Origin of the sequence: Paraliomyxa miuraensis, assembly GCF_026337845.1 — a bacterium.
In the GTDB taxonomy this organism is placed as follows: Bacteria; Myxococcota_A; Polyangia; order Nannocystales; family Nannocystaceae; genus Paraliomyxa; species Paraliomyxa miuraensis.
This window is the reverse complement of the sequence record NZ_JAOVZF010000160.1, coordinates 326,940-442,282: the sequence shown is the minus strand read 5'-3', so window position 1 is coordinate 442,282 and position 115,343 is coordinate 326,940. Positions and strand designations below refer to the sequence as shown.

Below are 115,343 nucleotides of genomic sequence, written 5' to 3'. Positions count from 1 at the left end.
TCCCTCCGCCGCCCGATCCCGGACCCGAGCTGCTGGGCTGCCTCCCGGGGCCAGTGGGCCTCTATACCCACGAAGGCGCGCTCTTGGCGGTGGACCTGAGAGCGCTGCGAAGCCACCTGGTGCTCCGGCGGCTCCGCGAGGATCTGGGCGGGGGCGAGGTTGCAGCCCAAGGTCTGCTCGAGCCCGTGGTGGTGGCTCTGCCCGCTCCCGACGTGGCCCGATGCGCGGCGGGAGCCGCAATGCTCGGCCGGCTGGGCCTTCACGTCGAGGCCTTCGGCGACGACGCGATCCTGGTGCGAGCCGTCCCCGCCTCGCTGCGCCACTGCGTCGAGGAGCCCGATGTGGCCGATCTGGTGATGCGCGTGCTGCCGTGGCTGCGGATGCACACCGATCGAGCGTCCGGCCCCGACGAATCCAGCCACCCGCCGGAGCCATGGACCCAAGCCATGGAAGCGATGGCCCAGACCGTCGGGCCCGATCCCGCGCCCCGTCTCGCGCGTCGCTGGCTGCGAGAGCTGCTCGCCGCGGGCGAGCCCCTCGAGCGCATCCCCGGCCTGCGTCGCTGGGAGCCCCACGCATTGACCGGCACGACGCCCGGACCGGGTCGTGACGACGAGCCCTCCCCCTCATGACGAGTGCACCACCTCCATCACCGCGCGCCGTGGCGATCATGGGTCCCACGGCGGCGGGCAAGGCACGGCTCGGGCGAGAGGCGGCGCTGCGGCTGTCGCTGCCCGTGTTGGTGTGCGACTCGGTCAAGGTCTATCGCGGTCTCGACATCGGCAGCGCCAAGCCCACCGCGGCCGAGCGCGCCGAGGTTCGCCACGAGCTCCTCGACCTGGTCGATCCGGACGCCCCGTTCTCGGCCGGCGACTACGCCCGCCTGGCGTGGACCCACCTTGGAGGAGGGCGTGGCCTGTTCGTGGGGGGGACCGGCTTCTATCTGCGTGCGGTCGCCTTCACGTCGTCGGCTGGCGTGGAAGGGCAAGAGGATGCTCTCGACGCTCCCGAGCGCCGTGCCTTCGAGGCGCAGTGGGACGCGCGAGAGCACGACGATCCGGGGGCGGCGCATCGCGCTCTGCACGCCGTGGATCCCGAGACGGCACGGGCGATCCATCCCCACAACGTCGTGCGCTCGCTGCGGGCGCTGTGGCTGTGTGAGCGTACGGGGGGGCCCATCAGCGCGGCGCGGGCCTCCGATCCCCCCCGCTTGCGCCTGTCGCTGATGCTGGTGGTGCTCGACCCCGACCCCGACGCATGGCACGAGCGGATGGTGCGAAGAGTCGATCGCATGCTGGCCCATGGCTTCCTGGACGAGGTCGAAAAGCTCCGGAGGGCGGGCTATCATGCGCGCCACAAGGCGATGCGAAGCCTCGGGTACCGTCAGCTGTGGGAGGTCGTGGAGGGGCGCAGCACCCTTCCGCAGGCGCGCGAGGCGATCATCGCGGCCACCCGTCAGTATGCCCGCCGTCAGCGCACCTACCTGCGCACCCAGCTTGCCGCCGCCCTTCCCGCCGCCGCGGTCGTTGCGGTAAGAAGCCCGGCCGCCTGCCCCTGGGGGCAGATCCAAGCCTTCGTGGACGCGACGCCATGAGCACCAAGGTCCTGGAATTCGAGCGCCCCATCGTCGAGCTCGAGGGCAAGATCAAGGAGCTCAAGCACCTCTCGGGCGGGAGCCAGGAGATGGCCGCCGAGATCGAGCGGCTCGAGCAGAAGGCGCGGCAGCTCCAGCGCGAGCGCTTTGCCAAGCTCTCGCCGTGGGAGCAGGTGCAGCTGGCCAAGCACCCCGATCGGCCCTACACGCTCGACTACCTCGGCGAGATCACGACCGACTTCGTGGAGCTGCGGGGCGATCGCGCCTTTGCCGACGACCCGGCCATCGTGGGGGGCCTGTGCCGCCTGGGCGAGCGCGTGGTGATGGTGATCGGCCACCAAAAGGGCCGCAACACCAAGGAGAACCTCTACCGCAACTTCGGGATGGCGCGGCCCGAGGGCTACCGCAAGGCGCAGCGGCTGATGCGACTGGCCGAGCAGTTCGGCCACCCCGTGATCTGCTTCATCGACACCGCGGGGGCCTACCCGGGCATCGGGGCCGAGGAGCGCGGGCAGAGCGAGGCGATCGCCAGCTCGCTCGAGCTGATGTCGGTGCTGCGCGTGCCCACGCTGTCGCTGGTGATCGGCGAGGGCGGCTCGGGCGGGGCGCTGGCCATCGGGGTCACCGATCGGATCCTCATGCTCGAGCACGCGGTGTACTCGGTGATCTCGCCGCGGGGGTGCGCGTCGATCCTGTGGAAGGATCCGGAGGCCGAGCAGGCGGCAGCCAAGCAGCTGCGCATGACCGCCCTCGATCTCAAGACCCTCGGGATCTGCGACGAGATCATCCCCGAGGCGGTGGGCGGAGCGCACCGCGGGTTCACCCAGACCGCCGCCGCGGTGGCCGAGACGCTCACGCGTCACCTCGACGAACTCTTCAGCCTGTCGGTCGACGCGCTCCTGGCCGCGCGTTACGACAAGTTCCGCCGCATCGGCCACCTCGAGCGCGCGTAGCCCCGGCGCGTCCTCGGAAAGGGAAGGAAGCCGGCAGTGCTGGGCGAGCTGGTGCTGCTGGTGGCCATCTTGGTCGGGGTGGTGTTCGCCGGCCAGCTCCGCCGTGGCGATCCAGGGCAGCGGGGCTACGTGCTGGTGCTGGCCACCGTGCTGGTGCTGGCCGTGCTCGCGGCGCTGCGCGCCGATCGGTTCCTCTCGATCGTGGCGGTGAGCCTGGGCGCATTGGTGGTGGTGGTGCCGTGGCTGCTCGACGTGGCGGTGCGCGCGGCGTTCGGACGCGAGCGGCTGGCGCTGGCCGTGCGCCTGGCGGGCCTTCGCGCGACGCTCATGCTCGGGGCGGGGCTGGGTCGCCAGCAGGCGATCCTTCGCGGGCTGGCGGTGCTCGAGCGACAGGGGGTCGACGGGGCGCTGTCGTACTTCCGCACGCTGGCCCACGAGACCGAGGACGACACCGAGCTGCGGATCATCCACGAGCAGATCGTGTCGATGCTGCTGTTCGGTCAGCGGTGGAACGAGGGCATCGCCCACTACGAGGCTCGATTCCCTCCCGACTACGCGGCGGGGCGACCTCCGCTGGCCTTGGGCCTGCTGCGCGCCTATGGCGAGGCGGGGCGGCTGTCGCATGCCGCGAGCCTCTTGCGGGCCGTCGAGGAGCTGCTGGGGCGAGACCCGCGAGCGGCAGGCGTCGTCTCGCAGGCACGGCTGACGTTCCTGGCCTACGCCGGTCAGGCCGAGCCGGTCGCGGCCGCGCTCACCGACGAGCGCCGGCGGCGGCTCGGGCTCTCGGCGGCCAGCGGGGCGCTGTTTCGGGGCATCGCGCTGGCGCGGGCGGGTCGAGCCGACGCCGCCGAAGCCGAGCTTCGCCGGGTGGCCGATCTCGCGGGCTCGCGGGACGGACGAGTGGTGCATGCCAGCCGCAAGGCCATGGCCGACGCGCCCGAGCCGGCGCTCCCGCTGCCTCCGGAGCTGCACGGCTACGCCGAGCGGGTGGCCGATCGCCTCGAGGGATTCCTGGCCGTGGCCCCCGCCGTGCGTCGGGTGGGATCGCTCTGGATCACGCCGGGTCTCTTGCTGCTGCTGGGCACCGGCTATGTGGTGGGGCAGCTGCTCGACGGGGGCGGTGCGGGCCTTGTGCGGCTCGGCGCCGCGATGCCCGAGCTGTTGCAGGCGGGTTCGTGGGGGCGGCTGCTCACCGGGATGCTGGTGCAGACCGAGCCCATCGGCCTGCTCCTGACCGTCTACGCGGTGTGGCTCGCGGGTCCGTTGGTCGAGCGCGTGGCGGGGCGAGGCCCGACGCTGGTGGGCTCGCTGGGGGCAGGCGCCTTGGGGCTGTGGGTGGCCTCGCGGCTGGCCGAGGATCCGGCCGTCGTGCTCGGCGGTGGGGCCCTCTTGGCGACGGGACTCTTGTGCGGCGCGCTCGCGGTGCTGCTGGCCCCGCGAACCAGCCTCCCGCGGCGCACCCGACGGGTGCTCGCGTTGCCCCTGCTGCTGCTGCTGCTCGCGCTGGCGGTGACCATTCCCCGCGAGGGCGCCGGCCTCCACGTCTCGGGCGTGGGCATGGGCGCCGCCGCCATGGCAGGGGCCCTGAGCACCAGCCTGGCCACCTGGCGCTGGTGCGCGGCCGTGCTTCGCGTGATCGGGTTCGGGCTCGTTCTGTGCCTCCCGGTGGCGCTCTTGCAGGTCGGCCTCGAGGATCCGCAGGCCTTCGAACTCGAGCATCGTCGTTCCCTCACCGCGCAGGGCGTGGTGTTGTCGGTCCCTGCGCGCTTCGAGGTGCTCACCGAGCCCCGCGAGCGCCCGGCAGGAGCGCCGTGGAGGCTCGAGCCCGGGCTCCACGACACGCTCGCGCAGCGCGTGGGCGATCGGGTGCAGGTGCTGGTCACCCCCACGGGCCCCGAGAGCCAGTCCGACAGCCGGTCCCACAGCGCTCTTCTGCGGGTGAATCCGGATCTGCGTCGCGCGCTGGTCGATGTGGAGGCCCCGGCGCCGCCGGGCTTTCAGGAGGCCTACGAGCGCGCGTCGGCGCGAGCCGGCATCGACCCGGCGACGCTGCGCAGCACCATCGTGCGGGGCGATGGCATCGACGTGGGGATCGTGCTCGAGCGGCCGCTGCCCGGGGGCATCTCCGTGGTGTTGATCGCGGCGCCTCCCTCGGCCCTCGATCACGACGCGGCGCTCTACGCCGCGATGATCGCCGACGCCGTGCCTCCGCCGGCGGGGCCGTAGGCCTGCCGCGCGGACGTACCGCGCGGACGCACTGGCGACGAGGCGAGGTGCGGTCGTCCCTCGAGCTGGGGTAGCGTGGTGGCCATGGCTGCTCGCTACACCCAACCGTCCGAGGAGGAGCTGGCGCAGGCCCTGGTCGAGCTACCGGGCTGGAGCCTGGCCGACGGCAAGCTGCACCGACGCTATCGCTTGCCCTCCTTCGGCAGCGCCATCGCGTTCATGGTGCGCGTCGCCTTCGAGGCCGAGCGGATCGACCACCATCCCAATTGGAGCAACGTCTACGATCGGGTGCAGGTCGAGCTGTGGACGCACGACGTGGGGGGCATCACCGATCGCGATCTGACCCTGGCCCGCGCGATGGAGCAGCACGCCCGCGCGCTCGGAGCCCAGGACGGCTCGGCCGCCTAGATCGAGCTGGCCTGGGTGCCGGCCTGCTGGGCGCGCCAGTCCTGGACCAGGGCGTGGCTGTCGATGTCCAGCGGGTGGAAGGACCTTCGGAAGTAGGCCGCGTAGTGCGGCCACATCCCTCGCAATGCGCCGCGATCGCCCCACAGCGAGGTCAGCATGTCGCGCCACTCTCGACGCGACCACAGCACGCCGTCGGCGGCCATCAGGCGCAGCTGCTGCTCCACGATCATCGACCAGAAGATCGCGCTGGCCACCACCATCGCCAGGCGTCGCTCGAACACCGTGCCCCCCACGGCCACGAACACGTCGAAGGCCACCGCCTTGTGCTCGTTCTCCTCGGCCGCATGCCACCGCCACAGCGCAGCCAGCTCCGGGTCGGCGCCGTCGAGCAGCCACGGCTTGCTCAGCAGCGAGTGCCCCATCATCGCGGTGAAGTGCTCGAGCGCGCAGGTGGCCGCGAGCTGCAGACGGGCGGGGAGGCGACGCACCACGGCAAGCAGCCGCGTGACCTCCCGCTCCATGCGCTGGGTGCCGATGCCCTGGGCGTGGAGGAAGCGGTTGTAGCGATCGTGCTCGCGGCCGTGGTGCCCCTCTTGCTCGTTGAACGCCTTGACCTCTCGTCGCAGCTTCGGGTCGTGCACGCGGGGCAGCGCGAGCTTGAGCGTGTGGATGAAGAACCGCTCGCCCACCGGGAAGAACAGCGAGAGGTTGTCGAAGAACCGCGTCGCGGCCCGGCGCCCACCGAGCCAGTGGCGGGGCGTCGAGCTCGACGGTCCTCCGATCCGAAAGCGCAGATCACGAGGCTCGATGGTCGGGGCCCGCAGCATGCTCGTTACGATGAGCGCATCGCGGCTTCGTCGCACGGTCCCGGTGCGCCAGCTTTCTGTCATTTTGGGCCAAGACTCCGCTCGGGGGCCGTGAACGTGCCAAGATCGGCTCTCCAATGAAGGGGACGCGCGCAGCGAGCATCCCAGCGGTCCATGCGCTGCACCTGGTTCGCCTGCTCGAGGAGGATTTCGCCGTGTCGGCGGCGGCGGTGCTCGAGCCGCTGCGGCTCGATGCGGAGGCGCTGGCCGAGCCGGGGCGCCGGCTCTCGGTGGGCGAGCTCGAGCGGCTGGTGGTGCGCGCCCACGCGCTGTGCGGCGACCCGGCGCTGGCGGTGCGCTTTGGGATGCGCATGCAGATCTCGGCCCATGGCTACCTGGGGTTTGCGGCCATGACGGCGGCCACCATCGGCGATGCCCTTCGCCTGGCCGTACGCTTTGCGCCCACGCTGACCGATGCGCTGCAGCTGAGCCTGGTGGAGGGCGAGCACCAGGCCGCGCTGTGCGTGACCGAGCAAGCCGAGCTCGGGGAGGCCCGCGAGGGGATCGTCATTGCGCTGCTGGTGGGGATCTGGCGCATTGGCCTCATGCTCACCGACGGGCCGCTGCCGGGGGCGGCCGAACTGGCGATGCCTCGTCCGGGCTGGTGGGTCGAGTCGATCCTGGGTGATGGTGAGATCCGCTTCGATGCTCCGGCGCATCGCCTGGTGTTCGATCGGGCCCTGCTGCACCGGCCGATCCGGCTCGCCGATCCCATGGCCGCTCGCCTCGCGCGCCAGCAGTGCGAGCAACAACTGGCCATGCTGGGCACGGCCCACGACGTGGTGGGGCAAGCGCGCAATCTGCTGCTCGATCCGCGGGGCGGCATTGCCAGCCTCCCGTCGATCGCACGCGCGCTGCACCTGTCCACGCGCACCCTCAAGCGACGGCTGGCCGAAGCGGGCTGCAGCTATCGGTCGCTCGTGGACGACGTCCGCCGAGAGCGAGCCCTCGTGCTGCTCGCCGAGCCCGGGCTGGACCTCACCACCATCGCCATGCGGTTGGGCTATAGCGACGCGACCAACTTCTCGCGTGCGTTTCGGCGATGGACCGGGGCACCGCCGAGCCGGTATCGCCGGGGGTAGCGTGCGACCAGGAGGTGACGAGAGAGGGCGATCGCGCCCCGGCCTCGCGACTGGCACGCTCGGCTCCTTCACCCGTGTCGCGCCACCAGCAGCGTGACGTCGTCGGCGCGCGAGCACGTCCATGCTTCGATCGCCTGCCACAGCGCGGTGCAGATCACATCGACCGGCTCGCTCGCGTGCTCGCGCAGCAGCTCGCACAGCCGCTCGATCCCCAGCATCTGGCCGGCGTCGTCGCGGGCCTCGGTCGCCCCGTCGGTCAGCATCAGGATGATGTCGCCGGGCGCGAGGTGAACGGTCACGTCTTCCTTGGCCGGGGGCGCATCGCTCAGCCCGAGCCACGTGCCCCTGGGGGCATGGAGCTCGACACGACCGGTCGCCCTCCGCAGCACCACCAGGTCCTCGTGGGCCCCCGCGACGACGAGCGTGCCATCGCTACGGTAGCGGGCCAGGCAGAACGTGGTGTAGTCGTCGCGGCCGAGCCGGTGGCGCACGTTGTCGAGCAGCAGGCGGTTGACGTGGGTGATGATCTCCGAGGGGCGGGCGTCGGGCAGGCAGCGCACGGCGGCCCCCACCGCGCTCTGGAGCATCAGCATGCTGAGCCCGGCGATGAGCCCGTGGCCGGCCACGTCGCCGATCCCCAGCCATGCGCCTCCCTCCGCGGGCACCACGTCGTAGTAGTCACCGCCGACCTCGGTGAAGGGCTCCATGCGGGCCGCAATCTCGAGGCCAGGGACGTCGAGCATGGCCGGCAGGATGGCGGTCTGGATCCGCTGGGCAATCTCGAGCTCGGCCGTGAGGCGCTCGCGTTCCTCCTCCTGCTTCTGGCGCAGCAGCACGCGCGCGCTGACGTCGCGCAGCGTCATCACGCAGCCCGCGAAGCCGGTGACCGGGAGGTGGATCGCCCGGATCTTGGCCTCGATGTGCTTGTCGTCGTGGAGCAGGTCGAAGCTCTCGTCGAGACGCTTGCGGGTGCGGGCCTGGATCGCGGCCCGCTGCAGGGGCCCGAACGCATCGGGGTCGAACAGCTCGAACACGTTCTTGCCGGTGACCGCGGCCTCGGAGAGCGCCACTCCATGGGTGGTGCGAAAGCTGGCGAGTTCGAAGAATCGGGCGTTGAAGCGCACCAGGTGGTGCTGCGCGTCGATGATTGCGATGCCCTCGTCGACCGCAGCCACGGCGGCCGAGAGCTGGTTGTGCATCTGCTCGAGCTGGTGGACGAGATCGGCATCCGTGGCCAGCACGGGCTCGGCGAAGATCGTCCACCAGCCGGACTCCTCGCGCCCCGCGCGAAGCCGCACGAGACGATCGGCGCGGACCGGTCGCAGCACCACCAACAGGTCGACCAGCCCGCCCGTGTAGCCGCTGATCTTCTCGTCGAAGGCGTGCAGCCCCCGTCGGTCGCGCGGGCTGAACAGCTCCTCGAACGCGGTGCCGATCAGGCCCTCGCGCGTGCACTGGAACAGCTCGCAGAACGTATCGTCGACCCGCGCGATGCGCCAGCGCTCGTTGGCGACCATGACCCCGATCGGCAGGCTCACCATGGGGTCCACCGTCGGGCGACGACTATGCTCGCTCGAAGAAGCCGATGCGCCGGTGGAGCGCCTCCACGTCGGCGTCGGTGCAGCCGCGGCGTCGAATCACCGTGATCGGGTTGCCGCCCCCGACGGCTCGAAACAGGAAGCGCTCGGACTGGATCTCGATGACCCCGAAGCCGGGCGTGTGGTGGAGGGGTCCGTAGCACGCCTGCAGCACGCCCCAGATCCGGCGCACCTCGTCGACGTGGAAGAAGTACTTGTAGGTCTCGGGGTGGATGCACGCGTACGACCGCTCCCGATGGACCATGATGGAGGGCTCGACGAGGACCGGCTCAGGCGGGCTCGACCTCGAAGTGACAGCAGGGGGCATCGGTGCAGATGCACTGGTTCTCTTCGGACAGGAAGGTGCCGAAGCGGTCTTCGAGCAGCCCCTCGCCGTAGACCAATTCCATCATGCCGGCCGAGACCCCGCACAGCATGAAGCACTGCGGATCGTCGCAGCTGCCGCGGTACTCGCGGTGGCCGATGGCCTCGTAGCCGTTGAGCGACTCGATGGTCAGCGTCTCGGCCGGGCGGTGCTCGGTCACCCGCCAGTTGCCCCAGCCAAAGCCATTGGACAGCGCCATGAGGCCGTAGAGCGCGTCCTCCTTGTGTTGGATCATGGGGGCGATGAGCGCGTCCCACTCGGCCGAGGCCATGATGCCGCGGAAGGTGTTCATGGCACACGTCTCCCCGGCGAACGTGAGCAGGCGCTGCGCGGTGCGGAACAGCCCCTTGGCCCGCATCTGCTCCACGAACTGGATGCACATCAGGTTGTAGAAGTCGGCCGGGGTGAGCGCGAGGTAGACCCCGAACGCGGGGATCAAGCCCTCGTCGCTGCCCATGAACGGCATCTGGACCAGCGCGTCGATGATGGCTTGCTCGTCGATGTTGCCGTGCTCGCCGTGGCCGTCGGCCGCCTTGGGGTGGAAGTCGGACGGGCGCTTGTCGTTGCGGAGCACGGGCTCGTGGCGCGCGTCCACCGTGAACTCGCAGCGGTCGTCGCCGGCGTTCATGCACTTGTGCTCGCGCACCGAGAACGGACGGCCGAGGGCAGCGGCGAGGGCCCCCTGGAGATAGCCCTCGGTGAAGGTGCAGGCCTTGCGCTGGGTCTCGGAGAAGCCCGCTTGCCAGCCCTCGACGTAGTGCGACTGATCGGAGGTCACCACTCCCTCGGCGGCCCTCGAGAGCTCGAGGCGACCGAAGCCGAGGTGTGCATAGAGTGCCCCCACGGCCGCGAGGCGGGTGGCCTCGTCGTCACCCTCCTCGAGCACGTTGGCCACGTGCTCGGCGAACACCGCCTCGGCCGAGTCGCGGATGATCTTGGCTCCGTCGACGTCGGTCACGTGCTCGATGGTGTGCTGCAGGCGTGCGTTGTAGTGGTGGCAATGGATGATGGTCTCCTTGCCGCCGATCATGCGACGGTGCTCGTCGGCCTTGTACTGAAGGGCGAAGCGTTCTCGCATGGGGCCTTCAGTCTAACACGCTGCCACCGGGCACCATTTTCCGGAGTGAGGAGGGGAATGAAAACGTCGTCAGGTGCCCTGCGGGCCGCCGCCGCGACTCGACCTCCCATCGCGAGCGGCATGGCGCGAGGCGTGGCTAGGACGGCAGGTTCGGCAATCGGTCGGGTCGTAGCGCGAGCACCTCGTGACCATCGACCTCCACCACCTCCATGGGATCGTCGGAAGTGGTGGGACAGATGCGTGTTGCCGTGGTGAGCCTTGGCAACGTTTCGACGCCCCAGGTGTCGTGGAGCGGACCCCAGCGCAGCGACACGGCGTACCGCCGTGGCGTGGGGCTGGGATCGGCGATGCCGAACGCGGCCAGTGGGTCGAGCACCTGCGATGGGACCTCGGGCAGCACGGTCGTGGTCCAGTGCCCGGGAATCGCCAGCGACAGGCCCGGACGCCCCTCGAACACCAGCACCTCCACCCGGCTGCGAGGCGCGGGGATGCGCATGACCACACGGGTTCCCCCGCCGGAGCGGTCTTCGATGCTCACATCGCCGCCGGCCTTGCGCAGCGCCGAGCGAACGGCGTCGAGACCGACCCCCCGACCGGAGACCGGGCTGGTCTGGCGGGCGGTGGAGAACCCCGCGCGGAACAACACCTCCCGGGTCTCGGCCAAGGAGGCGCGCGTGGGATCGGCGATGAACCCGAGCGCGTGGGCTCGGTGGGCGATCGCATCGTGATCCAGGCCGCGGCCATCGTCCTCGACCACCAGCGCCACCCCGTCGGGGGTGGCCTCGGCCATGACGCGCAGGGTGCCGTGCTCGGGCTTGCCCGCCGCCGTGCGCTGCTCCGGAGGCTCGATTCCGTGGTCGATCGCGTTGCGGATCGAGTGCAGCAGGCCCACGTCGACCGCGTCGGCGACGCGACTGATCACGCACAGACCGCGGGTGTCCGAGGCCGTGTGCACGAGCTTGCCGAGCTGCTCGCCCAGCTCGCATGCGGCACCAAGGTGGCGCTCGACCAGGGGCCCGAGCGCCACGGCCGACAGCAGGGCGACCTCGTGCCGCAGGAGCGCCCACAGCTCGCGCAAGCGCTGCTGCGAGGCTCCGCGGGCGCCGAGGTGCTCGAGGAACGCCATGGCGGCGGCGCGGGCGAGCCGCTGACGCTGGTCGAGGGACGCGTCGGCGGGCGAGGTGGGCGAGAGGCTGGTGCCGTTGCGCTCGGCCGCGCGCGTCAGGGGCTGGGCCGCCGCCACGGCGGCGGTGACCTCTTGCACGAAGCCGTCGAGGTCGATGCCGGCCACCGACGTCCCCGAGCGCTTGCGCGCCAGCAGCCCGATGAAGTGGAACGACATCGTCACGAGCAGATCGATGTCTTCGGGGACCGCGTAGTGAAGCCGTGCCGCCACGGCCATGAGGTTCTCGAGCTCGTGGCAGACCAGCTCCACGTCACCAAAGCCGATCATCTGGGCATCACCCTTGAGGGTGTGGATCAGGCGCAGCAGCTCGGGGGCGTCGTCATCGTGACCGGTGCCCTGGCTCAGGCCAAACCAGATCGATTCCGCTCGGCCGAGGCGCTCGGCCGCCAGCTGCCGAAAGCGCTGGAGGATCTCGTCGGGAATGGCCTCGTCCGACATCGGCCTTCCGCCTAGGTCTCGATCGAGACCAGATCGGTGGCAAAGCAGCTGAGCGCGCGGAGGCTGCGGTGCTGCCAGTGCTTGGTCGCATCGGAGAGGAAGCGGATCTGGTAGCGTCGTTCCTCCGGTTGCTCGAGGAGATCCGAGAGCCAGGTGATGAGGCACTTGAAGCAGGACGAGTTCATGAACTCGAGCTCCCGCATGTCCACCGCGACCTCCTGCACCCCGAGGACGGCTGCTTGCTCCCTCATGGTGGTGACGGCCCGCTGAACGTGCTCGCGGGTGCTCTCGTCGGCGTTGCCGATCAGCGCCAGCGTGGCCCGCCGGCCCGTGGACGAGTCGCCCTCGGACGATGCACGGGCCGAGAAGCCCTGGCAAGCGATCGGGGGGAAGTCGATGGGCATCGGATCGAAGCTCTCTGCCTCGATCCTAACAGGGGCCGAGGGCTGGCAGCGCGGGAAACGTCGGGCATCGCATGCGCGGTCAGTAGGGCGGAGGCTCGTGCGGGCGCGCGATCAAGTTGCGGACCGCATCGACCAGGGGAGCCGCTCCCGAGGACTTCGTGATGATCCCGGGCGCAGAGTCGGCCGACATCATCACGCGCGGGCAGGGCAGCGGGATCGTGGCGCCATCACCATCGGGCAGCTGGGTGTCGACCAGCGCCGCATCGAACGTCTGGGTCGACGCCTTGTCGCAGGCGTCGGAGACGGTGGTGGCCACCACGACGTCGTAGCCGGCCTTCTCCAGCGCGCGCCGGAACACCATCGCACAGATGTCGCTGTCTTCGACGAGCAAGACCCTGGCCACCGAACCCCTCACATGGCCAGCCTATCACACTCGCCTCGCGCCCCGTCCGGTCGAATCGGTGAGCCGCGTTCCGACGAATCCCCGACGGGGCGTCCCCCGATATCGTCCTGGTACCCAGGTGCGAATGCAACCTCGCACCATTTCGGGACACGCATGGACCTCGGCTACTTCTTGTTCTTGGGCGCCGGCGCCGGCAGGCTGTCGAGGATGGCCTTGAACTGCGGATGGTTGGGCATCATCTGCAGCGCGGCCGTGCACACCTGACGCGCTTCCTCGAACATGTTGCCGTCGCGCATGCACGAGGCCAGGGCGACCACGGGCTCGACCGCCCTGGGGTTCAGGGCCACCACGACGCGCAGGTGCTCCACCGCCTCGCGGGGGCGGCCCTGCTTGCGGAGGATGGCCGCGATGAGGTTGCGGATCTCGGCGTCGTTGGGGCGGAGCTTGACCGCGTTGTTCAGGTGGGCGAGGGCCGCGCCGTCGCCCTCGCTCTGGCGCACGGCCAGGGCCAGCATCATGTGCGGCTGCCAGAAGCGGTCGTCCTTGGCGATGATCTCGCGCATCAGCTTGGCCGCCTTGGTCTGGGCGGCCGCGTCGCCCGAGCGCACCTGCTCGATCGCCTCGTCGTAGCGATCCTCGAAGTCCTCCAGATCGAGCTGCAGCCGGCCTCGGCGAGCAAACGCATCGTCGTCGAGGGTGCGGCGGGGCAGGGCGAGGATCTTCTCGAGGGACTCCCGCGCCTTCTCCGGGTCGTCGCCATCGAGGTACATGGTGGCCACGTAGCGCAGCACCGTGGCGCTCTGTGGGTGCTGCTCGGCGGCCCGCAGCAGCAGCAGGGTGGCGTCCTCGTTCTTGTCCTCCTCGTGGAGGTCGAGCAGCATGTCCAGCGTGCTCTTGGCGATGCGGGAGGACTCGACCGCCGTTCGGAGCAGCGACATCGCCTCCTCGCGGTCCTCCTGGCCCTGGTCGTCGTCGTCGGCCCGGTCCCACAGGACGTTGGCCAGATCGCCGTAGGCGGTGGCCACCTGGCCCTCGTCGACCGCCCGGCGCAGGAACGGCTCGGCCTCGTCGAACTTGTCGTCCTCGATGAGCAGCGAGCCGAGCTGGGCCATCAGCGCCGGGTCCTCGTTGCCACGCTCGGCGGCGAACTGGGCCACCTTCATCGCGTTGTCCTTGTCACCCGCGCCCCGCAGGGTCTGGATGAACTGGGTGGTGACCGCGGCGTTGGTGGGGTCGAGGTTGAACGCCTGGTTGAACGCCTGCACCGCCGAGCCGAGGTCGCCGAGCTGGCGGAACAGGGTGGCGAGGTGGTGGAACAGGCTCTGGTCGTCCTTGCGCTGCTGCGCGGCGATGTTCAGCGCCTGCAGCGACAGCGGGATCGCGGTCTGGTCCACCGGGTTGCGCACGAGGATGTCGACCATCAGGTGCAGGCCCTGCACCGCCTGGTCCATCTTGGGATCGCGCCGGATCGCGTCCATGAACGGCGATAGCAGCTGCTCGGGGCCGGCGGGCACGCAGCGACCCTGCAGCGCGCTGAGGTTGCCCAGGCCCACGAGGAAGGAGATGAGCGCCTGGGTGTCGCTCGTGCCGAACGCTTCCTTCCAGTCCTGGGCGTCGATCTGGATGTCGTCGCTGGCCGCGAGCTTGCCGAGCATGGTGAACATCTGCTCGGGCAGGCCCTCGGTGTCGCCGTTCCACTCGACCGCGTCGAGCTCGACGAGGGCATCACCCTCGCCGACCGTGACCAGCCGGGCCTTGATCGACAGCGAGTCGTTGTCGATCTGCATGTTGGCCACCAGCCCGCGCTTGGCGTTGGGGAAGCGCTTGATCCCCTCGGACGCCCGCTCGTCGGTCCAGCCCTCGCGGAACACCATGAGCGCGGGGACCTTGCGGCCGTCCTGCTCGGCGAGGGCGGTGAACACGGGGGCCGCGGCCTTGGCCCCGCGGGCCGCGAGCTCCTGGGCCCACCAGCGCTGGATGCCCATGGCCAGGGGGGCGCCCTTGCCCTCGTTGGTGCAGGCGATGGGGAGGATCACCAGCTCGATCGACTGCGCGGCCTGTGCGCTCTCGCCATCGTCCTCGTCGTCCTCCTCGAGCTCGTCCTCGTCGCGATCCTCGAGCTCGTCGGGCACGTCGTCGGTCTGTGGCTCGGGGGTCTGTTCGTCTTCGCCTGCCATGGAAGGGCGAAGCCTGCCCCATGCCCTCGAGGCGTGCAAGGCGAGGCCCGGGCGGCGTTCTCACCCATCGGCGCCACTGCGCGGCGTTCGAGGCTGATACGGTTGGGCCACACATGGCCCGTTCCCGGAGCTCGGACCCAGGTGCGAGATGTGCGCGAGCCTCCGTCGTCGCGTGGGGGCTGAGTGCGATTGCGGGCTGCGGCGAGGCGTCGGTCGACGTGGTGGCGGTGTGGGTCGACGGGGTCAGCGATGCCGACGGCAATCGCCCGCTGAGGATCTACCATGGCGATGGGCATGGCGATGGGCTTGGCGACGGGCCAGGGAACGGGTCGGGAAACGAGCGCTCGTCGCTGCTGATCATTCCGGACATCCCAGGATCGGGCATCGACGTGATGCAGGTCGGCGTGGATCCGCTGGGGCGAGGGATCGCGGTGTCGGGCACCAACGCGACCGTGTGGATGGATCGCGGCTCGGGACGGCGGGTGACCGTGTCGCCCGAAGCGGCCGGACTCGACGCGGTGGTCGAGCCCGGCTTTTCGTTCACGCGGGCCGGCGATGCGCTGCTGCGCGCGCTGGAGGTCGAGCCGGGGCAGCCGCCGGCGTGGCTGCTGGCGCCGCTCGGCGGCCCGTCGCAGCGGGTGCACGTGCTCGAGGCGCCGCGGGCGGCGGCGAGCAATCACCACTGGTCGTTGCGCCATGCCGCCGATGCCCCGGTGGTGATGCTGGCCGAGATCGGCGGGGCGCCGCCCGGGATCGATGGCGAGCTGTGGGCGCTGGCGTATCCGAGCGACGAGGGTGAGGGGCCCGTGGTGGAGCACCTGCGCCCGCTGGCACGCGGTGCCATGCAGGCGGTGGGGCAGGCCGAGGACCCGACCTTCCTCCGGGGCTGCGAGCAGCAGCTGTGCCTGTCGCCCAGCGGGCGCGTGGCCTTTGCGTCGGCGTGGCCCACGGGGTGCGAGCTTTGGCGGTGGTCGTGGGTGGACGCCGAGTCGACGGGGGTCGATACCCCGCCCGAGCCGATCGATGTCCCCTGTCCGACCGATGCCCAGGTGCGCCTGACCGCGGTGCTCGACGACGACTTGGTGGTGATGGACGACTGGGCGCGGATCCATCTGGTCGATCTCGGCGCGGGCACGGCGACCTCGCTGCCCAAGCCCTCGGGCGTGCTGTCCGTGCACCCGGTCGCACGGGGTCATGGGCTGGTGATCTCGTCGCTCGATGGCTCGGTGGCGCGCGTGGATGCCCACGGCCTGCGCATGGTCAACGGCGTGCAGACGCCATGCGGGCTGCGGGACGGCCTTGCGGTGAGCCCGAGCGGGGCGTGGGTGGTGCAGACCTGCAACGGGCAGAACGGGGCCCCCAGCGGGGTCGACGGGCAGGTACAGCGGATCTCGGTGCTGGGGACGGAGGTCTACGGCGGAGTGCCGATGCGGCCGATCGCGATCGACGACGAGGGCAATGCGCTCCTCTACAGCATCTCCTCGGACGACGACGACGGGGTGCCACGCGGGCTGTTCGTGCTGACCGGCGATGGACAGCTGATGCGCGTGGACGAGCTCGAGCCGTTTCCCGCGCGGGTGCTGGTGGAGGGTGCGGAGGGGGTGGCGATCCCCGCCCGCTTTGCCGTGAGCGGCCCGCGCTGAGCCGTGATCAATCGCGGAACGGATCGGAGAAGCGCACGTCCTCGGCCAGCGCGTCGTCGGTCAGCGTGCGCAGGAACTCGACCAGCGCGGTCCTTTGTGCGCCGCTGAGGTTCAGGCGCTGCGGTTGTCCATCGGGAGTCCGCAGGCGCGGGTCGAGGTTGGGGTGCGGCTGCACGCCGTCGGCGTAGTGCTCGACCACCTGCTCGAGGGTCTCGAAGCGGCCGTCGTGCATGTAGGGGCCCGTGTGCTCCACGTTGCGCAGCGACGGTGACTTGAACCGGCCATCGTCCATGGGGTTGCCGGTGACGTCGCCGATGCCGTTGTCGGCGGTGACCGGCCCCGCGTCGAGGCCGTTGTTGGCGGGCGCGGTCATCATGAACACGGCCGCGTTGGGCAAGGGCGCTCCGGGAGGCGGAGGTGGGCCGGGCTGGCCCACGTGGCATGGAGCGCAGCGGCCCGCGGGGCCAAAGAAGATCGCCTTGCCCTCGTTCTGCTGCGCGGTGAAGTTGGGGAAGGGATCGGCCGGGTTGCCCACGGCGGCGAGGCCCTCGTCGTAGGAGGAGCGATGGGAGACGATCGCTCGCACGTACTGGGCGAGCGCCCGCGAGATCCGATCGGCATCCACCCCGGGATCGCCAAACGCTTGCTCGAACAGGAACGGATAGTAGGGCTGCGATTGCACGCGAGCCACCAGCTCGGGCAGGGTCAGCCCCATCTCCACCTCGTTCTGGATCGGCATCAGGACCTGGTCCTCGAGCGTGTCGGCGCGCTCGTCCCAGAAGAAGCGGCCCGGCGCGTAGAACCGCGCATTGGAGAGCCCCATGGAGTTGCGCCCGGTCAGGCCGCCCTCGAAGCCCTCGCTGAACTGGTCGGGATCGGTAAAGCCCGTGTCCTGGGCGTGGCAGCTGGCGCAGGCGATGGTCTCGTTGGCCGAGAGGGCGACGTCGTAGAACAGCACGCGACCGAGGGTGGCGCCGGCATCGGTGATGGGGTTGTCGCCCGGGGTGTTGTCGAGGTCCTGGACGCCAGGGGTCTGGAAGTGAGCGGGAAGCTCGTCGTCGTAGCCGTAGGGCGGCCAGGGGAGATCGAGGTGGTCGAGCACGTCGGCCGGGTAGCCATCACCGGGCTCGCCCGTGCTGGTGCCCCCATCGGAGCCATCCGAGCCATCCGCCGTCGGGTCCTCGCCCGTGGTGCCGGGAGCGCTCGAGGTCTCGGTGTCCTCGGCTTCCGGACCGGGCGTCGAGGGATCGTCGCAGGCGACGGGGCCGAGGGCGAGGAAGGTGCAGCTCACGGAGAGGAACCAGGATCGTGCGTGCATCGACCATGGATCAGAGCAATGACCATGCCAGCCACACGCGCGGCCCGATGACGGCATTGCGGCGTTCGACCGGGCGAAGGAGAGCGCTCCCTCCCCCGAGTCGGCGGATTCCGCAGTCCTGACCCGGCAACAACCGCAGCCCACGACTACGACGAGCTGGTCCCCACGGTGGTGATTGCATGGGTGGCTGAGCCGTTGGTTCCCCCCTTGGATCGGCTTCACACGGTCCTCGAAGTCGAGGAGCGCCATGGCCGCACAGCATTGTGGGATGAGCTGTCGATTCACCTGCTGCAGCTCGGGGCGCCGCCGAGGCCGGCGCTGTTGGAGGGCCAAGGGAGTGACTATGATGGGGTCGTCGAGCGCTGGGCTCGATTCTTCACGTGCTTCGACGACGAAGTCGAGCTCCAGCGCCTCGCTGCGGAGGATCCAATGATGGCCCTGGCCAAGCAAACCCTCGAGGAAATCTCGCAGGATCCCGAGACTCGCCGCCGAGCACGGGAACGGGAGGATGAGATCAAGCTCGACGAGCTCGAGCGGAGGGCCAGCCGCAAGGCGGCCATGGCGGAAGGAAAGGTGGAACTCATCCTCAAGCTGCTGACCAAGCGCTTCGGCTCGGTACCCCTCGCGGCGCGTGCGCGGGTGGAGGCCGCGGCATCCGAGCAACTCGACGCATGGGCCGAGCGGGTGCTCACCGCGTCGACCTTGGACGACGTGCTCGCGTCGTAGCGGGCTCAGAGCTCGACCAGCAGCGGGATCGAGGCGGTGGACTCGCCCGCGGGCGCGACCTCGACGTCGTGATTGGGCACCGAGACGAGATCGCCCGAGTCGGGCGCGAGCGTGCCCGCGAGGTTGCCGTTGTGGTCGAGGAATGCGTTGGCCTGGTAGCTGCCCGCGTGGATCTGATCCATGACCAGATCCACGGAGGTGGCGCCCACCGGCGCCGTGCCACGGATGAAGCGGCTGGGCTGGCAGCTACCGGGGACCAGCGAGCAATCCGTGGTCGACAGCACCACCCAGGCATCGACCGGCTCGGTGGTGGGCGTGGTCCACGAGACGGTCACGCGCAGGGTGGGCATGGCAGGAAATGGATCGTCGTCGGCCCCCGGCGTCGGGTCGTAGGGGAAGTCTCCGTCGAGCGTGCGCGCCTCGACGAGCATGCCCTCCCAGTGCATGTGGGGGCGTCCGAGCACGGTGGCGGTGAGCACCAGGCGCTCGGGCGTCTCGAGGGTGAACGAGGCATCGACGTAGTCGCAGCCGCCGGTGACCGCACAAAAGCGCCAGGTGCCGGCTTGGGGGTCGTGCTCCTGCAGCGTGGTTCGGGTGTCGCGCAAGAACCCCAGGAAGTAGCCGCCGTTGCGGAACACGAGCGTGGGCTCCCCGTCGTGGTCCTCGAGCGCGAACGCAAAGCGCAGGTTGTTGTCGGCATCGAGATCGACCCGCGAAAACAGCGTGCGATCGTCGGCGGGCCGGATGTCCATGGCCATGATGGGGAAGTCGCCGACCGAGGTCATCGAGGTGACGGGGGCGACCCACAGGCCGGGGAGGGCCTGCAGGAAGGCGTGGGCGGCATCGTCGCCCGGTGGAGTACCGGTCGAGTCGGCGCCGTCGCTGCTGCCGTCGGGCTCGAGGCCGGTGTCCTCGGTGCTGGAGCCGGGGCCGTCGCCCTGGGAGGTCGAGGCGGGCTCGCCATCGTCGACCGAGGGCTCGAGGCCGGGGCAGGCGAGCAACGGCAAGGTCAGCAACGAGGCTGGCAGCACGGGAAGGAGGCGAAGGAAGCGACGCTGAACGAGATGCATGGCTAGGGCTCCAGGGCAAGCAGTAGGCCGGCTTCAACACCGAAGGGCCGGACGCGTGTCACCACGGCCTGCGGTCATCGACCGGCGGTGCTGCGGCCGGCGAGCGCGATCACGCGGTCCATGAAGCGATGGACCTCGTCCTCGGTGTTGTAGAAGTGGGGGCCGATGCGCAGGCCGCAATTCGGTCGCCAGTCGTGCTTGAAGCGCTCTTCGATCAAGGCGCGGCTGACCTCCTGGCTGCCGGGGAAGTCGACCGCGACGAAGCCGGTGCGGCGCTCGCCGTCGAGCGGAGAGTGGATGGTCAGGCCGGCCGCCTGCGCGCGCTCGACGATGATCCGCGACAGGGCCAGGTTGTGCGTGCGGATGTTGGCGATGCCCGCCTCGTGCAGGTTGCGCTGGGCCGCGGCCGCGACGTAGTAGGCCGGGATCGAGGGGGTGCCGCCCACGAAGCGCCACGCGCCGTCGGCGTAGCGGATGGGGGCGGGCTCGAATGCGAAGGGATCGGCGTGCCCCATCCAGCCGGTGGTCATGGGGGCGAGCGCGGGCAGCCGATCGGGACGGGTGTAGAGGAATGCCGTCCCGGGGCCTCCGCACAGCCACTTGTGGCTGCCGCCGACCACGAAGTCGGCGTTCCACTGCTGCACGTCGAACGGGACGCAGCCCAGGGTCTGGTAGACGTCGACCATGACCAGGGCGCCGACCTCGTGGGCGCGGCGGCAGATCGCCTCGACGTCGAGCAGGGCGCCCGAGACGTAGATGGCGTGCGAGAGCGGGACGATGGCGGTGTGCTCGTCGATGGCGTCGAGGATCCGCTCGGTGGGCACGTCGATGCCGTCGTCGGAGGGCACCAGGTGGAGCTCGGCACCGAGCTTGGCAAAGCGCTCCCACACGTAGATCACGTTGGGGAACATCAGCGCCTCGATCACCACCTTGTTCCTTCCCTCCCGCTTGGCCTGGTTCCAGTCGATGGTGCTGGCGACCGCGGCCTGGAAGAACGCCACGTTCTGGTTCAGGGTGGTGCAGCCGGGGTGGCCGTTGAACATGCGGGCGATCCCGTCGGCGGTCTGGTCCATCACCGACGGCCACTGGCTCCACGCCTCCACGCCCTCGCGCTCCCAGGCATCGAGGTACTCGGTCAGGGCGGTGCGGGCCGCTCGCGGCATCGCGCCCATGCTGTTGCTGTTCATGTACACGCTGGTGGCGAGGATCGGGTAGTCCTCGCGGTAGCGTGCGAGCGTGGGGAGGGCGGTGGGCTCGGTCATGGCGGCAGCTCGGGCACGGGCGGTTCGGCTCGGCCGAGCGCGGCTCGGGTCGAGCGTGGGTCCACGGTAGCAAGCAACGCCGATCCGTCCACGCGACTGGGCTCACGCGTGGCTGCCCGCCACCTCCTACCCTTGCGCGACCAGCTCGGCGTAGGCCTCGGCGTCGAGCAACCCGTCGAGCTGGCTGGGATCGCTGGGCTTGATCTTCACCAGCCACCCCTCGCCATAGGGGTCCTCGTTGACGGTCTCGGGCGCGTCCTCGAGCTCGTCGTTGCGCTCGGCGATCTCGCCGGACACGGGAGCGAACAGCTCCGAGACGGCCTTGACCGAGTCGATGTCGCCGAAGCTCTCGCCCTGGGTCACGGCGGTGCCCGGCTCGGGCACCGTGATCAGGGTGATGTCGCCCAGCTGCTCCACCGCGTGCGCGGTGATGCCGACCACGATGAGGTCGCCGTCACGGCGCGCCCACTCGTGCTCCTTGGTGTACCGAAGGTCCGCGGGGATCTCGTCGCTCATGCTGCTGTCTTCCGTATGCTCGGGTGCGTGGGGGAGGAGAGGAGGAGGGGAAGGGGAGGAGGGACTTGGTCGAGGGGACGCGCAAGGACCCTAGCGCGGCCGCTTGTAGAACGGGCCCTTGACCTGGCGGGCCGTGAGCTCCTTGCCGCGCTGCCGCAGCCGTAGCGGCGCATCGGCGGGCAGCTCCACGGGCACGTAGGCCAGGCCCACCGCGCCGCCCGCGGTGGGGGCGGGGCCGCCGGAGGTCACGTGGCCGATGACCTGGTCGCCCTCGCCGAGCACCTCGGCCCCCGGGCGCACGATGCCGCGGCCCTCGACCACGAAGCCGGCCAGGCGTCGCGTGGGGCCCTCGGCCTTGATCCGAGACAGCGCGGCATGGCCCACGAACGGCGGCGCGCTCCCTCGGTCGAGCTTGACCACCCAGCCCAGGCCCGCCTCGTAGGGGTTGGTGGTCTCGTCGATGTCCTGGCCGTAGAGCGACAGTCGGGCCTCGAGGCGCAGGGTGTCGCGGGCGCCGAGGCCGATGGGCTCGACCCCCGCGCCATGGAGCGCACGCCACACCGCGGGGGCATCGGCGGCCAGGACGAACAGCTCGAAGCCATCCTCGCCGGTGTAGCCCGTGCGGGCGGCGGTGACCGACGCACCGGCAATGGTGGTGTCACGCAGGCCGAAGCCGGGTACGTCGGCCAGCGCGGGGTCGCCTGCGAGCTCGGTGACGATCGCCACGGCCCGCGGCCCCTGGACTGCGATGAGGGCGAACTCGTCGCTGCGGTCGATCACCTCGCAGTGCGAGCCGGCGTGCTCGCGAAAGTGGGCGAGGTCCTTGTCGACGTTGGCGGCGTTGATCACGATGCGGAAGTGCTGCTCACCGAAGCGATAGACGATGAGGTCGTCGACGATCCCGCCGTGCTCGCGGCACGACACGGTGTAGAGCGCCTTGCCATCGGGTAGCTTGCCGGCATCGCCGGCCACGAGCACGTGGATCGCCGACAGCGCACCGGGGCCCCGAAAGTCGACCTCGCCCATGTGCGACACGTCGAACATTCCGGCGTCGCGACGCACGATGTGGTGCTCCTCGAGGATGCCCTTGCCGTACTGCAGCGGCATGTGCCAGCCTGCGAACGGGACCATCTTGGCGCCGTGCTCGAGGTGGAGGGCGTGGAGCGGGGTGTGCCGAAGGTCGCCGGTCATGCGCGCCTTGGCACTATCGGCGACCCCGGCGGCCGACGCAACCGATCCTCACCCGACCACCCGCCAGGTTGGGACGCCAGGTTGGGACGGCCAGCAGGGTGGGACGGCCGGCAGGGCGGGCGGGCGGCGGGCCGTCCCACCGCACTCGGCAACCTCGTGCGCGGTCCCTGGCCTCGAGGGAGGGAAAGGGGCGGGGGAGCGTTGTAAGCTGCGCGGCACGTCCTGGGTTGTTCCTCGCCATGACCCGTGCCTTCGACATCCGCTGCGGTTCCCGCGGTGCTCGCCTCGCCCGGCCGACCCCGGTGCGGACCATGGCCACCCGCGTCCTCCCGCTGCTCGCCCTGCTGGTGGCCGCGTGGGGCGGGGTGGCCTGCGCTCCGGGCCGGTCCGCCCGAGCGCCCGAGGGCAAGGTCACCGACACCGATGCCAACCGCTACATTCGTCGTGCGATCCGCCAGTCGAGCGAGGGCGTGATCCTGCTGCCATCGCAGCGGGCCGAGCAGATCTACGAGCTGCCGCGGCTCAACGAGATCGCCCAGACGCTGCGGGGCCCGGCGGCGCGCTGCTTCCTGACGCGGGCCATCGAGACGATGGAAGCCGCCAGCGGTGAGACCAGCGGCGAGGACGAGCGCGGCTACCTCCACGTGCCCGAGGGGCAGATGAAGGTGCGCGTGCGGATCGCTCCCTCGGGCGAGGTGCTGCGCACCGAGGTGCTCGAGTCCGGGTTCGTCGACGAGCAGATGGAGCCGTGCGTGCGCAAGGTGCTCGAGGACCAGCGCTGGCCCCCCAACAAGTCGGGCAACTCCCACTTCGTCGACGTGGTGTACTGGGTGAGCCTGGGCATGCAGCGAGATCTGCACACCGAGGCGATGGTCACCCACCTGCGGCGCGAACAGATCGGTGCGGGGCGCCGGGGCAAGGCCTGCCTGCAGGGGCGAGTCGATGCGGGGCGCTACGAGGTGCGCGGGCTCAACCTCGTCGATCGCGAAGGCGGGACCCTGGTCAATCGCATCGACACCAAGGAGCTTCCGGAGTCGATCCGCGCGTGTCTTGCGGCCGCGTTCCACGACATCCGACTGCCGCGGGATCCCGATGCGTTCGTGCGCCCGGTGGCCCCGAGCATCGCGTTCGAGATCGGCAACGATGGCACGGTGATGGTCGAAGGCGAGGAGTGGCTCGAGCTGGTGGAGCTCGAGGAGCGCGCGCGACGAGCCGCCGAGCGCGAGGCGCTGCGGGTCGAGGATCCTTCGATCGACGAGATGCCGCCGCATCGTCCGGCCGAGACGAACACCGGGCTGAGCCTGGGGGCGGCCGGGGGCGGCGGCGGGACGACGAAGAGCGGAGCCGGGCAGGGCACGGCGCCCGCCGACTCGTCGGGGACCGACGCACCACCATCGACCGAGCCTCCGGCGGACCAGCCGACGACCGACGAGCCCAGGGAGCCGGGCAAGGATCCGGGCAAGGGTGGGCTACGGCTCGATCTCTCGCCAGGGCAACGTCGGGGCGACGGGGCGTAGCGGCATCCGGAGACTCCGGCCAGGTCGTCCCTCGCGAGGCGGCCCGAATGCACGCGCGCCCTGCTACGCTGCGGTCGTCATGCACGTCCATCCGCCCGGCGCGTCGAGGAGGATCGGTCGGTGAACCCTCGCGGCGCATCGTCGTCGGCGTGGCCGGTGCCCGTCGAGCCCGCCGCGGCGCTGGTCGGACCGGGCGACGACGCGCGACTGCGCCAGCGCGATCTGCCGGTGATGGTCGAAGGCGAGCTCGAGCGCATGGTGGGGATGATCCCGGTGGTGCGCCTGCTCGGCGGCATGCTGGGCTCGCTGGGGGCGCTGGCCGCCGCGGCCAGCGTGACGCTGGGGATGCCCATGCTGACGCTGGCGTCCACCGTGTTGTCGTCGCTCATCCTCTACGCGCTGTGGGAGGACACGCGGCTGGCCAAGGCGCTCGAGCTGGTCCGTCGCCAGCGGCTGCCCGCGGCCGAGGCCGCGCTGGCCAAGCTCGCGGCCTCGACCCGCCGCTCGCCCTGGCAACGGCAGCGCGCACGGCTCTACCTGGCGTCGCTTTCGTGGCGTCGCGGCGACGTGGAGCAGGCCTTGCAGTGGATCCAGGCGCGCCTGTCGGTACCGCGGCGCGGTCGCGAGGACCCCGGGGAGCGCTGGCTGTGCCAGGCCACGGAGGTGCAGCTGTTGGCCCTGGCCGGGCACGTGCCGCAGGCCCGTGAGGCGCTGCGCGTCCTGCCGCCTCCGGCGCCCGACGAGCACGCCGAGCTGGTCGCGGCGCAGTGCGCCTTGCTGGTCGCGTTCGCGGCCGACGATCCCGATGAAGTGCGCGACGATCTCGATGGCTGGGAAGCGATGATCCGCACACGCGATGGGGTCGGGGTGAGCCTTGGCTTGCTGGCGTGGGCCAACGCCGGGCGTGGTGCTCGCGACCGGGCGCTGGCGCTCTGTCGCGAGGTGGAGCAGCGTGCCGATCGAGGTCACCTGGCCCGGCACTATCCGCGGCTGTGGCAGTGGATCGAGCGCTACGGCGAAGGCTTCCACTATGGACGTCGCTGAGGGCGACCGCGCGCGTGCCCGGCGAGGTCTCGCCCCGGTTCCACGACCAGTCGCACCCCGCTCGATCGCGCGCCCATGGCACGAGTCGCTCGATGACGTCGTTTTGGGGCCACGCAGGCGGCATGGTCCCCAGAACCGGTAGGATGCACCGGCGTCCGTCGAGCCCGGCCGTGGAGCCTGGTCCTCCCGTCGAGCCTGGTCCTCCGTCGATCCAGGCCATCCGTGCGTTCGACCCGCGTCACCCAAGGACCGAGACGAGCCCCGATGTCGTTGCCCAAGAAGATCATCGCTGCCCTTGCCCTGGTTGCCGTCGCGAGCGGCGGCGTGTGGATCGCCGTCACGCAGCCATGGAAGCGGCCGCCGCCGGTTGCGGCCTCCGAGATCTCGGCCAAGCTCGAGCTCGCGGCCGGCGAGGTGCTGCTCGAGCCGGCGCAGGGGTCCGAAGGCAGCGCACAGCGCTTGCTCTCGGGCACTCCGCTGCCCCAAGGTGCCACGCTGCGCACCGGCGAGGGCGCTCGTGCCCTGGTACGCCTGCAAGACGGCGCACGCGTCTACCTCGACGCGCAGACCCGGGTGAGCCTCGCCGAGGGCCTGGTCCTGCACGAGGGCCGGGCCTGGCTCGACGTTCCCGGGCTCGATGCCGGCCGCGAGCCGGCCGAGCATCGGGTGGGGGAGGCCACCGTGGCGCTCTCGGAGGGCGGGGCCAGCCTCGAGCTGCACGACGGCCAGGCCCATGTCTACGTGGCCGAGGGCCTGGCCGTGGTGTCGGGGCCGGGCGGGCGCCAGGAGGTGGCCGCGGGCGAGCAGGCCGTGCTCGCGGGCTCGGCCGCGCCCGAGGTGACCCCGGTGGCGTTCTGGGACGACTGGACCGGAGGCATGGGCGATCGCAGCGGCCTGGGGGCATCGTTCGGTGCGGGCTCGGGCAGCCTCTATGCGGTCGATCGCAGCGCGCCGCCCGGCTCTCCCGCACTCCCGCTGCAGATCCAGAGCCAGTCGGTGCAGGTCGTCATGCGCGGCGACGTGGCCGAGACCCGGGTGGATCAGCGCTTCTTCAATCCCTCGGGGCGCGACGTGGAGGGCTACTACTGGTTCACCGTCCCCGAGGGCTCGCAGCTGGTGAGCTTTGCGTTGGAGACCAACGGACAGCTCGTCGAGGCCGAGGTGGTCGAGCGCAAGCAGGCCGCAGCCACCTACGAGGCCGCGGTCCAGCGCGCCAACGATCCCGCGCTGCTCGAGTGGGTCGACGAGCGTACCGTGCGGGCGCGGATCTTCCCGGTGCCCGCGCTGGGGACCCGCCGCACGGTCGTGCGGTACCAGCAGCTGCTCACCGAGGCCGAGGGCAAGCTGCGCTACGCCTATCCGCTGGCGGCTCCGGCCGGCAAGCAGACCGCGAGCATCGAGGACTTCTCGCTCGCGGTCGATCTGGGCGAGCTCGGCGAGCGCTACGACATCGCGACCCTGGGCGAGGCGCGGGTGGAAGACGCCGGACGCCGGGTGACCATGCGCCGCAGCGGCTACACGCCCCGCGCCGACTTCCAGCTCGAGCTGACCCGCAAGCCGGGCAAGGAGCGAGCGCCGCTGCGACTGTCGATGCTCGATCCCGGCGGTGATCAGGCCCGCTACGTGATGGTGCGCTACGCCCCCGATCTCGACTTCGGGCAGGTCACCATGCCGCGCGGCGAGGTGGTGGTGGTGGTCGACACCTCGGCCGCCGGCGATCCCTCGGAGTACCAGACGCGCCTGGCGGTGACCGAGGCGCTGCTGCGCAGCCTCAGCGAGGGCGATCGCTTTGCGGTGATGAGCGCCGACGTCAAGGCCGAGGCGCTCTATCCGGCCACGGGCCTGGCCGAGGCCGGCCCTCAGGCGGTGTCGGAGGCGCTCGAGCAGCTTGCGGCCCACGGGACCGGCGGCGCCACCGATCTCGGGGCCATCTTCGAGCTGGCGCTGTCGCAGGTGCACGGGCTCGAGCAGCCCGCGGTGATCTACGTGGGCGATGGCATGGCCACCAGCGGCGAGCGAGGCGGCGATGCGCTGGCAGAACGTCTGCGACGCAGCCTCACCGGCTCGAGCGCGCGGCTGTTCACGGTGGGGGTGGGGCAGGAGGTCGACGATCGCCTGCTGCAGACCCTGGCCCGGGTGGGCGGCGGCGGCAGCGTGCGCGTCGAGGGCCCCGAGCAGGCCATCGTGCGCGCGCTGGAGCTCTCCGGGGCGCTCAAGACCCCCACCGTCACCGCGCTGCAGCTCGATCTGGGCGAGGGTCTCGACGACGTGTTCTGGAGCACCACCGGCAAGCTCTCGCGAGGGCAGGAGCTGGTCGTGCTCGCCCGGACGCACCACGACTTGCCCAAGGAGATCACGGTGAGCGGGCGCCTGGGCGGCGAGCCGTTCGAGCGCACCTACGAGCCCGTGCGCGAGCAAGGCGTGCTCGAGCAGCTGGTCCCACGGCTGTGGGCCGGGGCCTACGTGGAGCGCCTGCTCGGCGACAGCCGCGGGCCCGAGGCGGTGCGCGGCAAGGTGCTCTCGCTCGGCCTCGAGTACGGCTTGATGACCCCCTACACCTCGTTCATCGCCCTCGACAGCGAGCAGGCCTATGCGGCGATGGGGATCGTTCGACGGTCGCGGCGCTTTGGCGGGGTGCGGTTGACCGCCGATGCGGCGCACTTGCAGCAGCGATCCACCAAGCGCGATCGCGGCGCGCTCGAGATCGTCGGCGCAATCCTCAGCGCGCCGATCGGTTGCGACGCGAGCGACAGCAGCCACGAGGAGCCCGCGATGGTGGCTGCGCCGCCGCCCGTGCAATCCTCGCCGGCCAGCGACGCGCCCGCGCGCGCGGTCAGCCAGTCGTTCGATGCCGCGAAGGCCGACCGCGCCATGGCGCCCGAGGACGATGCCGCCTACGGACGGCCGGTCGAGGCGGAGCCCGCGGCCCTGGAGGAGGCCCCACCGGCCGCTCCGCCGTCGGCCGTGAGCAAGCCCAAGATCGCGCTCGGTGGCGGTGGCGATCCCCTGGATGGGCTCGTCGGTGGAGCTGCCGGCGACGACGGCGGGGGCTTTCAGGACGGCGAGCCGAGCGGGCCGGGGGGCCTGGTCGAGGGCGAGTCGGGAGGACGAGCATCCGGGGTGCGGCGCAAGGGCGGCCTCGCCAAGCTCGACGAGTCGCGCAACGAGGAGGACCGACACTGGCGCTCGCCAGTGGTCACCTCCACCGTGGTTCGCGGCCGTCAGCTTCCGTGCAGCGATGCATCGGCGCGGCGCCTGGCCCAGCGACGGGTCCTGTGGGAGCAGCGCCTGATGCGGCTGTCCACCATGACCGAGTCGCTCGAGGTCTACGAGGCCTCGGCCGGTGGCTGCGAGGTGGGGAGCTGGCGGGACCAGCGGGCGTTCCTCGAGCTGCTCCAAGCGCGCGCCCGGACCGAGGCCGACGTGGCGCTCGTGTTGGCCCACTTCGGTGACGAGCCCGATGCCGCTCGCTATCTGGCGCGGGCGCTGCTGCGGCGCCTGGTGGATCCCTCGATGGTCGCCGCGGTCCACAACGCGCTGTTCGGCGCGCTGGTGGACTGGGACGAGGTCGACGCTCGGGTGGTGCTGGCCGAGTCGGTCGACGACAAGCTCGGCATCGTTCGCGATGCGCTCCTGCGCTCGCCCGGCGATCCGCAGGGCGAGCTGCGTCTCATCGAGCTGCTCGTGGTCGCCGATCGCGTGTCGGAGGCGGTGACCCACGGCACCCGCCTGCGCGAGCAGGGCATGATGACCCCCGAGCTGGCCCAGTCGCTGGGCGAGGTGATGGTGGCCCACGGCCAGACCGAGCAGGCGCAGCGGCTGTTCTCGGAGATCGTGGAGTTCGATCCAAGCAGCCCGCAGAGCCGCCGCTTGCTGGGCGACATCTTCTTGCGCCACGGCTGGTACGACGGTGCCTATCGTCAGTACGAGGATCTCGTGGCGCTGTCGTCGACCGATCCCACCGCGGCGATCCGACTGGCCCGGGCGGCGGCCGGCACCGGGCGCGTGGACGAGGCGCTTCGAACCCTGCGCAAGCTCGCCAGCGGCGAGGGGCGCCCGGGCGCCGACGATCCGCGGCGCTTTGCCCGGCTGCACGCCGCGGCCCTGCTCGCGGTGCTCCTGCGCGACGCCGCCGGCTCCTCGGAGATCCCCGCCGACGGCGTGAGCCGGGAGCTGCGTCGGCTGCAGTTGTTCGAGGGCCCCGGGAGCTGGACCCTCTTGGTCTGGAAGGATCTCGAGGCTCGGCTCGTGCTCACCCACGAGGATCCGACCTCGCGCCAGCACGTGGGAGATCCGCTCATCGCCGGGGACACCGGGCTGTTCGCCCTCCAGGCTCCTCCCGGAGGCCTGCCTCCGCTCACCGTGCGCCACGCCGGGGAGGTCCTCGACCGGCCGGTCTCGTTCACCCGCATCACTCTCACCTTCGATGGCAAGGGGTTCACGGTCGATCTCCGAGAGGGCGAGCTGCCGGCCGGGCGCTCGCGGCTCGTCGCCGAGCCCCCGTCGCCCGAGGAGGACGAGGACACGGTGACCGACGATCCGGCCGAGGTGATCGCACCCTAGGCCTACGCGCTCTGCCAGAACGCGGTGTCCTCGTACACGTAGAGCGCGAGCCGGCCGGGGACGCCGAGCGCCAACAGATCGTCGCCGGTCTGAAGGACGAACACGCCATCATGGTCCTCGTCCCGCCACCATAGCGGCGAGCCGCCCACCCAAGCCGGCGCTTGCTCGAGCGCCTCACGGAGCTTGCGCAGGCCCTTGCTTCCTTGCTCGAGCTCCGCGCGATCGAACACCGCCACCGGGACCTGCACCGCGTGGGCGTAGAGCGGGTTGTTCTCGCAATCCGGGTAGGGGATCAGCTCGTCGTCATCGAAGCGATCGCCGTCGTCATCGTCATCACCGCCCTCATCGTCGTCACGGCGCCGGGGTGGCTTCATCCGAGTCTCTCCCTGGGCGAGGTCGGCCTCGGTCAGCCACAGCACGGCTGCGTCGTCGCTGTCGGGCTCGTATGCGTGACCCCCTCCGTGGGCCACGAACACCGCGAGCGCGGCCTTGTCCGGGTGACGGGCGGCGAGCGGCGGTACGTCGGCCAGGCGGAGCGTCAGCACGTGCAGCATGGGCTGGTCGTCGATGTCGGCGGGCCAGCGGTCCCTGGGCACCCCCACCGCCTTGGGACCCACGCGGCTGATGGCCGACGGGTCGGCCTCGACCTCGGTCCAGGGCTCGAGCACGTGGATCGTCACACGCTCGAGCCGGTCGGGCAGCTTGGCGGCCAGACGGCGTAGCTGCTCGGCCGACTCGCTGCGTGGTCCCTCGAGGATGCCGACCCGCAAGTCCTCGTCGAGCAGCGCGCTCATCCGAGCATGCGTCGAGGGATCGGCGAGCAGCCGTCGGACGGGCTCGTGCAAGGCGATGCCGATGCGATGGACGGCGGCACCGAGCCACTCGTTGTCACCCACGCGAACGTCGGGAGCGGTGGCCACCCGCTGCAGCGCGCGCTCCCACAGCGAGGACGGTCCGAGGTCGATGAACGCCAGCACCCGCGCGAGCTCCGGCCCCCCGCGCTCGAGCATGCGCTCGAGCAGCGCCGCCCGGCGTGACGGTGACGAAGTCGCCAGCAGGCGTCGTATCGCCGGGCCCACCGTGTCCTCCCAGTCGCTGTCGTTGCCGGGCATGCCGTCGAGCGTGATGAATCGATCCCAGCGCGGGTCCAGCTCGACACCCGTGCGCCGCTGCTGCGTCGCCACCGTGACCAGGATCGCGTGGGAGAGCGCGCCGAGGTTCTTCTGCAAGGACTTGGCCGCAGCATTGCCTCCGCGCTTGCCCCGTCCGCGCTTGCCCTTGGCCTCGCGGGCCGGGCTGGGCTCGGGCACGGGGGCGGTCGACAGCTCGTCGTAGATGGAGGCCAGACCCTCGAGCGCGCCCGGTCCCAGCTCTTGCCAGGCGTGGATCGGAACGTCGCCGTCCTCGGCTGCATCGATCGCAGCCGCGAGGTTGCGGCCCACGACCTGCAGGGCGTGCTCGAGCAAGCTCGGGTCGTCCACCGCCGACAGCAACGGCAACGCGCGCACCGCTTCCGTGAGCGAGCCGTCGAGGCGTGCCCGCAGCACGGCGACCGCACGTGACTGGCCCAGCGCGCGCAACGCCTGGACCATCGGCTCTCGGCCCGTGAAGCCGTGGCTGGGAGTGCCCATCGCCACGGCCCGCAAGCGCAGGGTGGCATCGATGGATTCCGGGATCGCCTCGTCCCTGGCGGCGTAGCGAAGCACCGCACACACGCGGCACACGTCGGCGCGGGCCTCGAAGCGATCGTCCGCGAGCGCCTCGGCCACTTCGAGCAGCTGGGGTGGCTCGTCGTGACGGTCCTGCAGCAGCACGTCGTAGGTGAGCCCGAGGTTCTCGGTGTCCCAGTTGACCCGCGACAGCAGGTAGGCCAGGCGATCGACGGAGACGGTCGCGAAGGCCTCGCGAGCGTACTTGATCTCGACCGTTTCGGAGCCCGCACGAAGCGCGGCGCGCAGCAGGTGGGGGGCAAAGGCCTCGGTGCCTCCGAGCCGCTCGATGATCTGCTGCCCGTGGTGCGTGAGTCGATCCTCGGCGAAGTCGTACAGCGAGGAATCGACGAGCTCGTCGCCCTCCACCATGTAGACGCTGGCGGGGCCGCCATCGCCCTGGACGATCATCCTCGCGTACCCGATTGCGAGCCGCTCGAGGACCGGTGGTGGAAGCGCCTCGCCCACCCGCAGCCGCACGCTGGCCAAGCCGAGCGCGAGGCGAGGGGAGAGGACGTCGTCGAGGTCTCGGAACGGCGATGGCTCGCGCAAGTAGCCCCAGAGCACGATCCGATCGAGGTCCTCGTCCCAAAAGCCCGTCCAAGGCTCGAAGTCGTCGTTCTCATCCTCGTCGACCCCGTATTCGCGCTCCAGCGCCGCGAATGGTTCGTCGTCGTCGTCGACGTCGTCGTCGTCGTCGTCGTCGTCGTCGTCGTCGTCGTCGTCCTCGTCGTCGGCCTCGTCATCGTCGTCGTCGGCCTCGTCGTCGTCGTCGTCGTCATCGTCGTCATCGTCCTCCCGGACCGACCGCAGCAACCCCGCGATTGCCTCCGGCGAGGCCGTGCTCACCTCGTCCGCGAGGCCGCTCCACAGCTCCGGCCACCGGCCGAGTTCCAGCAATCCTCGAGCCTGCAGCTCCCACAGCAGTCGAAAGGCTCCCTGCCGATCTCCGGCGAGCTCCTGAGCGGGCCCTTCCTTGTCATAGCGGCTGGCCTTCTCGGTCGCCTTCGCGAGGGCACGCGCTCGTTCGTCGGTCAATGTGGGGGTCGGCATCGACGCCACGATAGGAGCCCCGACGCCCCCGCCCAAGCCACCGTGCGAGCCGGGCCCGAACGACGGTTCACCTGCCTCCCTTGCCATGGTCGGGCTATCGTGTCCGGGCCGATGTCGACGCTGCGGCCCGATCCCGCCCTGTTGCTCGAGCTGTGCCGAGCCCGCATGCCGTTTGGCAAGTATGCGGGCCTACGACTCGTCCACCTGCCCGAGCCCTACCTCCTGTGGTTCGAACGCGAGGGCTTTCCTCACGGCAAGCTCGGGGAGCAGATGGCCCTCGCGCTCGAGATCAAGCGCAACGGTCTGGAGCGTCTGCTCGATCCTCTGCTCGACGAGGAAGGGCCCTGAGCGCTCAGCCCGAGGCCTCTTCGGCTTTCGAACTCGGCTCTGCCATGCCCGAGTCGAGCCCCGAGTCGAGCCCCGAGTCCATGCCCGGCTCGACGAGTCCCGAGTCGAGCAGGATGCCGGAGTCCGGCCCCGCCTCGTCCACCGAGCTCGAGTCGTCGCTGCGGGGGTGCCGAGTCTTGCGCACCAGCACCACGTCGGTGTTGGTGGTGGTCAGCGATGCGTCGATGGGCACCTGCGCGATCAAGGAGGCGGCGTCGGTGTTGTCGAGCACCTCTTGGTGCTTGGGGTCGGGGGGAGCCAGCAGGCTCACCACCATCGACGCGGAGATGAGCCCCGCCACGATGCCCAGGCTCACCCCGATGGGGATGTGGATCGGCTCGATCACGATGAGCCCCTCGGCCAGCAGCATCTTGGCGCCGATGTACGCCAGCACCAGGCCCAGGCCGTACTTGAGGTAGGCGAACTTGTCGAGCACGTTCTGCAGCAGGAAGAACATGGCCCGCAGGCCGAGCACCGCGCAGACGTTGCTGGTGAAGACGATGAACGGATCACGGCTGATGCCGAACACGGCCGGGATCGAGTCGAGCGCGAACACCACGTCCGAGGTCTCGATCATCAGCAGCACGATGAGCAGCGGGGTGGCGTGCAGCTTGCCAACCCCTTGAACGGTCTCGCGCACGAAGAACTTGCTGCCGTGGTAGCGCCGCGTCAGCGGCAGCACCTTGCGCGCCAGCCGATAGGCGAGGTTGCCCGACGGGTCGACGTCGTCGTCCTCGGCGAACAGCAGCTTGACGCCGGTCACCAGCAGGAACAGCCCGAAGATGTAGAGCGTCCAGGAGAACGTCTCGATGAGGCCGATGCCGACGACGATGAACACGCCGCGGAGGATGAGCGCGCCCAGGATGCCGGCGAACAGCACGCGGTGCATCACCGCCTGCCGCACGTCCATGTAGCGGAAGATGACGATGAAGACGAACAGGTTGTCGACCGACAGCGACTTCTCGATCACGTAGGCGCTGAGGAACTCGAGCGCGCGCTCCGAGCCGAACCAGAGATAGACCAGCCCGTTGAAGCACAGCGACAGCGCCACCCACACGCACGACCAGATGAGCGCCTCGCGCGTGGTGACGGTGCGGGCCTGGCGGTGGAACAACCCGAGGTCGATGGCCAGCAGCACACCGATCCCCACGAGGAACACCACCCACAGCGCAGGAGAACCTACGGAATGGAACAAGCGCGTCTGCTCCCTGAGACTGGAGGGGAAACGGGGACGGGGCGCCTTTGGCCCGTCACTTGAGCCGCTCGACGGAGGTCGCCTTGACCTTGAGGGTCATCTTGCGGGGCTTGCTCTCGTCCTGGAATTCGAGGTCGGCCAGGGTTCCGGCGAACTCGATGTGCGTGCCGGGGGGGACCCCGGTGAAGAAGTCCTGGTCCGAGTACAGGTGATAGACGAGCGTGATCTCGTACAGCACCGCCTCGGGAACGGCCGCGTTGATCTCGTACTTGCCGTACTGGGCGTCGTCCATCGCCTCGCCCAGCTCGGCGCCGCGCTCGAAGATCGCCTGACCTCGAAACGAACCCTCGGTGGTCTTGAGCTGCTCGACGTGCGCTTCGCGCTCGGCGCTCGACATCGAGTTGAACTCGTCCAGCCGCTTCTCGTTGAACGTGAGGTCGGCGCCCTTGACGTCGTAGGACGCGGGGGGCTTCTGCCAGTCGGGCGTCTTCTCTTCCGCGCTGTACTGGCAGGCGGGCAGCAGCAACGCCGCGCACATACCGGCGATCAGCCTGTGGGCTCCGCGCATGGCGGGAAAGCTATCACGCCGTCGTCAGAATTCCACCGCGATGTTGGGCTGCTCGGCGTGCGCTGTCCAAGCGCACCGTTCCAACCGGTCGTGGGCTCGGTCGTGGGCTCGGTCGTGGACTCACGCGGAGACCACGGTGGGATCCGGGTCGGGCAGCAGGGTGCCCTCGGGGAGCGAGGCTCGCAGTGCATCGCGAGCGGCCTGGACCACGGCGGCTGCGGCCATGGGGGCCTCGAACGTGACGCGAACGTGGTAGCGCACCTGACCGTCGTCCTCGCGGGTCCAGCGGGGATACGAGCCGATCTCCACGCCCGGGTGGCGCTCGAGTACGGCATCGAGCAGGGGGGCGAGGCGGTGCTCCTCGAGCGTGCTGTGCAGGGTGGCCAGGTGCCAGCCCTCCCCCTGGGGCAGCTCGTCGGGCAGCGCCTCGAGCCGCTCGATCTTCGTGCGCAGCAGCGGCGGCACCCCCGGCAGGACATAGACCCGAGCGGGCTGAGGCGCTTGCAGATCCAGCCGCATCACCGGCCAGCCCGGCCCTGCGCGGAGCACGGTCCCCTCGGGTACGTCCGCCATCGACAGTGCCTCGGGCGTGAGCCCGGATCCGTAATGGGCACGAAGCTCGGCCTCGATCTCGGGGTGGCGCATCAGCGGGTGTCCGGTGGCCCGGGCGATGGCCTCGAGCGTGCGGTCGTCGTGGGTGGGTCCCACGCCCCCGGAGGTGAACACCAGCGGGACCCGAGCCAGCAGCTCGAGGAGCGCGCGACCGATGTCCTCGATGCCGTCGCCCACGGTGCGGATCTCGACGAGGGCGATACCCCTACGTCGCATCATCTTGGCGAGGAACCAGCCGTTCTCGTCGCGGATCTTGCCGCTGAGCAGCTCGTCGCCGATGAGCAGCACTGCCGCGCGCGGGGCGGCCGAGCCCGCAGCCGCAGCCGAGCCCGAAGCGGTCACGGTTGGCGCAGACGAAGGCGAGGTCATGCGGGTGGCACGGTTCCCGACGATAGCACGAGCCTCGGGGCGTGGGCTTGACGGTGGCCGGGCCCGGAGCGTAGGGCTTGGCCGTGCTCTCGGACCGCGACGATCCCCTTCATCGGCCCGGGCCGGACGCGTTCGGCGACCGCGGGCCGGCCTACTTCGGCGAGGGCGTGCTCGCACTCGCCGACGGCCGTGTGTTTCGGGGCCTGGCCTTCGGGGCGCGGGCCACCGTGGTCGGCGAGGTGGTGTTCAACACCTCGATGACCGGCTATCAGGAGATCATCACCGATCCCTCCTATGCGGGGCAGCTGGTGTGCCTGACCGTGTCCGAGGTGGGCAACGTGGGCGTCAATGCCGACGATGCGGAGTCGCGCAGTGCGGGCGCCGAGGGACTGATCGTGCGGTCGCTGTCGCCCATGGTCTCCAACTGGCGCGCCGAGCAGACCCTCGCGGCCTACCTCGAGTCGCGTGGCATGCCGGGCCTGGCCGAGCTCGACACCCGCGCCCTCACCCGGCACCTGCGGCGAGTGGGCGCAGTGATGGGGGCGCTGTCGACGGTCGACACCGACGCGGAGCGCCTGGTCGCCATGGCCCGCGATGCGGCGCCGATGGAAGGGCGTGGCCTCGCCCACGAGGTCAGCACCAAGGAGGCCTATGGATGGTCCAGGGGCACCTGGGGCCAGGGGACGCCGCCGTCGCCCGACGTGCACGTGGTCGCCTACGACTTCGGCATCAAGCACGAGATCCTGTGCAACCTCGTCGATCAGGGGATCCGCGTGACGGTGGTGCCGTCCACCACCTCCGTCGACGACGTGCTGGCGCTCGCGCCCGACGGCGTGTTCCTGAGCAACGGGCCCGGCGATCCGGCCGCGCTCACCGATGTGATCGAGCGGACCCGCGACCTGCTCCACCGCGACGCGCGGATGCCCGTGTGGGGCATCTGTCTGGGCCATCAGCTCATGTGCCTGGCGCTCGGGGGCAAGACCTACAAGCTCAAGTTCGGTCACCACGGGGGCAACCACCCCGTTCGCGACGAGCGCTCGGCGGCGGTGGCGATCACGGCCCAGAACCACGGCTTCGCCGTCGACGCCGAGTCGCTGGGCACCGAGGTGGAGGTCACCCATCTCAATCTCTTCGATCGCACGGTGGGCGGGCTGCGCGTCCGTGATCGCCCGCAGTGGAGCGTGCAGTATCACCCCGAGGCCTCGCCTGGCCCGCACGACTCGCAAGGGCTGTTCGTCGAGTTCGCACATGCGGTGCGGAGCGCCCGAGCCGAGCGGGTGGGCTCGTCGTGAGCTCGGCATGAGGCGTCGGCCATGGATCCTCGCCTTGGCGATGCGCTCGACGAGCTCGCGGCCGCGGTGTTCGACGGTGAGGACGGCCATCATCGGGTGGCGCCGCTGTTTGCTCGCTGGGACGACGAGGCGGCGCCCTTGCGGGACGAGGATCCCGACTATCCGCGCTGGCAGGTGATCCGCACCGACTGGGCCTTGTGCGACGCGTTGGCCCACGATGCGGCCGGGCCTGGCGACACCTGGCTGCGGCGGCTGCTGCGAGGGCGCGTGCCCGGCTTTCGGCCCGGGCCCGATCACGCCGCGCTGGCGGGCTCGTGGGTGGGGTTGTTCGAGGTGTGGCCGGGCAAGACGCCGTGGCTGCGCGATTGCATCGGCGGGGTGTGTCTGGGCCTGGGTGATCGGGCGCAGCTCGAGCCCACGGGGGACGACGGACCCGTGGCGCTGTGGGAGGCGCGGGTGGTGGTCGAGCAGGGGAGGGCACGGCTGTGCCGGGAGCCGCTTGCGTATCCGCTGGAGATCTTGAAGACGGTCCGGGACCGCCAGCTGCGGCGCTTCGCCCCGGGCGGTCGCGTGCCGTCGATCGCGTTGCTGCGGCGCGCCCGGCTGCGCTGGCGCCGGGCCGAGCGGGCGGATGCATCGGTGATGTTTCGGCTGATCGAGGATTGAGCTCACGGGGCGGCGGGGGAGGGAGCCGGGTCCGCGGCTGCATCCAGCGGGGCCACCAGCGCTCGCGGGCGATGCGGCGGCTCGCCCAGGATCTCCAGCGGATCGATCGCCTTCCCGTCGAGCGTGACCGTCAGGTGCAGGTGCGGCGCTGCGCTGCGCCCGGTGTTGCCCACGAGCCCGATCGCCGCGCCGCGATCCACCGGCACGTCGCTCACCACCAGCACGTCCGAGAGGTGACCGTAGAGGCTCTGCAGCCCATCGCCGTGGTCGACGATCACCAGGTTGCCCAGCAGCGGATCGTGCCCGACGAACGCCACGGTGCCCGGTCCGATGCTGAGCACCAGATCGCCGATCGAGCCTCGCAGATCGATCCCGCGGTGCAGCCGGGTGCCGAGGCCGCTGACCGGATCGACGCGCCAGCCGAAGCTCGAGGTCAGGTGCACGCTCTCGGTCGGCCAGCCGAAGCGGAGGCCGGGTGCACGCTCGCGCAGCCCGGGCAGCTCGAACGCGCCCGGGGGTGGAGGAGGGGGAGGACTCGGCTCTGCGGGTACCTCCACGCTCGATGCCGGGGACCGAGCATCCGGCTCGTGCTCGTTCGTGCCCTCGCACGCGACTCCGAGCGCGATCCACACCGACAGCGCTGCCGTCGCTGCTGGGGGAATGCGCGTGCCGATGTCCGGATCCACGAGCGGAGTATAGATGTCCCTCCGAGGCGGCTGCGACGCTGGCGGAGCACAGCCCTGGATCGTCTATGGTAAGGAGCGCACCCGTCGGAAGAAGACCTGGGATTCGTCTCGGCAAGGAGCGCACCCGTCGCAAGGGAGCCGGAGGTCGGTCCCGGCAAGGAGCGCACCTGTCGGACGGAGACCCGGGATTCGTCTCAGCAAGGAGCACACCTGTCGGACGGAGACCGGCAGTCCGTTTCGGCAAGGAACTCACCTGTCCGAAGGCGATCTCGAATTCGACTCGATGAGGAGCGCACGTGCCGGGCGCAGACCTGGAGTCCCTTCGAGACGATGGCGACGCTGAGGCGGGCTACCCCGTGGCGAGCTCGAGCATGTCGTCGAGCAGTTCCCGTGCGTGCGGACACTTGCTTCGGATCACCTGGGGATCGAGCCGGCCGAACAGGTTGGCGCCGTCGGTCACCTTCTTGTAGCTCCTGCGAAGCTTGTCCCGGTAGAGCCGCTCGAGGAGCTTGGCGGGTGGCTCGTCGAAGTTGACGGTCTCGGGTCGGTCACAGCGGCCGGGCAGCGCTGCGCGGACCGGCTGGGGGAAGAGCGAGGGCTCGGAGAGCAGCCACGCCTCGGTCTCGTGGACCGCGAAGTGCTGGCGAAACAGGGGGTGGCCCACCTTCTCCTCGATGTCCGCCTTGGCCCACGCATAGCGGTCCTCCACGGTGGTCCGGTGCGGAGGGTAGAAGGTAGGGCCGTAGAGATCGAGCAGCCCGAACGCACCCACCACGTCGGCGCCCGACTTGCCCGAGAGGTTGAGGCGTACCTTCTTGTGGATCTCGTCGTAGTAGTCGCGCCAACCGTCGAAGCGCACGACCTTGATCCCGATCGGTTGCTCGAGCTGGGGATCGAGCCAGCGCTTGAGCAGCTTCGGCAGCGCCTTTGCGCTCGGTGTGCCCCTCGACGAACAGGACGAACTTCATGCCATCCCCTCGAGCTCGCCCGATCGAAACAGGGCGCCGAGGGTGTACTCGTGCAGCCAGCGCTGGAGTTCTTCGCCGTCGACCACCGACAGCCGGGTCTCCCCGTCCTCCCAGCGTGCCACCGTGGTGGTGGGGGGCGTGGCGGTGAAGACATCGAGGAGCTGCGCGGAGTGCGTGGTGAGGATCACCTGCGTGCGCGTGGCTGCCTCGACCGCGTGCTCGGCCACGATCGGCAGCATGCTCGGGTGCAGGCCCGTCTCGGGCTCGTCGATCGCGATGAGGCTGGGAGGGTCGGGGTTGGCGAGGATGGCGAGCAGCAGCAGGAAGCGGATCGTGCCGTCCGAGAGGTCGGCGGCCGATTGCTCGGTGCGCAGCGACCTCCAGCGGACGCGGAGCTGTACCCGCTGGTCGGCTGCGGGCGGAAACACCAGCTCCTCGTAGTCGTCGTTGAACGCCACCCGCATCGCATCGTCGACGGCTTGCTTGAACTCGCGGCTGCCGGTGTAGAGCGTGTGTAGCACCGGGATCAGGTTCTGTCCGTCGGCGGCGACGCAGTGCTCCATCCTGGCAACGGCCGCTTGCCGGAGCGGGGCCCCCACGTCCACGTGTACGTCGTGGTAGAGGCTCCAGCCCGAGAACAGCTCGGTGGTACTGACCAGCTTCGGGTGGGAGAAGGGCCCCGCGAGGAAGGACAGCAGCGTCGCGTCCTCGGGGATCCCGGGATCCACCTCGTGGCCGCGAACGACGGCACGAGTAGGTGTACGCTCGAGCACCGCTTCTGGCGCGTGCCCCTCTGCGAGATGCACGGGAGCGGAGCGTGTGAGCCGCTCGCTCTCGACGCGATAGCTGCTGCTGGTCCCGAGCCGCCGTAGGCACAGCTCGTAGGCGAACGCGTCGCCAGGCTCGGTCCCCCGACGCTCATCGACTCGCACCTCCCACGCAATCTCCTCCGCCTGCCCATCCCACAGCAGCGGCCCAATGCCGCCCATCCGCAGGATCGCCTTCGGCAGCTCTCCGCGTGCGCTCTGACGCAGCAGCTCGAGCCATCGCAGCAGGTTCGACTTGCCCGAGCCGTTGGGCCCGATGACCACGTTGAGCGCACCCGGCTCCCACGTCACGTCACGCAGCGAGCGAAACCCCTGGATCCTCAGCTTCTGGATGCCCACGTGGGACCTCGCCAAACCCTACGCCGAGACTCCAAGCGCGTCGAGTCGCGGGACTGCGGCCGAAACGGCCACAGTCCCGCGCGCCCGCGGGGCCCGAACCCCCGCCTACGCCGGGACTCCGCAGTACCCCACGTCCTGCAGCCCCGGCGGCGGATCATCGAGCGCCGGCACGCAATCCTCGGCTGGATCCGTGCACTGATCCGGCGGCCCGCTGAGCTCGCACACCGGCGTGCAGCAAGCCCCGTCCATCGGGCAGCCCGCGGTGCCGCCACGGCAGATGAGCCCGGGATCGCAGCTCTGGATCGTGTAGCAGGGATCGCCGTCTCCGCCCTGGCCGGCGGGCGCACCCGGCATGGCGCACACGAAGTTGTCGAACGCGGCGTAGCAGCCCTGGCCTGCGGGGCAGTCCTGCAGGATCGGATCGCACAGCACCTCGCACACCGGCAGCACGCCGTCGTTGAAGGGGAAGCACTCGCCGCCGTTCTCGCACGGGACCTCGACCGAGCAGTACTCGAGGCACGTGCCCATGCCGGTGTGGCCGCTGACGTCGGTCATGCAGAAGTAGCCCGGCGCGCAGGTGTCGTTGTCCTCGAAGCGCTCGCACGCCTCGCCCCACAGGTCGTCGCCGATGATCGGCACGCACTTGGTCGCGTCCACCGTCTCCTGCCCCGGCGTGGCCACGTACGAGGTGCACTTCTCGCCCTTGGGGCAGTCCTGGAGGTAGGGATCGCACTGCCCCACCACGCCGCCATCGGGCGGCAGCAGGAAGCTGCCGGCGGTGTCGTCGTCGACGTTGCTCGTGACGCCCTGGTCGCCGCTGCCGGTTCCCTCCATGGGCGAAGAGGTCACCTCCATGCCCGGACCCGGCCCAAAGGTCGTGGTCCCCGTGGTGTCGTTGCCTCCCTCCTCGCCCTGACCGCCCGTGCCGTCCGTGCTCGACCCCGGGCAGCCTGCCAGTACACCGCCCAAGATCACGATCGTCGTCCAACCGATGTGCCGTCGCATGTCCCCTCCCAAAAACGTTGCAATGACGCTGCGCAGCGGCTCCGTCCCGAGCGCCGCCATCGCCACGTTCCCTCGATACTACGGATCGGATCTATCATTCTACTCGAAACTGCCACTCCTTCCTGGAATGATGTCCCCGGGCGAAGCGGGCTGGGCGCAGGTCGCCCACCATGGGATGATTGGCGCGACGCATGGTCGATCCCACGGAGCCGTCCACCGAGTCGTCCACCGAGTCGTCGGTCGAGCCCCAGCCCCTGCGCACCGTGGCGGTGCTGGGCGCGGGGAGCTGGGGAACCGCCCTGGCCATCCACTGCGCCCGCCGCGGGCGCCCCACGGTGCTGTGGACCCGAACGACCGCTCACCACCAGGCGATGACCGCCGAGGGCCGCAATGCCCGCTACCTGCCCGATGCTCCGTTTCCGTCGGGCCTGACCACGACCGACGCGCTCGACGCTGCGCTCGCCGGAGCCGACCTGGTGATCTGCGCCATCCCGAGCCACGGCATGCGCGAAGCCATCGAGCGGGTGGCCTCGTTCTTCGCCAGGGATCCCTCGGCGCCCGCGCCCATGTATCTCATCGCGGCCAAGGGCATCGAGGTCGACTCGCTCTCCACCATGCACCAGGTGCTGGCGCAGGAGCTGGCTCCCCTCGCGAACCCGGAGGGCCGCGAGGCGCCGTCTGCCACGGGCGGGCCCGCGGAGCACCACGAGCGGATCGCGGCCCTCGGTGGACCCAGCTTTGCTGCGGAGGTGGCCAAGGGCCTTCCCACCACGGTGGTGGTGGGCGCGCAGAGCCCCGCCGTGGGGCAGGCGATCCAGCGGCTGCTCTCCGGTGACGGGGTGCGCGCCTACGTGACCGACGACATCCTGGGCGTCGAGCTCGGGGGGACGTTCAAGAACGTCATCGCGCTCGCGGCCGGGGTGGGCGACGGCGCGGGCCTGGGCCAGAACGCCCGCGCCGGTCTCATCACCCGCGGCCTCGCCGAGATGAGCCGGCTGGCGGTGGCACTGGGGGCCTTGCCGGCGACCCTGGCGGGCCTGGCCGGAATCGGTGACCTGGTCCTCACGTGTACCGGCGGCCTCTCTCGCAACCGCCGCGTGGGGATCGCCCTGGGCGAGGGCAAGACGCTCGAGGAGATCCTCGGCCGGATGGGCATGGTCGCCGAGGGGGTCAAGAACACGCTGTCGGCCCAGCGCTTGGCCCAGCGCGAGGGGGTCGACATGCCCCTGGTGGCGACCATGCATGCCATCCTCTACGAAGGAATGGCCGTCCAGGACGCCGTGGACGCACTGATGGGCCGCAAGCTCAAGGCCGAGCGCGAGTGGTAGGGGGCCCTTGGCTCCAATTGCCGATTCCGCTAGGCTACGCCCGACCTTGAGCAACATCGAGCCAACGCCCTTCGGGGACAAGTATGTGCTGGTCGAGCACATTGCGACCGGTGGCATGGCGGAGATCTATCGGGCCCAATACGCGGGCATCGAGGGCTTCGCGAAGGAGCTCGTGGTCAAGACGCTGCGCGAGGAGTTCGCGGCGCGCCCCGAGGTCGTCGAGATGTTCCTCGACGAGGCGCGCATGGCCGCCACCCTGACCCACAACAACGTCGTCCACACGTACGACCTGGGGGAGATCGGGGACGAGTACTTCATCGCGATGGAGCTGCTCAAGGGCGAGGAGCTCGTGCAGGTGCTGCGCACCTCGATGCAGGTGGGTCGCCCGCTGTCGATCGAGCTGGGCGTGGGCATCATCATGCAGTCGTGCGAGGGCCTGCACTACGTGCACAGCCGCACCGACGACGCCGGGCGCTCCCTGGGGCTGGTGCACCGCGACATCAACCCCACCAACATCCACGTCGGCTACGACGGCACCTGCAAGGTCCTCGACTTCGGGATCGCGGCCACCCGCGCGTCGGTCGTGGCCAAGAAGGGGCAGGTGGCCGGCAAGATCGCCTACATGGCGCCCGAGCAGCTGCGCGGCGAGGTCATCGATCTGCGCGCCGACATCTTCGCGCTCGGGGTGGTGCTCTACGAGATGGTGCTGGGGCGACGCCTGTTCCGAGGCCGTCGCGAGGAGGTCGCACGGCGCGTGCTCGAGGGCGACATCCCCCCGCCCACGTTCGTCGATCCACAGTTCCCCCCCGCGCTCGAGGCCATCATCATGAAGGCGCTCGAACTCGATCCCGCCGATCGCTACACCAACTGCGATCACTTCTTCCGCGCGCTCGAGGGCTTCCTCAACGAGGCGAGCCTCCAGTGCACCCCGCGCAAGGTCTCGGCCATGATGGTCGAGCTGTTCGGCGAGGGGGCCCCGGCCAAGGTCAACTACGACGACCAGTACGACGACCTCGAGGACGAGGCGCTCGACTTCGACGACTTCGAGCGCATCGACGACTCGGCCGAGGACGACGACGAGCCTCCCGACTGGGCTCGCAACCTGGGGGGCGACTCTCCGGGCCCCACCGCCAAGCGACGGGCGCTGACCATCGGCAACCTCGAGGCCCTGGTGGCCCAGGGCAGCCTCGACGAGTCGGGTCCCAACCCCGCCATCCCCCGCGAGGTGGGCGGGAGCCAGGCCGCCGTTTCCCGCCCCGTGACCCGCAGCCGCCTGCCCAAGGCCGCGGGTCCCAAGACCTCGGGCCACCATCGCATCGTGCCCAAGGGCGAGGCCGCGGTGGCCGAGCGCTCACGAGGCGGGCGCAAGTCCAAGAGCAGCACGCCCTCGGCCCCTCAAGCCGCGCTGCGGCGACCCACCGGTCGGCACACGAGCCGTCAGAAGACGACGCCCGGCACCGGCCGTCACAGCACCCTCAACCCCACCGGTCCTCTGGCAGCGGTGGCCCCCGATGCCGCCAGCGGTCGTACCTTCGGCCACGGCGTGGTCACCGAGAAGACCGGTGGCTCGTCGCCATGGATGTGGCTCATCGGCGTGGTCGCGCTGTCCGGGCTGGGCTACTTCGTCTACACCATGCTCACGAGCAAGTGAGCCTTCCACCTCGCAGCGCACGGAGCCCCGATGGCGAGCAACGGCTACGGCCTCCCCACTTGGAAGAAGCTCGGCGCGTTCCAGGTGTTTGGTGACTACGCCCCCATGCAGGGCTTTCGCGTGCTCCTCCAGATCGGCGCCGATCCGGAGTCCTTGCTCGACGCGCTCGAGCGCCGGGCGACGCGACAGGACCTGCTCGATCCCGATCTGGCGCGGGCCAGCCTGCGTGCAGGCCTGGGCCTTCTTCGCACCGGGCTGCCGAGCTTCGTCTACGCCACGGTCGAGGAGGTCATCGTGATGCTCCACGCCGAGGTGTCGAGCAGCGAGGGGGCCGTCGTGCAGGCGCAGTCGCGGCTGCTGTCCGAGTACGCGTCGGCGCTGTCGCTGCTGCTGGGGCTGCCGGCCGCCGCGGGCACGCGCCTCTACGAGGTCCCCGACGTCGAGGTGGCCCGTCGGGCGCTGGTGTCGCTGGTCGAGGACGTCGAAGAGGCCACCCCGCTGCGCAGCGCGATGTGGCTGGGCGCCCAGCTCAAGGGCAGGGGGCAGCCGTTCCACCCCTCGATGGTCGAGACGCTCGAGGAGCAGAGCCACCTCCTCCAGTCCAACGGCATCGACATGGACGCACTGCCGGCATGGTGGTGGCGCGGGGTCGCGGCGCGACCTGGCCCTTCGGGGGTCGAGGTCTTCGACGAACTGCCCGGCGGCGACGAGCTGGGCAACCTGCTCGAGTCGTGATCGGGCTCGAGTCGTGACGGGTCGCTCGATGGGGCTCTACGTCCACGTGCCGTTCTGCGCGCGGGCGTGCCCCTACTGCGACTTCGACTTCGAGGTCGGGCGCGACCCGCCGATCGATGCGTTCTTGCGGGATCTCGAGGCCGAGTGCGTGGCCCGGGCGCTGCCCGAGCGCCTGGCCGTGGACACGGTCTACGTGGGCGGCGGAACTCCCAGCCAGCTCGGTCCCCAGGGGTTGCGCGCGCTGCTGTCCTCGATCGACGCGCGCTTCGAGCTTCGCGCGACGGTCGAGCGCACGGTCGAGCTCAATCCCGAGCACGTCGACGAGGCGCTCTTGGAAGTGCTGGTCGAGGCGGGGGTGGATCGGGTGTCGCTGGGGGTGCAGTCGCTGCGACCCTCGGCGCTGGTGCAGCTGGGTCGGGCCCACGATCCCGAACGGGCCCGGCGCGCCCTCGTGGCGGCGGTGGCCCGGGGCCTGCGGGTGAGCGCCGATCTCATCGTGGGACATCCGGGGCAGCGGGCGGCGGCGCTGCGCGACGACGTGCGAGCGCTGCTCGACACCGGAGTCGAGCACGTCTCGATCTATGCGCTGACGATCGAGGCGGGCACTCCGTGGGAGTCGCTGGTGCGGCGCGGACGTCGACGCATGCCGCGGGCGGACACCCAGGCTCGGCGCTTGCTCGAGGCCGAGGCGCTGCTGTGCGACGCGGGCCTTCATCACTACGAGGTCGCCAGCTACGCTCGCCCCGGCGCTCGGGCTCGGCACAACCTGGGCTACTGGACCGGGGCCGACTACGTGGGCCTGGGACCGTCGGCGGCCTCGGCGATCCACCACAGCGATGGGGCGGTGGAGCGCCGGACCAACCTCCGAGGGCTGTCGGCCTGGCGCGCCCGGCCGGGCGCGGCCGCCGATCGAGAGCGGCTGTCCCCGCGAGCGGCCGCCGCCGAGGGGCTGTGGCTCGGACTGCGGGCGCTCGAGGGCATCGAGCTGGCCGCCTGGCTGCGGCGCTTTCCCGTCGTCGACGAGGCTTGGGTTCGCGCTCGCACGGCGCAGCAGGTGGCGCGCGGCAACCTCGAGTGGTTCGAGGGCGAACGCGGGGTCGTGCTCCGGGTGGCCCCGGGTCGCTGGCTCTGGCACGACGAGATCGGCGCGGACCTGGTTTCCTGAGTCGATGTGCGCGAAGTGCACAAGTGCTTGGGTCGCGTGCACGGGGCGGCGGACGGAGTTAGAGTCGCGAGGACGATGACGGACCTGCCTCCCAAGCTCGAGGCCGCCAAGGGCCCTCCGTTGTCGGCCGCGGATCCGTCGCCGGTGACCCTTTGCCTGAGCGAGCGCCAGGAGCAGATCCTACGCGCCGTGTGTCGCGACTTCATCGTCAGCGGCGAGCCGGTCGCCTCGGCCGCGCTCGTGCGGCGCCATGGGTTTCGGTGGTCCTCGGCGACCCTGCGACAGGAGCTTGCGGCGCTCGAGCGGCTCGGCCTGCTCTGGCGGCCGCACCGCTCGGCGGGCTGCTCGCCCACCGAGGTTGGCCTGCGATGCTACGTGACCTTGCTTCCGGCCAGTCGGGCGGAGCCCAAGCTGCTCGACGCGGTCGATCGCAGCTTGCAGCGCGTCCGCGAGGACCCCAGCCGTAGTATGCGGGCCGCCGTGTGCGTGCTCTCGGAGGCCTCCGGCTGCCTGGCCGTCTCGTTCCTCGGCACGGCGCAGGGCGGTCGCATGGAGCAGGTGGACGTGGTCCCCCTGGTGGGATCGCGGGGCCTGGTGGTGCTCACCCTCGAGGGCGGGGCGACCCATGTGCAGCCCATCGAGCTCGAGTCGAGCCATGAACTGGCCGGTCGCGCTGCGTCCGATCCGTCGTCCGAGCTCCTCGGCCTGCAGGAGCGCCTGCGCCGGCTGTGCGTGGGGCGGACCTTGCCCGACGCGCGCGAGGCCCTGCTCCGCCGGCTCGGGGAGCACGAGGCCCAGATCGATCGCCTGTTGGCCCAGGCCCTCCGGGTGGGGCTGACCCTGTGCTCGGTTGGGCCGCTCGATCCCCTCTGGATGCAGATCGCGGGGCAGCCGTCCCTCGCCCGCGGCTTGGCCGACTCGGAGCGGCTGGGCGACGTCCTCGCGTTGCTCGAGGACGATCAGCGCCTGGCCGAGGTGCTCGATCAGCTGCTGCCGGCCGACGGCGACGATCCCCGAGCCCGGGTCCACGTTGGGGTGGTCGGGGTGACCGGGATGGCCGAGCTGGCCGGCCTGGGCAGCGCATGGTCGGATGGTCCCGAACCGGGCCTGTGTCTGGTGGGGTGTCGGGTTCCCATGCCCGGGGGTGGTGGGGGGGCAGGCTCCGATCGCGGTCCGGATCGCGGCGCAGTGGCCCTGCTGGGCTCGGCCCGCATGGATTACGCGGCCATGATTCCTCTGGTAGAGTACGCGGCCCGAGCACTCGCGGCGCGAATGTGTGCCTGAGGTCTGCATGTGGCTCGATCGGCCGCCGACCTCGGCGTTCGGGTCGCAGCGGCAAGAACGGAAACGACGAAAACAGCATGAGCGCCAACCACGACCAAGATCCTGCTGGCGATGACGCGATGAGCGCCGAGATCGAGCGAACCATGGCCGAAGCCGAAGCCGCCGTGTCCTCGATGGGAGCCGAAGGCGAGGAGGGAGCCGAGGACGACGAGGACACCGTCGACTTCGATGCGATCCTCACGGCCAAGGACGACGAGATCGCAGCCCTCAAGGACAAGTGGCTGCGGGCCGTGGCGGACCACGAGAACTACAAGAAGCGGGTCAAGCGGGACATCGACGATGCGGTGGCTCGCAAGGCGCAGACCCTGCTGTCGAGCTTCCTGCCCACCGTGGACAACCTCGAGCGCGCGCTCGAGATCGCCGAGCCGGTGTCGGCCAGGATGACGGCCTCGGGCGCCGAAGGCGACCGGCCATCGGGACCGGCGGGCGGCGACGATGCGGCCAACATCGAGCAGGTGGTCAAGGGCCTGCGGATGGTTCGCGACGAATTCCTCGGCAGCCTCAAGAAGAACGGCATCGAGCCCGTGCCTGCGGTGGGGGTGCCGTTCGATCCCGCGATCCACGACGCGCTCCAGCAGTTCGACTCGCCCGATCACGCGCCCGGCGTGGTGATCCGCGAGTTCGAGAAGGGCTACAAGCTCGGTGACCGCCTGCTGCGCCCGGCCCGGGTCATCGTGGCGGGGGCGGGGTCGGGGGGCGGCACGGAGTCCTGACGCATGAGCGGGGGGAGCGGCAGGATCGTCGGCATCGATCTGGGGACCACCAACTCCTGCGTGGCCGTCATGATCGACGGCGAGGTGCGCGTCATCTCCAACCCCGAGGGCAGCCGCACCACGCCCAGCGTGGTCGCCTTCACCGAGGAAGGCGAGCGGCTCGTGGGCCAGATCGCCAAGCGGCAGGCGATCACCAACCCCACCAACACGATCTACGCGGCCAAGCGGCTCATCGGTCGCAAGCTCGCCGATCCCGAGATCGCGGGCCTGCGCCGGCTGCTCCCCTACCAGCTGTGCGCCGCCGACAACGGCGACGCCTGGGTCGAGGTCTGGGGGCGCGCCCACTCGCCCAGCGAGATCGGGGCCGCGGTGCTCACCAAGATGAAGGAAGCGGCGCAGGCGGTGCTCGGCGAGCCGGTCACCCGGGCCATCGTCACCGTGCCCGCCTACTTCAACGACACCCAGCGCCAGGCCACCAAGGACGCCGGCCAGATCGCGGGGCTCACCGTCGAGCGCATCATCAACGAGCCGACCGCGGCCACGCTGGCCTATGGCTTGCACGAGCGCCAGGACAGCCGCATCGTGGCCGTCTACGACCTCGGCGGCGGCACCTTCGACATCTCGCTGCTCGAGATGCGCGAGGGCGTGTTCGAGGTGCTCGCGACCGCGGGTGACACCTTCCTCGGCGGCGAGGACTTCGACCACGCGATCGTCGACTGGTGCGCCGAGCAGTTCCTGCGCGAGCACGGCTTCGACCTGCGCAGCGAGAAGCTCGCGATGCAGCGGCTCAAGGAGGCGGCCGAGAAGGCCAAGCAGGAGCTGTCGTTCGCGCTCGAGACCGAGCTGAACCTCCCGTTCATCGCCGCGCCCACGGGCCAGCCGCTGCACTTCTCGGCCAGCCTGTCGCGGCGTCAGCTCGAGACCCTGACCAAGGGCCTCGTCGAGCGCACGGTGGGGCCGTGCCTGCAGGTGCTGCAGGACGCCGAGCTCGAGCCCAACGAGATCGACGAGGTGCTGCTGGTGGGCGGCCAGACCCGCATGCCCATGGTGATCGAGCGGGTCAAGCAGCTGTTCGGCCGCGAGCCCAGCAAGTCGGTCAACCCCGACGAGGTCGTGGCGGCCGGGGCCGCGATCCAGGGCGCGGTGCTCGAGGGACAGATCGACGGCGTGCTGCTGCTCGACGTCGTGCCGCTGCCCATCGGCGTGGAGACCCAGGGCGGGGTGTTCTCGCCGCTCATCCCCAGGAACACCACGATCCCCACGCGCAAGTCCGAGGTGTTCAGCACCACCGTCGACAACCAGCCGGTGGTCAACGTGCACGTGCTGCAGGGCCTGCGGGACATGGCCGACGACAACAAGAGCCTCGCCCGCTTCCAGCTCACCGACATCCCGCCCGCGCCGCGCGGCGTGCCCCAGATCCAGGTCACGTTCGAGATCGACGCCAACGGGATCCTGGGCGTCACCGCCAAGGACCTGGGCACCGGCCGGCAGACCAGCGTGACCGTGCAGCCGAGCTCCGGCCTGGCCCAGGATCAGATCGACAAGCTCGTGGTCGAGGCCGAGACCAAGAAGGGCGAGGATCGGGTGCGCCGCGAGCTCGTCGATCTACGCAACCGGGCCGAGACGCTCGTGTACACCTGCCGCCGCTCGCTCGAGGTCTACGGCAGCGCGCTGGCTCCTGCCGATCGCGAGGACATCGAGCGCGACGCGGCCCGGCTCGAGTCCTTGCTCGAGGCCAGCCCGGGCCTCGCCGAGCTCGGGCAGGCCCTGGCCGCGCTCGAGAGCTCGTCGCACCAGATCTACGAGGCGATGCTGTCCGAAGCGGGGCCCGAGTAGGCCCCTGCGGCGGATGAATCACGACCGGGCCATGGCCACCGACGACTACTACGCGGTGCTCGGGGTCGACCGCCGCGCCGGTCCCGACGAGATCAAGAAGGCGTTTCGCAGCCTCACCAAGCAGTGGCACCCCGATCGCCATCCCGACGATCTCGAGGTGGCCGAGCGCTATCGCCGGATCAACGAGGCCTACAACACGCTCGGCGATGCAGCGGCCCGTGCCCGCTACGACATGACCCAGCGCCTCGAGGGCATCGAGCTGCGGCGTGGGTCCGGAGGGCAGGGCGCTCGTGATCTGCTCGGCCAGGTGTTCGGCGACGTGTTCGGTACCCGCCGCGAGCGGCGTCGGCGGGGACGAGACCTGCGCTACACGCTGACGGTGTCGCTGCCCGACGCGGTGCGCGGCTCGTCGCACGACATCGAGTTCGAGGCCCCTGGCCCCTGCGATGCATGCCGCGGCACGGGCACGCGCCCGGGAGGGCAGCCACCGCAGACCTGCTCGCTGTGCGGGGGCAAGGGCGAGGTCAAGGGCGAGGGGTTGCTGGCGCGGCGCTCCCCCTGCGGTCGCTGCAGCGGGCTGGGCCTCGTCCAGCCCGATCCCTGCCAGGCCTGCCGCGGCCGCGGTACCCGTCGTCACCTGCGTGCGTTCGTCGTCAACCTGCCGCCCGGCACCGAAGCCGGCGCCGAGCGGGTGCTCACCGGTGAGGGGGAGCCCGGGCGCTTCGGAGGGACGGCGGGGGACCTGCGGGTCACCGTCAACGTCACCCCACACCCGTGGCTGCGCCGCGAGGGCGACGAACTCCTGTGCGAGCTTTGGCTGTCGGTGTCCGAGGCCGCGGCCGGGGCCAAGGTTCCCGTGCCCACCGTCGACGGCATGGTGCACGTGGACGTGCCGCCCGGGGTGCGCAGCGGCACCAAGCTGCGGCTACGGGGCAAGGGGGCGCCCAAGCGTGGGAATGGGCGTGGGAATGAGCGTGGGAATGGGCGCGGCAGTGGTCGCGGAGACCAACTGGTGACGGTGGTCGTGGAGACGCCCGTGCTCGGTGGGGCACCGCACGTGGCCGAGGCCCTGCGGCGGCTCGAAGAGGCGTGTGCCGTCGCGCCCGGGTCACTGCCTCGTCGACACGCTCAGCGTGCCGCGTTCGAAGGCGAGCGGTCGTCGGAGTCGTGAGCGTCGATCGGTGCCTCGTTGTCTTGCAACCATCGCTCGATCTCCTCGGCCTGTGCCGGGTCGTCGGTCCGCACCAGCTCGAGTCCCCGCTGGGCGTGGGCCCGGGACTCCTCGAGCCGCCCCACCCCGCGCAGCGCCTTGGCCATGAGCAGGTATGCGGTGCCCATGACCACGTGTGAAGCGGGCGAGTCCGCAAAGCGCTCGAGCACGCGGCCGCAGTGCCCGATCGCGGCCTCGTACTCGCCACGCTCGTGCTCGATCTTGCACTTGCCCAGGATCGCGAACTGGCTCATCCCGTGCGAAGGACCCACGGTGGCCTCGAAGATCGCTCGCGCCTGCTCCAGCGCCTCGTCGGCCTCGGCGTAGCGCTTTCGCTCGATCAGCGAGGTGCCCAGGTTGAACCACGAGATCCCCACGTCCACGTGATCCTCGCCGAGGGTTTCTTGCTTGAACTCGAGCGCCTGCAGCGTCAGCTCGTGCGACCTCTCGAGGTCCCCGGCCTCCTTGTACAGCACGCCGAGGTTGTTCAGCAGCCACCCGCGCGCGGTGTCGTCGTTGGCCTGCTCCACGGCCGCTCGAGCGGCCAGCTCGATCGCCTTGCCCTCGCCGAGCCGTCGCTGCATCGCCAACGCGTAGATGAGCCACGTCCACGATCGCGCCCCGGTGACATGGTCGCCCGCCTTGGCCGCCTCGACGATCGCGGCCTCGAGCGTGACCTGGGCCTCGCGTGCCGAGCCTCCCATGACCTGCAGGCTCCCCAGGCACTCCAGCGCCTCGGCATGCACCGGGGGGTATCGGGTCTGCTCGGCACGCTCGACCACCGAGTGAGCCAGCTCGAGCCCACGCGCGAGCTCGCCCGAATCCTTGGCAGTCTCGGCCTCGTCGATCGAGCGTCGGATCTCCAGCACGCGCTCGCCCAGCTCGGGATCGTCGGGCAGCAGCGTGGCGCTCATCGTATCGGGATTGGCGCAGTCCTTGATGCGGGGGAGCTGGAACGGGAGCAGGGTGCGGTCCCCGGCCTGCGCGGCGCTCTCGATGCGGCCGAGGGCGTCGACGGTCGAGCGCATGCGGTTCTTGCGACGCTCGAGGCAGTGAATGCGCTGGTCGTGCAGCTCCATGCTCTGTTGCCGGGACACTTGGGTGGCGTGGCACGACTCGGCGTGCATCGTCGACCACGCCGCGGCGTAGCCGTCGAGCTGCTGCTCCACCCGACCCCACAGCTCCTGTGCCTGGGGGTGTCCGCTGCCGACGAAGGCACGCTGCACCGCGTCGCGATCGGCCTCGCCCCACACCGTGGCGAGCTCCGTGGCGGACGCCGCACAGGGATCCTCGTCGAAGTCGAACACCAGCCCCACCCCGAAGCCGAGCGCGAGCGTCGCGCTGGCCGCCACCAGCGGCCAGCGCCGCGGAGGCTCCTTCAGCTCGTCGAGCAGCGCACGCATCGAGGAGAACCGCCGGTTCGGGTCGACCGACAGACCCTTCCGCAGCGCACGACGCACGCGGGCTGGCACCCGGCCGTGCGTGCGTCCCGTGAGCATCGAGCGCTCGTCGAGCACGCGGCCCCGCGCCAGGTTCCAGCGGCGCTCCTCGAAGCCGTCGCCGATCACCGGGGAGCGGCCATAGATCGCCAGGTGCAGGCACACGCAGAACGTGAACTGGTCGCTGCGGTGATTGACGCGGTCTCCGGCCACCTGCTCGGGCGCCATGTACACGGGCGTGCCCACCACGCAGCCGTCGTCGGTGAGGTGGGGATCCGAGCCCGACAGCGGCTCGAGCGTCCCCGGCGGCCGAGACACCATGCGGCGCGACGAGCCAGTGGATCGGCCAGACCAGCCTCCTCGAGGATCCACGAGCGACGCCACCCCGAAGTCGAGCACCCGCACGAGCCCGTCGTCGTCGCTCACGATCACGTTGGAGGGCTTGAAGTCGCGGTGCACGAAGCCGGCGTCGTGGGCCGCGGCCAGCCCCTCCCCCGCGGCTCGGAACACCTTGAGGATCTCCGCCACGCTGCGAGGCCGCTGCTCGAGCCACTCGCGCAGCGTGCACCCGCGGAGCAGCTCCATCGCGATGAACACACCGTAGCCGGTGAGCCCGGAGTCGTAGACGGCGACCACGTTGGGGTGCTGCAGCTTGGCGAGCATCTGCGCCTCCCGCTGGAGCCGGAGCTCCGTGCCCGACTCGTCCTCCTCGATCACGCGTCGCAGGAGCTTGAGCGCCACGTTGCGATCGAGCTGCGGATCGTAGGCCTTGTAGACCACCCCCATGCCGCCCTCGCCGAGCGCCCCGAGCACGGTGTAGCGGCCGACCTGGTCGCCCGACGCCGGCTGCGGGAACTCGGCCTCGTCGACCCCGGCGCGAGCGAATGCGGCGCGAAGCGCCATGGACTCCTCGCTCCGCGAGCCCGAGCTCGGCGTGGGATTTTGGACGGTGGTGCGATCGTTGCCCACGACGCTACTCCGGGGTGCTCACGAACACGGAGATGGTCGGGTAGACGGCACCGTCGGCGGTGGCTCCCTCGGCACACTCGGTGTAGAAGCCTTGCTCGTCGATGCAGCGCTGGTGCTGCACGCAGTCGTCGTACGCGGTGATGCCACACAGCTCGAAGTCCTCGGCGCAGGTGCGGCCGTTGGCGATCGCCGCCGCTTGTCCTTCGGGCGTGCCGCGACACGCGTAGCGAGTGGGCTCCGCGGCGAGCACGTTGCCGAAGTACGTGGCCTCGTACAGGGGATAGGCGGACGACGGGCCGAGCCCGATCGCGGGATGATCGGCCGTCACCCAGATCCAGACCTCCTGGCCCGACGCATTGGTTCGCGCCAGCAAGCACGCGCTCACCCACTGCTGGCAGTCCTCGTCGCACGCGCCCTCCTTCCACTCGGGGGCCAGGCCGAGGAGGCCGTGGAGCTCCAGGAGCCCTTCCCCCACGTCCTTGGTGATCGAGTCGCCCGGGGGCAGTGCGCACTCCACCAGGTACCGCGCCACGCTGCGCCCGGCACTGGTGGACAACAGTCCGCCACCCTCGTCGAGGCCATCGTTGGTCGCCAGCCCAAAGCCCGTGTCGAGTCCGCTGACGCTTGGGTCGTTGAGCCCATTGGGGATGCTCAGCCCGATCGTTGGAGGAGGCGTCAGATCGCCGTCCGACGAGCGGAAGACGAGTGCCCCATGGTTCGTCGCGTCCTCGTCGCAGGCCGCCATGCACGAAAGCCCCAGCACCAACCCCAATCCGATGATCGTCTTCATGACCCCAGCACTCCTGTCTGATTCGGTGGTGAGCAAGCACCCGGCGGGCTCACCGATCCCATAGGCGGTTTGAAGTGGAACCCTTACGGTGCAAGCCGCACCGATCGATTTTTCATGAAAGTCGTGTCGCCTTGGCTCACATCGGTGCAATGATCGGCCAGTAGGCCGCCTAGTTTGGCCCTTGCACTGGGTACGCTGTGGATCATTGGGGTGTCGTAGACCCCATGTGCAGCACGAGGGCGCATGGTTTGCGCCCCCAGTCCGCCGTCGGCTCGTGGGCTGGTAAGCTCTCGCCCGACGGGGCAAGGACGCGCCATGGCCTTCATCGACATGTCCCGGCGGGAGCTGACGATCAAGCTGGTCTACTACGGGCCCGCGCTGAGCGGGAAGACGACCAACCTCATCCAGCTCCACCGTCGCATGCAGGGGCACACCGACGGCGAGCTGGTGACGCTCAACACCCGGGACGACCGCACGCTGTTCTTCGATCTGCTGCCGCTGCGGCTGTCGGTGCGGGGAGGCCTGTCGCTGCGGGTCAAGCTCTTCACCGTTCCCGGCCAGGTCATCCACAACACCACCCGCAAGATCGTGCTGCAGGGGGCCGACGGCGTGGCGTTCGTGGCCGACTCGCGCGTGAGCCAGACGCGGGCCAACAACGAGAGCTTCGCCAACCTCCGCGCCAACCTGCTCGACAACGGCATCGTCATGAGCGAGCTGGGCATGGTCATCCAGCTCAACAAGCGCGACCTTCCGGGGATCCGCACCGACGAGGAGGTCGCTCGCATTCGCGCCAAGGGCAGCGAGCCGGTCTACACCGCCGTGGCGCTGCGCGGCGACGGCGTGGCCGAGACCTTCCTCGGGCTGTTCTCGCAGTCGTGGCGCAAGCTCGAGCGTCGCTACGGCTTCCAGGAGCGCTTCGGCGTCGAGCACGACGACGTCGTGGAGAGCCTGTCGCACGCGCTGGGAGGAGCCACTCCGTGACGCTGCCGGCGATCTCCTTCGGGGTGGCCGATCGCAAGCCCGCCCTCGACGAGCTGCTGTCCGAGGCCGATGCCTCGCGCTGTCTCGCCGCATTCGTGGCCGGCGGGGTGGAGGGCCTGGCCGTGTTCCGCGACGACGGGCCGGCCTACGCGGTGGCCAGCCGACCCGGCGGCGTGCTCACCCGCTGGGACACGCTGCCCCCGGAGGCGCTCACCGCCCTGCGGCGCGGGGGCGATCGCAGCTTCGGGCTCGAAGGCCCCAGGCCGCCGGACGCATCCGAGCCCGGCGCCGCCGCCCGCACGAGCTATCGCTTCGAGGTTCGCCCGCTGTTCGCCGGAGCCGAGCGGGTGGCGGTGCTCGTGGTGGCCCGTCGCACCGAAGGGGGAGGGGCCATCGAGCCGCGGCTGTGCGATGCGGTGGCAGGAGTGCTGGGGCAGCTGCTGCAGTCCTCGTTTGCCGCCTGGATCACCTCGCAGGTCCACCTTGCTGCCAGCGAGGAGTCGCACGAGGAGCTCGCCCACCGAAACGCCGAGCTGCAGCGCGCAGTCGAGCACCTGCGCCAGCTCGACAAGCTCAAGAGCAACTTCTTGGCCACCGTCTCGCACGAGCTGCGCACTCCGCTGACCTCGGTGATCGGGTTCTCCGAGATGCTGCTCGAGGGGCTTGCGGGTCCGCTCAACGAAGAGCAACGCGAGTACGTCGACACCATCCACCACCGCGGCGAGGAGCTGCTGTCGCTCATCACCGATCTGCTCGAGATGTCGCAGCTCGAGGGCGGCTCGGTTCGACTGAGCCTGCAGGCGCACTCGGTGCCGGAGCTGCTGGTCCGCGCGCTCGATGCCGTGCGGCTCGCGGCCGAGCAGGCGGGCATCGAGCTGCACCTGTCCCACGCCCAGGTGCCGATACCACGCGTGGTGGTCGACGGTGAGAAGATCCAGCGCGTGCTGGTCAACCTGCTCGGCAACGCGATCAAGTTCACGCCCGCCGGGGGGCACGTGACCGTGGAAGCCTGCATGGCACCGATCCGGCGGCCCTTCCAGGAGGAGACCCTGTTCGGCGAGGAAGATCCCGATGCGGTGCGGATCACCGTGCGCGACACGGGGATCGGCATCGCTCCCGAGCAGCTCGGTCGGGTGTTCGAGGCGTTCTATCAGGTCGACCAGGGGTCCACGAGGGCCTACGGCGGCGCCGGCCTGGGGCTCTCGATCGTGCGCAACCTCGTGGTGGCGCATGGCGGCGAGGTCTGGGCGGAGAGCGAGCCGGGGCGGGGGACGGCGATCTCCTTCACCCTTCCGGTGGCCTCGGCCGTGGCCGAGAGCGCCGAGATCTCCGAGTAGGGATCCGGCTGGCCATCCGAGGGCCGAGGCGCTCGAGGCGAGGGCGCTTGGGCGATCGAAGGATGCGATCGGACCGATCGAGATCGTCGCAGGAGATCGCCACGCTGGATCACCACGCGCCGCGATCCATCGTGGTGGGATCGCTTCGGATCGCTCCATTGGATCCGGCGATCACCACGCCGAACCGCCAGATCGATCCACTTTCTCCCTCGACATGGCCTTTGCTTCGCGTCGGCGTTGCGGCAAGCTTCCCGCGCGTCGCCAAGGGCCGCGTAGGTGATCGATGAAGGTGCAGCAGCAGCTCGAGGCGTTGGAGCGCCTCGCCGAGGCGCTATCGGTGCGCGTGAGCTATGAGCCGATGGCGGGCCTGGTCCAGAACACGGGCGGCTTGTGTCGCGTGCGTGGGGAGTACCGGGTGATCATCGACCGACGGCTCAAGCCCCCCGAGCGGGTGCAGATCCTGCTCGATGCCCTGCGCCGGTTCGACACCCATCACCTCGCGGTCGAGCCCGAGGTTCGCGAGCTGCTCACCCCCACGCGCGCGGCGGGATAGCCTCGGCGTCCGGGCCTGGACGAGCGTCCACCTGCACGAGGGTTCGGGCCGTCGCTAGGGCCGCAGCAGGCGCTCCAGCCTCGGGTCGTCGTGGAGGAGCGCCTCGACCTCCGCGCGTATCGCGGCAATCGTGGCCGGTGACGCATTGGGCGGAAGCTGAGCCCGCACGGCTCGCTCGATGAGCTGACTTCGGGCCGCGGGGAGGTCGAGGTTGCCGGCGGCGAGCCCGGAGGCGATCGCATCGAGATCAGGCGATCCCGACACCGAGTCCGTCGCTCTGGCTGCCTCGGCCCCGGCGGTGCCGGAGACCTCCGCGGGTCCCCGGCTGCCCTCGGAGGGCGAAAGTGGCGTCGCACCGCGGGATCCAACGCCGCGGAGCGGGTCACTGGGGTCTGCGTCTCCCGAATTCGGCATGACTTCGCCTCCGAGTGTATCATCGGGCTCGTTTTGTCCCCGTTGCGCGCACCCCAGGCCCCTCGATGCCCGCCCCGCCCCGGGCCCAAGCGCGTGGCAGCCGCCGATTCGTCGCGCCGGGTGGCGGGATCCGCAGGGTCGGCTAAACCGGCCGACTTTCTCGTTATACTGCTGACCGGTCCACGAGGACCCAAGCACGCGGGGACGAGTCTTCCCCGCCGCGGGCCCAAGCGGGCCGTCCGGAGCCGCCGGTGAACCTTCCTACGCAGTACGGACCGTATCTGCTGCTCGAGCGCGTCAGCGTCGGCGGCATGGCCGAGGTCTACAAGGCCAAGGAGTACGGGGTCGAGGGCTTCGAGCGCACCGTTGCGGTCAAGCGCATCTTGCCCCATGTCGCCGAGGACGACGAGTTCATCGCCATGTTCAAGGACGAGGCGAAGATCGCCGTCCAGCTGAACCACGGCAACATCGCCCAGATCTACAACCTGGGTAACGAGCAGGACAGCTTTTACATCGCCCTCGAGTACGTCGCCGGTCGAGACCTTCGCGCGATCTTCCAGCGTGCGCAGCAGATGGGGCAGCCGATGCCGGTTGCCCAGGCCTGCTACATCATCATGAAGATCTGCGAGGGCCTCGACTACGCGCACAACAAGAAGGACAAGTACAACCGCCCGCTCTCGATCGTCCATCGCGACGTCAGCCCGCCCAACATCCTGGTGTCGTTCGAGGGCGAGGTGAAGCTCATCGACTTCGGTGTGGCCAAGGCGGCCGGCCGAGCGTCCCGTACCCAGGCCGGCATCCTCAAGGGCAAATTCGGCTACATGTCCCCCGAGCAGGTCCGCGGCATGCCGCTGGATCGCCGCAGCGACGTGTTCTCGGTGGGCGTGGTGTTGTTCGAGATCCTCGTCGGCCAGCGCTTGTTCCAGGCCGAGACCGACTTCGCCACGCTCGAGAAGGTGCGAGCGGTCGACGTCCCGCGTCCCACTCAGGTCAACCCCAACATCCCCAAGCCGCTCGAGAACATCATCTTCAAGGCGCTCACCCGCGAGCCCGAGCAGCGCTACCAGTCCGCCATCGAGCTGCACGACGAGCTGCAGGCGTTCATGTTCGCGCAGGGCCTGTTCTACAGCCGCAAGGACCTCGCGGCGTGGATGCGGGAGAACTACCACCGGGAGATCGAGCAGGAGAAGGAGAAGGCGGCGGCTCAGGCCGACCTTCGTCCCGAGCAGTTCAAGCCCAACGGTCGCGGCAAGGCCACCGGTGGTGGTCGTCCGCCCCCGCCCCCCTCGGGCGGTCGCCCGCCTCCACCCCCCCCTGGGGGCCGTGCCGCGGGTCCGCCCGCCCCACCGGGGGCCGACGGCAAGAAGGCACCCAAGCGCAAGACGATGGTCATGACCACGTCGCGCAACCTCCCGCCGCCGCCGGGTGGCAAGCCCAAGCCACCGGGGCGCGCCGCGGAGCCGCCCATCGATCCGCCGACCATCCCGGTGGGCTCGCTCATCAACAAGCCGGCCATCGAGCTGCCCAAGCCCAAGGGGGCCAGCAAGCCCAAGGCCAAGGCCACCTCCAACTACGCGGCCACTCCGGGCTCCGACTTCGACTGGGACGACGACGAGCTCGAGACCCGACTGTTCGACGACGACGGCAAGGAGGCCGGCAAGGACGACGACGCGGGCACCGATTCCAGCGTACCCACCAAGGTCGAGCTCGGTGCTCGGCCGATGCCGTCGGCCTTGCCCATGCCGGCGCCGGCACCCGCGCCCATGGCCGCGTCGGCCGACGCGGCCCCCGACAAGGGCATGACCATGGTGCCGGGCGACATGATGGCGCCGCAGGCCATGCAGGCCATGCAGGCGCAGGCCATGCAGGCTCAGGCCCACCCGGCCCACCAGATCCCGGGTGGGGGGATGCCCGCGGCCCCTGGCATGATGGGGATGGGCGCTCCGGGCATGCAGCCGCAGATGCCGGGGCAAGGGCCCATGGCCCCCGGGTTCGGCAATCAGGGCTCGATGCCCGGCTTCCCCATGGCGCCTGGAATGATGGGCGGGGCCCCGGGCATGGTGCCCAGCGGGGCGGGTCCCGCCATGCCCCCGCCTCCCGGCATGGGGTTCGACTACGACGATCGCCCGCGCAAGTCCAACGTGGGTCCGATCGTCATCATCGTGCTCGCGCTCCTGGTGCTGTTCGGCGCCGCGTTCGGGGGCATCTACGTGATGCTCAAGGACAAGGGCGGCAAGGGCGGCGGATCCGTCGCCGAGGACGGCGGTGGCAAGGACGGCGACGGCAAGGGCACCGCCATGGGGGCATTGTCCATCCAGGTCACGCCCACCGACGCCAAGGTCGCGGTCGACGGCAAGGAGCTCTCGGGTGCGTCGCCGTTCGTCACCTCGGTCTCACCGGGCAAGCACAAGATCAAGATCACCCACGACACGCACCTCGACTTCGAGACCGAGGTCGACGTCCCCGATGCCGGCCTCAACGTCCCGCCCATTGCACTGCAGCCCAAGGCGGTCAAGCTCTCGTTCGAGCTGGTGCCGGCCGAGGCCACCGCGAGCGTGATGTCGGGTGACCAGGTGATCGGAACGGGCACCAACGGGGGCCAGCTCCCGGTGGTGCGCAAGCCCGATGTGGCCTACGAGGTGCAGGTGAGCGCGCCGGGCTACACCTCGCTGCGTCAGCCCATCACGTTCACCGGTGAGCCGACGCAGGTGGTCAAGGTCACCCTGGTCAAGGGCGCCGAGGTCGTTGCCAAGGCCGATCCTCCACCGGAGACCAACGACGGCGGCAGCAGCTCGTCGAGCACCAAGAAGAAGCGCGGCGGGGGCAGCCGACCCAAGCCCACCGCGGCCAAGACGGCCACGCTGCGCATCGGGACCAAGCCGGGCGTGCCTCCGGCCAAGGTCACCGTCGACGGCAAGTCGGTGGGGACCACGCCGCTGATGAAGGTCATGGTCACGCCGGGCAAGCACACCATCAAGTTCACCTGGGCCGGGCGAGCTCCCGCGACCGAGACGGTCTCGGTGGGCGACGGTCAGACGGCGACGGTCAAGGGCGGCTAGTCCCCTGACCCGAAGTCGTTGCTGGAACCCGGGGCAGGGGACAGCGGGCTGGCCTCGGCGCGGATGACCGCGTAGAGCGAGTCGGGCACGTAGGGAGCCACGCGCTGCTGCTCGGCGACGAAGGCCTCGCGGAGCCGCTCGAGGCGCTCGACGCCTTCGCGGCCGACCAAACCGCCGAGCTTGAGGCGGAGCAGGCGGCGGTGGGCCTCGTCCTCGGCCTCGACCAGCTGGCTCTCGAGGAACTGGATCGCGAGCTGATCGGTGGCGTGCTCGGTGATGAGGGTCGCGGCATAGCGCCGCACCAGGGGGTCGGCACCGTGGGCGGCTGCCTTGCGGATGAGCTCGATGCCCTCGGCTTGCAGCGCCTCCTTCTCGGCCGGGGAGAAGCCGGGGGTCGAGCCCACTTGATGGGTCAGCAGCATGCCGTGTGCGTAGAGCAGCTCGTGGCTCTCGGGGAAGCGCCGTAGCCCCGCGCGATAGATCCGAGAGGCGCTCTGCACCATCGTGCGATCGATCTTGCCCGCGCCTCCGTAGATCGCGGTGATGCCCCCCCACAGATAGGGGCGGTGGAAGCGGGGGGCGAGGGCGGAGATGGCCCAGACGTAGCGCTCGACCATGACGGTGTCGGTGTGGCCGAGGTTCTCGCCCGCGAACACCAGCGCACGAACCCAGACCAGGTCGGCGATCGCCTCGCGGTAGCCCAGGCTCATCACCTCGAGCGTGCGAGGAGTGGGCAGCACCGCGACCTCGTGCCCGGGTGGCAGCGCGGCCCGGCGCTCGTCCACGCGGTCGTGCACGAGGCTCGTGGCAGCCACGAGGCCTGCGAGCAGCAGCGGCACGCCGAGGGAGCTTGGGCGCATGATGAGCAAGAGGATAGCGCAGCAACCAAAAGGAGAAGGCCCCCGAAGGGGCCTTCGTTGCCGCGGGCCGTAGTGGGCCGCGGTCGTCCGCTGGTGGGGACTACTCGACTTCTTGGTCGATGTAGAGGCCCGCCGCCGCGTTCACGCCGTTCTCGTCGGCTGCACCCGAGCGCTCGTAGGTCGAGTAGACCAGGTCGGCGTCGAGGTCGCCGAACGCCTGCGCGGTGAACTGACACGAGCCGAAGCCCGCGCCCGAGTTGCTGGCCTGGAAGTTGTAGTGGAAGTAGTGCGCCTGCTCCTGCTGGAAGTTCAGGGCGTTCCACACCGGGTTGTCGGCCCAGTCGGTCATGTCGTAGTAGCCCGGACCACCGCCGCCCTGCGCGGGCACGCAGCGACCACCGGGCCCGTCGTTGCAGTCGATAGCGAAGTCCGGCGTGACGTCGGCCTGGCTCTGGCCCGTCTCCTCACCCACTCGGTGCGGGCAGCGGTGCGGGGCGAGGGCGGAGATGGCACCGCCGGCGCCGATGACCTGCACCTGGCCGCGATCGACGTGCTCTTCGTTGAAGTAAGCCGATGCCGCATCGAACAGCTTGGCGATCTGTACCCGCGCCTCGCTGGTCTTGCTGCGCCGCATGTACTTGGTCAGGGCCGGAATGGCGATTGCCGCCAAGATGCCCAGGATCGCGACCACGATCATCAGCTCGATGAGGGTAAAGCCGCGTGCCTTCTTCCACTTGTCGATGTTCACGTACATCGTCTCGTCGTCCTTTCGTCGTTCCCGTCGTTGCCGTCCCGGCCGTCGTCGTTCGGAGAGGTGTCCTCACCCCTCGAAGTTGGAATGTCTCGTTACTCGTTCTCCCGGTAGGTCCCGGTCTGGTCGGTGCCGTAGTGCACCTCGTCCTCGTAGTGGGTCGAGGTGAACGCCCAGTATTGTCCGTCGAAGTCGAAGTCGCACAGCGCGTAGCTGTAGAACCAGTCGCGCGCGAAGTAGGCGTCGGAGCCCGCGGGGAACACCTGGTTGGCCAGCGTGTCGGAGGGGGGCTCGTCGGCCGTGGCGGGGTCGGACGAGTCGGTGCCGTGCCCCGAGATCGTCGCGTAGCCGCACCAGGAGTTGCCGCCGTCGGGGAGGAAGCGCAGCGCATCGAAGCCGTGCAGCGCACCACCGCCGCGGAAGTACTCGGCGTCGCCCTGGCCGGCCAGCGTGTACTCGCCCGCCGACACGTCCCAGGCGATGGGGCCGTGCTCGAGCTGGATGTTGGTGGCCAGCGGGTAGGTACAGCCGGGCCCCTCGCAGTTGGTGGTGCTGGCGTAGTGCCCCTGCACGGCACGGAAGCTGCGCTGGCGCAGCGCGAGGTTGGAGAGGTCGGAGATGACCTCGGTCTTGTGGGCGTTGCGCACGTTGCGGGAGTAGGCCGCGATCGCCACCGCCGCGAGCACGCCGAGGATCACGATCACCGTCATCAGCTCGATGAGGGTGAAACCGTACGACGCGCGAGGGGCTCGACGGGTCGGGCTCGGGCTCGGGCGCAGCACGCCGCCCTGCTCAGCAGATTCCGTGCCAGCTCTGGGAGTCGACGCAAGCCTGGGGGCTTGGCGGCGAAAGGACGGATCCATGACGCTCCATGGCCAAGAATTCGACGAGCTGGGGTGCCGAGAATTGTCACCGTGCCGTGGTTCGTCACCGAAGGAGCGCACTTTACCCCCTATGGACTACGTTCTGAGCGCGGTTCGGCGCGTTCAGCCGTCGCCGTCGGATCCGGATGCGACCTGGATCCCGAGCTTCTCGAGCCGGTAGCGCAGCGAGCGGAAGGTGATCTTGAGCAGCTTGGCGGCTTCCTTGCGCACCCCGCGGGTCCGCCGCAAGGCGGCCGAGATGAGGTGCCTCTCGAGGTCGGCCACGGCCTGATCGAGGTCGAGGCCATCCTCGGGCAGCTCGAAGGGGGCCGTGGGGGTCGGCGACGCGTGGGTGGTGCCGTGCTCGGGCAGATTGGCCGCGGTGAGCATGGTGCTCCCTTCCAGCGCCACTGCACGCTCGACGAGGTTCTCGAGCTCGCGGACGTTGCCGGGGTAGTCGTGTCGCAGGAACCACTCCATCGCCTCGGGGGTGATCCCCCGCAGCTCTCGTCCCAGCTCGCGATTGAGGCGTTCGAAGAAGCGCTCGACCAGCGGGGTGACGTCCTCGGGCCGATGGCGCAGCGGGGGGAGCACCACCGAGACCACGTCGAGACGAAAGTAGAGGTCGCTGCGGAATTCTCCGGCCTCGATCGCCGCCTCGAGGTCGCGGTTGGTGGCCGTGACCACGCGGCAGTCGACGGGGAACTCGTGATCGCCTCCGACGGGTCGGATCGTGCGCTCCTGGAGCGCGCGCAGCAGCTTGACCTGCATGGGGAGGCTGAGGTCGCCGATCTCGTCGAGGAACAGGGTGCCGCCGCGGGCCGCCACGAACACGCCGTCGCGGGGGCCCGCGGCCCCGGTGAACGCACCCTTGACGTGCCCGAACAGCTCGGACTCCATCAGGCTCTCGGGGATGGCGCCGCAGTTGATCGCCACGAACGGGCCATCGACGCGGTCGGACAGGCTGTGCAGGGCTCGGGCCACCAGCTCCTTGCCGGTGCCCGACTCGCCGCGGATGAGGATGTTGGTGCGGGTGGGCGCCACGCGGCGCACCAGCTCGAAGACCCGCTGCATCGCGGTCGATCGCGCCACCATGCCCTCGAGACGCCATACGCCGCGCAGCTCGTCGCGCAGGCGCTGGTTCTCCGAGCCGAGGTCGACGCGCTCGAGCGCGCGCATGACCACGACCTGGATCTCGTCGAGTTCGAACGGCTTGGTGAGGTAGTCGTAGGCGCCGAGCTTCATCGCCTCGACCGCGGTCGCGGTGGTGGCAAAGGCGGTGATCATGATGACCAGCGGAGGCTCGGGCCTGGCGATCACCCGGCGCAGCAGCTCGAGCCCATCCACGCCGGGCATCGTCAGATCGGTGATCACCAGGTCGAACGGTCGCGCATCGAGGCGCTCGAGCGCCAAGGCCCCGCCCTCGACGGCCTCGACTTCGTGCCCGGCCCGGCGCAGGCAGATGGTGAGGAGCTCGCGCATGCTCGGCTCGTCATCGACGACGAGGATCCGGGCGTGTCGCGCTTGAGCCTGCAACGTGGTCACCATTGGTCACCCTACTGCCGGGGTGCCGACCGTGGGAAGGGTGCGGGGCCAGGCCCAGAGCCAGAGCCAGAGCCAGAGCCGAGCTGGGGGCCAGATCCAGGGTTGGGCCGGTGCGGGGGCATGGGGCGGCGAAGCACCATGAGCAGGTGGGCCGCGAGGCGGCGGATCACGGGCTGATCGCGCGCGCGCCACTCGAGCCCGGCGAGGAGCCGCCCCAGCAGCGGCACGGCGAGCAGGTGCGGCGAGGCCACGACCACCCGCACCCCGTGGAGGTCGACGGGCGTGAGGGTGGGCGGAAGGCGCTCGGTGACCCGTGAGAGCACGTCGAAGCGGGTCAGCCCGCGTGGCGAGTCGACCACCAGCGAGGTGCTGCTCTGCCGGCGAGCGAGGTGACGCAGCCCATGGAACAGGCCGATCGGGCTACGGGCGTTGTCGAGCCCCAGCACCGCCACGCCTCCGGGCGTCAGGACGCGGCCCACCTCGGTGAGGGCCGATTCGAGGGCCGTCTGCGAGCTCCTGGCGTCGTGTCCCAGGTGGGGCAAGGTGCGCAACGAGTAGACGCAGTCGAACGAGGCATCGGGCAGGGGCAGACCAATGGCCGCTCCGCGGCCCAGATCGACCGCATCGACGACGGAGAGGTGGTCGACGCGGGGTCCGACCCAATCGGTGACCTCGGGTGAGCCTCGGCCCAGATCGAGGACGCGCCGGCCCGTGGCGTGGCGGAGCACCACATCGGCGGTCAGTCGGTCGACGAGCGCGGTCAGGCGGTCCGACTCGCGGGTGGGCAGCAGGGCGGGCTGGTCCGGCAGGCCCACGGGCGCGAGGATCAGGGGCGCCTTGCCGCCGGTTCGAGAAGGCCCCTTCGTTGACCGGCTCACGATCGCCATGGTACGCCTGCCTTAGCCCAGGAGCCTCTCTTCCATGCCTACGAAGATCCTCGCGATCGACGACAGTAAGACGATGCGGCTGGCGATCAAGATTACGTTCGCCGCCGAGGATGCCGATGTGACGTCGGTCAGCAAGGGCTCGGATGCCGTTGCGCGTGCCAAGCAGTTGGGCGCCGACGTGGTCCTGGTCGATGCCAACCTCGCAGCCGGCGAGCCTTCGGGCTATGACGTCTGCCGAGCGTTGAAGTCGGATCCGGCCACGTCTGGGATCCCCGTGCTGATGTTGGTGAGCAACCAGGCGCCGGTGGACGAGGCCAAGATCGCCGCCGTGGGTGGCGATGGCTGGATCAGCAAGCCGTTCGATTCCCAGGAGCTCATCGACAAGGTCGCCGCGGTGAAGGGCAAGGCCCCGGCCAAGGTCTCGGTGGCTGCGGCCGAGCCCGCGGCCTCGCAGTCGGGCACGAGCAAGCGCGTGCGTCCGAACAACCGGACGCAGATGGGCATGCCGTCGCCGACGCCGCCACCCACGACGGCCGCGACCACGCCGGCCGCTCCGGCTCGAACCCCGCGCCAGCCGGCACCGGCGCCAACGCCGGCCCCAACGCCAGCCGTGGCAGCCCCGCCGCAGCGAGCGCCGCGTCAGCCGGCGGCCGCGGCCGCGACGCCCACTCCGCGCACAGCGACGCCTCCGGCTCGATCGGCTGCGCCCGCGGCTGCGATGACTTCGTCCGCAGCCCCCGGATCCATCCCGATCGCGATTCCGATTCCGTTCACCGCGGCCGATTCACCGACGCCGGGAATGGTCGCGCGGATCCAGGCCGCCGCTTCGTCGGGTGGAGTCGATCCCAGGGTTGCCGAGGCCATCGCGTCCCTGAGCCGCGAGGTGATCGAGCGGATCGTCTGGGAGGTCGTGCCGGACCTGGCGGAGAGCATCATTCGCGAGCAGCAGTCGGCCTAGGCTGCGTGATGTTTCGCCGCCGGCCACCGCCCGCGCGTGCGCGATGTCCTCGCGTCCCGTGACGCGGCCGTGGCATCCTGCGCGGCCGATGCAGACCGCTCGTGGCGTGGGAACGGTGTTGTGGCTGGGGCTTGGCGTGGCGGGGTGCAAGGTCACCGACGAGCCACCGCTGGTCGATCCGGTGAAGGTCACCGAGCCCGTGGCCGACCCGCCGCCCACGTCGTCGATCGATTCCGCCTCGAGCACGCAGGTGCTCGCGATCATGGACGAGGCGGCCGATCCCTGCGCGGACTTCTATCGCTATGCGTGCGGCCAGTGGCTCGACGAGACGCCGATGCCGGCCGACCAGCCGCGCTTTGGGCGCTTCCACGAGCTGCGCGATGCCAACAAGGAGGCCATGCGCACGATCCTCGAGAAGGCGGCGGCCGATCCCAAGGCCGAGGGCGAGCGCGCCAAGCTCGGTCGCTTCTATGCCGCCTGCATGGACGAGGGCGCTGCCTCGGCCGCAGGACTGACGGGCCTGCAGCCGCTGCTGGCGAAGATCGATGCGGCCCGCACCCCGGCCGCGTTCATGACGGTGGTGGCCGAGCTGCAGCAGGTGGGGGCCAATCCGCTATTCCGGGTCGACGTGGACCCGGACTTCGACGATCCCACGATCAACGTCGTGCACCTGCTGCAGGGCGGGCTCGGTCTGCCCGATCGCAGCTACTACCTCGATGAGGGGCCGCAGGCCGAGGCGCTGCGCAAGGCCTACGTCGACCACGTGGCGCTGGTGTTGGGGACCGCAGGTGCTCCCGATGCGGCGAAGGCCGCTGCATTGGTGATGACGCTCGAGACCGAGCTCGCGCGCGCGACCGTTCCGCGCGATCAGATGCGCGACCCCGAGCGGCAGCGCAACCCGCTGCGACGCGACGCTCTCGCCAAGCTGACACCCGGGCTGGTGTGGGACGCATGGTTCTCGGCGGCGGGGCGCAAGGACGTGTCGACGCTCAACCTGGCGTCGCCCGGCTACTTCGAGGGCATGGCGCGGGCGTGGGCCAAGGCCAAGGCGCCCGCGCGTCGGGCCTACCTGCGGTGGCATCTGCTGCACGCGATCGCCCAGGACCTTCCTGCACCGATTGCCGCTGCGCACTTCGAACTCTACGACAAGCGCCTTCAGGGACAGCAGGAACCCACGCCACGGTGGCGACACTGCGTGGAGGCCACCGACGAGGTGCTGGGCGAGGTGCTGGGGCGGCAGTTCGTGGAGCAGCGCTTCTCGGGCGACAGCAAGGCGATTGCGGCGGACATGATCGCACGCATCGAGCAGGCGTTCGCCGACGCCCTGCCGCGCCTCTCGTGGATGGACGATGCCACGCGGCAGCGGGCGCTGGAGAAGATGCACGCGATCGTCAACAAGGTGGGCTATCCGGCCAAGTGGCGAGACTACGGCGCGGTGGCGGTCGGCTCGGGGCACGTGGCCAACGTGCTGGAGGGGCGGCGCTTCGAGTGGCAGTATCGGGCCGCGGAGATCGGCCAGAAGGTCGACCCCGATCACTTTGGCATGACCCCGCCCACCGTCAACGCCTACTACAGCCCCTCGCGCAACGAGATGGTGTTCCCGGCCGGAATCCTGCAGCCGCCGTTCTTCGATGCCGGGCGGCCGATGGCCATGAACTTCGGTGGCATCGGCATGGTGATGGGGCACGAGCTGTCGCACGGCTTCGACGACTCGGGCCGCAAGTTCGATGGCGAGGGCCGATTGACGGAGTGGTGGGGAGCCGACGTGGTCGAGCGCTTCGAGGAACGTGCCGCCTGCGTCGAGGCGATGTATGGCGGCTACGAGGTCCAGCCCGGGGTTCCGCTCAACGGCAAGCTCACCCTCGGCGAGAACATCGCCGACCTCGGCGGGATCCGTCAGGCCCACGGGGCGTACCAGGCGTGGGCGCAGCAGCACGGCGGTGACGAGGCTCCGATGGTCGAGGGGCTGACCAACGAGCAGCTCCTGTTCGTGTCCTACGGGCAGATCTGGTGCACCCACGCCACGCCCGAGGCCGAGCGCGCGCTGGTGCTGACCGATACGCACTCGCACGCCCGCTTTCGCGTCAACGGGCCGCTGTCGAGCTTCCCTGCGTTCTGGGAGGCGTTCTCCTGCGAGCCGGGCACGCCGATGCACCCCGCCAACACCTGTGAGGTGTGGTGACGGGCGCTCGGGGTTGGTCTACGGCTCCGGAAACCGGAACAGCACCTGCACGTCGAGGAGCGGATCCTGCTCGATGTCCTCCTCGGTGTAGAGCACCTTGCGCCACTGCTTGGCCGAGAACAGCTCGGTCTGATCGGTGTAGTAGGGCGAGCGGGGATCGTCGCTCTGGCCGTAGGTGATGAACGCGTAGGCCTCGGGATCCTCGTCGGTGAAGCGCATGGTCATGACGAAGCTCGAGCCGTAGTTGACCAGGTAGCCGCGGTTGGTCAGCGACGTGCTCGGGTTGATCACGATGCCCGGCGGCTCGATCTTGCCCACGGTGGTCTTGAGCGTGTCGAAGAGCATGAGGTTCGTGACGCCCTCCCTGGCTCCTCCACCGTGGATGGGGATCACCTGGTCTGCGCGCAGGTTGTACTGGGTCTCGCCGAGCGGAGCATCGAGGGGCAGCCCCGCCCGCTGCAGGCGGAGTACCGCGCCGGCCAGCGCCGCGAGGATCCGATCCTCGTTGGGATCGGCGTGCGGCTCGCGGAGGGTGCGGGGGGTCGCGACGGGATCGGCTGGATCGAACGGCTCGCGGAACAGCGGCCCCGCGTCCACGAGCTCGGCGTTCTCGTAGTCCCCCAGGAATTCGCGCCACACGATCGCACCCACGCTGTCGTTGTCGAGCCGGAGATCCCAGCCGGCCAGCAGCTCGCACGCCTCCGTGAGCTCGACCTCGCGCCCGTCCTCGAGCACCACCGAGGCGATGCCCTGGCAGCGGGCGACCACGTCGTCGCGCAGCAGCTCGGCCATGATCCCGCGGTTGGAGAGCGTGGCGGCGCGCAGCTCGTCGAGATCGAACGAGTGGTCGGCGCCGGACATCGAGCGATCCTCGTCGAGCAGGGTGACGGCGTTCATGCGCGTGCGTGGAGTCCGAGGGGTCTGCTCGAACCCGTGCAGCGGGGAGTAGCCCTCGAGGGGCTGCAGCGGGTTGGAGAGCCAGTGGCTGTCGTTGGCGTTGAACACGAAGTCGGCCCGCTCGATCCGTGGCACGTCGGTCACCGGGACCAGGCCGGGCTCGCGCGCGCCGGGCTCGTCTTGCCACGCGAACATGGAGCTGTTGCCGGGCAGGAGCACCAGGCCGTTGGCGTCGACCGCAATGGTGAGGAAGTCGGTCTTGCGCAGCTCGAGCCAGGCGTCGATGGCCTCCTGGCTCAGGTTGGGGGTGGGGGTGGCGTCGATGTACCACGCCCGGCCGTCGCGGCTGGCGGAGATGGTGTTGACCCACGGGATCCCGCGCTCCTCGTCATGGGCCGCCTGCAGCCCGTCCATGCCGGAGGCGCGGTTCATGGCGAGGAATTGGGCGATCATCTGCTGGTTGTTCGCGTTGGCGTCGCGGAGCGCGAACGCCTGCGTGGTCGTCCAGATCAGCGGAGACAGGGCGACCAGGGGGCCGTGGTGGGGGGTGCTCCAGAACGTGTGGGATGCGGTCGAGATCGATCCGTCCTCCGTGAGCACGTCGACCTCGTGGGTGATGGCCTCCATGGGGACCGACTGGCCGTCGTAGAGGTAGCGGGTGGGATCGCTGGGATCGACGTCGAGCTTGTAGAGGGTGAGGCGCTGCCCGTCCGAGACGGTGTGGGTCCAGGCGACGTCGGGGTTGAAGCCGATGAGGACGCCCACCACGCCCATGAGGGACGCACCGTAGACGTCGAGCTGGCCCGGGACGCGCAGGTGGCTCTCGTAGAGCTTGAGCTCGCCATCCCACGGAAAGTGCGGGTTGGCCATGAGCATGCCGTGGCCGTTGGCGGAGCGCTCGCGGCCGATGCCCCAGCCGTTGCTGCCGGGGCGGTGGGTGCGGAGGTCGGCGAGGGCCGCACGCGGCTCGCCGGGCTCGAGCGAGGACGACGAACTCGGGGGCTTGGTGTCCCAGATGAATTCGTGGGCCTGGCGGCTCGATGCCAGCATGCCGAGCTCCACGTAGTGTGCGAAGAGGTCGACGGTGCTGATGGGCCGCAGCCACGGCTCGCTCCCGCAGGGCAGCTCGTCGCCGTGGGTGGCGATGTAGTCGTTGTAGCCGGCGACGTAGGCCTCGAGCACCCCCACCAGCTCCTCGGCCTTGGCGTCGCCGTCGGCGGCACGAGCGGAGAGCTCGTCGATGTTGGCCTGGGCGTTGTCGTAGACCTTCAGGAACTTGAGCACCAGGTCGCTGCGGACGTGCTCCTCGTCGTCTCCGGGGCCGAGGAACGAGGCACGCTCGGAGCGGACCTTGAGCACCTGGTCGGCGAGCACGCAGCCGTTCAGCTGGGCGAAGGCGTAGCCCTGCCCATAGATCGCGCTGGGCACGTCGTCGGCCAGCACGTGGGGGATCCCGTGGCTGGTCCAGCGTACGACGGCGCGGTACTGCCAGCCCTCGGGCTCGAGCGGGAAGGGATCGAGACAGCCTCCGAGGACCATGCTCGAGGCGAGCAGCACCATCGCGTGGAGCGTGCGGGAACGGGCACGAGGCGAGCGGGGCATCGCCGCCCAGGCTAAGCGCCCGACCGGCAGCGGGTCAACGCGGGGGGCGATCGTTCGTGTCGTGCTCGTGGCCCTGGGTGCGTGCGGTGGCCTCGAGCGCCGAGTGATCGAAGCCCTCGGGCAGCAGCGCCCGTACGGTCGCCTGGCGACAGCCCGTGCGATTGACCAGCAAGACCACGGCCTCCGGAGCGAATTCCCACAGCGCCTGCCGGCAGGCACCGCAGGGCGAGGTGGGCTCGACGGCCTCGGTGGTGATGGCCACGTGGACGATCCGACCGGCGCCATGGGTGATGGCGTGGTAGAGCGCCACCCGCTCGGCGCAAAGACCCAGGTTGTAGCTGGCGTTCTCGACGTTGGCGCCGGTGAAGCGACGACCATGCTCGTCCTGCAGGACGGCCCCCACCGCAAATCCGCTGTAGCGGCACACGGCGCCCTCGCGCGCCTTCCAGGCGTCTTCGACGAGCGTGGCCCACACGGGGTCGAGGGCGGGGTCGAATGCGGGTTCGGAGGGGGCGTCGCTCATGCGTCGGACTCGCCGGCGTTCGGGGAGGGATCGTCGGGGTCGGCGTCCCTGGATCGCGCGACGGTCGGTGGGGGCGGGACCCGAGGGGCAGGGGGCGTCAGCGGCTGGGTGATGCCTTCCTCGCGTGCGGTGGGGACGTCGACCGGGGGCGCCGCGGAGATGCGGGGTGGTGTCATGGGCACCACGGGCGGCGCGGGCGTGCCCGGGGCGGGGGGAACGGCTGGCACCACGGGCGGGGTGGGACCGACGCCATCGGTCAGCGTGGGCAGCTGACGGGCGGTCTCTGCTCGCAGCTTGGGGCGCGGGGCATCGCGCTCCGGCCTGGGTCGAAGGTGCGGGGCATCGAGCGGGGCGGTGGGCGCCTGCGGCGAGACGACCGGGGCCCCGGTCATGGGCTGCAAGCTGGGAGACCAGGCGGCGGCCTGGCTGGGCTTGGTGACCTGGGGACCGCGTCGGCGCGGCCGAGTGCCCGCGGGGGCCGGTCCGTCGGTGGCCGAGTGCGGGCTCGGCCCGCTGGGCGGCCGCGGCTGCGGGGTTGGAGGGGCCACGGCATCGGCCGTCCTGACGGGCCCGCTGGGCGGGCGCCACCCCGGCGCAATGGGCGCGCTGGTGGTCGGAGGCGGGATCTCTGGGGTCTCGCTGGGTGCCTTGGTGGTGGTCTCGACGATCGTCTTGCGGGCCGGCGGTACGCTGGCGCTCGAGGGCTCGAGGGTCCCCGAGATCACGGTCGGGCGCTCCTCGAGGTCGTCCGGTTCGTCGAGCGCGTCGAACTCGGCGGGCTCGATGGACACGTCGACCAGCTCGATCAGCTCATCGGAGGCCTCGAGCAGCTCGACCACGTCATCGGGTTCATCGGTCTCGGGTGCATCGGGCTCGAGCGCGTCGAGGGCGGGCTCGGTCTTCGATGTCATGGCACCGCGTATGGTGTCCTCGTCCGATGCGTCGGGCTGGGGGAGCGCGCCGGCGTGAGTGAGGGCCGCGGCGAGGTCGGCCGTGGTGGTGCGCAGCCGCTTGGCCAGCACGCGGACGAAGCTCCACAGCAGCTTGACGGCCAGGGCTGGCTCGCGGCGCAGCACCTCGTAGAAGTCGTCGCGGGTGATGGTGAGCACCTTGCCCGCCTCGACCATGGTCGCGGTTGCCGATCGCGGTCCCGCGTCGATGAGCGACATCTCGCCCAGGTGGGATCCCACGCCCAGCTCGGTGACCGGCACGCCGTTGCGCGTGATCTGCAGACTGCCGCGGATCACCACCATGAGCTCCGCGCCAGGCTCCCCCTCGTGGAACAACACCTGCCCCTCCTCCACCGCGCTCTGCCGCGACAGGTTGATGATCCGCACCAGCTGCTGGTAGCTCAGCTCCCGGAACAGCTGCACGTTCTTGAGGGTGTCGAGCGTGAGGTTCAGGTCGGCGGCGCGGCCCTCGTCGCCGTCGTCGCCCGCGACCTGCACCACCACCGCCGTGATGTTGTCCTTGCCGCCCCGCGAGTTGGCGGTGTCGATGAGCATGCCCGGGACCTCGCGGATCTTGGGCAGGGCCAGCGCGTTGGCGATGTCGTCGTCCGAGAGGTACTCGTAGAGGCCATCCGAGCACATCAGGAACGCGTCGCCGGGGATGATGTCGAAGTCGAGGGTGTCGACCTCCACGCTCTCGTACACGCCCACCGCCCGCGTCATCGCGTTCTTGAGGTTGGCGTAGGGGCTGCTCTCGAACTCGTCCGCGGTGATCTTGCCCATGCGGATGAGCTCGTTGCGCAGGCTGTGGTCCTCGGTGAGCTGGTAGACGATCCCACCGCGCAGCAGGTAGATGCGGCTGTCGCCCACGTAGGCGATGAATCCGCGTGCGCCGATGATGAGCAGCACCACCAAGGTGGTGCCCATGCCCCGCTTCTCGGGCTCGCGGCGGGCCTTCTCGAAGATCTGGGCGCAGGTGTGGTGCACGGCGTACTCGAGCAGCGTGCAGACCTCCACGTGCGACTTGGGATCGTCGTCGTCGTAGACGTCGAGGATGTCGCGCTCCTGGTCGATGATCTCGCGGATCCCGTGCACCGCCATCGCGCTGGCGATTTCGCCCGAGGCGTGCCCTCCCATCCCATCGGCGACCACGAACAGCTTGAGTCGCTTGTCGATGAGGAAATTGTCCTCGTTGTCGCTGCGCTTGCGGCCGACGTCGGTGCCGGCCCAGTAGTTGATCTCCATGGGAGGGCGAGGGGAAGTGGGGAGGCGGAGGCGGAAGAGAGGATGAGCGAACGGGAGCGCCGGAAGGGGAGGGAGCTAGAGAATAGGGCTTTTTCGGGGTCCGGCGCGCCTCGGTCGACGGCCGTCCTGCGCAATGTGCGCGGGGCGGCTTGGGTGCGGCCTTGGGCCGGTCAGAGCTCGTCGCGGGGGGATATCAGCACCAGATCGAGCGGCCGGAACGCAGCGTCGAGCAGGCGCAGCGTGGCGTCGAGGCTCGCCAGCTCGTTGCGCGAGCGGGGCAGGCCATCGAGCCACGTGCCGTCGGGGAGATCGAGATCGACCGGATCGATCTCGTCGGCGCACTGCTTGCGAGGGAACGCGTCGAGCTGCCCGAGCAGGCGCTCCTCCACCGGACCCGGGGCCTGACGCAGCACGGCGTCGCGCGCGAGGTAGTCGAGGTAGGCCGGACCAAGGCCCAGCGCCGCCGCGGCGCACAGGCGATGACGCAGCCGCTCCGCGCCCTCGGACACCCCGCGCGAGACCACGTGCAGCGCCAGGCGCCCGGGATGATTGCGACGCAGCTCGAGCACCGAGGGCAGCACCACGAACAGGGCGGGATCCTCCTCGTCGCGAGCCATCAGCACGAAGCGATGGTCGAGGCCGGGGCCGCCGAGCAGCAGGCCGCGCAGCCGGGGTCGTTGCATGCGCTCGCTGGTGGCCTCGATGGGGGGAGGTGATCCGGCGGGAGATGGATCCTCGTGTCGCCGCCGTCGTGCGCCCTCGCGTCCGAGCTCGGGCCGCAGGCGCTCGAGGCCGGGCCCGTCGTCGAACGCGAGCTCGCCGACCACGAACGCGGGCAGCCGAGCCATCGACATCGGCTCGAGTCCGAACGCCTCGCGGAGGCGGCGGCTGTGCTCGGTCAGCTGCCGTCGAGCGCAGCGATCGCGCAGCGCAGCGGTCACTGCCGACACCGACACGTGCAGCTCCTTGGCCAGGGCCGGGTGCGACGCGGGATCGACGAGCCGGGCGTGCACGCGCTCGAGGCCGTCGCGTGCCACCACCTCGAGGGCGGCGACGGCGTGGCCGGCCCGCGCCAGCGAGGCCACGAAGGCGCGCACGCGATCGGCCTGGGGAAGCACCGTGCCGCCGCTCTGGGCCCAGTGCACGCGCACGCGCACCTCGCCCTCGTGGTCGGCCACGAGGCGACGGAGCTCGAGCCACGCGCGGAAGGACTGGTTGCCGGCGGGATCGAGATAGGCATCGACCTCGGAGCGCGCCTGCGTCGGACCGATCACCAGGACCGAGGACTCGTCGCAGGCGCTCGGCGGTGACTCGGCGGGCGGGGCGAGCATCGCAGGGGTCGTCCCGACGAGACCGAGTAGCGCGAGGGAGGCGAGCACCGGAACAGATTGACCCGCATCGCCCGCGGAGGGCAAGGGCCGGGTCTGCGGGTCGCTACGGCGGTCGCGTTCTCATGCGTGGGGTCCGGCGGTAGGCTCGGGACACCATCATGACCACGCCGACTGGATCGTCCGTAGCGCCCTCGTCCACCGCGCCCGCATCGGGAGCCGTGCGCCGGGTGGGCATCGTCTTCGCCGGAGGACCGGCTCCGGCCGCCAATGCAGTGATCGCCGCCGCCGCCACCTCGTTCATCGAGAACGGGCGCTGTGTGGTCGGGTTCTTCCATGGCTACTCCAATCTCCAGGAATACCACCCGGTGACCCATCGGCTGCTGCCCGACGAGCACTACCGCATCTTCGAGGAGCGCGATCTTCGGGGGCTCCGCAACAAGCGAGGCATCATCATCGGCACGGCGCGCGCCAACCCGGGCCGGGGCATCGAGTGCCCCGAGGATCTCGAGGACCCGGACAAGACCGCCAAGCTCGCGCGCGTATACCAGGCACTGGTCGATCTCGAGCTCGACGCGCTGGTCTCGATCGGAGGCGACGACACGCTCAAGACGGCCAACCTGCTCCACGAGTATCAAAGGCGCCTGCCGCAGGGGGCGCGAAGCATCCGCGTGATCCACCTGCCCAAGACGATCGACAACGACTACCGGGGCATCGACTTCACGTTCGGGTTCTTCACCGCGGTCGACGTGATGGCCAAGGAGCTGCAGAACCTGCGAGCCGACGCGCTGGCCACCAGCTCGTACTTCATCGTGGAGACCATGGGCCGCAAGGCGGGCTGGCTCTCGTACGGGGTCGCGATCGCCGGCGAGGCCCACATGGTGGTGGGGGTCGAGGACGTCACCGGTGAGCTGTCGTGCGACGATGGTGGCCGGACGTGCCTGGACATCGACGCGCTGTGCGATCACATCGTGGATCTGATGCTCACCCGCGAGAAGCGGCGCAAGCACTACGGCACGGTGGTGCTGGCGGAGGGGCTGGCGGAGCTGCTGCCCGATCGCTTCATCGCCAGCCTGCCGCGCGACGATCACGGTCACATCTCGCTGGGGCGGATGGATCTGGGCAAGGTGGTCGCCGATCGGGTGTCGCGGCGCTACGAGGCGCGAACGGGGCGCAAGAAGAAGGTGGGCAGCGTGCAGCTCGGCTACGAGTCTCGCTGCGCGCCTCCGCACGCATTCGACGTGATGCTGGGCAGTCAGCTCGGCATCGGCGCCTACCGTGCGCTCGTGGAGGAGGGGCTCGATGGCCACATGGTGAGCGTGAGCGGGCAGCTCGATCTCCAGTACGTGCCCTTCGGCGAGCTGGTCAACCCGCAGACCCTCAAGACCGAGGTGCGCTTCATCGAGCGCGGCAGCGACTTCCACCAGCTCGCGCGATTCCTGGAGACGCGGGTGGATCCGCACGAGGAGTGGAGCCCGGGGCGGCGGGAGGAACGATAGGCACGCCTCCACTCGCCACCCCGCAAGTCCCGCTACCCCGATCCCGACTGTCGGTGTAGCGTTGGGCGTGCCCGCGGCCGAGGTCCATCATCCGTTGATCGGCGCTTCGGTGCCGACCTACGACAGCCTCCTGCAGCGCGCCGAGGCCCGCGCCCGCGAGCCGCTGGAGATCGCCGCACGCCTTTGCATGCATCGCATCGCGGAACAGCGGCAGATGCAAGCGCTCGCGGTCAAGATCGACGCCCCTCCTTGGTCGGGCACCCAATCCCGGGTGAGCACGCACCCCGAGGTCCTGCTCCCGGGCGACCTCGTGCGCGCGATGCTGGTCTGCGAGCCGGAGCGGGTTGCCGGCACGCTGGCGGACGATCTGCGCACCGAGGCCTACGCGGCCGTGGTCGCGGCGCTGGGTTCCTGGTCGGGCCCGGCCCGTCGCGCGTTGCCTCGACTCGACGCATGGACGCTACGCCTTTGCCCCGCGTGGGCACGGCGGTGGGCGCTGTCCGACGTGCGGTACGGTCGATCGCCGGTGACGGTGCCGGGGTTGTTCTCGGCGCTGGGGCTCACGGGGCTGCAGGCGCTCGCCGCCTTCAGCAAGAAGCACGAGAGCGGGGCGCTGTCGGCGCTCGAGGTCGCGCAGCGGTTCGTGCAGCGCTCGCCCCGGGAGATGGGGCAGCGGATGCACGAGGACGTGCCGGCGGCCTACGTCGATCGACACAAAGGGATCGCGGCGATCGACGCTGCGCTCGACGATGGTGCGCCCGGAGTGCTGGTCGTGGGGGCGCCACGGACCGGGCGCAGCGCGTTGGTGCGGGCATGGTGCCGTCGGGCGACCGGTGGTGGCGTGCGACCGGACTGGCAAGGATGGACGGTGGTCGTCGATCCGCACCGCGCCAACGCTGCCGTGTCCGGCAAGGCGCTGGTGGGGCTCACCGACGCGCCGGCCGAGCCCGGCGTGGTCTCGGAGTGGTTGGCGGCGCGGGCCGAGCTCCTGCCGTCGCTGCGCGTGCTCGCGGTGGTCGAGGCCAACGCGGTGGACGAGCTACGGCGTCGCATCCCCGTGCTCGGCGAGTATCGGGTGGTGGAGGTGCCCGGCATCGATGCGTGGTCGCGGGTGGCGATCTGGCTGGCGCATACGATTGCGATCCCAGGACTCGGGCTGAGCGAGACCTTGCATGCCGTGCGCGCGCTCGGGTTCGATGAGATGGCGCAGATCGATCCATGGGCGCTCGACCAGCTCGTGCCCGTGCCTGGTTTGTCGAGCCTCTTCGAGGCCGATGCCGCCCGACGGATCGTCGGCGGGTGCGAGGACGGATGCGTGCTCCAGCTGCGGCGCGATGCCGGGCCGCTCGAGCGACGAGTGGATCCGGAGCTGCTGGCGATGATCGGCGGCAGCGAGGGGTTGCAGGGGCTCGAGGCGATCGCACAACGGCTGCAGTTGGGCGAGTAGGGCCACGCCGCCTCCATCCCACGACGTGCTCTCCACTTTCGCCGTGCAGTCGTCGTTCTTCGGCGTTCTGCCGAGGTGGCCAACCGGCGGACCACCTTCGACGCCTCGCTCGCACCCACGATCGAAACCCTCCAATGACGGCCTCCTGTGCCCATTTGGACCGATCGAGTGACTGCCTTGCTTCGCCCGTGAGTGGCCAATCCGTGGACCGCCCGGCCAACCCGTGGGCCACTTCCACGACCCATCGCTCGCGCATCCTCGCGAAATCCTTCACCCGACCTCCTGGCACGCAATCGGCAACTTCCCCGTGCGTGCCGTCGGCGCTGCACGAGATGTTGGTCGAGCTGCTCCGGCGCTCGCCCGACCTCGTATGCCTGCTGCTCGGTGATCGCCTCCCCTCGCTGCGTCGCAAGGGTCTTCGCTTCGACACCGATCACACCCGCGGTAGCAACGTCATCGAGGTCGGCAACGACCTGGTGCTCAAGGTCCGCGACCGCCGGGGCAAGCTCGTGTGCGCACTCGTCATCGAGGTCCAGCTCCACCGCAAGCCGGCCAAGGCCCGCACTTGGGCCCTCTATGCCGCCTGGGCCCACTATCGCCTGCGCTGCCCCGTGCACGTGGTCGTGATTGCCGTCGACGCCTCCGTAGCCAAGTGGGCCGCTGGACCTTTTTGTATCGGTGACATGACCTTGCGCCCCTGGGTGATCGGACCTGAGCACATCGAGCCCATCACTTCGATCACAAAGGCTCGTCGCTCCATTGATCTCGCGTTTCTCTCGAGCATGGCTCATCGCGACTCACCCGTCGCAAAGGACGTCGGGCGAGCGCTTCTCGGTGCGCTTCGTGGTTCGAGTGACGAGCATGCCGGCCTCATGTGGGATATATTCGTGACGTCCGTCGATGCGGCGGTCAGGAGAGCGATCGAGATGGAATTCGGCGACTGGGTGCCTCAGAGTGACTGGGCCAAGAAGCACTATTCGAAGGGGCGCCGCGAGGGCAAGGCGGAAGGGCGCCGCGAGGGCAAGACCGAAGGCGAGGCCAATGCGGTGCTCCTGCTCTTGAAGGTGCGTCGCATTCGCCTCACCAAGGCGCAGCAGCACCGCGTGCACGCGTGTCGCGACATTCGTCGACTCCGCGCCTGGCTGCGCCGGGCCGTCACCGCGACCACGGTCGCCGAGGTCTTCCGCGATGCATGATCGCGCTCGCGCTGGTACGAGCGCCTCCGTTCGCGGTACACCTGTGTCAGATCGCCGGGGTCCAGCATGCGTCGCTTCGAGTATCACGATGACAAGTCCTCCAAGTTCTGGGAGATCGAGCGCAAGGGCACCTCGATCACCACTCGCTGGGGCCGCCTGGGCAGCGAGGGCACGCGCACCCTCAAGGAACTCGGCAGCGAGGCCAAGGCCCAGGCCGAGCTCGACAAGCAGATCCGTGGCAAGACCGGCAAGGGCTACGTGGAGGTGACCGCGGCCGGATCCACCCCAGCCAAGCCCAAGGCGACCAAGCAGGCCCCGGCCGGCGCGAGCTCGACCAAGGCGACCAAGCAGGCCCCGGCCGGCGCGAGCCCGAGCAAGGCGACCAAGCAGGCCCCGGCCGGCGCGAGCCCGAGCAAGGCACCCTCCACGCCAGCGGTCTCGGTCGCCCCCACTCCGCTCGCCGACATCCCCCCGGGTGGTCAGGTCACCGTCCCGGGCTCGGGCAGCGCCACCTACGTGCTGCGCAACGCGGGCGGCGTCTACTCCTGCACCTGCCCCGCCTGGCGCAACCAGTCGGTGCACATCGATCGCCGCACTTGCAAGCACCTTCGCCGCCATCGCGGCGACGCAGCCGAAGAGGCTCGGCTGGGCGCGCTGCCCGAGCGCTCCCCGAGCACGGGCCGCAGCAGCAGCACTCCTGGTCCCAACGCGCCGCCGCTGTTGCTCGCGCATCGCTGGGAGCAGCAAGACCCGACCGGGTGGTGGCTCAGCGAGAAGCTCGATGGCGTGCGCGCCTACTGGGACGGCAAGCGCTTCATCTCTCGGCTGGGCAATCCGTTCGTCGCTCCCGACTGGTTTCGCGAGCACCTGCCCGACTTTCCCCTCGATGGCGAGCTGTTCGCCGGCCGCGGCCGCTTCCAGCACGCGGTCTCGGTGGCCCGGCGGATCGATGCGGGCGAGGACTGGCGCTCGCTGGCGTTCGTGATCTTCGACGCACCTGCCGTCGATGCCGGCTTCGAGGATCGCATCGCCCACCTGCAGGACCACTTCGGTCGTCGGCCCGCTCCGCTCGCTCGCGTGCTCGAGCACCGCGTGTGCGAGGGCCTCGACGATCTGAAGGCCGAGCTCGCGCGCATCGAGTCACTCGGTGGTGAAGGACTGATGCTGCGCCGCCCTCGGTCGCGCTATCACGCCGGTCGCTCGGAGACCCTGCTCAAGGTCAAGTCGTTCCTCGACACCGAGGCGCGGATCATCGGCCACCAGGCGGGCACCGGGCGCCACAAGGGGCGCCTGGGTGCCCTCGAGGTCGAGCTCCCCGATGGGACCCGCTTCAAGGTGGGCACCGGCATGTCCGACGCCGAGCGCAACTCTCCGCCCGCGATCGGCGAGGTGATCACGGTCCGCTACCAGGAACTCACCGACGCCGGCGTGCCGCGCTTTCCGACCTACGTGGGCCTGCGCGCCGACGCCACCTGGGCCTCGATCGTCGCCGCCTGGGCCGAGAAGGGCAACGGCTGAGACCCAACCGCGAACCCGGCTCCACGAAGTCCCCTGATGCCGCTCACGGTGGCCGCGTGAGCACCTCGCACCCGCCCTCGACCACCGCCACCGTATGCTCGAATTGCGCGGTCGGCGAGCCATCGACCGTCACCACCGTCCATCCATCGGCGAGGACCTCCACCGCAGGCTCGCCGATCGTGATCATCGGCTCGATCGTGAAGGCCATGCCCACCCGTAGCCGCGGCCCCACGCCGCCGGGCCCATGGTGTGCCACGTGGGGCGGCATGTGCATGCGTCGGCCGATCCCGTGCCCGCCGTAGTCTCGCACCACTCCACAGCCCTCGCGCCGTACGAACGACTCGATCGCTGCTCCCACGTCGCCGAGCCGCGCGCCCGGTCGCACCGCCGCGATCCCCACCTCGAGGGCCCGGCGCGCCATGTCGACCACGTGCCGTGCTTCCTTGCTCGGGGTGCCCACGCACACGGTCACGGACGTGTCCCCGTGGAAGCCGTGCAGCTCCGAGGTCACGTCGACGTTGACGATGTCGCCGTCCTGCAGCACCTCGTGCGAGGACGGGATCCCATGGCACACGACGTGGTTGCGGCTGGTGCACACGGCGGCCGGAAACCCACGGTACCCGAGCTGGCTGGGCCGCGCGCCGCGGGCCGCGGTGTCCTCTCGCACCCACGCGTCGATCTCCGAGGTGCTCACCCCCGCGCGCACGCGGGCGGTGACCGCCGCGAGCGTCTCCGACGCCACCCGTCCCGCCCGTCGCAGGGCTTCGAGCTCCGAAGCTCCATGGATCACGATCGCCATCGCGAGCAGCCTGACCGCCCGGTCGGCCCTCCGTCCAATACCGTTTCGGCATCACGTCGTCCGGTGCTCGTGATACCCTCGCCAAGGTACGCCATGTCGCTCGTCCAGCTCGAGTCGTTCGTTGCGGTCGCCGAGGAAGGGCACGTGGGACGGGCCGCGCGGCGCCTGCACGTGAGTCAGCCGCCGCTGACGCGACGGATCAAGAGCCTCGAGGACGAGCTGGGCGTGGAGTTGTTCGAGCGGCTGCCCCGTGGGATGCGGCTGCGCCCGGCGGGACGCGAGCTGTTGCCCCGGGCCCGCGAGATCTTGGCGCAGGTTCGCGCGCTGCCGCGTCTGGTCGGGGCACACCTTCACCACGGGCGGTCGGAGCCGTCGGGCTAGGGCGAGGTGCGGGAAGTGGACGGCCGGACGCTGCGTCTCCTGCCCACGCTGTGCGCCGCGATGCTCGCGGCCGCGTGCCTCTACCCCGACCCGGACGTTCCCCCGCCCCATACCACCAGCGGCCCCGTGTTCCCGGGCACGACGCTCGGGAACGGCGACACCGGCAGCACGGTCGCGGTCGACGAGACCGGGACCGGCGCGGGCTCCGGATCCGGATCCGGCACCGCCTCCGGCACGAGCACGAACGGCTCCGCCTCGGCCGGTAGCAGCGAGGGTTCTTGCATGGCGGGGCAGGAGGGCTGCCCCTGCACGGGAGGCGGCACCTGCGATCCCGGTCTGCAGTGCCTCTCGGGCCTGTGCGTCGACGTGGACGGCGGCTGTCCCGTGGGCAGCGAGGGCTGCCCGTGCACGCCCGGAGGCGGCTGCGATCCAGGCCTGTCGTGTCAGTCGAGCGTGTGCGTCGATCCGGGCGGGTGACCGCCGATCGACGGCGGACGGATGTTTCGTCGCCGTACCCCGAGCCGGCCGGCCCGCCCTCGTGCTACCAACGAGGCCGTGCCGGGCCCGTCTTCCTTCGCGCTGTCCGTCCTGCTCTCCTTCGCCGTTCCCGCCGCGGCATCGTCATCGGCCCAGCCGCCCACCACGGACGAGCCCGACGCCGCGGCCCGCGTCTCGATCCCGCAGCCCGCTCCCGGTGATCCGCTCGCGGTCCGCCAGCTGGTCCTCCCCAACGGCCTGACCGTGCTGCTCTCCGAGAACCACGAGCGTCCCGAGGTCTTCGGCGCGATCGTGGTGCGCACCGGCGGCAAGAACGATCCTCCCGACCAGACCGGCATGTCGCACTACCTCGAGCACATGCTGTTCAAGGGCACCACCGACTTCGGCACGCTCGACTGGGAGAAGGAGCGCCCGCTCCAGGAGCGGCTCGAGCAGCTCTACGACGACCTCGCGGCCGCGCCCGACGACGATGCCCGCAAGGCGGTCCAGGACGAGATCGCCAAGACGGTCCAGCAGACCTATGCGTACGCGGTGCCCAACGAGCTCGATCAGCTGCTCGAGGAACTCGGCGGCACCGGGGTCAACGCCTTCACCACCTACGACGAGACCGTCTACCACAACACCTTCCCCGCCTCGCAGATCGAGACCTGGCTGTCGATCTACGCCCATCGCTTCGAGGACCCCGTGTTTCGCTTGTTCCCCACCGAGCTCGAGGCGGTCTACGAGGAGAAGAACATCGCGATCGACACCACCGGCTACGAGATGTTTCGCCGCTTCATGAAGGGAGCGTTCCCCGACCACCCCTACGGGAGCAACGACATCCTCGGCGAGATCGAGCATCTCAAGCGGCCGCCGCTGCGCGCCATGAAGGCGTACTTCGAGCGCTACTACGTGCCGGGCAACATGGCGCTGGTGCTCTCGGGCGACTTCGACTCGGCCGCGATCCTGCCCGTGATCGAGGCCGGGTTCGGCCGCTGGAAGGCCGGTCCCGATCCCGCGCCTCCGCAGTACCCCGTGGAGCCGTTCGACGGCAACGAGCGCCTGCGCATGCGTGCGACCCCGGTGAGGGTGGGGGCGGTGGCGTATCGGACCGTCCCCGAGTCGCATCCCGACTATGCGGCCCTGCAGGTCGCGCGGCGGCTGCTCTCCAACGAGCAGCGCTCGGGCTACATCGATCGCTTGTCCGACGAGGGCAAGGTCCTGTTCGCGGTGCACGTGCCCGCGGACCTGGCCGATCACAACCTCGACGTCGTGGCCTACGTGCCGCGGGTGGTCACCCAGACCTTTCGTGGAGCCGAGCGCCGAATGGTGCGCGAGCTGCATCGCGTGCGCGATGGAGACTTCGACGACGCGACGTTCGAGGCCCACAAGGAGGGCCTGTGGACCGAGCAGAAGGCGCTGTGGGAGGACAACGAGGAGCGCGCGCTGACCATGGCCCACGCCTTCGTGGCCCAGGAGCGCGGCTGGGAGGGGTATCTCGACTACCTCGACCACCTGCGTACGCTGACCCGCACCGACGTGGAGCGCGTGGCGCAGGAGCTGTTCGGTGACCAGCGCCTGGTCATGCGCTCGCGCATGGGCTTCCCGCGCAAGACCCGGCTCGACAAGCCCGAGTACCCGCCCGTGGAGCCGCCCCGCGGCAAGCACTCGTCCTACTTCGAGCAGGTGCGGGCCCAGCCCAAGCCCGCCCCGCGGCTGCAGCTGGTCGATCCCCGGGCCGACGTGCCCAGCCAGCAGCTTCGGCCTGGCGTGACGCTCACGACCGGTGCCAACCCGTTCAACGATCTCTACCAGCTCGAGCTTCGCTTCGGGGTCGGGCAGGACTCGATGCGCGAGCTCGACGTGCTCGCGGCCTACCTCCCGCGGATCGGCACCAGCGCGCGCACGGGGCAGGAGCTGCGCGAGCAGCTGTCTGCCCTGTCGACCACGCTCGAGGTCGAGGCCGAGCTGTCGCGCTTCGTGGTGCGCCTGTCCGGCCCGCAGGCGCACCTGCCCGAGGCCCTCGGCCTGCTCGCCGAGCTGATGGCCTCGCCGCGCGCCGAGGGCAAGCCGCTGCGACAGGTGCGGCGCGAGATCTGGGCCTTTCGCCGCTACGATCGCCAGGACGCGGTCAACGTCGGCCGGGCCCTGCGCGACCACGTGCTCTACGGCGAGGACTCGCCCCAGCACCGGGAGCATGGCTACTGGGGCGCACGCATGCTCACCGCCGGCGGGCTGCTCGACACCTGGCAGCAGATCCAGCAGCGCGGCGTCGAGGTGAGCTACGTGGGCCAGGCCTCGGCACGAGAGGTATCCACCCTGGTGCGCGAGCGCTTGCCGCTGCCCGAGCAACCACGTCCCCTCAAGCCGCGGGTGGTCTACGCTCGCTCCTCGCCCGACGAGACCACCGTGTACTTCGTGCCGCGGCGAGATGCCGTGCAGACCCAGCTATGGTTTGCCGTCGAGGGCGATCCGGTTGCCAAGGTCGAGGTCCCCGCCGCGCTCGCGTTCGGCGAGTACTTCGGAGGGAGCATGGCGGGCCTCGTGTTCCAGGAGGTCCGAGAGTTTCGCGCGCTGGCCTATGCCGCCAAGGGGGCCTATCCGCTCGATGGCAACGTCTACCAGCGGGGTCAGCTCATCGGCTACGTGGGCTGTCAGGCCGACAAGACCTTCGAGGCACTCGACGTGATGGTCGGGCTCATCACCGAGATGCCCCAGCGGCCCGAGCGACTTCCCATGGTCAAGGGCGCGCTGGTGCGCAGCTTGGAGACCGCGAGCCCCTCGTTTCGAGATCTGCCCCAGGCGGTCGCCGATTGGCGTGCGCAGGGCTATGGCGAGGACCCGCGGCGGTGGCTCTTGCCCGCGTTCGAGGCCCTCGAGTTCGAGGACATCGCGCAGTTCTACCGCGAGCACGTGGAGGGGCGGCCGGTGGCGATCATGGTGGTGGGCGATCCCCGGAAGGTGAAGGTCGAGCAGCTACGAAAGTACGGGACGCTGCGTAGGGTGCGAGAAGGAGCGCTCTACAGCAGGTAGGGCCCACATCGTGGCGATCTCGATGCTCCGAACGGCTCGATCGGCCGAACGATGCCGAAGTGGGCGATGATGAGGGCGGATGTGAGCCCGATGCCCCGGGATCGGGCTCCCCGCGGCTGAACTTGACCCAATATGGGGCCCCAACGCGGGGCCCACATTGGGGGCCCCACATTGGGGCCCGAGCGCGAGGCGATCATGAGAAGCCCATCACCGGTGCGTTTGCTACCATTGCGCTTCGGTGAGGTCGTTGGACTCAGCCGCGGGCATGCGCTTCGAACGCTCGATGACCTTGGTCGAGGCCGTCGACGTCGCGGCCGATTCGACTGGCAAGATCGAGCTCGCTGCCGCCGAACAGTGTCTCGAGCGAGGGGCCGCCGCCACCGAGCTCGGACCCATGCTGTCGCGGCTACGCGCCTCCGAGCTTCGCTATCGCACCATGGTGCGATCGGCTGCCGACGCGATCCTCGTGTCCGACATGGAGAGCGCGTACTTCGTCGACATGAACCCGGCCGCGTGCGAGCTGTTCGGCTACACCGAGGACGAGCTGCGCGAGCGCAATGGTCGCTCGCTGTGTGCCGCCGACGAAGAGCACACCGTCGACCGAATGTCCAAGCGCCTGGTCGCCACCGGCCATGCATTCGAGCCGCAGGTCCAGATGTGCCGCAAGGATGGATCGCGGTTTTGGGGCTCGCTTCGCATGTCGGCCTACCACGTGGGTGACCAGCAGCTCTACGTCGCCATCGTGCGCGACGTGACCGATCAGGTGGCGCGCCAGCAGCAGCTCGCCGAGTCCAATCGCCGCCTCGAGCAGGCGCACGAGCGGCTCATGCGATCCGAGCGGCTGGCTGCCTTGGGCCAGCTCTCGGCCACCGTCGCCCACGAGATCAACAACCCGTTGCAGTTCATCGACGTCAACCTCGGGGCCATTCGCGATCTCCTGCTCGAGCGCGGTGCCTCGCACGAGATCACCCAGCTGCTCGACGACGTCCGCGACGGCGTGGACCGGATCTCTGCGATCACCCGCGACCTCTCGTCCTTCACCCGCGCCGATCCGCGCCGCGTGGTCGCCGTGGATCTCGACGAGGTGGTCCAGCGTGCATGCCGCATGGCCAAGAACGAGATCCGGCACCGAGCCCGGCTGGTGCTCGATCTGCGGACCTCGCGGCCGCTGTTCGCCGATCTGGGCAAGCTGACGCAGGTGGTGACCAATCTCGTGGTCAACGCCGCCCACGCCGTCGAGGAGGGGCGCGCCGATTGCAATCAGATCACGGTGACCACCCAAGAACTCCCCGACGGGCTGCGCCTCACCGTGAGCGACACGGGGGCCGGGATTCCCCCCGAGATTCGCGAGCGGATCTTCGAGCCATTCTTCACCACCAAGCCCGCAGGACGTGGGGGAGGTCTGGGGCTGGCGGTCTGCTCGGACATCATTCGCTTGCACCGGGGCACCATTGGAGTGCGCAGCGAGGTGGGCCAGGGCACGTGCTTCGAGGTCTGGCTGCCGTTCGACAATGCCCTGGCCCCACCGCCCGCTCCCACGCCTCCCATGGCCACCGCCAAGGGCCGCGGTCGGGTGCTCGTGGTCGACGACGACGAGCTGGTCCGGCGCGGCCTCGGGCGCATGCTCGGGCTCGATCACGACGTGGTCCTGGCCGACGGCGGCGAGGAGGGCCTGGCCATCCTCGAGCGCGACCGCGCCTTCGATGCGATCCTCTGCGATCTGATGATGCCGGTCATGGATGGCCCCGCGTTCCATGCCGCACTCTCCGATCTGGCCCCCGAGCTGCTGCCGCGCCTGGCGTTCTGCAGCGGCGGAGCGTTCACCCCCAGGGTTCGCTCGTTCGTCGACTCGGTGCCCAACTCGCTGCTCGCCAAGCCCATGCGCCGCGCCGAGCTGCTCGACGCCGTGGCAGGGCTGATGGCGGGCGGCACCGCCGCGCCCGATCGGTGACGCCGCCGCCTCGGGCATGGGACCCCGTGGCGCCCGAACGTCTGCGCCATCGAAGATGCGTGGCCGGCCGAGCGCATGCGTGCCGAGCGTGCAATGGTTGGTCTCGGTCGGACGATGCCCTCCGAGCCTCCCGCGAAGTCTCCCGTGCTCCTGTCGTCGGGGTCCCAGGCGCCTCGTGCCGAGGAGCGCGAGCGGATGGTGCGGACTCAGCTCGAGGCTCGCGACATCACCAACGCCGACGTGCTCGCGGCCATGCGGGCCGTGCCCCGACACGAATTCGTACCCGACGACCTCGTCGACCAAGCCTACTGCGACGGCCCGCTCCCGATCGGTCACGGGGTCACCATCAGCCAGCCCTACGTCGTCGCATTGATGATCCAGCTCGCACGCGTCCGCCCCGGTGATCGCGTGCTCGACGTGGGCACCGGCTCGGGCTACCAGGCCGCGGTGTTGGCCGCCATGGGGGCCGAGGTCTACGGCCTGGAGATCATCGAGTCGCTCGCGAGCGCCACCGAGCAGCGGCTGCGACGCCTGGGCTACTCCGCGACGATTCGCGTGGGCGACGGCTGGGCGGGCTGGCCGAAGCACGCACCCTTCGATGCCATCGTGGTTGCGGCCGCACCCACCGCGATTCCTCCCGCGCTGACCGACCAGCTCGTCGAGGGCGGGAGGCTCGTGCTCCCGCTCGGGGGCCGTGGGCGGCAGGATCTGGTGGTCGTCACTCGAGCCCCCACCGGGGTCCACCGTCGGACCGTGATCCCGGTCGCGTTCGTGCCCATGACCGGTCGGGCCCAGCACTGAGGTGTTGCGGCTCGTGATTCCGACCGCGGCCAGGCTGCTCGCGGTGCAGGGTCGATCCTCTGCTACGCTCCCGTCCGCTCATGGCATCCGCCGCCACGGCCTCGTTGCTCCTGCTCGTCCTGCAAGCCTCCGCTGCGGAGCCCGCTGCGCCGTCCGTGGTGCCCGAGCCGACCGTGCCTCGCGATGCGATGCCCACGAGTCCCGCCGAGGACTCGGTGGTGCCCGAGCCCTCGGAGCCCTCGACACCGGCCCAGCCCATCGAGCCCTCTGCAGGCACGTCACCGGTGATCGAGGACGAGGAGCCGACCACCGAGGGCATACCGCCCGTGCCCGTGCCCGTGCCCGTGCCCGAGGGGACGAGTCCCACCACCGAGAGCCCCGACCAAGGCCTCGGGCCCAGCGACGGCGATGTCGAACCCGCGGACGAAGACGATCCCTTTGGTGACGACGCGGACGCCGACGATCCCTTCGGCGAGCAGGACGACGGCGGCCCGGGGACCGACGACGCCCCCATGCCCGACTACGATCCGCGCATCGACAGCCCGCAGGCCCTCCGAGCGCGCCGCTGGATCCGCACGGGCATCGGCACCGCGTCGGCCGGAGGCGCGCTGCTCGTCGGCGCGATCATCATGGGTGCCTCCGATCCCTGCACGCGCGCGGCGGGCAACAGCTGCCAGGTGGAGGCACGCAACCGGGCTGCGCTGGTCATGGGCATCCCCGCCGCCATGCTCATCGGCGGCGGCGCAGCGATGATCGGCGTGGGCTCGTTCCGCCGAAGAGCGCTCGCCATCGACCTGCAGGCCAGCCGCAGCTCGTTTGGGATCGAAGTCCGCGGTCGCTTTTGAGCCGCGCCTTCAGGGGCACTCGCGAGGCGGGGGAGGAGGCTGCCCGCGTCGTCGCGCTCGCCGATGGACCACCAGCGTGACCACGGTGGAGGTCAACGCGATCGTACCCGCGGCCGCCGCCCCGACCCCGAGACCGAGGCGGGTGCGGTCGTCGTCCGAAAACGCCGCGCCCAGGCCCAGCCCGACGGCGGCGGTCGAGCCGGCGATCCCCAGGCCCGCCATTGCCCAGAGCGCTCGGCGTGGTGGGGAAGGGGCGCTCGCTGGCGACGTCGACAGCTCGATCGTGTGGACCTCGCCTCCCTCGAGCATCACTTCGCGGCGCGCGTGATCGGCATCGATCCGATGCATGCCTGGCTCGGTGAGCATCGCCCCGCGCTCGCCATCGTCGGTGGGCAACGGTCGACCATCGAAGCACACGACTCCCGGTGAGTCGCCGAGCACTCGCACCCATGCCACGTGCGGTCGACTCGCGGACTGTATGGCCAGGATCTCCTCGCGCTCCTGGTCGTCCTCCGCCTGACCCAGCAGCTCGTCGAACGTCCTCCACGCGTCGACGTGCCGGCCCAGGCGCTGCTGGGCGAGGGCCACGTTGAAGAGCGTATCGGGGTGGGGAGCCAACGCTTGCGCGCGCGAGAACTCCACGAGCGCGTCGTCGTAGCGCCCTTCCTTGTAGGCCCGCACACCGTTGCCGAACGCTCGACCGGCGGTGACCACGTCATCCTGCTCGGTCTGGTCCGGCTCCGCGTCTCGGTGCAGAACACTCGCCGTCGTGGCCGCGTGTCCCCACGGCGACAGCGACAGCACCAGGGCCAGGACCATCACGGTTCGCGAGCATACGCCGGAGCGCCTACTGGGCGTAGGGGTTGCGCTCGCGCAGCGTCGGCTCCGTGTCGCGACGCTTGACCTTGCGTCGGATCATGCGGCGCGGGATCTCTCCCCCGCTCGTCTCACCACCGGCTCCGGTTTCCGCACCGACGCCATCGGTCTCGGCCATGGGCTCGCTCGACCCGTTGGTCTCGATGGTCCCCGGCTCGGCCGAAGGGGAGGGGAGCGCGGAGGACGGAGGCCCCACGCTCGCCGGATCGAGACGCGGCGGATCGGCCTGCGGCGAGGCCGGTTCCTCGGCCATGAGCCCCGACGACGGAGGATCGGACACGATGCTGCCGGCCTCGAAGCGCATCGCATCATTGGGGGCCTTGGTGCCCATCGTGGGCAGCAGGCGCACCGTTCCGTAGAGCCCGCCAAAGACCACCAGCGCCGCCGCGGCCCCCAGGGCCATCCAGCGCATCGAACGTCCGCCTCGGCTGGTGAGCGCCGGAGCCATCGGCTCGAGCGGCGTCACCGTGCCGATCTCCGGCAGCGCCACCCGCACGATGTCGGCCAGGCGCGCCTTGATCTCCGCCGAGCTGTGTCCGCAGCACGCCAGCTCCTGCGTCAGCGCATCGGCGACGTCGAGCGCCGTCGCGTAGCGGTCCGCGGGGTCGGCCCGCAAGCAGCCGAGGACGATGTCGACGATCCACGACGGCACCGCGACCTCGCGCAGGCCGGCCTCGATCTCGGCCGCATCGCAGCGTTGCAGCCGCTCGAGGGTGGCCGTCGTGTGCGTGTCGCCGAACGGCACCTTGCTCGTGCACAGCTCGTAGAGCACCGTGCCCAGCGCGAACACGTCGCTGCGTGCATCGAGGGTCTCGAGCCGTGCCTGCTCCGGGCTCATGTACGGCAGCTTGCCGCACAGCACGCCCACCTGCGTCAGGTTGACGTTGGAGTCGGCCTTGGCCAGCCCCAGATCGATGAGCACCGCCCGCCCGCTCTGATCGAGCATCACGTTGTGCGGCGAGAGGTCCCGGTGCACGACGTTGAGCGGCCGCCCTTGCTCGTCGGTGGCCGTATGGAGCGCATGCAGCCCGCGTGCAACCTCGGCCACCAGGTGCGCCGCTTCGATCGCGGCGAACGGCTGGTTGCGTTGCGCCATCAACTGTCGCAGCGTGGCGCCCTCGACGAGCTCGAGGACGAGGTAGCAGTATCCCTTGTCCTCTCCCGCATCGATCGTCGCCACCACGTTGGGATGACGCACCCGCGAGGCCAACCGCGCCTCTTGATGGAATCGCTGACGAAAGCCCGTCTCCGACACGAGGTGCGGGTGCACGACCTTGAGGGCGAACTCACGGGCAAAGCCTCCCGTCGCCTCGAGCCTCGCGAGGTACACCGTGGCCATGCCGCCGGTCGCAATGCGTCCGGTAATCTCGTACCGACCCAGCCGCGACGTCGGCGGCGGAGGGCTCATGTCATCGAGCACGAGTCGGTCGGGAATCGACATGGCGGACGGGCTGCGGTTCGGATTGGTCTGTCGCCCTGGCTTGCCCTAACATGCGCGCCCCCATCGGCAGGGCAGCAGGTCGGTGGGTCCGAGACCTCGACGTGCTCGTGGCATTTTGGTGAGCCGGCTTGCCGAATGTAATCATACCAACGGATCACCCCGACGCCGCTAGCCCCCTGCTGTCGTTTGCTGCCCGCGCTTTGGTGGCCATGGGTGCTCGGGTGGAAATCGCCGAGGGGGGTGAAAACCTCGTGCGCTCACTCGCGGGGGCTGCTGCCCCCGGCAACGCGCGGGATCGCCCCGCCGACGCGCCTGCCCCCAGCGCCGCCAGACCATCGGTGGCCACGGGCGTCACGGACTTGCACGGGCCGTCCATCGTCTCGTCCTCCAGCACTCCGATCGCGCTGGTCCAGGCCGAAGGCCTCCCCAACCTGCTGCACGAGCTCGTTCACGCGGTCCAAGCGGGCCGCCTCGATGACGACCACGGCATCGACTACACCGCCATCCCCTTCGATCTGGACACGGCCGCGGGGCGCGCGATGCTCTGGGACGAGCTGGCCTGCTGCGTCATCAGCTGCGCCTATCTCCGGGGGTACGGTCGTGCCGCGCGCGCAGGTTCCAGCCCGGCCGCCGTCCAGGCCGAAGTCGACCACTGGCTGTGGGAGCAGGTCGAGATCCAACCCGTCTTCTACGGCTTGCAAGACGATCCCTGCGGCTTCCTCACGCGCGTGGGGGCGTTGTTGAACGAGCACGGCCCCGAGGCCCACGCGGTGCTCGAGCGCGCCTATGCGGCCACCGAGCGAGCCCTGCGGGAGGCCGGAGCCGATCCCGAGGTGGCCGAGGTCGCGTGGCGTCCATCCTTCCACGCCTTGTGGCCGCGGCTGCTGCAAGGGCACTCTGCCGCGGAGCCTCGATGAGCGAACGGACGAGGAAGTGGGCCACGCGTGGCGCTCGGGTGTTGGCCCGGGGTCTATGGGAGCACCGCTGGCTGTGGGTGCTGATGCTCGCGGCCTTGGTGGTGCGCTTGCACTGGAACCTCGTTGTGCATCCCATCGAGGACTACCTCTACTCGGACATGCGGGGCTACGTGCGCCGCAGCGCATCCCTGTTCGAGGTGTGGTGGGAGCCCCGCGAGTACGACGCCTTCTATCCCTACGGCACCCACGTGCTCATGTACGCGATCCAGGCCGTATTCGGCGATGGCCCCGACGACTATCGCTCGCTCGCGGTGGCCTTTGCGATCATCGGTGCATTGCTCGTCGGCTTCGGCTATGCGCTGGCCCGCCGCGTCACTCACCACCCCGCGCTGCCTCCCATCGTGGGCCTGGTGCTCGTCGCCTACTACCCGCTCATCTCGCTGGGTGGCTACGCGCTGTCCGAGGTCCCGTTCTCGTTTTGTCTGGTGTCGTCGACCTTCTTCCTGGTCCGCATGGCCCAGGACGGTCGGACGCGCGACGCCTATGCCGCGGGGAGCCTCGCGGCCCTCGGTGCGATCATTCGTCCCCAGCTCCTGGCCAGCATCGGCCTGCTGGGCGTGTTCTGGCTGGTGGCCCGCAAGCGCCTGCCCAGGCTGCGCGTGGCCCTGATGCTCCACGCCCTCGTGCCGCTGCTGCTCGTGCTGGGCTTCTCCGCCTGGCGGTTCCACTACCACACCGATCGCTACGGGCTCATCTCGGAGAACGGCAAGTTCAACCAGGTGTTCGGGCGCTGCCACAACAACAAGATCTTCGCGCTGCCCGACAACCCGACCCGGCGACGCACCAGCTTCGGGCCACCGCCACTCATCCAGCTCGCCAAGCGCGAGGCCAAGATGCCCGGCGTGTGGCCCGGCATCGATCCCGCGCTCAAGGACGAGCGCAACGGCGGGCTCGAGCTCGAGTATCGCGGCTACATCGGCGACTCGAAGATCCTCGGCGACTACATCCGCCGGTGCATCGAGACGACCGGCTGGGCCAAGCAGCTCGAGTACAGCCTGGTCAACGTGCTGCTGCTTTGGCGCTACAACGTGATGTGGCCCGACTCCGGCAAGGGCGAGTGGCGGGAGCACGCACGCAAGTGGGGGGTGATCCACACCAACTCCTTCGCCGTGCCCGCGCTCGTGGTCGCGTTCCTGGTGGTGCTCGCTCACCCGTTCCTGTGGGCGTTGTGGTCCTTCGTGCTGCGGCCCTTGTCGTATGTCGTGGTCCGGGTGTTCGTCCCACGTCGCACGAGGCGTCGCGCATGGGACGGGCTTGCCGCAGCCGCCAAGCAAGCGCTCGCCGCGATCGCGGCCTGGCAACGAAACCGGGCAAGCGGTCTGACGATCGTGGCGCTTCACCTGTGGGCGATCGTTGCCATTGCCGCGCTCATCCTCGGCGGGGTTCGCTTCCGCTCCCCCTACGATCCCTTCATCATCATTCTGGCCGTGGAGGCCTATGGCATGGCGGCCTGGCTGACGTGGCAGGCGAGCCAGCTGGTCCTGCGAGTCCTGCGCAGGCAGGATGACCGCGGGATTCCCGCGGCAACCCACGGCGAGTCCTCGGCGAAACAGGGGGAATGACCACGGGGTCGAAGCGTTGTCCGCGCGCACCCCGTATACCTAGGGCCGACGCCTCGGCTCCCTGCCTGCCCATGACATCCGCACGAATCCCCGTTTCCGTCGTCGGCGGCCTTGCCGCCTCGTTGTTGGCGTTCCTGGCATTCGTGCCGCAGGCCCATGCCGCTCCCCTGGGGCTCGGCGGGAGCTTCGGACTCGGCACCGAGGTGATGGGCATCGTCGACGGCTTCGCCCGCGCGATCATCCACGGCGGCGACATGTGCGTGGACGGCTTGTCCTCCCTCGGCGGGATCCTCGGTCTCGACCCGCATCGCGCGGGCGACTCGGTCGAGTGCCACGATCTACGCGGGGTGGGCTTTGCCTTCCTGGGCCTGGCCGCGGTGGTCGTGATCGCCATCGGACGCATGCGCCTGGCCACCGAGCAGCGCCGGCTCGAGGTGGCGCGCCACCTGATCGAGCGAGGCTTCGAGCCACCCGATGGAATGTTCACCGCGCCCGCACGCCGTGACCTCCGCAAGGGCGTCGTGCTCGTGTTCGCGGGCCTGGGCTTGCTCGTGGCCGGCATGATGCTCGGCGACCGGGGCATGGCGGCCGGCGGTCTCGTCCCCGCGTTCATCGGCATCGGCTACCTCGTCAGCTACCGACTGGCCACCGCCGAGGCCCACGAACCGTCGCGCAAGGATGCCCGGCCGGATCCCAGGGAGGTGCGGTGATGACCAACGCTTCGAGTGACACCCTGTCCATCCTCGAGCCCGGCCTGCTCACCGGCCGCGAGCCGCTCGAGCTCGATGCCGTCGCCGAGCCCACGCTCGTGCTGCGGGCCGGTCGAGGCGATCGCGTCGCCTTCGCCGAGCTGGTCCGTCGTCATCAGTCCAAGGTCCGGGCGCTGTTGCTGCGCCTGTGTGCCGATCGGAGCCTCGCCGATGATCTGGCGCAGGAGGTGTTCCTTCGCGCCTATCGAGGTCTTCCGGCGTTCGAGGGGCGCTCGAGCTTCGGCACTTGGGTCTATCGCATCGGCTACAACGTCTACCTGAACCACCGCACCCGGACTCGCTCGTTCGCCGCGCTGCCCGAGGACTACGACGTGCGAGCGGCCGCGCCCGATGATGCGCTCAGTGCCCCTCGTGCCGATCTGCGTCGCGATCTCCAGGCCGCGATCGACGAGCTGCCCGAGCGCTATCGGGCGGTGATCGTGCTCTACTACCTCCAAGAAGTGTCCTATCCGGAGATCGCCGAGATCCTCGATCTCCCGCTCGGCACGGTGAAGACCCATCTACATCGCGCCAAGCGTTTGCTACGGCAGCACATGGGAGGAGCGCTGCCGTGAACGACGATGCTGCGCTCGAGCGCCTCGACGCGATCCTGGCCGAGCTCGAGATCTCGTCGGCTCAGCTACGCGAGGATCCATGGGGAGACCAGTGGCTGCCACAGGAGGCGCGTGCGCTGGTCGAGCAGCATCCGCAGTGCCGGGCCGCACTTGCGGAGTACGTCGAAGGCGAGCTCGCGCTGTGGTCGTCGTCGCAAGATGCCACGCCTTCCTTCGATCCCTTCTTCACCGCCCGCGTGGTGGGGTCGCTGCCGAGCCCGCGAACGGGAACTCGTCTACCGCCGCTCCAGCGCGCGATGTTGCTGGGCACGTTCCACGCGGTCGCGGGCGTGCTCGCGTACATCGTGCTCACCATGGTTCCGGAGTCCACCGCGCGCTGGGCCGAGCAGGCTCATAGCGTGTTGTCGTGGGGATCGGAGCTCGGGACGTCGGCCCTGGTGGTCGCCATCCTGGGTGGTGCGGCGCTGACCATGTTCGTGCTCACGCGCTCCCGTAGCGCCGCGTAGAGAGCGCACCTCATCGAGGGAGCAGCCACGCGCCGCGGCGGGATGCATGTGACGTTGCTCAAGACCCCGGGGCGGTGGGTGTGCTCCAGGACACGGCCTCCAATCTGGGCCTTTGCCCCCCTCGTTGCATACTGCGCGAGCGGGCCCGTCTAAGGGCGCCCGAGGTTCCCCATGGCAGCTCCTGCGCTATCCCACACCCTCCTTGGTTCGTTGGTCTGTGCCACTGCGCTCGCCTCCATCGCCATGCCCACCGCTCACGCCGCCGTCTTCGAAGAGCCCGTGAGCATCGCAGTGATCAGCGAGAACGGTACCGGCTCCACGAGCGCGGCCCAGGGGTACGTGGACTCGTTGATGGAAGCCATCGGGCGCGCCAATGACTGGTCGACCGTGGTCGGCAAGTACTTCACCAAGCGCAGCAAGGCCAAGACCTTCATCAAGGAGAGCAAGCCGTCGTTCGGTTTCCTGAGCTTTGGCGCCTACCTCGGCCTGCGCAAGGCCCAGGAGCTCCAGCCGCTCGCGGTGGCCGATGCCACGGCCACCGGCGGTGCCCAGTACTTCGTGGTCAGCAAGGAGCACTTCACCCTCGACGAGTGCAGGGGGCAGGCGCTGGCCACCAACCACACCGGCGATCCTCGCTTCATCGATGCCGTGGTCTCCGGTGATGCCTTCGATCTCTCCGACTTCACCGTCGTGGAGACCAAGCGTCCGGTGCAGACCCTCAAGGCGGTGATCGACGGTGAGGCGGCCTGTGCTCTCGTCGACGATGCGCAGGTCGTGGCCATGAGCAAGATCGATGGCGGCGCGATGCTCCATCCGGTGTGGGGCTCGGAGAAGTTGCCGGCCATCGTGGTCGTGTCGTTCGGTTCGGCGGCGGCCAAGCAGGTCGAGAGCTTCAAGGGCACCATCGAAGCGATCTGCGAGGGCAACGGAAAGGACGTGTGCGACGCCGCCGGGCTCAAGGCGCCGCGGCGGGTCGAGACCGATGCGTTCGCGGCCCAGCAGACCGCCTACGACGGCTGACCCCGAAGACCCGCGTCGCGTCGTCGGGCGCGACCGTGTTATGCCTTCGCCGATGCCACGTCCCATCTGGCTGGTCCTGCTCGTCGCGCTGGGCTGTCGCCCACCGGCCGAGGCCGACGTCGTCCCCGATGAGACCACCGCTCCCCAGCGCAGCGCGCTCGAGCTCTCCGACGAGCTCGAGGCGCTGATCGAGCAGGGCACGGGCACCGAGGACGATCGGGTGCGAGCGCTGGAGCAGGTCCGAGCGCTCTCCGATGATGGCTCGGCCGGCTACGCGTTCGCCCGGGCCGCGGTGGCAGGACGCGTGGCCGAGCTGCGTGGAGTGAAGGCGGGCAAGCTGGTTGGGGAGGCCGAGGGCTTCGCCCTCGAGAGCATCGAGCGAGATCCGGAGTTTCGAGCCCGCGCGGCGTCTCGCATGCTCGGCTCGCTGTGGGTGATGGCACCGCCGCGACTGCTCGAGCACGGCGACTCGGAAGAAGGCCTGTCCATGCTCGAGACCCTGGCCAAGGAGCAGCCACAGGAGCTGCTCAATCACCTTCGCCTGGCCGAAGCCTACGTGTTCCTGGGAGATCCCGAGCCGGCGGTGCCACACCTGTGCATCGTGCAGCAGGGTCGCGCGAGCCTGCGGAGGGACGATGCTGCCCTGCTACAGCGCCTGATGGACGAGGTCTCGGAAGAGGAGCCGGTCGAGTGCGAGGCCACGACTCCGTAGCCTCGCGCGCGAGCGCGTCCGTAGGACGGTCGTGGCGGGCGAGCGTGCTCGCAGCCGCCGTGCTGCTCGCCACGGCCGGGTGTGGCGGTGCAGTCGTACGGCTGACCAAGAAGGGCGAGTACGACGAGGCGATCGCCAAGGCCGAGGCCATGCGCAGCCCTCCTCGGGGACGAGCCGCGCGGAGCCTTGCCACCGCGCTGTCCGAGCGGGGACGCCACGAGCAGGCCCGCGGCGTGCTGCTGGCCGATTTTCGACACGGTGGTGATCTGCGCTCGTTGGTGGCGCTTGCCGACCTCGAGCGCACGCTCGGACTCGATGGCATTGCCGCCTCCCACTACGCGCGGGCGGTCGATCTTCAGCAAGACTCGCTGCGAGGACGGGCGGACGTGTGCCCGCTGCTACGACGCCGCGCCGCGGTCTGGGCGGCCGAGGGGGCCGGGCTCGCGGCCGAGCGCGACCTCGAGCGGGCTCGGATCATCTGTGGCGAGCCGACCGAGCCAGCGGCGGTGGCGGAGCTGCAGCGCTTGCGGGCGCTCGTGGATGCTTCGGCGCAAGGCGAGGTCGATGCCAGGGTGGCACGCTCCCAGTGCGGCGATGGGTGTGAGGAGGCGGATGGGCAGGCTCGGCGCCAGGCTCGGCAGGCGGCGCTCGAGCGGGCTCGCAAGGAGGGGCCGGAGGCGCTGCGAGACGAGGCTGCCCGTCAAGGGGTGCAGCTGCCCGCCGAGGACGTGGCCGCCATCCTCGTGGCGGATGCTCGTGGTCGGGCGGGAGAGGCGTTGATGACCGACGACGAGGTCCGTGGCCTCGTGGGGGAGCAGCGCTGGACCGATCTGGCGCCCGCGGTCATGAGCAGCGATGCGGACCTGACCGCCTATGCGCAGCTTCGGCTGGCGGCGGTGATGTCCGATGTCCCGGTCACGCTGCGGTCGCGAACCGGACCCGGCGAGCTCGATGTGTGGCTCGCTCGCGCGACCGAGGCGGCCGGTGAGCAGGGGTGGCGGGTGCTGGCGTGGGCCGGCGACGTGACGGGGGCCGAGCTGGCGCTGAGCAGTCAGTGGCGACCCCGGCGGGCTCCGGTCGCGGCGCCGAGCGAAGCGGCCGGCCCGAGCGAGCCGGCCACGACGCAGAGCGAGCCATCGTCTCCGTCGCCGGCGCTCGAGGCATCGCCGACGGTCGAGGAGGTGGAGGGCGTGACGGCGCCGGAGCACTGGACCTCGCGGGTCGAGCCGACGCCCCAGAACCTCGGGGCGTTGCTGCTCGAGGGTCGATTGCGGACGGCGGCCGGACAAGGGGAGCGTGGGCTCGAGATCCAGCGGTACGTGGGCGCACGGGCGCTGGCGCGCGGAACGTTGCAGGCCGACGCGCGCGTGGCCGACGAGGCGGCGTGGCACCTCGCCCACGGGCGCCCATGGCAGGCGTGGGCGGTGGCGAGCGTGAGCACGGGGCCGCAGTCGCAGCGCGTGGTGGCGGCGGCGGGCACCGCCCTGCGTCTTGCTGCGGCATTTTGCGGGGGGGCGTGCCAGGACGATGCGGATCGCGAGCTGGTCGAGCGCACCCTGGGTGAGGCGTGGGTGGTCGAGCACGAGGCGGAGCAGGTCGCGGTGTCGCAGCATCACGAGCGGCCTGGTGCGCCGATCGATGCCTGTCCCACGCTCGGAGAGCTGCTCGCACCGGATGCCACGGGGCCGCTGTCCGAAGCGCTGAAGACGATGCTCGATGGGGCGCAGGACCCAAGGCGGGCGGTCCTGCTGCGTCGAGCGATCGAGTCCGACGTGGGGCTCGGCTGCGCGGGGCGCTACGTGGTGCCGCTGATGCGGGAGCATGGGTTCGTGGCCAGCGCCGATGCGTTGGCCGAGGTCCTCGCGCACGAGGCGACCCTGGAGGCCCCCCGGGCGCTGACCGTGCACGCGGCGCTGGCCATGGTGGCGGGACGCGAGCAGCAAGCTTCGCTGCTCGCCACCGCCGCGGGGGCGGCTTCGCAAGAGCCGGCCCGTACCTGGCGTGATCTGGCCCGGCATGCGCACGCGACCGGCCAGCGCGAGCTGAGCCTGCGAGGCCTGCGAGAGGCGTTGATGCATACCCCGGGGCTCCACGACCCTGCGCTCGAGCAGGCGTTGGTGCTGGTGGGGCTGGCGGGGATCGATCGGGGATGGAGCATGCGGGAGACGGCGGCGGGAGCCGACGAGCCCGCTGCTCACGTTGCGGACCTCGTCGCGCGGGTCGAGCCGGCGCGGCGCTTCGCGGTACGGGAGCAGCTGGCCCGTGCGTTGGCCGAGCAGCCGTGGGTCGATGCCGACGCACGCCAGCGCCTGGCTCCCGCGCTGTGGCCGAGCCCCGAACTCGAGCAGGCCCATGCGATCGGGCGGGCGTGGGTGGGGCTGGCCAGTGGGAGCCCGCCGGCGCTGGGGCCGGATGACGTGGGGCCGATGGACCTGGCGGCGCAGACGATCCTGGTGACGCTACGGCGGCGCAACGAGCTGGCGCCAGGGACGGAGGCGTTCGTCGACCCCGCGCACATGGAGGCGCTGCGGCTGGCGGTGGCCCGCCACAGCCGTACGTTCACCCTGCGCTGGCGCATGGCGATCGGGCTAGCCGCGTATGGTTCGCCGCGGGCTCGGGCCCAGGCGGCGACGGTGCTCCTGGAGATGGCCGAGCCCGCCATGCGCAAGGCGCTGCTGGAGCTGTTGCTGGAGGATCTGGCGGTGATCGAGCCGGGGGACGCGGGAGATCCCGCGGTCGCACGGGTGCGGGAGGCGGTCCTGCTGGCGACGCCGGAGGACCAGCTGACGGTGGTGTTCACCTTGCCGCCCGATCCGCTCGGCCTCTGAATCGGCTGGACCGTCGAGCGGGGGAGCCGGCGCGCTGCGCCGGCCGCCTACCGGCCGAGCGAAGATCCGCGATACAAACCAGCGAGCCGATGTCCTCGTTGGAGCACCCGAGCATGCCCCCGCGACGCGCGGGAGTCGCCTTGATGGCGCTCTTGATGGCGTTGGTGGGGCTACTGTGGACCGACTGGGACGCAGTGGATCGCGGGGTGCTGCGCTCGGTGATCGCCCGTGATCTCGAGCGGGTCGATGCGCTGGCGGGCCTGAAGGTCGAGTCGGGCTCGTACGAGGGGCAGCCATCGCTGCCGGTGATGGTGGTGCAGGAGGGGGGCCCGTCGTGGATCAGGGAGGAGGCGGAGGCCGCGGTGCGGGCCGACGACGTGCTGACCCTCGGTGAGCCGCATCTGCTGCGCGTGGAGGTGATCGAGCATGCGCGCACCTATGGAGTGCGATGCCAGCTGTGGCGCCAGGGATGGAGCCTGCGGGCACCCGAGCCGCTGTGGGCTGGGCCGGCGCCGTGGGTGGTGCTGCTGTCGGCGCTCGCCGGTGCTGGCTGGGCGGGGTTGCGGCGACGTGTGACGGGGGGCCTGCTGCTGGCCGGCACCCTGGCGCAACTGCTGCTGCTGGCGCTGCCATGGCCGCTTCCCTTCGTGCGCCCATCGCTGGTGCAGACGTGGCGCGAGGGTCCGCTGGGGCACGGGGTGGTGACGCTGGCCCGAGGGCTGCCCGATGCCTCGATGGCGCTCGGCGCCGGGATCATCACGTTGTGCACGGTGCTCATGATCTTCGATCACCGGCGCTCACCACAGCAGGGCGGAGGCGTGGTGGCGGTGGGGGTGCTGGGGGTGCTGGGGGTGCTGGCCTGGGTGGAGGCCTCGCTACGGGCGGGACTTTGGCCGTGGCTGCACCAAGCCGCCGGATGGCTGGCGATCTCGGGGGCCCTGGGACTGTGGGCGTGGGCGGTACGCGGCCGAGTACGGCGCCGCGCAGAGGGACTGGACGCGTGAACCGAGGCCGAGGCGCGCGGTGGCTCTTGTTGGCGGCGGTCCTGGGTCTCGGGCTCGGGAGCGGGTGTGGAGACGACGGGTCGACGATGGCGCAGCGACCGAGCCCCGAGCCCGAGCCTCCGCACCTGGTGGCTCCGGTGGCCCGCGTGGAGAGTACCGATCGCTGGCTGGACCTCATCGCACAGCGGCCGAGCGCGGTGGTGATCCGCGAGGACGCGGTCTACATCGACCTGGCTCGGCGCAGCGCCAGCAAGCACTTTGCGCTGGGGCAGAACGCGGAGTGGCAGCAGGGCGTGGAGGTGCAGGAGCGCATGGCCGGGGTGGTGCGGGCGCGCACGGTGTCGATCGACGTTCCCATCGATGGCGAGCTGTCTCCGGCGCTCAATCCCGACACGGACGAGCATGCGGGGCTGGCTCTGGCGATCGAGCTGTGTCCGCTGGTGGAAGGGCAGTCGGTGACGGTGCTGTGGGAGGAGCAGCCCTTGGCGCACCTGCGGCTGTCCGAGGGGTGGCAGCGGCGCACGCTGTCGCTGCCGGCCGACCGGATCCACCCGGGGGACAACCGCTTGCGGCTGCACTTTCGGCACGTGGGTGAGCATGCGGGGGGGCCGGCGGCGGCCGCGGTGTCGCTGGTGGAGCTGGGTCGTCATGAGCGCATCACCGGGTTGCAGCCCGAGGGTGAGCACGTGGCCCCGTTTGGCGTGGAGCCGCAGCCCGATGGAGGGGCCACGCTGGAGCTGACGGCGGGGACCGGACTGGCGTACTACGTGGTGCCGCCGCGTCGCGGCAAGCTGCTGCTCGACGTGCGAGGGCAGGGAGCGCTGCTGGTCACGGCGAGCTCGGATGCCGATCACCGAGAAGGGCGACCGCCGACGGTGCTGTGGGAGGAGCCGCTGCGGCCGGCCGGGGAGCGTCGCGAGCTCGATCTGACCGCATGGGGGGGCGTGCCGACGCGGCTCGAGATCCGTGCGCGTGGATCGAGAGGCGACAGCGGGGCGGTGCTGCGGGCGGCGGAGCTCGTGGCGCATCGAACCCTGCCGCTGGATCAGCGCCCCCGCGCCCCGCGTGACATCGTGGTGCTGGCGATCGAGGGCGCGCGAGCCGATGCGTTCTTCGATCCGGGGCGCCGTCCGTCGCTCGAGGCGATCGAGGCGCTGCGACGGGAATCGATGGTGTTCGAGCGGGCCTATGCGATGGGATCCGCGGCGGTGCCCAGTCACGCCGCGTGGCTGTCGTCGGTGGCGCCGCCGGTGCACCTGACCGTGCGCGGGACGTTCGTGGCCGATGGCCAGGTGATGCTGCCGGAGGTGCTCGCGCGCGCGGGCTACCTGCGCGCGCTGGTCACGGCCAACCCCTACGTGGGCGAGGAGCGCGGGCTGGCGCAGGGCTTCGATCTGCGTCAGGCGATCGGCAACGAGGAGGAGGACGACGCGGTCGGGGTGACGCGGCGCGCGTTGTCGCTGGTACAGCGCCACTCCGAGCGCTGGTTCCTCTACATCGACGTGGACGATCCACAGGCGCCCTACGAGCCGCCACGCGAGCTGCTCGGTGAGCTGCAGGCCCCGCTCGGAGCTCCGCTGCCACACCTGACCCACATCTGGGTGGGGCGCGTGTACACGGGCAAGCACGAGCCCTCGGCCGATGAGCTCCGCTACGTGCGACGGCTCTATCGGGGCGAGCTGCAGGTGGTGGATCGGGCGGTCGACGAGCTGCTCACGGCGCTGCGCGAGGCGGGGCGGCTCGACGATGCGATCGTGGTGGTGATGGGGATCCACGGCGAGGAGTTCTTCGAGCACGGGAGCGCAGGACACGGTCGCAACCTTCGCGAGGAGAGCATTCGGGTGCCGCTGATCGTCCGAGCGCCCACGTTGCTCGCGCCCGGCAAGGTGTCGACCCCGGTGGATCTGCTGGATCTGGGGCCGACGCTGGCCGACCTGGTGGGGGCACCGGCGCCGGATGGTTGGCAGGGCGAGAGCCTGGTGCCGGTGATCGACGATCCCCAGCCTCCGCCTCGCCTGGTGCTGGCGTACCTGGGCGACGGCAGCCGGGCGGCGATCGTGGGCGACCACAAGCTGTTGCTCGGCGCGGGGCTCGACGAGCAGCTCTACGACCTTCGGGCCGATCCCGGCGAGCACCACGACCTGCGGGCCGAGGGTGGGGTGGCGCTGCGGATGTTGCGCACTGCGCTGCGCTGGCAGACCGGGCACGAGGACCAGTGGAAGCGAGCGCGCTGGGGGACGGGCGCCAACCTGCGACCGACGTTTGCGATGGATCAGGGGATGTAGTAAGCCCGCCGCCTCTTCGGCGACGAGGTCCTGACGACGATGGCCAGCGATCCCCAAGGTGTGCTCGACTCGATTCCCACGCTGCTGTCGCAGCGCGATGCCCAAGCCCTGGTGGACCTGCGCGATCATGCGGACAAGAAGGTCCGCAAGGCGGTCCGCAAGGCCCTGCACACGCTCGAGAGCCGTGGCGTGGCGATCCCCGAGGGTCCGTCGCGGAGCTGGAGCGCGGGCAACGTGCAGGCCGAGCTTCGCGGCTCGCTCGAGTCGCTGGCCACGGTCGACACCCGCAGCCTGGCGGGGGCGCTGCGCTTCATGCTGAGCCTGCCGCAGGAGCACAGCGGGGCCCGCCTGTACGTGGGGGCGCTCAGCCCCGAGGATCGCGTGCTGGAGTTCGGGGCCTACCAGCAGACCGACGGACAGCGCGGCCGGCTGGAGCGTGACTGGCAGCGCCAGCACGAGGGGCGCCAGGTGCCGGTGGACTGGCTGCGTGCGCGCATCGTGTGGGCGCGCGGCAACACCCTGGCCAAGGGCTTCTCGGTGCCGCGAGCGCTCGACGAGGCGCTGCCGCGGCTGGGTGACGCACCGTCGCAGCGGCCGACGGCGCAGTTCCTGGGCGAGTCGCTCGCCGGCGAGCCGGCGTTCGAGGGCGGCAAGATCGACGAGCTGCTGACGGGTGCCTCGGTGCAGCTATGGCCGCCGTTGGTCGACCTCGAGCCGGTGCTGCAGCGCGCGGCCGAGATCCACGGCGACAAGCCGCAGCCCACCGACGACGACGCTCGCACCGAGCTGATGCGCCAGGCCCTCGAGGGGCAGGATGGAATTCGCGAGGGGCTGCGCACGACCCTGGCCAATGCGCTCGAGGACACGGCGGTGGGCCTGTGGGTCGAGGGCAAGGGCGCGCTCGCGCGGTTGGCCCATGACGCGGCCAACGAGCTGCGATCGAACGAGGCCCCGGAGACGCTGCCGTGGGTGCCGCGCTTGCTCGGCTTCCAGGTCGCGAGCCTGCTGCGGGTGGTCCAGCAGCAGGGCGGCATGGGTGGCTCATGAAGCCCCCCGCAGCCGGCTTGGAGCTGACGGTGCAGCCAGCTTGCCCCCCAGAGGGGGGCTTTATTGGCGGGTAGTGGGGGCGCTCTACACTGCTCGCCCCGCAGCCGGCTTGGGGCTGGTGGTGCAGCCAGCTTGCCCCCCAGAGGGGGGCTTTGTTGGCGGGTAGTGGGGCGCTCTACACTGCTCGCCCCGCAGCCTTGCCCCTACTCGTCGTCCTGGAGGGCGGTGGTCTGAGCGGCGAGGAAGGGGTCGCCGAGCAGGTGGGCCAGTAGCTCCTGGGCGGTGCGCGAGCGGTTGATCCGCTGCTTGAGGCCGCCGGCGCTGCTGCCGTCGAGCAGGCAGGCGGCGGAGAGCACCGAGCCCGGGGTGCCGGTGAGCAAGGCGGCGACGTGCAGGTCGGTGCTCTGGATCGCGCGCGAGGTCGCGTCGAAGGCATGGTTGGCCAGACCCTGGCACTGGCGCTCGAGCGCGCGTCGCTGTCGAGGCGGTAGCGCCTTGGCGAGGTGCCCGGCGAGCTCCTTGAGCCGTCGGGGGTCGGGGTCGGCGGTCATCGGGTTGAACACGCCGACGGCCTCGAACGCGGCGGCGAGCAGCAGATCCATGGCCATCGGCGAGAGCGCGCGGGCTCGTGGGGCCCCGAGGCAGAAGCGAGCCATGGCCATGGCCACCAGGCCCTCGAGCGCGGCGGCATCGCCCTGCTGCCACAGGCCCGTGCCGAGGCGAAGCGTGGGCACGGGCTCGGCGAGGTAGACGACCGCACCGGGGGACGCGGTGGCGCCGAGCTTGGGGGGAGCCGCGCCGACCAGCGCGGCGCAGCGCTCGGCAAAGGCGGTGAGGCGAGCCACATCGGCACTGGGGGGGATGGGCACGGCGTCGGTGTTGTTGACGACGGGGAACTCGCGCGAGAGCCGGGCCACCACGGAGTCGAGCGACTGCAGCAGGCTGTGCAGCAGCGGGGGCTCGCCGGCGGAGTAGAGCGCCACGCGCAGCGACGCGGTCTCGAGCACGCGGCGCAGACCAGAGCGGGTGGCGGCCCGGGATGGATCGATCGCGATCGTGGTGGGCGAGGGCTCCATCGCCTGGAGCAGGTCGCTGGCCATGCGGGCGAGGTCGGGCTGGGCCCGGCGCGAGACCGTGGCGAGCAGGCCCAGGTCGCGCAGCGAGACCGCGCCGCGGCTGACGTTGGCGACGAGCGCGTTGCGGATGGGCTGGAGATAGGCGGCGACGCGGGCGCTCTGACCGGTGCGGTTGAGCTGATCGACGAGCAGCGAGATCGTCTCGCGGTTGCCCGGGTTGATGGCGGCGGCGCGCTCGACCGCCTCGAGGCCGGCGGCCTCGGCCCCGGGTACGTCGGCCAGGAGCTTGGCCTTGCGCAGGTAGATGTCGTGCAGGCGATCGCGGTTGCGCTCGCGGGCGGCGAGTCGGTCGAGCAGCTCGGCGGCCTCGGGACGCCGGTCGGCGCGCTGCAGCAGGTCGGACATGAGCAAGAGCGCGCGCGGGTCGTCGCCGCGGGCTTGCAAGACGATGCGCGCGTGATCGATGGCGCGGGGCAGCGTCTGCGGGTCGGCGGCCAGGAACGAGGCGATGCCCATGCGCAGGTCGATCGCGGACGGCTCGGTGGGATCGAACAGCTGCAAGAGGCGCTCGGTGGCCTCGGCCGCGCGGCGGTCGTCGCCCATCTTGCGGTAGGCGTTGACCAGGCCCCGCAGGGCGCGGCGACCGTCGGGCTTGGCCTTGGCGGCGGCGTCGTAGTAGCGCACGGCCACGTCCTGGGCCACGGCGTGCTCGCCGAGGAACAGCGCGAGCTCGTAGCGGAGGTCGGGGTCGGTGAGGCGGGGGAAGGCGGTGGTGAGCAGCTCGATGACGGGGCCGGCGTCGCCCGCCTGGCCGGCGAGGGTGCGGGCCAGCGCGATCGCGTCGCGGTTCTGGGTGTCGCGCTGCAGGATCTCGGCGATGATCTTGAGTGCGCGCTCGCGGGCGGTGGCATCGCCTCGCGCCGCGCGGACCATGGCATCGCGGGCCTCGGCGACCAGCACGTGGATCGAGGTGGGGGCCCGAACGGCGGTGGTGCTGCGACGCTTGTCGCTGGCGGTGCGCGCAAGACCGAGGTCGGCGGGCGCGAGGTCGGGGAGGGCGCCCTTGGCGGCGAGGTAGGCGCGGCGTGCCTGGCCCCATGCGCCCACGCGCTCGAGCAGCTCGGCGCTCTCGACGTAGAAGATCGCGCGCTCGGCATCGGACTGGGCCCGCACCGCGCGGGCGGACACGGCGTCCTTGATGACGAACGGCGACTCGGGCTCGCTGAGCAGCCGCTCGAGGTGGCGCACGGCGTAGGGATTGCCGGGATCCTCGTGGAGTGCCTCGAGGATCGCCTTGCCGGCGAGATCGTGGTCCTCGCGGGCGCCGGTGGTGAGCAGCAGCTCGGCGGCCTCGACCAGCAGGGTGGCCTTGAGGTGGGTGTCGTCGCTGTGTCGAGCGGTGCGCAAGTAGAGGGCGGGCAGCGACTTGTGGTCGCCGACCAGCCGCAGCATGCTCTCGAGCTGCCGCCGCACCAGCGCGTCGTCGGGGGCGGCCTGCATGGCGTCCTCGTAGGACCGACGGGCGGCGGGGATGCCCTCGCTGGTGCCGAGCGCCATGCGAGCGAGCTGGACCAGGTGCACGGCGATGGCGTCGTCGCCCCCGTTCTCGAGCAGGGCCTCGACCAGGCGCACGAGGTTGTCGACGTCGTGGTGGGCCACGAGCAGCCGTCGCGAGCGCTCGAACGCCAGCCCGTGATCGGGCTGGGCCGCGAGCGCGGCGCGGTAGTGCTGGAGCGCGGCGTCGTTGGCCGGGTGCAGGCCGTCCTTGCCGGCGCCGGGGCGGATGCCGGTCTCGCGGTGGTGCTGGCGCGCGATGGCCTCGGCGAGCAGCCCCAGCCGGTAGTGGTGGTCGGCCTGCAACGGGGCGCTGTTGGGCAGGTCCTGGGCGCGAAGCAGGTCGTAGGCCTCCTCGATGCGGTGGCGCGCGGTCAGCAGCTGCAGCAGCAGCTCGCGGGCGGGGGCCAGGTCGGGGTTGGTCTGGTAGGCCTCCTCGAGCTTCTCGATGCCCTTGTCGACGTCGCCGACCTCCTCGAAGTAGATCCGGCCGGCCTTGTAGGCGAGCACGGCCGGATCGGTGATCGGGTCCTTGGTGGGCGAGAACAGCTCGACCAGCGACGGCAGCTCGCCGTTGTCGCGATAGAGGCGGGCGAGCGCGCGCAGAGCCGGGGTGTAGCCCGGCGTGAGCTGGAGTGCCCGCTCGTAGCAGTCGCGAGCGTCGCGGCGCTTCTTGAGGTGCAGCTCCAGCACCTCACCGAGCTCGACCAGCGCGGCGGTGCGAGCGATCTCGTCCTGCACGCGATCGACCAGCAGCTGCAGCGCGGTGATGAGCACGGCGGGTCGGCGATGGGCGCGGCTGAGCTTGGCCAGCTGATAGAGCGCGAGGATGTCCTCGGGGTCGTCGCGGGCGACCTTCTCGAGCGAGGCGATGGAGAGATCGACGTCGCCGAGCTCGTGCTCGGCCATGGTGGCCAGGCGGCGCAGTGCGGCCAGGCGCTCGTACTCGTCGTGGGTCTCGTCGATCTGACGGCGCAGGTTGGCCACCGCCTGGGGCCAGCGGCGCATCTTCTCGTAGATCCCCCCCAGCGCGCGCAGGCAGTCGGGGTTGTCGGGATCCTCGGCGACGGCCAGCTCGTAGATCTCGGCCGCGCGCGGCAGGTCGCGTCGCGAGTGCTCGTGGACCCGCCCCAGGCGCAGCAAGATGGTGGCGCGGCCGGGGCCGGCCGACTGGGTACGCGCCCACTCTTCGAGGTGGAGGACCAGCGCGGGGAGGTTGTGCTGGTAGTCGAGCACCTCCGCCAGTGCCTCGCAGACCCAGCGGTGCTCGGGCAGATGGACCAGGCAAAAGCGCAGATCCGCCTCGAGCCGCTCGCACAGCGATGCGCGGTCCTCGGAGAGCTTGCGCAGCCCGGTGGAGGTGTCGCCGGGGGAGGGGGAGTCGGAGGGCTGGTCGTCGGCGCGCAGCTGCTGCAGGCGGATGCGGGCGAGCTGCTCGCGGACCAGCGCTTGCTCGCGCGGATCGTCGAGGCTCCGCGACAGCCGCTCGAGCACGCCCAGGTTCTCGGGCAGCCCCTTGGGGTCCTCACCCGCGGCGATCCGTTGCTCGACGTGAAGGGCGACCTCGGCCAGCGGCGCGAGCACGGCGGCACCGTCGTCGCTGTCGTCGGCGCGGTTGGCCAGCTCGAGCACCAGCTCGTCGACCGAGTCGTCCGAGCGGGCGAGCGAGAGGAACGCGAGGTGCAGCGCGGTGCTGGCCGAGATCGGGTCCTCGGCGACGGCGGCCAGCTCGCGATAGAGCTGTCCCAGGGTCTCGTGATCGCCCGAGGCCGACAGCGCGCGTGACAGCCGGCGCAGCGCGGTCTCTTCGCGGGGCTCGGCCTGGTGGGCCTGCTCGAGCACGATGAGGCGCTCGTCGGGGTCCTCGGTGAGCTCGGCCAGGTCGAGCAGCAGCGCGGCGCGCATGCGCGACGAGGAGACCTGCGGGATGAGCTCGCGCAGCAGCTTCTGGCCAGCGACGGGATCGCCGAGGAAGGTGGCGGCATCGGTGGCGAGGCCCAGCGCGATGGGATGATGGGGCGACAGCCGCAGCGCCTCGCGATAGGCCTCGTAGGCGCGGCGCAGGTTGGAGGTTCGCTCCTCGCACAGCTGGCCGAATTCGATCCACGAGGCGGCGCGCTCGTCGTCGTCGTTGGTGGTGTCGCGGCCGGCCTGCTCGAGCGCGGCCAGCTCGGCCGCGAGGCTGGACAGCCCGCCCTCGACCTGGGCGCGCAGCACCTCGGCGATCGGCGAGCCGCTGCGTGCGAGCAGCAGCTCGCCTTCTTCCTTGCGGCCCAGGCGATCGATGAGGATCCGACCGGCCTCGCACTGCATGGCGCCGCGCAGGCCCTCGTCCTCGGTCAGGCGGCTCTCCTCGGCGAGCTCCTCGACCAGCATCAGCCACGCCTCGGCCCCGCTGGTGGGGCCTGCGGTCGACAGCATGGTCGAGTGCAGCCCCGAGTGAGCCGGCCACAGGCTGCCCTGGTCGTCCACCAGGCGTGGCGGGGCCTCGCCGCCCTCGCCCAGATCGTCGGGGGCTTCCTCGACGAGATCGGTGAGGTCGAGCAGGCCGCTGCTCTCCTCGAAGTCCACGAGATCGAGCTCCTCGACGAGCTCGATCTCCAGATCACCGTCCTGGTCCCCGTGGCTCACGCGGAAGGCTCCTCGTCGCGGCGAATGGGAGTGGCCACCTCGGTCAGGTAGCCGAGGTTGTGGCGCAGGGTGAGGTGATCATCGGAGAGCAGGTAGCCCACCACCGCGGTGCCGCGGGGCTGTGCGATCAGGCCCTGCTCGGCCAGCTCGCGCAGCCGCGGGCGGGGATCGGCGGCGCACACGGTCCCGGCTCGGTCCTCGGCCACCCGCAGGGTCTCGAGCAGCTGTGCGGGATCGAAGCCGTCGATGCCGTCGCAGAAGGCATTGGCGAGCTCGGCGATGTCGGTGACCGAGCCCTCGGAGAGCGCGTCGAGCACCAGGGCGAAGTACTCCTCGTCGTGCTCGGGCGGGACGGGGGGCTCCGCGCCCGCGGTGGCGGCGAGGGCGAGCAAGAGCGCGAGCAGCCGCTCGGGAGGGAGCTCGAAGTGGAGCGCATCGCCGCCGGTGGACAGCCGCAGGAGGGCTCGGCCGATCGCGTCGCGGGCGGCGGCACCGAACGGCGTGGTGTTGATCCGTCGGCCCACCACCAACGAGGGCGTGCTGCCGAGGTAGGCGCGCACCTCGTCCTCGCCGGACGGGTCGACGTAGATCCTCGGCACGGGCATGCCCATGGCTTCGGCCAGGGCGCGGGTGACCAGGACCACGGGGTTGTTGCCGGGCAGGGCGCGCTGGGGGTCGAGCGTCACCGGCGGAGGCTCGGCCTCGGGGATCTCGGTCAGGTAGAACACGCCCTCGCGCAGCAGATCGAGCGCCGCCGGTACGGGCAGGTCGCCGACCAGGCCGTCGAACGGCCGACCCTCCTGCGCTTCCGGCAGCGGCCAGGGTTCGGTGACCAGCACGTCGGGGTGATGCCCATCGCCGAGGCGCTCGGGGGCGATCACGTCGAGCACGGTGGCCGCGAGGTAGACCCCGTCGTGCTCGCCCATGGCCTCGAACAGGTGGAGCAAGCCCTGCACCGGAGCGCCGGTGAGGGCCACGGGCGGGCGCTCGGGAGCCTCCGCTGAAGGACCCGCCGAGGGAGCTGCGTACGGATCGCTCAGGCCCGCCGAGCGCAGCCAGGCCCGATGGTGGGCCACGCCGGCCAGGAGCACCGCGGTGGCCTCGTCTCGGCGCTCGAGGCTTCGCAGCAGCCGCCACAGCTCGGTGATGACGTCGAGATCGGTGGGGCGCAGCAGCAGCAGCTCGCGCATGCGCTCGACCGCCACGTCGGGCTGGCCGAGCGGGCCGCGGTGGAGCTGGGCCAGCGAGCGCAGCCCCGCCACGCGCTCGGGGCCGTCGCCGATCTCGACCAGCAGCTGCAGCGCCTCCACCCGACGCGCCAGGTCGCCCACGCGCGCGGCGATCCGATCGGCCGCGGTGAGGGCGTGCTTGGGGTGGTAGCCGCCCTGACCGGCGGCGAGGTAGTGCGGCACGGCTGCGGCGAGGTTGCCCGCGCGCTGGTGGGCGTCGCCCGCGAAGTAGTGCAGGGCGGCGCCGCGCTCGGGCGACATCTCCCGCAGCAAGGCCAGCTCGAGCTCCGTGACCACGTCGCGCCAGCGGCCGAGGCGAGCGTAGGCCTGGGCGAGGTCGACGCGGACCCCCGCATCCTCGGCGGCCACGTCCAGGCCCGCCCGCAGGAGCACCACCGCGTGCTGCGGCCCCTCGAGCTCCGAGGCCAGCCGAGCCAGGTCGCGCAGGCTCGAGGCCGTCAGCACCTTGCGCTCGCGCATGCTGCTCAGGCGCGCGGTGAGGACCTCGGCCATGGGCGGCGCCCCCTTGGTGCCGTGCAGGGCCCGGGTCCTTCGCAGGCCTCGGAACGCACGGTCGCTGCTCGGATCGGCGGCCAGCGCATCGGTGAACATCTGCCAGGCCTCGGGGTTGGGCTCGCCGCGTCGCCCCCGGCCCAGGGCCAGGGTGCCCGCGCGACACAGGGCCACCGCGCGGTACTTGGGGCTCTGCAGCGACCACGAAAGCGCCACCAGCATCTCCATGGCGTCGGCCCCGGCCACGTGATCGCCGCGGCGCTCGAGCAGGCGGGCCCGGGCATGGAGCGCGGGCAGGTACTCCGAGTAGGCAGCCAGCGCGGCGTCGATGCTGCGCATGGCACCCTCGAGATCCTGGCGGCGCTCGTGAAGATCGGCGGCGATGGTGAGGTAGGCGGCCTTCTCGGCTCCGGCCGTCGTGGCGGCGGCGGCCTCGAGCTCGCGAGCACTGCGGGTGAGCCCGACCTCGCGCTTGCGAGCCTTGATCCTCAGGCGCCCACGCTGGGCCAGCCGATGGCCGGGCTCGACGTCGAGGATGCGCGCGTAGCCCTCGTCGGCCTGATCGAGGTTGCCGGCCGCCTCCTCGGCTCGTGCGGCCCGAAAGCGCAGCGCCTGCAGATGCGGATCGTCGGGCTGCGCCACCTGCTGGGCGAACACCCCGGCCGCGGCCTGCAGCGCGCCGGCCTCGCGCGACGGACGGCCCGCCTGGCGACAGGCACGGGCGAGCCGGAGCTGGGTGACGTAGTCCTCGGGCCTGGCCTCGGCCACGGCGCCGAGGTACTGGATGGCGACCACCGCCTTGGGCGACAGCTCCGCCAGCTGCAGGGCCATCGCGCGGCGGTCGTCGGCGCCGCGCTCGGAGGTGAGCCCGGCCTCGGCGAACGATTGCAGCTCGCGGCTGCGACCGAGCCGCTCGTAGAGTCGCAGCAAGCGGGCGCGGGCCACTCCCAGCTGCGGCCACAGCTCGAGCGCACGCACCAGATCGCGGATGGCTCCCTCGTCGTCGCCGAGCTGGGTGCGCAGCTCGGCCGAGCGATGCAGCAGAAGCGCTCGGGTGCGGGGGCCGGTGACGGAGGCGATGTGCTGTTCCAGTAGCGGCAGCAGCGTTCGCTGCTCGCCCAGGCTCTGGGCCAGGCTCTCGGCCGCGTGCAGGGCCGGCAGGTGCCGGGGCCAGCGCTTGAGCAGGCGCTGCAGCTCGGCGAGCGCCTCGACCTTGCGGCCGAGCTTGGACGCGAGCAGCGTGGCCACCTCGAGCTGCAGGCCGACCTGGCGCGCGCGGTCGTTGGCGTAGAGCAGCTTCTTGCGCAGCAGCGACACCAGCCCCTCCCAGTCGCCCTCCTCGCGCAGGAGCGCCTCGAGCATCTCGAGGCTGGGGAGGTGGTCGTCGACCGCGTCGAGCGCCTGCTCGAAGCAGTCGCGTGCCTGCTCGCGCTCTTGCAGGTGCAGGGCCAGCTCCCCCGCGCGGTGCAGGAGCTTGGCCTTGCGGCCCATGCTCTCGGTCAGCGCGATCTCTTGCTCGGTGACCTTGAGCAGCTCGCGGTTGCGTCCGGCCCGGGCGAGGATCCGCGCGAGCACCTGCAGCGACGGCAGGTGCTTGGGGTCTTCCTTGAGCAGCGCCGCGAGGTACTTGATGGCCTCGGCCGGGTCGTCGTCGCGCGCGTGGAGCTGGCCGAGGATCGACAGCAGGAAGCGTCGTCGAGCCGCCGACTTCGCCCGCGACAGCTCCTCGGTGTAGTAGGTGCGCAGGCCGGCCGCGTCGCTTTGTTGGTGGAGCACGCGCTCGATCCGGTCGCGGGCCGAGCGGGCTCCCGGGTGCGCGGTGATGGCGGCCTCGTAGCACTCGCGGGCGCCATCGAGCTCGCCCAGGCGCTCCTCCATCAGCTGCCCCGCCCGCAGGTTGGCCAGCGCCACCTCCTCGCGGGTCAGCCCGGCCTCGCTCGCGCTGGCGATCTCGAGCTTGACCAGCTCGAGCAGCTGGGCCCACATGCCGTTGGCGTTGAGGAAGCGCCCGGTGTCCTCGATGGCCGGCACGTGCCCGGGATTGAGCCGCAGCGCCCTGCGCATGGCGGCCAGGCCCTCGCTGGCCCGGTCGAGCCGGAACAGCGCCAGCTTGCCCATGCGATAGAAGAGCTCGGCCCGTACGCCCGGGTCCTCGTCGTCGCCGATCGCTCGCAGCTGCCCCACGCAGGCTTCGAGCGCGATGTCGTGCCGGCCCATGGCCATCGAGAGCTCCTCGAGGCTGCGCCACAGGCTGGCGTTGTGGGGCTGGGACTGGGCGGCGGCCTCGAGCAGGAGCAGCGCGCCCGTGCGCTCCCGGTGCTCGCGCAGGGTCACCGCGGCGCGGGCCAGCGGCATCGCGCGGCGCTCGGGCGGTCGCGACTCGGCCTCGATCTCGAGCGCATGGAGCATCAGCTCGGTGTCGCCGGCCACCTCGGCCACGCGAAACAGGTCGGTGGCCAGCAGCAGGTGTCCGGGCACCAGATCGAGCGCCGCCAGCAGCAGGTCGCCCGCCAGCGCCAGGTCGCCCTTGTGCCGCGCCTCGAGCAGGGCCAGATCGTGCAGGATGCCGGCGCTCAGCGCCGGATCGCGAACGACCTCGAGCTGTGCTTCGAGGTTGGTGATGAGCGAGAACAGCTCGCCGCGGGCCAGGGACACCCGCTCGACCGCACGCAGCACCGCCAGGTCGCGTGGGGTGGCCTTGAGCGCGGCCTGGTAGCACTGCTGGGCCGCGGCCAGGTCGTGGAAGTGGGCCTCGACCAGCTGGCCGCGCTCGCGATAGAGCGCCGCGGCTTCACGAGGGTGCCGCGTCGCTCGGATCTCCTGGTCGAGGTACATCACCGCCGAGCGGACGTCGCCCTTGCCCAGATAGACGCGATGGAGCAGCCGCATCGCGGGCCGGAGGTCGGGCACCATCTCGAGCGCGTGCGTCAGGTGGCGGACCGCCGATTCTTCTTCCCCGCGCAGCAGCAACCATCGCGCGCACGTGGTGGCCAACGCCGCGCGCAGCTGTGGGTTGCCCTTGGGCGTCGAAGCGAGGGCCTGCAGCACCTCCTGCAGCGGCAGCTCGTCGACGGCGGGCATTGCGGGGGCGAGTCTACACGCTTTGCGAAGCCGTCAAACCCCAACCCTCCCGCCGAACCCCGCCAAAAGGAATGTCAGCTGCATGGCCTACCCCAAGCCTCGGGACGAGCAGAGCAGGGCACCCTGATCGACCGACCCAAGCCCCCCTCCGGGGGCAAGCAGGTGTACCAGCTCTCAGTCGGATGCGGGGCGAGCAGAGTACAGCGCCCCGCTCGGCCTCCCTCATGCCCCCCTCCGGGGGGCAAGCTGGGTGTATCGCCAGCTCTCGGTCGGATGCGGGGCGAGCAGAGTACAGCGCCCCGCTCGGCCTCC

87 protein-coding genes and 1 pseudogene (1 of these 88 only partly in view) are annotated in these 115,343 nt (G+C 70.6%); 50 read left to right on the top strand and 38 right to left on the bottom strand.

The window, feature by feature from the left end; all coding sequences use genetic code 11:
- The 5 genes from mutL to OEB96_RS35085 all read left to right on the top strand — a co-directional run.
- On the top strand, positions 1 to 632 hold the end of the coding sequence (gene mutL / locus OEB96_RS35105; protein ID WP_266221219.1) for a DNA mismatch repair endonuclease MutL. Its footprint begins 1,303 nt before the window's first position; only the last 632 of its 1,935 coding nucleotides appear in the window; its start codon lies beyond the left edge, outside the window; its stop codon occupies positions 630 to 632.
- Positions 629 to 1,594, top strand: a complete 966-nt coding sequence (gene miaA / locus OEB96_RS35100; RefSeq protein WP_266221218.1) for a tRNA (adenosine(37)-N6)-dimethylallyltransferase MiaA — start codon at positions 629 to 631, stop codon at positions 1,592 to 1,594. Before mutL ends, miaA begins: the two co-directional genes overlap by 4 nt.
- Positions 1,591 to 2,547 (top strand): acetyl-CoA carboxylase carboxyltransferase subunit alpha, encoded by a 957-nt coding sequence (locus tag OEB96_RS35095; protein ID WP_266221217.1) that lies wholly within the window; start codon positions 1,591 to 1,593, stop codon positions 2,545 to 2,547. Before miaA ends, OEB96_RS35095 begins: the two co-directional genes overlap by 4 nt.
- Before the next feature lie 36 nt (positions 2,548 to 2,583).
- Entirely contained in the window at positions 2,584 to 4,773 is a 2,190-nt protein-coding gene (locus tag OEB96_RS35090) for a rhomboid family intramembrane serine protease (RefSeq protein WP_266221216.1), read from the top strand.
- An 84-nt stretch (positions 4,774 to 4,857) separates the two neighbouring features.
- Positions 4,858 to 5,181 carry a 4a-hydroxytetrahydrobiopterin dehydratase gene (locus OEB96_RS35085; RefSeq protein ID WP_266221215.1) on the top strand — a complete coding sequence of 108 codons (324 nt, stop codon included), beginning with the start codon at positions 4,858 to 4,860 and terminating at the stop codon, positions 5,179 to 5,181.
- Here the strand turns inward: OEB96_RS35085 and OEB96_RS35080 are convergent.
- On the bottom strand, positions 5,178 to 6,008 hold the full coding sequence (locus tag OEB96_RS35080; protein ID WP_266221214.1) for a metal-dependent hydrolase: 831 nt from the start codon (positions 6,006 to 6,008) through the stop codon (positions 5,178 to 5,180). The genes OEB96_RS35085 and OEB96_RS35080 overlap by 4 nt on opposite strands.
- Positions 6,009 to 6,124: 116 nt before the next feature.
- Here OEB96_RS35080 and OEB96_RS35075 point away from each other — a divergent pair, with 116 nt between their 5' ends.
- Entirely contained in the window at positions 6,125 to 7,129 is a 1,005-nt protein-coding gene (locus tag OEB96_RS35075; protein ID WP_266221213.1) for an AraC family transcriptional regulator, read from the top strand.
- Positions 7,130 to 7,197: 68 nt separating this feature from the next.
- Here OEB96_RS35075 and OEB96_RS35070 read toward each other — a convergent pair whose 3' ends face one another.
- The 7 genes from OEB96_RS35070 to OEB96_RS35040 form a co-directional block, all read right to left on the bottom strand.
- On the bottom strand, positions 7,198 to 8,670 hold the full coding sequence (locus tag OEB96_RS35070; RefSeq protein ID WP_266221212.1) for a SpoIIE family protein phosphatase: 1,473 nt from the start codon (positions 8,668 to 8,670) through the stop codon (positions 7,198 to 7,200).
- 22 nt (positions 8,671 to 8,692) lie between these two features.
- Entirely contained in the window at positions 8,693 to 8,971 is a 279-nt protein-coding gene (locus tag OEB96_RS35065; RefSeq protein WP_266221211.1) for a hypothetical protein, read from the bottom strand.
- A 25-nt stretch (positions 8,972 to 8,996) separates the two neighbouring features.
- Positions 8,997 to 10,169 carry a V4R domain-containing protein gene (locus tag OEB96_RS35060; protein WP_266221210.1) on the bottom strand — a complete coding sequence of 391 codons (1,173 nt, stop codon included), beginning with the start codon at positions 10,167 to 10,169 and terminating at the stop codon, positions 8,997 to 8,999.
- A gap of 136 nt (positions 10,170 to 10,305) precedes the next feature.
- Entirely contained in the window at positions 10,306 to 11,793 is a 1,488-nt protein-coding gene (locus OEB96_RS35055) for an ATP-binding protein (protein WP_266221209.1), read from the bottom strand.
- An 11-nt stretch (positions 11,794 to 11,804) separates the two neighbouring features.
- Positions 11,805 to 12,197: a hypothetical protein gene (locus OEB96_RS35050; protein ID WP_266221208.1), complete on the bottom strand. Its 393-nt coding sequence runs from the start codon at positions 12,195 to 12,197 to the stop codon at positions 11,805 to 11,807.
- A gap of 79 nt (positions 12,198 to 12,276) precedes the next feature.
- Entirely contained in the window at positions 12,277 to 12,600 is a 324-nt protein-coding gene (locus tag OEB96_RS35045; protein WP_266221207.1) for a response regulator transcription factor, read from the bottom strand.
- A gap of 164 nt (positions 12,601 to 12,764) precedes the next feature.
- Positions 12,765 to 14,777, bottom strand: a complete 2,013-nt coding sequence (locus tag OEB96_RS35040) for a tetratricopeptide repeat protein (RefSeq protein ID WP_266221206.1) — start codon at positions 14,775 to 14,777, stop codon at positions 12,765 to 12,767.
- Between the two features lie 113 nt (positions 14,778 to 14,890).
- Here OEB96_RS35040 and OEB96_RS35035 point away from each other — a divergent pair, with 113 nt between their 5' ends.
- Positions 14,891 to 16,420, top strand: a complete 1,530-nt coding sequence (locus OEB96_RS35035; RefSeq protein ID WP_266221205.1) for a hypothetical protein — start codon at positions 14,891 to 14,893, stop codon at positions 16,418 to 16,420.
- Positions 16,421 to 16,427: 7 nt separating this feature from the next.
- On the opposite strand, the gene OEB96_RS35030 is transcribed toward OEB96_RS35035, so the two are convergent.
- The gene (locus OEB96_RS35030; protein ID WP_266221204.1) at positions 16,428 to 17,738 is read right to left on the bottom strand and encodes a cytochrome-c peroxidase; all 1,311 of its coding nucleotides are present in this window, start codon (positions 17,736 to 17,738) and stop codon (positions 16,428 to 16,430) included.
- Positions 17,739 to 17,945: 207 nt separating this feature from the next.
- On the opposite strand from OEB96_RS35030, the gene OEB96_RS35025 reads away from it, so the two are divergent.
- Entirely contained in the window at positions 17,946 to 18,464 is a 519-nt protein-coding gene (locus tag OEB96_RS35025) for a DUF4351 domain-containing protein (protein WP_266221203.1), read from the top strand.
- A gap of 5 nt (positions 18,465 to 18,469) precedes the next feature.
- On the opposite strand, the gene OEB96_RS35020 is transcribed toward OEB96_RS35025, so the two are convergent.
- The 4 genes from OEB96_RS35020 to gcvT all read right to left on the bottom strand — a co-directional run bounded on the left by OEB96_RS35020 (position 18,470) and on the right by gcvT (position 22,503).
- Positions 18,470 to 19,534, bottom strand: a complete 1,065-nt coding sequence (locus tag OEB96_RS35020; protein ID WP_266221202.1) for a hypothetical protein — start codon at positions 19,532 to 19,534, stop codon at positions 18,470 to 18,472.
- 74 nt (positions 19,535 to 19,608) lie between these two features.
- Positions 19,609 to 20,796 (bottom strand): aminotransferase class V-fold PLP-dependent enzyme, encoded by a 1,188-nt coding sequence (locus OEB96_RS35015; RefSeq protein ID WP_266221201.1) that lies wholly within the window; start codon positions 20,794 to 20,796, stop codon positions 19,609 to 19,611.
- 126 nt (positions 20,797 to 20,922) lie between these two features.
- Positions 20,923 to 21,312, bottom strand: coding sequence for a glycine cleavage system protein GcvH (gene gcvH / locus OEB96_RS35010; protein ID WP_266221200.1), 390 nt, complete (start codon positions 21,310 to 21,312; stop codon positions 20,923 to 20,925).
- A gap of 90 nt (positions 21,313 to 21,402) precedes the next feature.
- Positions 21,403 to 22,503, bottom strand: a complete 1,101-nt coding sequence (gcvT, locus tag OEB96_RS35005; RefSeq protein WP_266221199.1) for a glycine cleavage system aminomethyltransferase GcvT — start codon at positions 22,501 to 22,503, stop codon at positions 21,403 to 21,405.
- A gap of 239 nt (positions 22,504 to 22,742) precedes the next feature.
- Between gcvT and OEB96_RS35000 the strand changes: the two genes are divergently transcribed.
- The 3 genes from OEB96_RS35000 (at position 22,743) to OEB96_RS34990 (ending at position 29,627) form a co-directional block, all read left to right on the top strand.
- Positions 22,743 to 24,020, top strand: coding sequence for a hypothetical protein (locus tag OEB96_RS35000; protein ID WP_266221198.1), 1,278 nt, complete (start codon positions 22,743 to 22,745; stop codon positions 24,018 to 24,020).
- 120 nt (positions 24,021 to 24,140) lie between these two features.
- Positions 24,141 to 25,064 carry a hypothetical protein gene (locus OEB96_RS34995; RefSeq protein ID WP_266221197.1) on the top strand — a complete coding sequence of 308 codons (924 nt, stop codon included), beginning with the start codon at positions 24,141 to 24,143 and terminating at the stop codon, positions 25,062 to 25,064.
- 264 nt (positions 25,065 to 25,328) lie between these two features.
- A complete protein-coding gene (locus OEB96_RS34990; RefSeq protein WP_266221196.1) occupies positions 25,329 to 29,627 on the top strand; it encodes a VIT domain-containing protein in 4,299 nt (1,432 codons plus the stop codon).
- Positions 29,628 to 29,629: 2 nt separating this feature from the next.
- On the opposite strand, the gene OEB96_RS34985 is transcribed toward OEB96_RS34990, so the two are convergent.
- On the bottom strand, positions 29,630 to 32,389 hold the full coding sequence (locus OEB96_RS34985; protein ID WP_266221195.1) for a hypothetical protein: 2,760 nt from the start codon (positions 32,387 to 32,389) through the stop codon (positions 29,630 to 29,632).
- A gap of 111 nt (positions 32,390 to 32,500) precedes the next feature.
- Here OEB96_RS34985 and OEB96_RS34980 point away from each other — a divergent pair, with 111 nt between their 5' ends.
- Positions 32,501 to 32,737 carry a DUF3820 family protein gene (locus tag OEB96_RS34980; protein ID WP_266221194.1) on the top strand — a complete coding sequence of 79 codons (237 nt, stop codon included), beginning with the start codon at positions 32,501 to 32,503 and terminating at the stop codon, positions 32,735 to 32,737.
- Positions 32,738 to 32,741: 4 nt separating this feature from the next.
- Here the strand turns inward: OEB96_RS34980 and OEB96_RS34975 are convergent, their stop codons facing one another.
- The 3 genes from OEB96_RS34975 to OEB96_RS34965 all read right to left on the bottom strand — a co-directional run bounded on the left by OEB96_RS34975 (position 32,742) and on the right by OEB96_RS34965 (position 35,520).
- Entirely contained in the window at positions 32,742 to 33,971 is a 1,230-nt protein-coding gene (locus OEB96_RS34975; RefSeq protein ID WP_266221193.1) for a TerC family protein, read from the bottom strand.
- Positions 33,972 to 34,026: 55 nt separating this feature from the next.
- Positions 34,027 to 34,539, bottom strand: a complete 513-nt coding sequence (locus OEB96_RS34970) for a hypothetical protein (protein ID WP_266221192.1) — start codon at positions 34,537 to 34,539, stop codon at positions 34,027 to 34,029.
- Between the two features lie 120 nt (positions 34,540 to 34,659).
- Entirely contained in the window at positions 34,660 to 35,520 is an 861-nt protein-coding gene (locus tag OEB96_RS34965) for a competence/damage-inducible protein A (protein ID WP_266221191.1), read from the bottom strand.
- An 83-nt stretch (positions 35,521 to 35,603) separates the two neighbouring features.
- On the opposite strand from OEB96_RS34965, the gene carA reads away from it, so the two are divergent.
- Both carA and OEB96_RS34955 read left to right on the top strand, forming a co-directional pair.
- Positions 35,604 to 36,812 (top strand): glutamine-hydrolyzing carbamoyl-phosphate synthase small subunit, encoded by a 1,209-nt coding sequence (carA, locus tag OEB96_RS34960; protein WP_456320265.1) that lies wholly within the window; start codon positions 35,604 to 35,606, stop codon positions 36,810 to 36,812.
- A gap of 21 nt (positions 36,813 to 36,833) precedes the next feature.
- Complete coding sequence (locus tag OEB96_RS34955) at positions 36,834 to 37,478, top strand: hypothetical protein (RefSeq protein WP_266221190.1); 645 nt, start codon at positions 36,834 to 36,836, stop codon at positions 37,476 to 37,478.
- Positions 37,479 to 37,480: 2 nt separating this feature from the next.
- Here the strand turns inward: OEB96_RS34955 and OEB96_RS34950 are convergent, their stop codons facing one another.
- From OEB96_RS34950 to OEB96_RS34935, 4 genes are all read right to left on the bottom strand, one after another.
- A complete protein-coding gene (locus tag OEB96_RS34950) occupies positions 37,481 to 38,164 on the bottom strand; it encodes a M23 family metallopeptidase (RefSeq protein ID WP_266221189.1) in 684 nt (227 codons plus the stop codon).
- A gap of 349 nt (positions 38,165 to 38,513) precedes the next feature.
- A complete protein-coding gene (locus tag OEB96_RS34945; protein ID WP_266221301.1) occupies positions 38,514 to 39,086 on the bottom strand; it encodes a DUF4276 family protein in 573 nt (190 codons plus the stop codon).
- 42 nt (positions 39,087 to 39,128) lie between these two features.
- A complete protein-coding gene (locus tag OEB96_RS34940; protein WP_266221188.1) occupies positions 39,129 to 40,298 on the bottom strand; it encodes an AAA family ATPase in 1,170 nt (389 codons plus the stop codon).
- 105 nt (positions 40,299 to 40,403) lie between these two features.
- A complete protein-coding gene (locus OEB96_RS34935) occupies positions 40,404 to 41,303 on the bottom strand; it encodes a hypothetical protein (protein ID WP_266221187.1) in 900 nt (299 codons plus the stop codon).
- 191 nt (positions 41,304 to 41,494) lie between these two features.
- Here OEB96_RS34935 and OEB96_RS34930 point away from each other — a divergent pair, with 191 nt between their 5' ends.
- The 8 genes from OEB96_RS34930 to OEB96_RS34895 all read left to right on the top strand — a co-directional run bounded on the left by OEB96_RS34930 (position 41,495) and on the right by OEB96_RS34895 (position 51,246).
- A complete protein-coding gene (locus tag OEB96_RS34930; protein ID WP_266221186.1) occupies positions 41,495 to 42,631 on the top strand; it encodes an NAD(P)H-dependent glycerol-3-phosphate dehydrogenase in 1,137 nt (378 codons plus the stop codon).
- Between the two features lie 46 nt (positions 42,632 to 42,677).
- Complete coding sequence (locus OEB96_RS34925) at positions 42,678 to 44,282, top strand: serine/threonine protein kinase (protein WP_266221185.1); 1,605 nt, start codon at positions 42,678 to 42,680, stop codon at positions 44,280 to 44,282.
- Between the two features lie 30 nt (positions 44,283 to 44,312).
- Positions 44,313 to 45,017, top strand: coding sequence for a hypothetical protein (locus OEB96_RS34920; protein WP_266221184.1), 705 nt, complete (start codon positions 44,313 to 44,315; stop codon positions 45,015 to 45,017).
- Positions 45,018 to 45,030: 13 nt separating this feature from the next.
- The gene (locus OEB96_RS34915; RefSeq protein WP_266221183.1) at positions 45,031 to 46,182 is read left to right on the top strand and encodes a coproporphyrinogen-III oxidase family protein; all 1,152 of its coding nucleotides are present in this window, start codon (positions 45,031 to 45,033) and stop codon (positions 46,180 to 46,182) included.
- A 75-nt stretch (positions 46,183 to 46,257) separates the two neighbouring features.
- The gene (locus OEB96_RS34910; RefSeq protein WP_266221182.1) at positions 46,258 to 47,466 is read left to right on the top strand and encodes a hypothetical protein; all 1,209 of its coding nucleotides are present in this window, start codon (positions 46,258 to 46,260) and stop codon (positions 47,464 to 47,466) included.
- Between the two features lie 77 nt (positions 47,467 to 47,543).
- Positions 47,544 to 48,239: a nucleotide exchange factor GrpE gene (locus OEB96_RS34905; RefSeq protein ID WP_266221181.1), complete on the top strand. Its 696-nt coding sequence runs from the start codon at positions 47,544 to 47,546 to the stop codon at positions 48,237 to 48,239.
- 3 nt (positions 48,240 to 48,242) lie between these two features.
- The gene (gene dnaK, locus OEB96_RS34900) at positions 48,243 to 50,075 is read left to right on the top strand and encodes a molecular chaperone DnaK (protein WP_266221180.1); all 1,833 of its coding nucleotides are present in this window, start codon (positions 48,243 to 48,245) and stop codon (positions 50,073 to 50,075) included.
- 13 nt (positions 50,076 to 50,088) lie between these two features.
- Entirely contained in the window at positions 50,089 to 51,246 is a 1,158-nt protein-coding gene (locus OEB96_RS34895; protein WP_266221179.1) for a DnaJ C-terminal domain-containing protein, read from the top strand.
- On the opposite strand, the gene OEB96_RS34890 is transcribed toward OEB96_RS34895, so the two are convergent.
- Both OEB96_RS34890 and OEB96_RS34885 read right to left on the bottom strand, forming a co-directional pair.
- Positions 51,204 to 53,693, bottom strand: a complete 2,490-nt coding sequence (locus tag OEB96_RS34890; RefSeq protein ID WP_266221178.1) for a protein kinase domain-containing protein — start codon at positions 53,691 to 53,693, stop codon at positions 51,204 to 51,206. The genes OEB96_RS34895 and OEB96_RS34890 overlap by 43 nt on opposite strands.
- Before the next feature lie 4 nt (positions 53,694 to 53,697).
- A complete protein-coding gene (locus tag OEB96_RS34885; protein WP_266221177.1) occupies positions 53,698 to 54,483 on the bottom strand; it encodes a hypothetical protein in 786 nt (261 codons plus the stop codon).
- Positions 54,484 to 54,798: 315 nt separating this feature from the next.
- Here OEB96_RS34885 and OEB96_RS34880 point away from each other — a divergent pair, with 315 nt between their 5' ends.
- From OEB96_RS34880 to OEB96_RS34870, 3 genes are all read left to right on the top strand, one after another.
- Positions 54,799 to 55,464, top strand: coding sequence for a GTP-binding protein (locus OEB96_RS34880; protein ID WP_266221176.1), 666 nt, complete (start codon positions 54,799 to 54,801; stop codon positions 55,462 to 55,464).
- The gene (locus OEB96_RS34875; RefSeq protein WP_266221175.1) at positions 55,461 to 56,801 is read left to right on the top strand and encodes a sensor histidine kinase; all 1,341 of its coding nucleotides are present in this window, start codon (positions 55,461 to 55,463) and stop codon (positions 56,799 to 56,801) included. Before OEB96_RS34880 ends, OEB96_RS34875 begins: the two co-directional genes overlap by 4 nt.
- Positions 56,802 to 57,084: 283 nt before the next feature.
- Entirely contained in the window at positions 57,085 to 57,354 is a 270-nt protein-coding gene (locus OEB96_RS34870) for a hypothetical protein (RefSeq protein WP_266221174.1), read from the top strand.
- Positions 57,355 to 57,408: 54 nt separating this feature from the next.
- Here the strand turns inward: OEB96_RS34870 and OEB96_RS34865 are convergent, their stop codons facing one another.
- On the bottom strand, positions 57,409 to 57,618 hold the full coding sequence (locus tag OEB96_RS34865; RefSeq protein ID WP_266221173.1) for a hypothetical protein: 210 nt from the start codon (positions 57,616 to 57,618) through the stop codon (positions 57,409 to 57,411).
- A gap of 401 nt (positions 57,619 to 58,019) precedes the next feature.
- Here OEB96_RS34865 and OEB96_RS34860 point away from each other — a divergent pair, with 401 nt between their 5' ends.
- Positions 58,020 to 60,827, top strand: a complete 2,808-nt coding sequence (locus tag OEB96_RS34860) for a serine/threonine-protein kinase (protein ID WP_266221172.1) — start codon at positions 58,020 to 58,022, stop codon at positions 60,825 to 60,827.
- Here the strand turns inward: OEB96_RS34860 and OEB96_RS34855 are convergent.
- The 5 genes from OEB96_RS34855 to OEB96_RS34835 all read right to left on the bottom strand — a co-directional run bounded on the left by OEB96_RS34855 (position 60,824) and on the right by OEB96_RS34835 (position 65,724).
- A complete protein-coding gene (locus OEB96_RS34855; protein ID WP_266221171.1) occupies positions 60,824 to 61,687 on the bottom strand; it encodes a hypothetical protein in 864 nt (287 codons plus the stop codon). The two genes, OEB96_RS34860 and OEB96_RS34855, sit on opposite strands and share 4 nt — an antisense overlap.
- A gap of 100 nt (positions 61,688 to 61,787) precedes the next feature.
- Positions 61,788 to 62,441, bottom strand: a complete 654-nt coding sequence (locus tag OEB96_RS46475; RefSeq protein WP_323137465.1) for a type IV pilin protein — start codon at positions 62,439 to 62,441, stop codon at positions 61,788 to 61,790.
- 92 nt (positions 62,442 to 62,533) lie between these two features.
- Positions 62,534 to 63,301 carry a type IV pilin protein gene (locus OEB96_RS34845; protein ID WP_407674724.1) on the bottom strand — a complete coding sequence of 256 codons (768 nt, stop codon included), beginning with the start codon at positions 63,299 to 63,301 and terminating at the stop codon, positions 62,534 to 62,536.
- 123 nt (positions 63,302 to 63,424) lie between these two features.
- The gene (locus OEB96_RS34840; protein ID WP_266221169.1) at positions 63,425 to 64,849 is read right to left on the bottom strand and encodes a sigma-54-dependent transcriptional regulator; all 1,425 of its coding nucleotides are present in this window, start codon (positions 64,847 to 64,849) and stop codon (positions 63,425 to 63,427) included.
- Positions 64,850 to 64,857: 8 nt separating this feature from the next.
- Complete coding sequence (locus tag OEB96_RS34835) at positions 64,858 to 65,724, bottom strand: class I SAM-dependent methyltransferase (protein WP_266221168.1); 867 nt, start codon at positions 65,722 to 65,724, stop codon at positions 64,858 to 64,860.
- A gap of 43 nt (positions 65,725 to 65,767) precedes the next feature.
- Here OEB96_RS34835 and OEB96_RS34830 point away from each other — a divergent pair, with 43 nt between their 5' ends.
- Both OEB96_RS34830 and OEB96_RS34825 read left to right on the top strand, forming a co-directional pair.
- On the top strand, positions 65,768 to 66,691 hold the full coding sequence (locus OEB96_RS34830; protein WP_266221167.1) for a response regulator transcription factor: 924 nt from the start codon (positions 65,768 to 65,770) through the stop codon (positions 66,689 to 66,691).
- A gap of 88 nt (positions 66,692 to 66,779) precedes the next feature.
- Positions 66,780 to 68,873 (top strand): M13 family metallopeptidase, encoded by a 2,094-nt coding sequence (locus tag OEB96_RS34825; protein WP_266221166.1) that lies wholly within the window; start codon positions 66,780 to 66,782, stop codon positions 68,871 to 68,873.
- Positions 68,874 to 68,891: 18 nt separating this feature from the next.
- On the opposite strand, the gene OEB96_RS34820 is transcribed toward OEB96_RS34825, so the two are convergent.
- The 4 genes from OEB96_RS34820 to OEB96_RS34805 form a co-directional block, all read right to left on the bottom strand.
- Complete coding sequence (locus OEB96_RS34820; protein ID WP_266221165.1) at positions 68,892 to 71,372, bottom strand: penicillin acylase family protein; 2,481 nt, start codon at positions 71,370 to 71,372, stop codon at positions 68,892 to 68,894.
- Positions 71,373 to 71,406: 34 nt separating this feature from the next.
- Positions 71,407 to 71,895 (bottom strand): cytidine deaminase, encoded by a 489-nt coding sequence (gene cdd, locus OEB96_RS34815; RefSeq protein ID WP_266221164.1) that lies wholly within the window; start codon positions 71,893 to 71,895, stop codon positions 71,407 to 71,409.
- Positions 71,892 to 74,090, bottom strand: a complete 2,199-nt coding sequence (locus OEB96_RS34810; RefSeq protein ID WP_266221163.1) for a cyclic nucleotide-binding domain-containing protein — start codon at positions 74,088 to 74,090, stop codon at positions 71,892 to 71,894. The genes cdd and OEB96_RS34810 overlap by 4 nt, the downstream gene beginning before the upstream one ends.
- A 170-nt stretch (positions 74,091 to 74,260) precedes the next feature.
- Positions 74,261 to 75,421, bottom strand: coding sequence for a hypothetical protein (locus OEB96_RS34805; RefSeq protein ID WP_266221162.1), 1,161 nt, complete (start codon positions 75,419 to 75,421; stop codon positions 74,261 to 74,263).
- A gap of 158 nt (positions 75,422 to 75,579) precedes the next feature.
- On the opposite strand from OEB96_RS34805, the gene OEB96_RS34800 reads away from it, so the two are divergent.
- The 5 genes and pseudogenes from OEB96_RS34800 to OEB96_RS34785 all read left to right on the top strand — a co-directional run bounded on the left by OEB96_RS34800 (position 75,580) and on the right by OEB96_RS34785 (position 81,078).
- A complete protein-coding gene (locus tag OEB96_RS34800; RefSeq protein WP_266221161.1) occupies positions 75,580 to 76,917 on the top strand; it encodes a 6-phosphofructokinase in 1,338 nt (445 codons plus the stop codon).
- A 67-nt stretch (positions 76,918 to 76,984) separates the two neighbouring features.
- A complete protein-coding gene (locus tag OEB96_RS34795; RefSeq protein ID WP_266221160.1) occupies positions 76,985 to 78,364 on the top strand; it encodes an ATP-binding protein in 1,380 nt (459 codons plus the stop codon).
- A 311-nt stretch (positions 78,365 to 78,675) separates the two neighbouring features.
- A complete protein-coding gene (locus OEB96_RS34790; RefSeq protein WP_266221159.1) occupies positions 78,676 to 79,560 on the top strand; it encodes a hypothetical protein in 885 nt (294 codons plus the stop codon).
- Between the two features lie 66 nt (positions 79,561 to 79,626).
- Positions 79,627 to 79,818, top strand: a pseudogene (locus OEB96_RS46730) (WGR domain-containing protein); the annotation flags it as partial.
- A gap of 207 nt (positions 79,819 to 80,025) precedes the next feature.
- Positions 80,026 to 81,078 (top strand): DNA ligase, encoded by a 1,053-nt coding sequence (locus OEB96_RS34785; protein ID WP_407674725.1) that lies wholly within the window; start codon positions 80,026 to 80,028, stop codon positions 81,076 to 81,078.
- Between the two features lie 43 nt (positions 81,079 to 81,121).
- Here OEB96_RS34785 and map read toward each other — a convergent pair whose 3' ends face one another.
- Positions 81,122 to 81,877 (bottom strand): type I methionyl aminopeptidase, encoded by a 756-nt coding sequence (map, locus tag OEB96_RS34780; protein ID WP_266221157.1) that lies wholly within the window; start codon positions 81,875 to 81,877, stop codon positions 81,122 to 81,124.
- Positions 81,878 to 81,970: 93 nt separating this feature from the next.
- Here map and OEB96_RS34775 point away from each other — a divergent pair, with 93 nt between their 5' ends.
- The 6 genes from OEB96_RS34775 to OEB96_RS34750 all read left to right on the top strand — a co-directional run bounded on the left by OEB96_RS34775 (position 81,971) and on the right by OEB96_RS34750 (position 89,365).
- Positions 81,971 to 82,258 carry a LysR family transcriptional regulator gene (locus tag OEB96_RS34775; RefSeq protein WP_266221156.1) on the top strand — a complete coding sequence of 96 codons (288 nt, stop codon included), beginning with the start codon at positions 81,971 to 81,973 and terminating at the stop codon, positions 82,256 to 82,258.
- Positions 82,259 to 82,273: 15 nt separating this feature from the next.
- Complete coding sequence (locus tag OEB96_RS34770) at positions 82,274 to 82,735, top strand: hypothetical protein (RefSeq protein WP_266221155.1); 462 nt, start codon at positions 82,274 to 82,276, stop codon at positions 82,733 to 82,735.
- A gap of 78 nt (positions 82,736 to 82,813) precedes the next feature.
- Positions 82,814 to 85,768 carry a M16 family metallopeptidase gene (locus tag OEB96_RS34765; RefSeq protein WP_266221154.1) on the top strand — a complete coding sequence of 985 codons (2,955 nt, stop codon included), beginning with the start codon at positions 82,814 to 82,816 and terminating at the stop codon, positions 85,766 to 85,768.
- Between the two features lie 238 nt (positions 85,769 to 86,006).
- The gene (locus OEB96_RS34760) at positions 86,007 to 87,719 is read left to right on the top strand and encodes a hybrid sensor histidine kinase/response regulator (protein ID WP_266221153.1); all 1,713 of its coding nucleotides are present in this window, start codon (positions 86,007 to 86,009) and stop codon (positions 87,717 to 87,719) included.
- Positions 87,720 to 87,833: 114 nt separating this feature from the next.
- Positions 87,834 to 88,520, top strand: a complete 687-nt coding sequence (locus OEB96_RS34755; protein ID WP_266221152.1) for a protein-L-isoaspartate(D-aspartate) O-methyltransferase — start codon at positions 87,834 to 87,836, stop codon at positions 88,518 to 88,520.
- 80 nt (positions 88,521 to 88,600) lie between these two features.
- Entirely contained in the window at positions 88,601 to 89,365 is a 765-nt protein-coding gene (locus OEB96_RS34750; RefSeq protein ID WP_266221151.1) for an ICP22 family protein, read from the top strand.
- Between the two features lie 9 nt (positions 89,366 to 89,374).
- Here the strand turns inward: OEB96_RS34750 and OEB96_RS34745 are convergent, their stop codons facing one another.
- Positions 89,375 to 90,187, bottom strand: coding sequence for a tetratricopeptide repeat protein (locus OEB96_RS34745; protein WP_266221150.1), 813 nt, complete (start codon positions 90,185 to 90,187; stop codon positions 89,375 to 89,377).
- Between the two features lie 25 nt (positions 90,188 to 90,212).
- Entirely contained in the window at positions 90,213 to 91,682 is a 1,470-nt protein-coding gene (locus tag OEB96_RS34740; RefSeq protein ID WP_266221149.1) for a serine/threonine-protein kinase, read from the bottom strand.
- Between the two features lie 338 nt (positions 91,683 to 92,020).
- Between OEB96_RS34740 and OEB96_RS34735 the strand changes: the two genes are divergently transcribed.
- From OEB96_RS34735 to OEB96_RS34685, 11 genes are all read left to right on the top strand, one after another.
- Positions 92,021 to 92,599, top strand: coding sequence for a hypothetical protein (locus OEB96_RS34735; protein ID WP_266221148.1), 579 nt, complete (start codon positions 92,021 to 92,023; stop codon positions 92,597 to 92,599).
- A complete protein-coding gene (locus tag OEB96_RS34730; RefSeq protein ID WP_266221147.1) occupies positions 92,596 to 94,221 on the top strand; it encodes a glycosyltransferase family 39 protein in 1,626 nt (541 codons plus the stop codon). Before OEB96_RS34735 ends, OEB96_RS34730 begins: the two co-directional genes overlap by 4 nt.
- A gap of 71 nt (positions 94,222 to 94,292) precedes the next feature.
- Complete coding sequence (locus OEB96_RS34725; protein ID WP_266221146.1) at positions 94,293 to 94,931, top strand: DUF6249 domain-containing protein; 639 nt, start codon at positions 94,293 to 94,295, stop codon at positions 94,929 to 94,931.
- A complete protein-coding gene (locus tag OEB96_RS34720; protein ID WP_266221145.1) occupies positions 94,931 to 95,545 on the top strand; it encodes an RNA polymerase sigma factor in 615 nt (204 codons plus the stop codon). Before OEB96_RS34725 ends, OEB96_RS34720 begins: the two co-directional genes overlap by 1 nt.
- Complete coding sequence (locus tag OEB96_RS34715) at positions 95,542 to 96,051, top strand: hypothetical protein (RefSeq protein ID WP_266221144.1); 510 nt, start codon at positions 95,542 to 95,544, stop codon at positions 96,049 to 96,051. Before OEB96_RS34720 ends, OEB96_RS34715 begins: the two co-directional genes overlap by 4 nt.
- A 243-nt stretch (positions 96,052 to 96,294) precedes the next feature.
- Positions 96,295 to 97,071 carry a hypothetical protein gene (locus tag OEB96_RS34710; RefSeq protein WP_266221143.1) on the top strand — a complete coding sequence of 259 codons (777 nt, stop codon included), beginning with the start codon at positions 96,295 to 96,297 and terminating at the stop codon, positions 97,069 to 97,071.
- Positions 97,072 to 97,123: 52 nt separating this feature from the next.
- A complete protein-coding gene (locus tag OEB96_RS34705) occupies positions 97,124 to 97,783 on the top strand; it encodes a hypothetical protein (protein WP_266221142.1) in 660 nt (219 codons plus the stop codon).
- Between the two features lie 44 nt (positions 97,784 to 97,827).
- Positions 97,828 to 100,611: a hypothetical protein gene (locus OEB96_RS34700; RefSeq protein ID WP_266221141.1), complete on the top strand. Its 2,784-nt coding sequence runs from the start codon at positions 97,828 to 97,830 to the stop codon at positions 100,609 to 100,611.
- 89 nt (positions 100,612 to 100,700) lie between these two features.
- Positions 100,701 to 101,615: a hypothetical protein gene (locus OEB96_RS34695; RefSeq protein WP_266221140.1), complete on the top strand. Its 915-nt coding sequence runs from the start codon at positions 100,701 to 100,703 to the stop codon at positions 101,613 to 101,615.
- Positions 101,612 to 103,900 carry a sulfatase gene (locus tag OEB96_RS34690; RefSeq protein ID WP_266221139.1) on the top strand — a complete coding sequence of 763 codons (2,289 nt, stop codon included), beginning with the start codon at positions 101,612 to 101,614 and terminating at the stop codon, positions 103,898 to 103,900. The genes OEB96_RS34695 and OEB96_RS34690 overlap by 4 nt, the downstream gene beginning before the upstream one ends.
- A 39-nt stretch (positions 103,901 to 103,939) precedes the next feature.
- The gene (locus OEB96_RS34685; RefSeq protein ID WP_266221138.1) at positions 103,940 to 104,947 is read left to right on the top strand and encodes a hypothetical protein; all 1,008 of its coding nucleotides are present in this window, start codon (positions 103,940 to 103,942) and stop codon (positions 104,945 to 104,947) included.
- Positions 104,948 to 105,150: 203 nt separating this feature from the next.
- Here the strand turns inward: OEB96_RS34685 and OEB96_RS34680 are convergent, their stop codons facing one another.
- Both OEB96_RS34680 and OEB96_RS34675 read right to left on the bottom strand, forming a co-directional pair.
- A complete protein-coding gene (locus tag OEB96_RS34680; protein ID WP_266221137.1) occupies positions 105,151 to 110,208 on the bottom strand; it encodes a tetratricopeptide repeat protein in 5,058 nt (1,685 codons plus the stop codon).
- Complete coding sequence (locus OEB96_RS34675) at positions 110,205 to 115,031, bottom strand: tetratricopeptide repeat protein (RefSeq protein WP_266221136.1); 4,827 nt, start codon at positions 115,029 to 115,031, stop codon at positions 110,205 to 110,207. The genes OEB96_RS34680 and OEB96_RS34675 overlap by 4 nt, the downstream gene beginning before the upstream one ends.
- Positions 115,032 to 115,343: the final 312 nt, after the last annotated feature.

Excerpts from the sequence above, each read along its gene's own strand:
- OEB96_RS34935 (WP_266221187.1), bottom strand. The coding sequence starts at position 41,303 with ATGCGACGGCACATCGGTTGGACGACGATCGTGATCTTGGGCGGTGTA.
- OEB96_RS34910 (WP_266221182.1), top strand. The coding sequence starts at position 46,258 with ATGACGGACCTGCCTCCCAAGCTCGAGGCCGCCAAGGGCCCTCCGTTG.
- OEB96_RS34800 (WP_266221161.1), top strand. The coding sequence starts at position 75,580 with ATGACCACGCCGACTGGATCGTCCGTAGCGCCCTCGTCCACCGCGCCC.
- OEB96_RS35040 (WP_266221206.1), bottom strand. The coding sequence starts at position 14,777 with ATGGCAGGCGAAGACGAACAGACCCCCGAGCCACAGACCGACGACGTG.
- OEB96_RS34880 (WP_266221176.1), top strand. The coding sequence starts at position 54,799 with ATGGCCTTCATCGACATGTCCCGGCGGGAGCTGACGATCAAGCTGGTC.
- OEB96_RS34750 (WP_266221151.1), top strand. The coding sequence starts at position 88,601 with ATGGCATCCGCCGCCACGGCCTCGTTGCTCCTGCTCGTCCTGCAAGCC.
- OEB96_RS34720 (WP_266221145.1), top strand. The coding sequence starts at position 94,931 with ATGACCAACGCTTCGAGTGACACCCTGTCCATCCTCGAGCCCGGCCTG.
- OEB96_RS34870 (WP_266221174.1), top strand. The coding sequence starts at position 57,085 with ATGAAGGTGCAGCAGCAGCTCGAGGCGTTGGAGCGCCTCGCCGAGGCG.
- OEB96_RS34825 (WP_266221166.1), top strand. The coding sequence starts at position 66,780 with ATGCAGACCGCTCGTGGCGTGGGAACGGTGTTGTGGCTGGGGCTTGGC.
- cdd (WP_266221164.1), bottom strand. The coding sequence starts at position 71,895 with ATGAGCGACGCCCCCTCCGAACCCGCATTCGACCCCGCCCTCGACCCC.
- OEB96_RS35015 (WP_266221201.1), bottom strand. The coding sequence starts at position 20,796 with ATGACCGAGCCCACCGCCCTCCCCACGCTCGCACGCTACCGCGAGGAC.
- OEB96_RS34980 (WP_266221194.1), top strand. The coding sequence starts at position 32,501 with ATGTCGACGCTGCGGCCCGATCCCGCCCTGTTGCTCGAGCTGTGCCGA.
- dnaK (WP_266221180.1), top strand. The coding sequence starts at position 48,243 with ATGAGCGGGGGGAGCGGCAGGATCGTCGGCATCGATCTGGGGACCACC.
- OEB96_RS34970 (WP_266221192.1), bottom strand. The coding sequence starts at position 34,539 with ATGCGCGGAGCCCACAGGCTGATCGCCGGTATGTGCGCGGCGTTGCTG.
- OEB96_RS34725 (WP_266221146.1), top strand. The coding sequence starts at position 94,293 with ATGACATCCGCACGAATCCCCGTTTCCGTCGTCGGCGGCCTTGCCGCC.
- OEB96_RS34920 (WP_266221184.1), top strand. The coding sequence starts at position 44,313 with ATGGCGAGCAACGGCTACGGCCTCCCCACTTGGAAGAAGCTCGGCGCG.
- OEB96_RS34755 (WP_266221152.1), top strand. The coding sequence starts at position 87,834 with ATGCCCTCCGAGCCTCCCGCGAAGTCTCCCGTGCTCCTGTCGTCGGGG.
- OEB96_RS35020 (WP_266221202.1), bottom strand. The coding sequence starts at position 19,534 with ATGCATCTCGTTCAGCGTCGCTTCCTTCGCCTCCTTCCCGTGCTGCCA.
- OEB96_RS34955 (WP_266221190.1), top strand. The coding sequence starts at position 36,834 with ATGGATCCTCGCCTTGGCGATGCGCTCGACGAGCTCGCGGCCGCGGTG.
- OEB96_RS34805 (WP_266221162.1), bottom strand. The coding sequence starts at position 75,421 with ATGCTCGCCCCGCCCGCCGAGTCACCGCCGAGCGCCTGCGACGAGTCC.
- OEB96_RS34710 (WP_266221143.1), top strand. The coding sequence starts at position 96,295 with ATGCCCACCGCTCACGCCGCCGTCTTCGAAGAGCCCGTGAGCATCGCA.
- OEB96_RS34685 (WP_266221138.1), top strand. The coding sequence starts at position 103,940 with ATGGCCAGCGATCCCCAAGGTGTGCTCGACTCGATTCCCACGCTGCTG.
- OEB96_RS35085 (WP_266221215.1), top strand. The coding sequence starts at position 4,858 with ATGGCTGCTCGCTACACCCAACCGTCCGAGGAGGAGCTGGCGCAGGCC.
- OEB96_RS35000 (WP_266221198.1), top strand. The coding sequence starts at position 22,743 with ATGACCCGTGCCTTCGACATCCGCTGCGGTTCCCGCGGTGCTCGCCTC.
- OEB96_RS35065 (WP_266221211.1), bottom strand. The coding sequence starts at position 8,971 with ATGGTCCATCGGGAGCGGTCGTACGCGTGCATCCACCCCGAGACCTAC.
- OEB96_RS34810 (WP_266221163.1), bottom strand. The coding sequence starts at position 74,090 with ATGGAGATCAACTACTGGGCCGGCACCGACGTCGGCCGCAAGCGCAGC.
- OEB96_RS34695 (WP_266221140.1), top strand. The coding sequence starts at position 100,701 with ATGTCCTCGTTGGAGCACCCGAGCATGCCCCCGCGACGCGCGGGAGTC.
- OEB96_RS35030 (WP_266221204.1), bottom strand. The coding sequence starts at position 17,738 with ATGCACGCACGATCCTGGTTCCTCTCCGTGAGCTGCACCTTCCTCGCC.
- OEB96_RS34820 (WP_266221165.1), bottom strand. The coding sequence starts at position 71,372 with ATGCCCCGCTCGCCTCGTGCCCGTTCCCGCACGCTCCACGCGATGGTG.
- OEB96_RS34885 (WP_266221177.1), bottom strand. The coding sequence starts at position 54,483 with ATGAAGACGATCATCGGATTGGGGTTGGTGCTGGGGCTTTCGTGCATG.
- OEB96_RS34895 (WP_266221179.1), top strand. The coding sequence starts at position 50,089 with ATGAATCACGACCGGGCCATGGCCACCGACGACTACTACGCGGTGCTC.
- OEB96_RS34930 (WP_266221186.1), top strand. The coding sequence starts at position 41,495 with ATGGTCGATCCCACGGAGCCGTCCACCGAGTCGTCCACCGAGTCGTCG.
- OEB96_RS34990 (WP_266221196.1), top strand. The coding sequence starts at position 25,329 with ATGTCGTTGCCCAAGAAGATCATCGCTGCCCTTGCCCTGGTTGCCGTC.
- OEB96_RS35050 (WP_266221208.1), bottom strand. The coding sequence starts at position 12,197 with ATGCCCATCGACTTCCCCCCGATCGCTTGCCAGGGCTTCTCGGCCCGT.
- OEB96_RS34675 (WP_266221136.1), bottom strand. The coding sequence starts at position 115,031 with ATGCCCGCCGTCGACGAGCTGCCGCTGCAGGAGGTGCTGCAGGCCCTC.
- map (WP_266221157.1), bottom strand. The coding sequence starts at position 81,877 with ATGGCGATCGTGATCCATGGAGCTTCGGAGCTCGAAGCCCTGCGACGG.
- OEB96_RS34965 (WP_266221191.1), bottom strand. The coding sequence starts at position 35,520 with ATGACCTCGCCTTCGTCTGCGCCAACCGTGACCGCTTCGGGCTCGGCT.
- OEB96_RS34730 (WP_266221147.1), top strand. The coding sequence starts at position 92,596 with ATGAGCGAACGGACGAGGAAGTGGGCCACGCGTGGCGCTCGGGTGTTG.
- OEB96_RS34740 (WP_266221149.1), bottom strand. The coding sequence starts at position 91,682 with ATGTCGATTCCCGACCGACTCGTGCTCGATGACATGAGCCCTCCGCCG.
- OEB96_RS35095 (WP_266221217.1), top strand. The coding sequence starts at position 1,591 with ATGAGCACCAAGGTCCTGGAATTCGAGCGCCCCATCGTCGAGCTCGAG.
- OEB96_RS34705 (WP_266221142.1), top strand. The coding sequence starts at position 97,124 with ATGCCACGTCCCATCTGGCTGGTCCTGCTCGTCGCGCTGGGCTGTCGC.
- OEB96_RS34905 (WP_266221181.1), top strand. The coding sequence starts at position 47,544 with ATGAGCGCCAACCACGACCAAGATCCTGCTGGCGATGACGCGATGAGC.
- OEB96_RS34855 (WP_266221171.1), bottom strand. The coding sequence starts at position 61,687 with ATGCGCCCAAGCTCCCTCGGCGTGCCGCTGCTGCTCGCAGGCCTCGTG.
- OEB96_RS35075 (WP_266221213.1), top strand. The coding sequence starts at position 6,125 with ATGAAGGGGACGCGCGCAGCGAGCATCCCAGCGGTCCATGCGCTGCAC.
- OEB96_RS35060 (WP_266221210.1), bottom strand. The coding sequence starts at position 10,169 with ATGCGAGAACGCTTCGCCCTTCAGTACAAGGCCGACGAGCACCGTCGC.
- OEB96_RS34830 (WP_266221167.1), top strand. The coding sequence starts at position 65,768 with ATGCCTACGAAGATCCTCGCGATCGACGACAGTAAGACGATGCGGCTG.
- OEB96_RS46475 (WP_323137465.1), bottom strand. The coding sequence starts at position 62,441 with ATGTACGTGAACATCGACAAGTGGAAGAAGGCACGCGGCTTTACCCTC.
- OEB96_RS34985 (WP_266221195.1), bottom strand. The coding sequence starts at position 32,389 with ATGCCGACCCCCACATTGACCGACGAACGAGCGCGTGCCCTCGCGAAG.
- gcvH (WP_266221200.1), bottom strand. The coding sequence starts at position 21,312 with ATGAGCGACGAGATCCCCGCGGACCTTCGGTACACCAAGGAGCACGAG.
- OEB96_RS35080 (WP_266221214.1), bottom strand. The coding sequence starts at position 6,008 with ATGCTGCGGGCCCCGACCATCGAGCCTCGTGATCTGCGCTTTCGGATC.
- OEB96_RS35055 (WP_266221209.1), bottom strand. The coding sequence starts at position 11,793 with ATGTCGGACGAGGCCATTCCCGACGAGATCCTCCAGCGCTTTCGGCAG.
- miaA (WP_266221218.1), top strand. The coding sequence starts at position 629 with ATGACGAGTGCACCACCTCCATCACCGCGCGCCGTGGCGATCATGGGT.
- OEB96_RS34775 (WP_266221156.1), top strand. The coding sequence starts at position 81,971 with ATGTCGCTCGTCCAGCTCGAGTCGTTCGTTGCGGTCGCCGAGGAAGGG.
- OEB96_RS35035 (WP_266221205.1), top strand. The coding sequence starts at position 14,891 with ATGGCCCGTTCCCGGAGCTCGGACCCAGGTGCGAGATGTGCGCGAGCC.
- OEB96_RS34845 (WP_407674724.1), bottom strand. The coding sequence starts at position 63,301 with ATGGATCCGTCCTTTCGCCGCCAAGCCCCCAGGCTTGCGTCGACTCCC.
- gcvT (WP_266221199.1), bottom strand. The coding sequence starts at position 22,503 with ATGACCGGCGACCTTCGGCACACCCCGCTCCACGCCCTCCACCTCGAG.
- OEB96_RS34840 (WP_266221169.1), bottom strand. The coding sequence starts at position 64,849 with ATGGTGACCACGTTGCAGGCTCAAGCGCGACACGCCCGGATCCTCGTC.
- OEB96_RS35070 (WP_266221212.1), bottom strand. The coding sequence starts at position 8,670 with ATGGTGAGCCTGCCGATCGGGGTCATGGTCGCCAACGAGCGCTGGCGC.